This is a genomic window from Methylobacterium sp. 1030 (genome assembly GCF_040544715.1).
GTDB lineage: Bacteria > Pseudomonadota > Alphaproteobacteria > Rhizobiales > Beijerinckiaceae > Methylobacterium.
Map to the genome: position 1 here is coordinate 54872 of NZ_JBEPKM010000006.1, position 112115 is coordinate 166986.

103 protein-coding genes, 5 tRNA genes, 1 pseudogene and 1 riboswitch (2 of these 110 running past the window's edge) are annotated in these 112115 nt (G+C 70.9%); of the genes and pseudogenes, 59 read left to right on the top strand and 50 right to left on the bottom strand.

All coding sequences use genetic code 11. From position 1 onward, the window contains the following. Together ABIC30_RS09970 and ABIC30_RS09975 are read left to right on the top strand one after the other, a co-directional pair. Window positions 1-155: the final stretch of a hypothetical protein gene (locus ABIC30_RS09970; protein ID WP_020092822.1), read on the top strand. It extends 346 nt beyond the left edge of the window; 155 of the gene's 501 nt are visible here — the last part of the coding sequence; the start codon falls outside the window, past its left edge; its stop codon occupies window positions 153-155. Between the two features lie 100 nt (window positions 156-255). After that, window positions 256-501, top strand: a complete 246-nt coding sequence (locus ABIC30_RS09975; protein WP_020092823.1) for a hypothetical protein — start codon at window positions 256-258, stop codon at window positions 499-501. A 6-nt stretch (window positions 502-507) separates the two neighbouring features. Here the strand turns inward: ABIC30_RS09975 and ABIC30_RS09980 are convergent, their stop codons facing one another. The 3 genes from ABIC30_RS09980 to ABIC30_RS09990 all read right to left on the bottom strand — a co-directional run bounded on the left by ABIC30_RS09980 (window position 508) and on the right by ABIC30_RS09990 (window position 2915). Then, a complete protein-coding gene (locus ABIC30_RS09980) occupies window positions 508-1578 on the bottom strand; it encodes an acyltransferase family protein (RefSeq protein WP_020092824.1) in 1071 nt (356 codons plus the stop codon). Between the two features lie 116 nt (window positions 1579-1694). Beyond that, window positions 1695-2069: an HNH endonuclease family protein gene (locus tag ABIC30_RS09985; protein ID WP_020092825.1), complete on the bottom strand. Its 375-nt coding sequence runs from the start codon at window positions 2067-2069 to the stop codon at window positions 1695-1697. 15 nt (window positions 2070-2084) lie between these two features. Further along, window positions 2085-2915, bottom strand: coding sequence for an alpha/beta hydrolase (locus ABIC30_RS09990; RefSeq protein ID WP_020092826.1), 831 nt, complete (start codon window positions 2913-2915; stop codon window positions 2085-2087). A gap of 114 nt (window positions 2916-3029) precedes the next feature. Then, a riboswitch (TPP riboswitch) is annotated at window positions 3030-3135 on the top strand. 71 nt (window positions 3136-3206) lie between these two features. Between ABIC30_RS09990 and thiC the strand changes: the two genes are divergently transcribed. Beyond that, window positions 3207-5093 (top strand): phosphomethylpyrimidine synthase ThiC, encoded by a 1887-nt coding sequence (gene thiC / locus ABIC30_RS09995; protein WP_020092827.1) that lies wholly within the window; start codon window positions 3207-3209, stop codon window positions 5091-5093. Window positions 5094-5115: 22 nt separating this feature from the next. Here thiC and ABIC30_RS10000 read toward each other — a convergent pair whose 3' ends face one another. Next, entirely contained in the window at window positions 5116-5652 is a 537-nt protein-coding gene (locus ABIC30_RS10000; protein WP_049961948.1) for a TY-Chap domain-containing protein, read from the bottom strand. Between the two features lie 236 nt (window positions 5653-5888). Between ABIC30_RS10000 and ABIC30_RS10005 the strand changes: the two genes are divergently transcribed. Further along, window positions 5889-6227: a flagellar protein FlaG gene (locus tag ABIC30_RS10005; protein WP_020092829.1), complete on the top strand. Its 339-nt coding sequence runs from the start codon at window positions 5889-5891 to the stop codon at window positions 6225-6227. Window positions 6228-6237: 10 nt separating this feature from the next. On the opposite strand, the gene ABIC30_RS10010 is transcribed toward ABIC30_RS10005, so the two are convergent. Further along, window positions 6238-7062, bottom strand: a complete 825-nt coding sequence (locus ABIC30_RS10010) for a class II glutamine amidotransferase (RefSeq protein ID WP_020092830.1) — start codon at window positions 7060-7062, stop codon at window positions 6238-6240. A gap of 118 nt (window positions 7063-7180) precedes the next feature. Then, on the bottom strand, window positions 7181-8950 hold the full coding sequence (locus ABIC30_RS10015) for an N-acetylglutaminylglutamine amidotransferase (RefSeq protein WP_020092831.1): 1770 nt from the start codon (window positions 8948-8950) through the stop codon (window positions 7181-7183). A 254-nt stretch (window positions 8951-9204) separates the two neighbouring features. On the opposite strand from ABIC30_RS10015, the gene ABIC30_RS10020 reads away from it, so the two are divergent. Continuing rightward, a tRNA-Gly gene (locus tag ABIC30_RS10020) sits at window positions 9205-9279 on the top strand. A 183-nt stretch (window positions 9280-9462) separates the two neighbouring features. Here the strand turns inward: ABIC30_RS10020 and ABIC30_RS10025 are convergent. The 3 genes and pseudogenes from ABIC30_RS10025 to ABIC30_RS10035 all read right to left on the bottom strand — a co-directional run bounded on the left by ABIC30_RS10025 (window position 9463) and on the right by ABIC30_RS10035 (window position 11822). After that, window positions 9463-10627 (bottom strand): annotated as a pseudogene (locus ABIC30_RS10025) (IS3 family transposase). Window positions 10628-10685: 58 nt separating this feature from the next. Further along, window positions 10686-11078, bottom strand: a complete 393-nt coding sequence (locus tag ABIC30_RS10030; RefSeq protein ID WP_128083336.1) for a hypothetical protein — start codon at window positions 11076-11078, stop codon at window positions 10686-10688. A gap of 138 nt (window positions 11079-11216) precedes the next feature. Then, complete coding sequence (locus ABIC30_RS10035; RefSeq protein ID WP_020092834.1) at window positions 11217-11822, bottom strand: DUF2239 family protein; 606 nt, start codon at window positions 11820-11822, stop codon at window positions 11217-11219. Window positions 11823-11940: 118 nt separating this feature from the next. On the opposite strand from ABIC30_RS10035, the gene ABIC30_RS10040 reads away from it, so the two are divergent. Then, entirely contained in the window at window positions 11941-12276 is a 336-nt protein-coding gene (locus ABIC30_RS10040) for a GIY-YIG nuclease family protein (RefSeq protein ID WP_026604874.1), read from the top strand. A gap of 23 nt (window positions 12277-12299) precedes the next feature. After that, on the top strand, window positions 12300-13202 hold the full coding sequence (locus tag ABIC30_RS10045) for an alpha/beta fold hydrolase (RefSeq protein WP_020092836.1): 903 nt from the start codon (window positions 12300-12302) through the stop codon (window positions 13200-13202). 215 nt (window positions 13203-13417) lie between these two features. On the opposite strand, the gene ABIC30_RS10050 is transcribed toward ABIC30_RS10045, so the two are convergent. Continuing rightward, on the bottom strand, window positions 13418-14056 hold the full coding sequence (locus ABIC30_RS10050; protein WP_020092837.1) for a TetR/AcrR family transcriptional regulator: 639 nt from the start codon (window positions 14054-14056) through the stop codon (window positions 13418-13420). A 73-nt stretch (window positions 14057-14129) separates the two neighbouring features. Between ABIC30_RS10050 and ABIC30_RS10055 the strand changes: the two genes are divergently transcribed. The 3 genes from ABIC30_RS10055 to ABIC30_RS10065 all read left to right on the top strand — a co-directional run bounded on the left by ABIC30_RS10055 (window position 14130) and on the right by ABIC30_RS10065 (window position 15979). Continuing rightward, a complete protein-coding gene (locus tag ABIC30_RS10055; RefSeq protein WP_020092838.1) occupies window positions 14130-15290 on the top strand; it encodes an FAD-dependent monooxygenase in 1161 nt (386 codons plus the stop codon). Between the two features lie 210 nt (window positions 15291-15500). After that, window positions 15501-15722: a hypothetical protein gene (locus ABIC30_RS10060; RefSeq protein ID WP_020092839.1), complete on the top strand. Its 222-nt coding sequence runs from the start codon at window positions 15501-15503 to the stop codon at window positions 15720-15722. Then, a complete protein-coding gene (locus ABIC30_RS10065) occupies window positions 15719-15979 on the top strand; it encodes a helix-turn-helix transcriptional regulator (RefSeq protein ID WP_020092840.1) in 261 nt (86 codons plus the stop codon). Before ABIC30_RS10060 ends, ABIC30_RS10065 begins: the two co-directional genes overlap by 4 nt. Before the next feature lie 229 nt (window positions 15980-16208). Here ABIC30_RS10065 and ABIC30_RS10070 read toward each other — a convergent pair whose 3' ends face one another. Further along, complete coding sequence (locus ABIC30_RS10070) at window positions 16209-16394, bottom strand: hypothetical protein (protein ID WP_234082252.1); 186 nt, start codon at window positions 16392-16394, stop codon at window positions 16209-16211. Window positions 16395-16422: 28 nt separating this feature from the next. On the opposite strand from ABIC30_RS10070, the gene ABIC30_RS10075 reads away from it, so the two are divergent. Beyond that, on the top strand, window positions 16423-17142 hold the full coding sequence (locus tag ABIC30_RS10075; protein ID WP_234082963.1) for a tyrosine-type recombinase/integrase: 720 nt from the start codon (window positions 16423-16425) through the stop codon (window positions 17140-17142). Here the strand turns inward: ABIC30_RS10075 and ABIC30_RS10080 are convergent. Beyond that, window positions 17102-17177 (bottom strand) — tRNA-Glu (locus tag ABIC30_RS10080). The two genes, ABIC30_RS10075 and ABIC30_RS10080, sit on opposite strands and share 41 nt — an antisense overlap. Before the next feature lie 103 nt (window positions 17178-17280). On the opposite strand from ABIC30_RS10080, the gene ABIC30_RS10085 reads away from it, so the two are divergent. Together ABIC30_RS10085 and rpoH are read left to right on the top strand one after the other, a co-directional pair. Then, window positions 17281-18285, top strand: coding sequence for an RluA family pseudouridine synthase (locus ABIC30_RS10085; RefSeq protein WP_020092841.1), 1005 nt, complete (start codon window positions 17281-17283; stop codon window positions 18283-18285). Between the two features lie 237 nt (window positions 18286-18522). After that, the gene (rpoH, locus tag ABIC30_RS10090; protein WP_020092842.1) at window positions 18523-19416 is read left to right on the top strand and encodes an RNA polymerase sigma factor RpoH; all 894 of its coding nucleotides are present in this window, start codon (window positions 18523-18525) and stop codon (window positions 19414-19416) included. Between the two features lie 75 nt (window positions 19417-19491). Here rpoH and ABIC30_RS10095 read toward each other — a convergent pair whose 3' ends face one another. The 9 genes from ABIC30_RS10095 to hemB form a co-directional block, all read right to left on the bottom strand. Further along, window positions 19492-21006 carry a hypothetical protein gene (locus ABIC30_RS10095; RefSeq protein ID WP_020092843.1) on the bottom strand — a complete coding sequence of 505 codons (1515 nt, stop codon included), beginning with the start codon at window positions 21004-21006 and terminating at the stop codon, window positions 19492-19494. A gap of 280 nt (window positions 21007-21286) precedes the next feature. Further along, a complete protein-coding gene (locus tag ABIC30_RS10100) occupies window positions 21287-22579 on the bottom strand; it encodes an adenylosuccinate synthase (protein ID WP_020092844.1) in 1293 nt (430 codons plus the stop codon). Window positions 22580-22736: 157 nt separating this feature from the next. Further along, window positions 22737-23039: a hypothetical protein gene (locus ABIC30_RS10105; RefSeq protein WP_020092845.1), complete on the bottom strand. Its 303-nt coding sequence runs from the start codon at window positions 23037-23039 to the stop codon at window positions 22737-22739. A 112-nt stretch (window positions 23040-23151) separates the two neighbouring features. Beyond that, window positions 23152-24009 carry a D-amino-acid transaminase gene (locus ABIC30_RS10110; protein ID WP_020092846.1) on the bottom strand — a complete coding sequence of 286 codons (858 nt, stop codon included), beginning with the start codon at window positions 24007-24009 and terminating at the stop codon, window positions 23152-23154. A 79-nt stretch (window positions 24010-24088) separates the two neighbouring features. Continuing rightward, the gene (gene purB / locus ABIC30_RS10115; RefSeq protein WP_026604876.1) at window positions 24089-25396 is read right to left on the bottom strand and encodes an adenylosuccinate lyase; all 1308 of its coding nucleotides are present in this window, start codon (window positions 25394-25396) and stop codon (window positions 24089-24091) included. Between the two features lie 119 nt (window positions 25397-25515). Then, window positions 25516-26262, bottom strand: coding sequence for an arginyltransferase (locus ABIC30_RS10120; RefSeq protein ID WP_020092848.1), 747 nt, complete (start codon window positions 26260-26262; stop codon window positions 25516-25518). A gap of 124 nt (window positions 26263-26386) precedes the next feature. Further along, window positions 26387-26875, bottom strand: a complete 489-nt coding sequence (locus tag ABIC30_RS10125) for an RDD family protein (RefSeq protein ID WP_020092849.1) — start codon at window positions 26873-26875, stop codon at window positions 26387-26389. Between the two features lie 98 nt (window positions 26876-26973). Next, on the bottom strand, window positions 26974-27342 hold the full coding sequence (locus ABIC30_RS10130; protein WP_020092850.1) for a hypothetical protein: 369 nt from the start codon (window positions 27340-27342) through the stop codon (window positions 26974-26976). Continuing rightward, on the bottom strand, window positions 27339-28397 hold the full coding sequence (hemB, locus tag ABIC30_RS10135) for a porphobilinogen synthase (RefSeq protein ID WP_026604877.1): 1059 nt from the start codon (window positions 28395-28397) through the stop codon (window positions 27339-27341). Before hemB ends, ABIC30_RS10130 begins: the two co-directional genes overlap by 4 nt. Before the next feature lie 211 nt (window positions 28398-28608). Here hemB and ABIC30_RS10140 point away from each other — a divergent pair, with 211 nt between their 5' ends. Together ABIC30_RS10140 and ldtR are read left to right on the top strand one after the other, a co-directional pair. Further along, window positions 28609-29067, top strand: coding sequence for a DUF6163 family protein (locus ABIC30_RS10140; RefSeq protein WP_026604878.1), 459 nt, complete (start codon window positions 28609-28611; stop codon window positions 29065-29067). 160 nt (window positions 29068-29227) lie between these two features. Beyond that, window positions 29228-29740 carry a transcriptional regulator LdtR gene (ldtR, locus tag ABIC30_RS10145; RefSeq protein ID WP_020092854.1) on the top strand — a complete coding sequence of 171 codons (513 nt, stop codon included), beginning with the start codon at window positions 29228-29230 and terminating at the stop codon, window positions 29738-29740. 9 nt (window positions 29741-29749) lie between these two features. Here the strand turns inward: ldtR and ABIC30_RS10150 are convergent, their stop codons facing one another. Continuing rightward, window positions 29750-30352 carry an exopolysaccharide biosynthesis protein gene (locus ABIC30_RS10150; RefSeq protein WP_267965786.1) on the bottom strand — a complete coding sequence of 201 codons (603 nt, stop codon included), beginning with the start codon at window positions 30350-30352 and terminating at the stop codon, window positions 29750-29752. 293 nt (window positions 30353-30645) lie between these two features. On the opposite strand from ABIC30_RS10150, the gene bcsS reads away from it, so the two are divergent. Further along, window positions 30646-31371 (top strand): cellulose biosynthesis protein BcsS, encoded by a 726-nt coding sequence (gene bcsS / locus ABIC30_RS10155; RefSeq protein ID WP_020092856.1) that lies wholly within the window; start codon window positions 30646-30648, stop codon window positions 31369-31371. Here bcsS and ABIC30_RS10160 read toward each other — a convergent pair. Next, window positions 31338-32936, bottom strand: coding sequence for a cryptochrome/photolyase family protein (locus ABIC30_RS10160; RefSeq protein ID WP_020092857.1), 1599 nt, complete (start codon window positions 32934-32936; stop codon window positions 31338-31340). The two genes, bcsS and ABIC30_RS10160, sit on opposite strands and share 34 nt — an antisense overlap. A gap of 199 nt (window positions 32937-33135) precedes the next feature. Between ABIC30_RS10160 and ABIC30_RS10165 the strand changes: the two genes are divergently transcribed. Together ABIC30_RS10165 and ABIC30_RS10170 are read left to right on the top strand one after the other, a co-directional pair. Continuing rightward, window positions 33136-33999 (top strand): formyltransferase family protein, encoded by an 864-nt coding sequence (locus tag ABIC30_RS10165; RefSeq protein ID WP_020092858.1) that lies wholly within the window; start codon window positions 33136-33138, stop codon window positions 33997-33999. Between the two features lie 82 nt (window positions 34000-34081). Continuing rightward, window positions 34082-34423: a hypothetical protein gene (locus ABIC30_RS10170; RefSeq protein ID WP_020092859.1), complete on the top strand. Its 342-nt coding sequence runs from the start codon at window positions 34082-34084 to the stop codon at window positions 34421-34423. 16 nt (window positions 34424-34439) lie between these two features. Here the strand turns inward: ABIC30_RS10170 and ABIC30_RS10175 are convergent, their stop codons facing one another. After that, window positions 34440-35483 (bottom strand): hypothetical protein, encoded by a 1044-nt coding sequence (locus tag ABIC30_RS10175; RefSeq protein WP_020092860.1) that lies wholly within the window; start codon window positions 35481-35483, stop codon window positions 34440-34442. 407 nt (window positions 35484-35890) lie between these two features. Here ABIC30_RS10175 and ABIC30_RS10180 point away from each other — a divergent pair, with 407 nt between their 5' ends. Then, entirely contained in the window at window positions 35891-36181 is a 291-nt protein-coding gene (locus ABIC30_RS10180; RefSeq protein WP_020092862.1) for a PilZ domain-containing protein, read from the top strand. An 18-nt stretch (window positions 36182-36199) separates the two neighbouring features. Here ABIC30_RS10180 and ABIC30_RS10185 read toward each other — a convergent pair whose 3' ends face one another. After that, entirely contained in the window at window positions 36200-36379 is a 180-nt protein-coding gene (locus tag ABIC30_RS10185) for a hypothetical protein (protein WP_020092863.1), read from the bottom strand. 262 nt (window positions 36380-36641) lie between these two features. On the opposite strand from ABIC30_RS10185, the gene ABIC30_RS10190 reads away from it, so the two are divergent. Next, entirely contained in the window at window positions 36642-37580 is a 939-nt protein-coding gene (locus tag ABIC30_RS10190; RefSeq protein ID WP_245274493.1) for an alginate O-acetyltransferase AlgX-related protein, read from the top strand. A 73-nt stretch (window positions 37581-37653) separates the two neighbouring features. On the opposite strand, the gene ABIC30_RS10195 is transcribed toward ABIC30_RS10190, so the two are convergent. The 4 genes from ABIC30_RS10195 to aroA all read right to left on the bottom strand — a co-directional run bounded on the left by ABIC30_RS10195 (window position 37654) and on the right by aroA (window position 40219). Further along, entirely contained in the window at window positions 37654-37941 is a 288-nt protein-coding gene (locus tag ABIC30_RS10195; protein WP_012322505.1) for a hypothetical protein, read from the bottom strand. A 116-nt stretch (window positions 37942-38057) separates the two neighbouring features. Continuing rightward, a tRNA-Lys gene (locus ABIC30_RS10200) sits at window positions 38058-38133 on the bottom strand. A 92-nt stretch (window positions 38134-38225) separates the two neighbouring features. Continuing rightward, window positions 38226-38864 carry a (d)CMP kinase gene (gene cmk / locus ABIC30_RS10205; RefSeq protein WP_051123743.1) on the bottom strand — a complete coding sequence of 213 codons (639 nt, stop codon included), beginning with the start codon at window positions 38862-38864 and terminating at the stop codon, window positions 38226-38228. A gap of 5 nt (window positions 38865-38869) precedes the next feature. Next, window positions 38870-40219 (bottom strand): 3-phosphoshikimate 1-carboxyvinyltransferase, encoded by a 1350-nt coding sequence (aroA, locus tag ABIC30_RS10210; RefSeq protein WP_020092866.1) that lies wholly within the window; start codon window positions 40217-40219, stop codon window positions 38870-38872. Between the two features lie 267 nt (window positions 40220-40486). Between aroA and ABIC30_RS10215 the strand changes: the two genes are divergently transcribed. From ABIC30_RS10215 to ABIC30_RS10225, 3 genes are all read left to right on the top strand, one after another. Next, window positions 40487-40873, top strand: coding sequence for a TIGR02300 family protein (locus ABIC30_RS10215; protein WP_026604880.1), 387 nt, complete (start codon window positions 40487-40489; stop codon window positions 40871-40873). 153 nt (window positions 40874-41026) lie between these two features. Further along, window positions 41027-41102: transfer RNA gene (locus ABIC30_RS10220), tRNA-Ala, on the top strand. A gap of 55 nt (window positions 41103-41157) precedes the next feature. After that, a tRNA-Ala gene (locus ABIC30_RS10225) sits at window positions 41158-41233 on the top strand. Between the two features lie 234 nt (window positions 41234-41467). Here the strand turns inward: ABIC30_RS10225 and ABIC30_RS10230 are convergent. Beyond that, on the bottom strand, window positions 41468-41956 hold the full coding sequence (locus ABIC30_RS10230) for an Lrp/AsnC family transcriptional regulator (RefSeq protein ID WP_020092868.1): 489 nt from the start codon (window positions 41954-41956) through the stop codon (window positions 41468-41470). A 180-nt stretch (window positions 41957-42136) separates the two neighbouring features. Between ABIC30_RS10230 and mdeB the strand changes: the two genes are divergently transcribed. The 6 genes from mdeB (at window position 42137) to ABIC30_RS10260 (ending at window position 49763) form a co-directional block, all read left to right on the top strand. Beyond that, window positions 42137-44821 (top strand): alpha-ketoglutarate dehydrogenase, encoded by a 2685-nt coding sequence (gene mdeB, locus ABIC30_RS10235; RefSeq protein ID WP_026604881.1) that lies wholly within the window; start codon window positions 42137-42139, stop codon window positions 44819-44821. A 76-nt stretch (window positions 44822-44897) separates the two neighbouring features. Next, entirely contained in the window at window positions 44898-46274 is a 1377-nt protein-coding gene (locus ABIC30_RS10240; protein WP_020092870.1) for a 2-oxo acid dehydrogenase subunit E2, read from the top strand. A gap of 8 nt (window positions 46275-46282) precedes the next feature. Further along, window positions 46283-48016 carry a dihydrolipoyl dehydrogenase gene (gene lpdA, locus ABIC30_RS10245; RefSeq protein WP_026604882.1) on the top strand — a complete coding sequence of 578 codons (1734 nt, stop codon included), beginning with the start codon at window positions 46283-46285 and terminating at the stop codon, window positions 48014-48016. 181 nt (window positions 48017-48197) lie between these two features. Continuing rightward, entirely contained in the window at window positions 48198-48944 is a 747-nt protein-coding gene (locus tag ABIC30_RS10250) for a hypothetical protein (RefSeq protein ID WP_026604883.1), read from the top strand. Between the two features lie 34 nt (window positions 48945-48978). Next, window positions 48979-49389 carry a DUF2147 domain-containing protein gene (locus tag ABIC30_RS10255; RefSeq protein WP_020092873.1) on the top strand — a complete coding sequence of 137 codons (411 nt, stop codon included), beginning with the start codon at window positions 48979-48981 and terminating at the stop codon, window positions 49387-49389. A 104-nt stretch (window positions 49390-49493) separates the two neighbouring features. Next, window positions 49494-49763, top strand: coding sequence for a hypothetical protein (locus tag ABIC30_RS10260; RefSeq protein WP_012322495.1), 270 nt, complete (start codon window positions 49494-49496; stop codon window positions 49761-49763). A gap of 169 nt (window positions 49764-49932) precedes the next feature. Here the strand turns inward: ABIC30_RS10260 and alaS are convergent, their stop codons facing one another. Then, window positions 49933-52611: an alanine--tRNA ligase gene (gene alaS, locus ABIC30_RS10265; protein WP_020092874.1), complete on the bottom strand. Its 2679-nt coding sequence runs from the start codon at window positions 52609-52611 to the stop codon at window positions 49933-49935. Window positions 52612-52840: 229 nt separating this feature from the next. Here alaS and ABIC30_RS10270 point away from each other — a divergent pair, with 229 nt between their 5' ends. The 5 genes from ABIC30_RS10270 (at window position 52841) to ABIC30_RS10290 (ending at window position 57415) form a co-directional block, all read left to right on the top strand. Further along, window positions 52841-54007, top strand: a complete 1167-nt coding sequence (locus ABIC30_RS10270; RefSeq protein WP_020092875.1) for a transglycosylase SLT domain-containing protein — start codon at window positions 52841-52843, stop codon at window positions 54005-54007. Between the two features lie 120 nt (window positions 54008-54127). Next, window positions 54128-54724: a NepR family anti-sigma factor gene (locus ABIC30_RS10275; protein ID WP_020092876.1), complete on the top strand. Its 597-nt coding sequence runs from the start codon at window positions 54128-54130 to the stop codon at window positions 54722-54724. Between the two features lie 72 nt (window positions 54725-54796). After that, entirely contained in the window at window positions 54797-55726 is a 930-nt protein-coding gene (locus ABIC30_RS10280) for a transglutaminase family protein (RefSeq protein WP_020092877.1), read from the top strand. Between the two features lie 75 nt (window positions 55727-55801). After that, window positions 55802-56620 carry a transglutaminase-like domain-containing protein gene (locus tag ABIC30_RS10285; RefSeq protein ID WP_020092878.1) on the top strand — a complete coding sequence of 273 codons (819 nt, stop codon included), beginning with the start codon at window positions 55802-55804 and terminating at the stop codon, window positions 56618-56620. A 147-nt stretch (window positions 56621-56767) separates the two neighbouring features. Next, window positions 56768-57415 carry a L,D-transpeptidase gene (locus ABIC30_RS10290; protein WP_020092879.1) on the top strand — a complete coding sequence of 216 codons (648 nt, stop codon included), beginning with the start codon at window positions 56768-56770 and terminating at the stop codon, window positions 57413-57415. 113 nt (window positions 57416-57528) lie between these two features. On the opposite strand, the gene ABIC30_RS10295 is transcribed toward ABIC30_RS10290, so the two are convergent. Both ABIC30_RS10295 and ABIC30_RS10300 read right to left on the bottom strand, forming a co-directional pair. Then, window positions 57529-57864, bottom strand: coding sequence for a hypothetical protein (locus ABIC30_RS10295; protein WP_020092880.1), 336 nt, complete (start codon window positions 57862-57864; stop codon window positions 57529-57531). A 129-nt stretch (window positions 57865-57993) separates the two neighbouring features. Further along, the gene (locus ABIC30_RS10300) at window positions 57994-58482 is read right to left on the bottom strand and encodes a phasin (protein WP_012322487.1); all 489 of its coding nucleotides are present in this window, start codon (window positions 58480-58482) and stop codon (window positions 57994-57996) included. Between the two features lie 259 nt (window positions 58483-58741). Here ABIC30_RS10300 and ABIC30_RS10305 point away from each other — a divergent pair, with 259 nt between their 5' ends. From ABIC30_RS10305 to ABIC30_RS10325, 5 genes are all read left to right on the top strand, one after another. Next, on the top strand, window positions 58742-61336 hold the full coding sequence (locus tag ABIC30_RS10305) for a sensor histidine kinase (protein WP_354454855.1): 2595 nt from the start codon (window positions 58742-58744) through the stop codon (window positions 61334-61336). A gap of 266 nt (window positions 61337-61602) precedes the next feature. After that, complete coding sequence (gene acs / locus ABIC30_RS10310; protein ID WP_020092882.1) at window positions 61603-63549, top strand: acetate--CoA ligase; 1947 nt, start codon at window positions 61603-61605, stop codon at window positions 63547-63549. A gap of 135 nt (window positions 63550-63684) precedes the next feature. Next, window positions 63685-64056: a DUF485 domain-containing protein gene (locus ABIC30_RS10315; protein ID WP_020092883.1), complete on the top strand. Its 372-nt coding sequence runs from the start codon at window positions 63685-63687 to the stop codon at window positions 64054-64056. After that, a complete protein-coding gene (locus ABIC30_RS10320; protein WP_020092884.1) occupies window positions 64053-65735 on the top strand; it encodes a cation acetate symporter in 1683 nt (560 codons plus the stop codon). Before ABIC30_RS10315 ends, ABIC30_RS10320 begins: the two co-directional genes overlap by 4 nt. A 294-nt stretch (window positions 65736-66029) precedes the next feature. Next, on the top strand, window positions 66030-67664 hold the full coding sequence (locus ABIC30_RS10325) for an MFS transporter (RefSeq protein ID WP_020092885.1): 1635 nt from the start codon (window positions 66030-66032) through the stop codon (window positions 67662-67664). Window positions 67665-68264: 600 nt separating this feature from the next. Here ABIC30_RS10325 and ABIC30_RS10330 read toward each other — a convergent pair. The 4 genes from ABIC30_RS10330 to ABIC30_RS10345 all read right to left on the bottom strand — a co-directional run bounded on the left by ABIC30_RS10330 (window position 68265) and on the right by ABIC30_RS10345 (window position 73451). Beyond that, window positions 68265-68504: a hypothetical protein gene (locus ABIC30_RS10330; protein WP_020092886.1), complete on the bottom strand. Its 240-nt coding sequence runs from the start codon at window positions 68502-68504 to the stop codon at window positions 68265-68267. 397 nt (window positions 68505-68901) lie between these two features. Continuing rightward, window positions 68902-70500, bottom strand: a complete 1599-nt coding sequence (gene purH, locus ABIC30_RS10335; protein ID WP_020092887.1) for a bifunctional phosphoribosylaminoimidazolecarboxamide formyltransferase/IMP cyclohydrolase — start codon at window positions 70498-70500, stop codon at window positions 68902-68904. Window positions 70501-70584: 84 nt separating this feature from the next. Beyond that, on the bottom strand, window positions 70585-72333 hold the full coding sequence (locus tag ABIC30_RS10340) for a heparinase II/III family protein (protein WP_020092888.1): 1749 nt from the start codon (window positions 72331-72333) through the stop codon (window positions 70585-70587). 173 nt (window positions 72334-72506) lie between these two features. Continuing rightward, entirely contained in the window at window positions 72507-73451 is a 945-nt protein-coding gene (locus tag ABIC30_RS10345; RefSeq protein WP_020092889.1) for a metal ABC transporter solute-binding protein, Zn/Mn family, read from the bottom strand. Between the two features lie 155 nt (window positions 73452-73606). Here ABIC30_RS10345 and ABIC30_RS10350 point away from each other — a divergent pair, with 155 nt between their 5' ends. The 7 genes from ABIC30_RS10350 to ABIC30_RS10380 all read left to right on the top strand — a co-directional run bounded on the left by ABIC30_RS10350 (window position 73607) and on the right by ABIC30_RS10380 (window position 83490). Continuing rightward, window positions 73607-74152: a Spy/CpxP family protein refolding chaperone gene (locus ABIC30_RS10350; protein ID WP_026604886.1), complete on the top strand. Its 546-nt coding sequence runs from the start codon at window positions 73607-73609 to the stop codon at window positions 74150-74152. A 92-nt stretch (window positions 74153-74244) separates the two neighbouring features. After that, on the top strand, window positions 74245-76005 hold the full coding sequence (locus tag ABIC30_RS10355) for an ABC transporter ATP-binding protein (RefSeq protein ID WP_020092891.1): 1761 nt from the start codon (window positions 74245-74247) through the stop codon (window positions 76003-76005). 127 nt (window positions 76006-76132) lie between these two features. Further along, window positions 76133-77221, top strand: a complete 1089-nt coding sequence (locus ABIC30_RS10360; RefSeq protein ID WP_020092892.1) for a branched-chain amino acid aminotransferase — start codon at window positions 76133-76135, stop codon at window positions 77219-77221. A gap of 174 nt (window positions 77222-77395) precedes the next feature. Then, entirely contained in the window at window positions 77396-79201 is a 1806-nt protein-coding gene (locus ABIC30_RS10365; protein ID WP_020092893.1) for a DEAD/DEAH box helicase family protein, read from the top strand. Between the two features lie 134 nt (window positions 79202-79335). Then, on the top strand, window positions 79336-80622 hold the full coding sequence (oxlT, locus tag ABIC30_RS10370; RefSeq protein WP_020092894.1) for an oxalate/formate MFS antiporter: 1287 nt from the start codon (window positions 79336-79338) through the stop codon (window positions 80620-80622). 146 nt (window positions 80623-80768) lie between these two features. After that, a complete protein-coding gene (gene oxc, locus ABIC30_RS10375; protein WP_020092895.1) occupies window positions 80769-82514 on the top strand; it encodes an oxalyl-CoA decarboxylase in 1746 nt (581 codons plus the stop codon). Between the two features lie 280 nt (window positions 82515-82794). Then, window positions 82795-83490, top strand: coding sequence for an alpha/beta hydrolase (locus tag ABIC30_RS10380; RefSeq protein ID WP_042675230.1), 696 nt, complete (start codon window positions 82795-82797; stop codon window positions 83488-83490). A 3-nt stretch (window positions 83491-83493) separates the two neighbouring features. Here the strand turns inward: ABIC30_RS10380 and ABIC30_RS10385 are convergent, their stop codons facing one another. The 3 genes from ABIC30_RS10385 to ABIC30_RS10395 all read right to left on the bottom strand — a co-directional run bounded on the left by ABIC30_RS10385 (window position 83494) and on the right by ABIC30_RS10395 (window position 86536). After that, on the bottom strand, window positions 83494-84672 hold the full coding sequence (locus ABIC30_RS10385; RefSeq protein ID WP_020092897.1) for an HPP family protein: 1179 nt from the start codon (window positions 84670-84672) through the stop codon (window positions 83494-83496). An 84-nt stretch (window positions 84673-84756) separates the two neighbouring features. Next, window positions 84757-86007 (bottom strand): formyl-CoA transferase, encoded by a 1251-nt coding sequence (frc, locus tag ABIC30_RS10390; RefSeq protein ID WP_020092898.1) that lies wholly within the window; start codon window positions 86005-86007, stop codon window positions 84757-84759. A gap of 55 nt (window positions 86008-86062) precedes the next feature. After that, window positions 86063-86536 (bottom strand): PAS domain-containing protein, encoded by a 474-nt coding sequence (locus ABIC30_RS10395; RefSeq protein WP_020092899.1) that lies wholly within the window; start codon window positions 86534-86536, stop codon window positions 86063-86065. 395 nt (window positions 86537-86931) lie between these two features. On the opposite strand from ABIC30_RS10395, the gene ABIC30_RS10400 reads away from it, so the two are divergent. Both ABIC30_RS10400 and ABIC30_RS10405 read left to right on the top strand, forming a co-directional pair. After that, window positions 86932-87585 (top strand): ABC transporter ATP-binding protein, encoded by a 654-nt coding sequence (locus tag ABIC30_RS10400; RefSeq protein WP_012322467.1) that lies wholly within the window; start codon window positions 86932-86934, stop codon window positions 87583-87585. A gap of 140 nt (window positions 87586-87725) precedes the next feature. Next, window positions 87726-88967 carry a KpsE/RkpR family capsule polysaccharide export protein gene (locus tag ABIC30_RS10405; RefSeq protein ID WP_026604889.1) on the top strand — a complete coding sequence of 414 codons (1242 nt, stop codon included), beginning with the start codon at window positions 87726-87728 and terminating at the stop codon, window positions 88965-88967. 40 nt (window positions 88968-89007) lie between these two features. Here the strand turns inward: ABIC30_RS10405 and ABIC30_RS10410 are convergent, their stop codons facing one another. Then, window positions 89008-89604: a hypothetical protein gene (locus tag ABIC30_RS10410; RefSeq protein WP_020092901.1), complete on the bottom strand. Its 597-nt coding sequence runs from the start codon at window positions 89602-89604 to the stop codon at window positions 89008-89010. A gap of 237 nt (window positions 89605-89841) precedes the next feature. Between ABIC30_RS10410 and flhA the strand changes: the two genes are divergently transcribed. After that, entirely contained in the window at window positions 89842-91989 is a 2148-nt protein-coding gene (flhA, locus tag ABIC30_RS10415; RefSeq protein ID WP_020092902.1) for a flagellar biosynthesis protein FlhA, read from the top strand. A 188-nt stretch (window positions 91990-92177) separates the two neighbouring features. Here the strand turns inward: flhA and ABIC30_RS10420 are convergent, their stop codons facing one another. From ABIC30_RS10420 to fliI, 3 genes are all read right to left on the bottom strand, one after another. Beyond that, window positions 92178-93245, bottom strand: a complete 1068-nt coding sequence (locus ABIC30_RS10420; protein ID WP_020092903.1) for a lysylphosphatidylglycerol synthase domain-containing protein — start codon at window positions 93243-93245, stop codon at window positions 92178-92180. Window positions 93246-93388: 143 nt separating this feature from the next. Further along, window positions 93389-93796 carry a flagellar export protein FliJ gene (fliJ, locus tag ABIC30_RS10425; RefSeq protein ID WP_012322462.1) on the bottom strand — a complete coding sequence of 136 codons (408 nt, stop codon included), beginning with the start codon at window positions 93794-93796 and terminating at the stop codon, window positions 93389-93391. Between the two features lie 149 nt (window positions 93797-93945). Beyond that, complete coding sequence (fliI, locus tag ABIC30_RS10430; protein ID WP_020092905.1) at window positions 93946-95298, bottom strand: flagellar protein export ATPase FliI; 1353 nt, start codon at window positions 95296-95298, stop codon at window positions 93946-93948. Window positions 95299-95717: 419 nt separating this feature from the next. On the opposite strand from fliI, the gene ctrA reads away from it, so the two are divergent. Beyond that, on the top strand, window positions 95718-96419 hold the full coding sequence (gene ctrA, locus ABIC30_RS10435) for a response regulator transcription factor CtrA (protein ID WP_010683835.1): 702 nt from the start codon (window positions 95718-95720) through the stop codon (window positions 96417-96419). Between the two features lie 82 nt (window positions 96420-96501). On the opposite strand, the gene ABIC30_RS10440 is transcribed toward ctrA, so the two are convergent. After that, a complete protein-coding gene (locus tag ABIC30_RS10440) occupies window positions 96502-97293 on the bottom strand; it encodes a trypsin-like serine protease (RefSeq protein ID WP_020092907.1) in 792 nt (263 codons plus the stop codon). Window positions 97294-97412: 119 nt separating this feature from the next. Next, the gene (gene cysS / locus ABIC30_RS10445) at window positions 97413-98810 is read right to left on the bottom strand and encodes a cysteine--tRNA ligase (protein WP_020092908.1); all 1398 of its coding nucleotides are present in this window, start codon (window positions 98808-98810) and stop codon (window positions 97413-97415) included. Between the two features lie 310 nt (window positions 98811-99120). On the opposite strand from cysS, the gene ABIC30_RS10450 reads away from it, so the two are divergent. Continuing rightward, window positions 99121-99468 carry a hypothetical protein gene (locus ABIC30_RS10450; RefSeq protein WP_020092909.1) on the top strand — a complete coding sequence of 116 codons (348 nt, stop codon included), beginning with the start codon at window positions 99121-99123 and terminating at the stop codon, window positions 99466-99468. A gap of 62 nt (window positions 99469-99530) precedes the next feature. Here the strand turns inward: ABIC30_RS10450 and ABIC30_RS10455 are convergent, their stop codons facing one another. Then, complete coding sequence (locus ABIC30_RS10455; RefSeq protein ID WP_020092910.1) at window positions 99531-100043, bottom strand: CreA family protein; 513 nt, start codon at window positions 100041-100043, stop codon at window positions 99531-99533. 160 nt (window positions 100044-100203) lie between these two features. Here ABIC30_RS10455 and ABIC30_RS10460 point away from each other — a divergent pair, with 160 nt between their 5' ends. From ABIC30_RS10460 to ABIC30_RS10475, 4 genes are all read left to right on the top strand, one after another. Next, window positions 100204-101295, top strand: coding sequence for a DUF2865 domain-containing protein (locus ABIC30_RS10460; RefSeq protein ID WP_020092911.1), 1092 nt, complete (start codon window positions 100204-100206; stop codon window positions 101293-101295). Between the two features lie 79 nt (window positions 101296-101374). Next, on the top strand, window positions 101375-103507 hold the full coding sequence (locus tag ABIC30_RS10465; RefSeq protein ID WP_020092912.1) for an OmpA family protein: 2133 nt from the start codon (window positions 101375-101377) through the stop codon (window positions 103505-103507). A 91-nt stretch (window positions 103508-103598) separates the two neighbouring features. Further along, complete coding sequence (locus ABIC30_RS10470) at window positions 103599-104807, top strand: MFS transporter (RefSeq protein ID WP_103984871.1); 1209 nt, start codon at window positions 103599-103601, stop codon at window positions 104805-104807. 16 nt (window positions 104808-104823) lie between these two features. Continuing rightward, window positions 104824-105600 carry a class I SAM-dependent methyltransferase gene (locus ABIC30_RS10475; protein ID WP_103984872.1) on the top strand — a complete coding sequence of 259 codons (777 nt, stop codon included), beginning with the start codon at window positions 104824-104826 and terminating at the stop codon, window positions 105598-105600. A 4-nt stretch (window positions 105601-105604) separates the two neighbouring features. Here ABIC30_RS10475 and ABIC30_RS10480 read toward each other — a convergent pair whose 3' ends face one another. Beyond that, on the bottom strand, window positions 105605-106945 hold the full coding sequence (locus tag ABIC30_RS10480) for a glutamate--tRNA ligase (RefSeq protein ID WP_354454866.1): 1341 nt from the start codon (window positions 106943-106945) through the stop codon (window positions 105605-105607). 147 nt (window positions 106946-107092) lie between these two features. On the opposite strand from ABIC30_RS10480, the gene ABIC30_RS10485 reads away from it, so the two are divergent. Continuing rightward, complete coding sequence (locus ABIC30_RS10485; RefSeq protein WP_354454868.1) at window positions 107093-108370, top strand: NAD(P)/FAD-dependent oxidoreductase; 1278 nt, start codon at window positions 107093-107095, stop codon at window positions 108368-108370. A gap of 12 nt (window positions 108371-108382) precedes the next feature. Here the strand turns inward: ABIC30_RS10485 and ABIC30_RS10490 are convergent, their stop codons facing one another. Both ABIC30_RS10490 and ABIC30_RS10495 read right to left on the bottom strand, forming a co-directional pair. Next, entirely contained in the window at window positions 108383-108853 is a 471-nt protein-coding gene (locus tag ABIC30_RS10490; protein WP_103984875.1) for a hypothetical protein, read from the bottom strand. Beyond that, a complete protein-coding gene (locus ABIC30_RS10495; protein ID WP_354454870.1) occupies window positions 108850-109260 on the bottom strand; it encodes a hypothetical protein in 411 nt (136 codons plus the stop codon). Before ABIC30_RS10495 ends, ABIC30_RS10490 begins: the two co-directional genes overlap by 4 nt. Window positions 109261-109497: 237 nt before the next feature. Between ABIC30_RS10495 and ABIC30_RS10500 the strand changes: the two genes are divergently transcribed. The 3 genes in view from ABIC30_RS10500 to ABIC30_RS10510 are tightly spaced (each overlapping or abutting the next) and all read left to right on the top strand, a layout consistent with a single transcriptional unit that may run on beyond the window. After that, complete coding sequence (locus ABIC30_RS10500) at window positions 109498-110109, top strand: TadE/TadG family type IV pilus assembly protein (RefSeq protein WP_244603177.1); 612 nt, start codon at window positions 109498-109500, stop codon at window positions 110107-110109. Further along, entirely contained in the window at window positions 110088-110753 is a 666-nt protein-coding gene (locus ABIC30_RS10505) for a TadE/TadG family type IV pilus assembly protein (RefSeq protein WP_100250747.1), read from the top strand. Before ABIC30_RS10500 ends, ABIC30_RS10505 begins: the two co-directional genes overlap by 22 nt. Next, window positions 110725-112115, top strand: partial view of a pilus assembly protein TadG-related protein gene (locus tag ABIC30_RS10510; protein ID WP_354454873.1) — the 5' portion only. 316 nt of this gene lie beyond the right edge of the window; the window shows 1391 of its 1707 coding nt (coding positions 1-1391); it begins with the start codon at window positions 110725-110727; its stop codon lies off the right edge, out of view. Before ABIC30_RS10505 ends, ABIC30_RS10510 begins: the two co-directional genes overlap by 29 nt.

Here is a 112115-nt window from a genome sequence, read left to right on the forward strand (position 1 = left end):
GCGGCGGGGGCGGCTACCGGAATGACGGCTACGACGACCGGCGCGACGCCTACCGCGACCGCCGCGACTACGACCGCCCGCCGCCGCGCCGCTCCTACGACGACGATTACGGGCCGGGGCCACGCCGCTACCGGGGTGATCCCGACGAGTACTGATCTCGGTCGAGCAGGGCAGGCACGGGAACGTATTTGCCCTGTTAACCGCGATCCGGCATCGTCCGGCTCCGCGGAGCCACGAGACGGGACGGAGGAGCTGATGACGGAGAATCGCCGCGGCACCTTCCGGAAGAACGCCTTCACGTTCGGCGCCGTGCTGCTCGACGGCGGCGAGGTGAGCTGCCTGGTCTGGGACGCCACCGACGTCGGCGCGCAGATCGAGGTCGAGGACGATCAGGCCGTGCCGGACCGCTTCGCGCTTCGTGTCAGCACGGGCACCGAACCGCGCCCGGCCACCGTGGCGTGGCGGCGCAGCCGGCGGATCGGTATCGCCTTCGACGGCTGAGGTCCCTCAGGTCGCCTGCAGGGCCGGGCTCGGCTTAGGCCCGGACCCGGCCAGCCGGAACCGGCGCGGCCGGACGAACAGCAGGTCGAGCGCCGTTCCGCGGACCAGCCGCTCCAGCATGAGCGGCAGGACAACCGCCATCGCCATGACGGTCAGGCTGGCGAGGCCGATATCGGCGATCGCGCCGGTGCGCACGAGGATCTCCCGGGTCGCCGCCATCGGCAGCGAGAAGGCGAGGTAGATCACGATCGAGCGCTGGCCGCAGGTCCGGACCGCCTCGGCGACCGGACCGCCGGCGCGGCCGATGAGAGCCGCCGCCACCAAGATCGCGAGGGCACCGGCCCCGCCGAGGGCGAGGCTCACCAGCGGCAGGCTGGCGAGGGTCGGATGATCCGGCAGGCCCGACGGGGTCAGCGCGAGCCAGCCTTCCAGGACCGCCCAGGCGCCGAGGCCGCAGAGGGCGAGCGGGACGCGGCGGCGCGCCGCGTCGGCGAGCGCGAAGATCCGCCCGGCGAACAGGTAGCCCGCGACGAAGTAGACGTAGCGGGCGCAGAACTCCTCGATCAGGGTCGACTCGCTGCGGATGTCGGCGATCTGCAGCAGGGCGGCGCCGGCGAGGAGCACGCCGCCGGGCACGCGGCGCAGGGCCTTGGTGACCACCGAGAACACCGCCAGCAGGTAGATGAACCAGAGGCTGGAATAGGGCTCGATCAGCGCGTGGGCGAGATGCGCCGCGAAGGCCGCGGGACCGGCATCGCCGACGATCTTGCCGTACTTGGCGACCGACTGGATCACCAGCCAGAGCAGGTAGAAATAGGCGAAGTGGACGACCCGGCGGTCGGAGAACAGGCGCCAGTCGCGGTCGATCACCCGCCCGACGAACAGTCCGGAGAGCAGGAAGAAGTCCGGGATGCGGAACGGCTTCGCGAAGGCGACGATCGGGTGGAGGAAGCCCTCGCCGCCCATGGCCTCGCCGGTGCCGATGACCGAATGCATCATGACGACCAGGAGGATGCAGATCCCCTTGGCGATATCGACCCAGGCGAGTCGATCCCCCGTATCCCCGACCCCGGCCATCGTCCGAACCCTCGCGATCGGGGCGATCCTGGACCGGTTCGGGTTGACGGCAAGGAACGGGGCGGCGGCCACCTGCGGATGTGACGAACGCCCGGTAAACGCCGGCCGGGCAGGTGTCAGATCTTGCGGCGCGCCGACTTCCGCTCGCGGGTCATGCGCGTGGCGGCGTGGAAATCGTCGGGCTTGCCGCGGACCCAGACGAGGAAGCGCGCGATCTCCGGATCGGCGCGCAGGGCCTCGACGTCGGCGAGGCGCTTGGCGATCTCCGCCTCGCTGTAGCGGGCGTGGATCGCCGAGTGGCAGATCTGGTGCAGCCGGACCGTGCCGCGATGGGTCCCGCCCTTCAGCTTCGGCGTGAGGTGATGGAGGCTGGAGCGGGCGCGGCGCGGGATCGGGCGCTCGCAGAGGGGGCAGACCGGGTCCGGCGGGCCCGGGACGCCCGGCGCGTCCGGATCCTCGGCGCTCCAGCGCTGCGAGCGCCGTCCGACCACGCGAGCCTCCCTCTCCTACCCCTGCTGGTCCACCGGCTGCGGGCAAGCCGGACCGACGCCCTGTCCGAACAGCGCTTCGGCCTCGCGATCCCGGCTCCCCAGGATGGAGACGTGGTCCCCCGGGATCACGTCGATCCGCGCCCGCGGGCCGGCCGCCTCGGCGAGGTTCCGCGCCAGCTTGGCCGGCACCACCGTGTCGTCGCGGCCCTGCACGATCAGCACGGGCGCCGACCCGTCGCGGATGCGCAGGTCCGAGCGGTACGTGTCGCGCAGGAGCCAGATCGGGGCTAGCGGGACATGCAGCCGCACGGTGTGGGTCATCGAGTCGAACGGCGCCTCCAGGTACAGGCCGATCGTCGGCACCCGTTCGGCGACGGCCACGGCCACGGCGGCCCCGAGGGAGTGTCCGTGGAGGAGGATCGGCGCGTCGGGCGCCCGCGCCCGCGCGGCCTCGACGGCCGCCAGCCCGTCGCGGATCAGCCCGTCCTCGCTGGGGCTGCCGGTGGAGCCGGGATAGCCGCGATAGGCCACAGTGAGCACGCCCCAGCCGCGCGCCCGCCAGGGCTCCGCGGCGAAGCGGGCCGCGTGCGGCTCGGGGCGGGACCCGTTGCCGTGGAAGCTCACGACGACGCCGCAGCCCGGCCGCGGAGGCCGCCACAGGCCGTGCAGGGTCTCGCCGTCGGGGGTCGCGACCGTGATCGTCGCGAGGCCCGGCGGGATCGTCCACGGGTTCTGCGGCCCGAAGGCGCCCGGATAGAGGAACCGGCGCTGCCCGAGCGCGAGCGCGGCGCAGGCCAGCCCGCAGAGGAGGAGCGCGGCGAGCAGGAGGCCGGCGATGAGGCGCATTGCGGTGCGATTGCGGCGGGGGAGAACGCGTGCGTTCGGACGAACGGTTTCGGGGATGTGTTTTCTAGGGCGGCCGGTCAGCATTGACAAAGCCGTCCGCGGGCCCGAGTCTGGAACCGTTCCGAGGGGGGCCCTGAAGAGGGCTGAGATTGGGCACGCTGCCCTGACCCTTGAACCTGATCCGGCTCATACCGGCGGAGGGACGGGAACCTGCGGTCGCATCTCGCGCGACCTCATCTCATCTCGGCCATCGCGTGGACCGGACCGCTCCAGCACGAGGAGAGGCCCACGATGAACGCACCCGTTCTCCCGAAGGACGTGAAAGGCAGCCCCGAGACCGTGACCACGGGTCCGGTCACCGGATCGCGCAAGGCGTACGCGAACCCGGCCGGGCGGCCGGACATCCGCGTCCCCTATCGCGAGATCGTCCTCTCCGATCCGAAGGAGGAAGCGGTGCGGGTCTACGACCCGTCGGGCCCCTACACCGAGACCGATGCCCGCATCGACCTCAATGCCGGCCTCCCCGGCGTGCGCGAGCCCTGGGTCGCCGCCCGCGGCTACGCGGCCGTCGCGCCGCGCGCGGTGAAGCCCGAGGATAACGGATTCGCGGGCGACAAGCTCGTGGCCCCCTGCCCCGCCGAGCGGACCATCCGCAAGGCGGCCCCGGGCCAGATGGTGACCCAGTACGAGTTCGCCCGCGCGGGGATCATCACCGAGGAGATGATCTACGTCGCCCACCGCGAGAACGTCTGCCGGGAGGCCATGCTCGCGGGCGCCGAGGCCGCGCTCGCGGACGGCCAGAGCTTCGGGGCCTCGGTCCCGCCCTTCATCACCCCGGAATTCGTCCGCGACGAGATCGCCCGCGGCCGGGCGATCATCCCGGCCAACATCAACCACACCGAGCTGGAGCCGATGGCGATCGGCCGGAACTTCCTGGTCAAGATCAACGCCAACATCGGCAACTCCGCCGTGACCTCCTCGGCCGCCGACGAGGTCGAGAAGCTCGTCTGGTCGATCCGCTGGGGCGCCGACACGGTCATGGACCTGTCCACCGGCCGCAACATCCACAACATCCGCTCGTGGATCATCCGCAACAGCCCGGTCCCGATCGGCACGGTGCCGATCTACCAGGCGCTGGAGAAGGTCGGCGGCGACCCGCTCAAGCTCGACTGGGAGGTCTTCAAGGACACGCTGATCGAGCAGGCCGAGCAGGGCATCGACTACTTCACGATCCATGCCGGCGTGCGGCTCGCCCACGTGCCGCTGACCGCCCGGCGCGTCACCGGCATCGTCTCCCGCGGAGGCTCGATCATGGCGCGCTGGTGCCTGGCCGGGCACCGGGAATCGTTCCTCTACGAGCGGTTCGACGAGATCTGCGACATCATGCGGGCCTACGACGTCTCGTTCTCGCTGGGCGACGGCCTGCGCCCGGGCTCGATCGCCGACGCCAACGACGCCGCGCAGTTCGGCGAGCTGGAGACGCTCGGCGAGCTGACCAAGGTCGCCTGGGACAAGGGCTGCCAGGTGATGATCGAAGGCCCCGGCCACGTGCCGATGCACAAGATCAAGGTCAACATGGAGAAGCAGCTGAAGGAGTGCGGCGAGGCGCCGTTCTACACCCTCGGCCCGCTGACCACCGACATCGCCCCGGGCTACGACCACATCACCTCGGGCATCGGCGCCGCCATGATCGGCTGGTTCGGCACCGCGATGCTCTGCTACGTCACCCCGAAGGAGCATCTCGGCCTGCCGGACCGGGACGACGTGAAGACCGGCGTCATCACCTACAAGATCGCCGCCCACGCCGCCGACCTCGCCAAGGGGCATCCCGCCGCGCAGCTCCGGGACGACGCGCTCAGCCGCGCCCGGTTCGACTTCCGCTGGGAGGACCAGTTCAACCTGGGCCTCGATCCGGATACCGCCCGGCGCTTCCACGACGAGACCCTGCCGAAGGACGCCCACAAGGTCGCGCATTTCTGCTCGATGTGCGGGCCGAAATTCTGCTCGATGAAGATCACGCAGGACCTGCGCGCCGAGGTGCTGGCGATGGAGGAGGCCGGCGAAGTCGTGGGCGCGGCGCCCGCGATGTCGAAGGCCGAGGCCGAGGCCGGCATGCGGGCGAAGTCGCAGGAGTTCCTGGCCGAGGGCGGCAAGCTCTACGTCGACGCCGCCGAGTGAGACGGGCGCGCGCCCGGTCCGCTCAGGATTCGGGCGCGCCGCAGCCCCGCCCCGGCGTTCCGCCGTGCGGGGCCTCGATATCGAGAATGTCGCCTGGGCGGGCGCCGTAGGCATCGTGCAGCGCCGCGAGCATCAGATCCGCGGCGATGCCCGTGTCGGGCGGCGATCCCAGCTCCACGAGGCGCGCGAAGTTCTCCGCCGGGTCCGCCTGGACGTATCCGAGCGCCGCCAGAGCCTGCCGTGCCGTCGCATCCAGCCGCAGGCGCCTTCGGCCGGGTGGCCCGTAGGCGCCCGACGCGGCCTCGCAGAACATCCGCGTATCCCGATCCTGGAAGATGCACTGGACGTAGCGCTGCGCCTGTCCGTGCGGCGCGACGACGATGAAGCGGTCGCGCGAGACGTCGACCGGCCCGCGCCTGTGGATGGCGTCGAGACGCTCCACGACGGCGCAGCGGTGCTCGCGGATGAACGGCGCGCGCGTACCCGGATCGCCAGCCGCGGCCGGCGCGGCGAGCGCGGGACTGGTCGCCAAGACGAGCATCGCCGAGATCCTGTACATCGCGTGCTCCACGCTGCGCGGGGCGGGCCGCAGTCCCGTCGCGGGAAGACGAACCGGCTGGGCGCCGAGTCGACCCAGGAGAAAATTCAGCACGGATTTGTGTCGCGCAGGTAACGCGATGTTCATCGCATCTCCGATTCCGCCACATCATCCGGTGGACCGGCGGTCGCCATTAAGGAACGATTAGGCAGGACCGCGCCTCAATCCTTCGATCACAGGATCGCAGGAGACCGGCGATGGAGATCCGAACGCTGACATCCACGACGCCGGGGCCGCAGGGCCTCGACGCGCTCGGAGCGACGGCCGCCGCCGCCGTGACCCAGCAGGCGCCCGAGCCCGAGACGTCCGCCAAGCCGCTCGAGCCCGCGGTGAAGCTCGACATCGGCACGAACGGCGGCAAGGCGCGGTACATCCAGGATCCGGACACCAGCTCGATCGTGTTCCAGGTGGTCGATCCGTCGTCCGGCAACGTGATTGACCAGCTCCCGAGCGAGACCGCCCTGCGCAATCGCGCCTACGATTCCGCCCGCAGCACGCAGGGTTCGCAGAGCGGCAGCCTCTCCCGCGTCGCCTGAGCGGAGTCGCTCAGGCGCGCAGCCGGCGGACCGAGTCATCGACCGGCGGCGCGGCCAGGCCGAACTGCGCCAGCGGCAGGATCTCCACCGGCGCGTCCCGCCGCGCGACGAGCACGCTGTTCTCGGCGACCGTCGTCCAAGTGCCGTGATCCCGGTCGAGCGGCTCCGAGGCGACGACCACGCCGCCCTCCGAAGCGCGGTAGTAGAGCGAGTTCGCCTTGTCGTTCGCGGCGTAGCGGAACGCGTAGAGATCGCGCCCGTCGGCCAGCGCCGCGGTGAACCGGAACGGATGCGGCCCGGCGAGATCCGTGAGGCGCGCGAGCGCGCGCGCCGTCGCCTCGACAGGATCGCGGCGCGGCCCCGGTCCCATCAGGCCGCAGCCCAGAAGCCCGAGGAAGATCGCTTCGGAATCGGTGGTCCCCGCGCGCGACGGGTACAGCTCGTCCGGGATCAGCGCCTCGACCGGGCGCCGCAGGCGGCTCCAGTCGCCGATATAGCCGTTGTGCATGAACAGCCACGGGCCGCAGGCGAAGGGATGGCAGTTCGGCCGGGTGATCGGCGTGCCGGTCGCGGCGCGCACGTGCGCGAAGAACAGGTGCGAGTGCAAGTGCCGGCACAGGTAGCGCAGGTTGTCGTCCGACCAGGCGGGCTGGACCTCGCGGTACCGGCCGGGCTCCGGGTGATCGCCGTACCAGCCGAGCCCGAACCCGTCGCCGTTGGTCGCCGCGGTCGATTCGAGCGCCGCGATGCTCTGCGAGACGAGGCTGTGGGACGGCTCGGTGACGTAGTGCTCCAGCGGGATGGTGCGTCCCGCATAGGCGATCCAGCGGCACATCGACGGGCTTCTCCGGGTGTCTGTCGACCGGCTGATCCGGGACGATCGTGGACAAAGCGCGGCACCTTGAGCGCGCGGTCGATCACGATCCGTCGCGAAAGGCGTGCCGCGGCCCGTCTCAGACGCCGTGCGTCTGGAGCCAGCTCTCCAGGAGGGCCACCTGCCAGAGCTTCGAGTTGCCCTTGGGCGTCAGCGTGCCGTCGGGATCGGCGAGCAGATGATCGACGTAGGCGCGGTTGAAGATGCCACGCGCGCGCGCCTCGGGCCGGTCCAGCACGTCGCGGACGTAGTCGAGGAACGTGCCGCGGATGTGCTTCAGCGCCGGAACGGGGAAATACCCCTTCTCGCGGTCGATCACCTCGGCCGGGACGATCGTCCGCGCGGCCTCCTTGAGGATGTACTTGCCGCCGTCCCGGACCTTGAGCTCCGCCGGGATGCGGGCCGCCAGCTCGACGAGGTCATGGTCGAGGAACGGCACCCGCGCCTCGAGGCCGCAGGCCATCGTCATGTTGTCGACCCGCTTGACCGGATCGTCGACCATCATGACCTCTTGGTCGAGTTGCAGAGTCTTGTCGATGGCGCTGTCGCTCCGCGAGTTCGCGAAGAAGGTCGCGATGTAGTCGGTGCTGTGGTCGCCGCCGACCATGTCGGGCGTCAGGGCCTCCCGCATCTCGGCATGGTCGCGGTCGAAATACGCTTTCGCGTAGTCGGCGACCGGGTCCGTCGAGCCCATCAGCTTCGGATACCAGTGATAGCCGCCGAACACTTCGTCGGCGCCCTGCCCGCTCTGGATCACCGTCACGTGCTTGGCGACCTCCTGCGAGAGCAGGAGGAAGGCCACCGCGTCGTGGCTCATCTGCGGCTCCGACATCGCCGCGATGGCCGCGGGCAGTGCCTCCAGCGTCCGGGTGCCGTCGACCGCGAGCTTCGTGTGGTCGGTGGCGAAGGTCTCGGCGATGATGTCGGAGTACCTGAACTCGTCGCCCTCCACGCCGTTCACCGCGTCGAAGCCCACCGAGAAGGTCTTCAGTCCGCGCTGCCCGCCGCGCGCCAGCAGGGCAACGAGCAGCGAGCTGTCCAGGCCGCCCGAGAGAAGGACACCCGTCGGGACGTCGGCGACCTGACGGCGCTCGACGGCGGTGCCGAGGGCCTCGAGGACGGCCTCGCGCCAGTCCGCCTCGGTCCGGCCACGGTCGGCCGCGCGGGGGCCGATCGCCAGGGTCCAGTAGGTCGACGCGTGCCGCGTCCCGTCCCGCTCGATCGTCAGGATCGTCGCCGGTGGCAGCTTGCGCACGCCCTTGAGGATGGTGAGCGGGGCCGGGACGCCCGCGTGCCAGCTCATGTAGTGGTGGAGCGCGACCGGATCGACCGCGGTATCGACGTCTCCGGCGGCGAGCAGGGCCGGGAGCGACGAGGCGAAGCGGAAGCGGCCCTTCGACTCGCTGTAATAGAGCGGCTTCACGCCGAGCCGGTCGCGCGCCAGCACGACTCGCCCGGAATCCCGCTCCAGGATCGCGAAGGCGAACATGCCGGCGAAGCGCTCGACGCAGGCAGGTCCCCAGGCGTGGAAGGCCTTGAGCACCACTTCGGTGTCGCTCGTCGAGAAGAACGCGTAGCCCTTCGCCTCGAGTTCGGCGCGCAGCGCGCGGAAATTGTAGATGCAGCCGTTGAACACGATCGCGAGCCCGAGGGCAGGATCGATCATGGGCTGCTGCCCGGCCTCGGACAGGTCGATGATCTTGAGCCTGCGATGGCCGAAAACGACCCGGCCGGAACCGAAGAGCCCCGCTGCGTCGGGCCCGCGCGGCCGCAGAGATCCCATCATCGCGTCGACGGCGGCGGGGTCCGCCGGCCGGTCGAAGCAGATCTCGCCGCAGATTCCGCACATGGTGTCAGCAGGGTCTCGGTCCGGCGCCACGCGCGCTTCTTGGAGCGAAACGGCTCGCGCGCCGCGGCGTTCCGCCGACCCGGCCGGGACGCCGCGCCGGGCTCACGCGGGGCCGCCCAGGGATCACGACCATGAGATGCCGGACCCGTTTGACGCCATCGCCGTGGAACTGCTAGACCATGGCCGTACATGAGCGCACGGCGCCGTTCGGAGTTCGCGCTCCGCGACAGACCTTATCCGTGCCGACCATGTCGGCGGGCGTAGTTCAGTGGTAGAACGTCAGCTTCCCAAGCTGAATGTCGTCGGTTCGATCCCGATCGCCCGCTCCAATCCTCATAAGCACTTCGTAGGGGACCGTGGTACGCTGACAGGCGAGCGTACCACCAGCGTACCACCGTCAGCCGAATCAACGCTCGCTTCCGCGTTGTCCGAGCGCACGCGAACTGCCACGCTGCCGGGACGACGACCCTCACCTGACTTGGCCGGTATTTTGGCCCGGGCCGAGTGGGAGGCTACTGCATGGTAGCGGCCATGGGTAGCCGGAAGGCCAGATCTGGGAAGCTGACAGGCGCAGGTGGCCGATAGCCAAGCGACGAGCGCGGTCGGACGCGGTTGTAGGTGGATTGCCACAGACCAATCACGACCTGCGCCTCCTTCAGCGAGTCGAAGATCTCTTGGCGTAGGCACTCGTCGCGCAGCCTACCGTTGAAGCTCTCACAGTAGACGTTCTCCCACGGCGATCCCGGTGCGATGTACTGGATCTGCGAGCCAGCTTTGGCGACCCACTGGCGCAGCGCCTTCGAGATCATCTCGGGGCCGCTATCGCAGCGGATGTGCTCCGGGATGCCGTGCAGGCACATGGCGTCGGCCAGTGCCTCGATCACACCGAGGCTGTTGATCCGCCGCGCCACCTTCAGCGCGAGGCACGCCCGGCTGTGCTCGTCGATCAGCGTCAGGATGGGCAAGGTCCGGCCGTCGTGCGTCTGGGCCTGCACGAAGTCGAAGCTCCAGACGTGGTTGCGGCGGAGCGGGCGCAGCCGTTTGCCCGAGCCGTCGTTCAGCCAAAGCCGGCCGCGCGGCCGATGCTTCTGCGGGACCTTCAGCCCCTCGCGACGCCAGATGCCCTCATCCTGAGGTTCTCGAAGGATGAACCCGGTCCTTGCCCACCTGCCACCCTGCCGCCTGCAGCAGCGCGGTGACGCGGCGATAGCCATAGCGCCCGTACTCGGACGCCAGGGCGATGATGGCGCGGGTCAGCTCATCCTCGTCCGCCAACAAGGTCGGCACGTAGCGTTGCGTGCCGCGGTGCTGACCGACGATCCGGCAGGCGTGACGTTCGGAAGAGACCGTACTTCTCCCGGATCCCGTCCACCGCCTGCCGGCGTCGCTCGGGGGCTACAAGTTTCCCGAGGCGACGTCCGCCAGCACCTGATCCTCCAAGGATAGATCGGCTACCAGCCGCCGCAGCCGCGCGTTCTCGCGCTCCAGGCTCTTCATCTTCCTGGCCTGATCGACTTGGAGACCGCCGTACTCCTTGCGCCAGCGGTAATAGCTCTGCTCGGAGATCTCCGCCTCCTTGCACGCCAGCGCCAAGCTCTTGCCCTGGGTCGTCTGCACCTCGATCTGGCGCAGCTTCAGCACCACCTGCTCCGCACTCGTCTTCTGGCCTCGCCCCATGTTCAACTCCCTCGGTCCCAACTGATCCTCTCAATCAGGCCGGTCCAAAGCCAGCCGGTCAGGTCAGTCCAACCGGCAGGCTTCGCTTGGATTCATAGACGTTCGGCCGGGAGATCTGGCCGGCTACCGGGACGTCATGAGGCGCCATATCGGACCCGCCGCCGGCAGGCTCGTCGCGTCCGGCCGGTTCAGAACGTTCCGGGCCATGGAGACGGCTGTCGTGCTGTTTCAGGACCCCGCCCTCAGAACGGGGCGGAACCAGATCCACCTTTGCGAGGTCGATGCCGCCAGCTTCAGGGGGTTTGGCCGAGAATTGGACGCCCTCACCGACAGCGATGCCCCGGAAGGCGGCTTCGCGGGTGTCTTCGCGGATCTCGCTCCGATGCGCACGATCCCCCGGTAAACCTTCAATGACATAGTGGTGGAGGCCGACCTGAGTCTTGCGCGGCAAGCCGCCGGTTCAAGGAGTTGGTGAGAGCCGCAGAGTGGCCGAGGTGGGTGGTTTCCGGAATGTCAGCTTTCTGACGCGGATCTGGAAAAGCTGCCGCTGCACGGGGCGGACCTCAGCCATCGGCCGTCGTTCGCTGGCTCAGGTGAGGGCTGCGAGCTTCAGCGCATGGTCTCGGATGTCCGGTGGCCATGCCGTCATGCGCGCGGCAAAGCCGTTGGCATCCCCGGCGAAAAGCGCCCGGATCACCTCCTCAAACCCGGGCAGATCGCCAGCCAACGCCGAAAGGAAGCGGTAGGCGGCCTCTCTCGCGGCCTTCATCAGGGTCTGCCTACCATCTGCCCGCCGCGCTTCATCAACGAGGCGCCGCAACGCTTGCGATGCACCTCCTGGCTGGGATGCAAGCCACTCCCACTGACGGGGAAGCAGCGTCACCTCGCGGGCGATGACCCCGAGTTTCGGGCGACCTCGGCTTCTTGGCGCACCATCAGGATCCGTTCGGCCCTCAACGGTGCTCGTAGCGTCTCCCGCATTCGCGGGTTCGGCGAACTGTGCGGTGATGTCCGCCTCTGTTCCGCGCAGATCGAGGTCGATGACGGAGCCCGACCTGTCGTCGAAGGTCAGGATCGGATCGCCTTCTTCCGCCGCCCGCGCTTTCACGGCGAGAGCCACGTCGATCAAGCGACCGCTGGCGAGCCGCTGCACACCCGCGAACGCGGTGAACGTCCTGATTGGGTCTTCAGGCATGGCGCCTCCATCCTCTCCACCTTAGCCGGATCGACCACTTGATGTCAATTTTACCCGGGTGATATTGCGTCACCGGGGTGCCTTCGATAGCGTCGCCGCCAAGCTGTGAGGGCACATGATGAGAATGGAAGACCGAAAGGCGGCCGTGAGCGCCTACAAGAAGCGAGACGTCGACAGCGGCATCTACGCTGTCCACTGCATGGCCTCCGGTGAGGTTTGGGTCGGCGGCGCGCCCGACCTGTCCAAGATCCAGAACCGCCTCTGGTTCACGCTCCGGCAGGGCACGAACACGCACCGTTCGCTCCAGACCGCGTGGAATGCGCATGGAGCCGAGGCGTTCAGCTTCGAGATCGTCGAGCGGTTGGACGCTGAAGAGATCGCGTACGTCCGTGACCGGGTGATGAGGGAGCGCCTTATCCAGTGGGCGGAGCAACTCCGGGCCGTCCGGATATGAGCTCGGAACTTAGGTCAGCCCATGTGGCGGCCAACGGCATCACCCTGGCCTACGACAGCTTCGGCGACGGGGCGGCTGACACGATCCTCCTGATCGCTGGGCTCGGTACGCAGATGATCCGCTGGACGGACGCCTTCTGCCTTGAGTTGGTGACGCGCGGCTTCCGCGTCGTGCGGTTCGATAACCGGGACACGGGACGCTCAACCCACTTCGCTGAGCATGGCGCGATGGACTTTGCGACCTTGGCCTCGGCGCTCACTGAGGGACGGCGGCCGGAACTCGCCTACACGCTCGACGACATGGCCTCGGACGCGCTCGGTCTGCTCGATGCCCTGTCCATCCGCCGAGCCCACATTGTCGGCCGCTCGATGGGCGGCATGATCGCCCAGATCCTGGCGAGCGAGCACCCGTCTCGTGTGCTCTCGGTCGCCTCAATCATGTCGACCACGGGAAATCCGGACCTGCCGCCGGCAGGGCCTGACGTCATGACGATGTTGATGCGCCCCGCCCCCGATCCCGCCTTGGACGAGGCTGGTTTCCTCGATCACGGCGTTGCCTTCGCGCGGCGCATTGCGGGTACGGCACATCCATTCGACGAAGAGGCCCACCGTGCTCTCCTCTGGGAGGAAGTTCGGCGAGGCCGTGCGCCGGGTGGGTTCGGACGCCAGATCGCAGCGGTTGGATTAGCTGGCGACCGCCGGTCACGGCTCGCCGCGATCACGGCGCCCACCCTTGTTGTTCATGGGACAGAGGATCCTCTGTTTCCGCCTGCCTGCGGCGAGGACACCGCGGCCGCGATCCCGAATGCGGAGATGATGTTGATCCCCGGGATGGGGCACGATCTGCCGCCATTCCTGTACCGGACCATTGCCGATGCAATTGAGCGAACCGCTTGCCGTTCAAGCATCTCGATTTCGGGACTGTAGAAGAGCCTGCATCCACAGGTTCAAGCGACCGCTTTTAAGAAGGCTGTTGTGCCGTCCCTTTGGCGATAGTGGGTCGATAGCCGGCCGTCCACTTATTTGTCAGATGGGCTTCAGGGCAACGGATTCGTTGTAGCGAGTATAATCGCGGAAACCGCGCACAGCCTTGAGCAACCCCCCACAATATCTGCTGCCAGTCATTGCGCCTTCAAATATTCTCATCCCGCTTCGGCATAGGGAGTTCCCGCTGCCGCGCCCGCGGCGGCTTGGAAACCACGATCGATCAGACGAAGAAAGGCGCGACCGGCAGCCGCGGCGTCGCCGGGCGTTTCCGCCACCTTGTACCCTTCGAAGAAGGCGACGCTCCACGTCGCCACGAGCAAGCCCGCCACCAGATGCGCGTCGGGATCGTCCGCGGGTCGATCAACCGCCTCTGCCATCATCTCTGCCAAAACGCGCGTGAACTCGCTGCACATCTGGCGGGCGCGCGCCTTCAGCGCCTCGCTGGCCAGTGCCGTCGCCACGAACCTCAGCGACGCACCGAAAAGCGGGAGGAGAGGGTTCCGGTCCTCGATACAACGATGAGCGAGCAAGCGCAGTGCCGTGACCGGGCTTGCTCCCTCATCCCGCCCGTGGATGGCCGCGGCCACCATTCCGCGTACCTCATCCTCACGATCGAAGAACATGTCCTCCTTGCGAGGGAAGTGATTGAATACAGTCATGCGGCCGACATCGGCGGCCTCCGCGATCTCGTCGACCGTCACCCGGTCGAAGCCGTGCTCCATGAACAGACGCGTGGCTGCATCGGAGATGGCTTGGCGCGTCGCCAGCCGCTTCCGGGTGCGCCTGTCCAGCATGGGGCTTGCCTGATCCTGCACGTCTATATATACTCAGTATAGTTTCATATCAAGATCATTCTGAGGTGACGGCATGCCAGCGTCAACCGTGATATCCGGTGCGTCCTCCACCGAAACGCAAGCCGCACTCGTCAGCGGCGCGAGCTTCGCCGGCTTGACCACAGCATTCTGGCTGAACCAGCTTGGATACCGCGTCACGGTCGTTGAGGTCGCACCGGGTCTGCGGCGCGGCGGGACGCCCGTCGACATCGAGGGCGAGACAATCGCAATCCTGACACGCATGGGCTTGATGGACGCTGTTAGCGCTCGAACGCTTCCCCCTCGACGCTTCGCCTTCAAGGATGCGGAAAACGCAACGCTGGGCGATATGGCCCACCACCCAGACGATGAGGGGGGGCCGCGCTACGAGATCCACCGCGACGACCTGTTGGATGTTCTGTGCGGCGCGATCGAGGGCGATGTGGAACTGCGGTTCAACCGTTCGATCGTGGCGATTGAAGAGCGTCCGGAGACGGTGTCGGCGACGTTCAGCGACGGCAGTCAGCACGAATTCGCACTGATATGTGGTTGCGATGGAAATCGCTCCAATACGCGCAGACTGGCGTTTGGCGACGGTGAGCAGTTCACCCATTTCATGGGCGGATATTTCTACCTCAAAGTCGTGCCAGACACCGGACTGCTCGAACCGAACAGCTCGGAGCTTTTTGCCATTCCTGGGCGGATGGCGATGCTGAACGGCTATGACGATCGTACAGATATTGGCTTCGGGTTTCGCACAGCCGGTGAGATCGAATACGACTACCGGAACAAGGATCAGCAACGTCGCCTGATCAGGGAAAATTTTTCCGGTCTGAAATGGAAGGTACCGGATATGCTCGCTCGTATGGGCGAGGACAACGACTTCTATTTTGATCGTATCAGCCAGATCAGGATGCCGACGTGGTCTCACGGGCGCATCGTTCTTGTCGGCGACGCAGGCTATTGCGTGTCCCCGTTCGCAGGCCTCGGTGGCTCGATGGCCATCATCGGCGCGGGAAGGCTGGCCGACGCCCTGGCGCGGCATCCGGACAACCATGCCGCCGCATTTCACGCTTATGAGGAAGGGCTACGGCCGTTCGTTGAGCAAGTACAAGAACGGGCCGCGATCGATAGCATACAGATGCTATTTCCCGGCGACGATGGCGAAATGGCAGAGCGAGATCGTAAGCTGGCCATCGGTGACATCGGCGTTTGACGGCCGCTTTGGAGAAGCTCCGACGGCAGTCCCACTGGCCCAGTTGGGTCGCATGCGGGCCGTCCGCTCGGGGTCGAAACCGGCTGCCCCTAACCCGGCAAACTGGCCCGAAGGCCATACTTCAGGGCAGACCACTCCAGTGGGGGCGGATCACCCTGGCGCGGTCTGTCGGACGAGACCCAAGACCGGATCGGCGTCGTCGCCACCGATATGGTGTTTCAAGCCTTCGTGTCCGGCGACGCCTTCGGCCCGAAGGATCAGCCGGTGCCGGGCCGTAGCAAGCGGGCGCAGACGATCCGCGGCGAGGCGAGCGATGCTTCCTGCCGCCGGCTGACCGAGCTGCACACTGTCATTGAGGACGTGCTGCCGGTCCTGTTCGGCTCAGCCGGCCAGAACCCAGAATGGGCGGTGGCGATGGGTGCGAAGCGATGAGCCTACGCGGCCGCCAGGATGACGCGACACCTCTACCGGCGGCTCGGTTCGAGATCAGCCCCCGGCGCGGCCTGCGCCGCGAAGAATCGGCCCGCTACGTCGGCGTCAGCCCCTCGAAATTCGACGAGATGGTCCGGGACGGCCGAATGCCGAAGCCGAAACGGATCGACGGGTGCGTGGTCTGGGACCTCCGGCGTCTCGACTTGGCGTGGGACGCTCTCGGCGGCGATGATGCAGGCCACAACCCGTGGGACTGAACTCCGTGGTCAGCATCGATCTGCCGTTCGTCGTCGCCGACACCGATCGACACGGCAACGTCCGGTACTACTTCCGCAGACGGCCTGAGAAGAAGGTGCGCCTCCATGGCAAGCCCGGCTCCGCCGAGTTCCAGAAGGCCTACGAGGCAGCTCGCGACCGGGCGTCTGAGGTCACGCCGGCGAAGGGCGGCCGCCCGGCCGCTGGCTCGTTCATCGACGTGTCGCAGCGCTACATCGCAAGCCCGACCTTCAAGAAGCTCGATGCCTCGACACAGGGCTGGCAGAAGCGCGCACTGAACGAGATCGCCGCCAGCGACAAGGGCACGGCATCGGTCGCGCTGATGCAGCCGCGCCATGTGCGGCGCCTGCGCGACGAGAAGGCCGAGACACCGGCCGCCGCCAACACGATGCTCAAGGCGCTCCGGGCCATGTTCCAATGGGCCATGGAGGAGGACATCGTTGACGCGGATCCAACGCGGGATGTGAAGCGCGCTCAGTACGTCACCAAAGGGCACCACACCTGGACACTGGACGAGGTCGACCAGTTTGAGCGTCGGCACCCGCTCGGCTCGAAGCCACGGCTAGCCTTCGCGCTACTGCTCTACACGGCCTGCCGGCGCGAGGACGCGACGCGCCTTGGCCCTCAGCACATCCGCGATGGCCGCCTGCGCTACATCCAGGCCAAGAACGAGCACCGCAAGCCCATCTCGGTCGACGTGCCGGTGTTTCCCGATCTGGCCGAGGCGATCGCCGCCCTGCCCTCCTCGCACCTGACCTTCCTAGTCACGGACTACGGCAAGCCGTTCTCGGTGGCGGGATTCGGCAACCGCTTCCGCGAGTGGTGCGATCAGGCCGGGCTCCCGCACTGCTCGGCACACGGCCTGCGAAAAGCGACAGCGGCGCGACTCGCCGAGCGCGGGTGCACGCCGCACGAGATCATGGCGGTCACGGGCCATCAGACGCTGGAAGAGGTGGAGCGGTACACGCGCGAGGCCCAGCGTGCGGGGCTCGCCGACAGTGCCTGGAAGCGCTTCGCCGCGGGGCGTCGTGGTCCCACCGCGGAGGCGGGTGAAGGTCCCACTTCCGGTAAACCACTGGCAGAGATGAATAAAAATGCGCCGGTGGCGCTCCCAAGGGGAATCGAACCCCTGTTTTCGCCGTGAGAGGGCGACGTCCTAGACCGCTAGACGATGGGAGCTTTCCGGCGGCGCGGGGCTGCTATAGCCACCACTCGGCGGGGGAGCAAGTGCCTTCGTCAGGAAATCCGCCGCGGCGGGTCAGATCGGGGGCGAATAGCGGTCGTGGTGGACAACGTGCAGGACGAGCGGGCCGGGATCGTGGCCGAGGGAGGCGTGCGGCTCGACCGGGCGCTGGTCGCGCTGTTCCCGGATCTATCCCGGGCTCGGCTGCAGGATCTGATCCGCACCGGCAGGGTTCAGCGGGACGGTCTCCCGGCGCTCGACCCGGCCGCCAAGGTCGCCGCGGGCGCGCGCATCGTGCTCACGGTGCCCCCGGCAGCCCCGGCGGAGCCGGTGGCCGAGGCCGCGGATCTGCCGATCGTCCACGAGGACGACGACCTGATCGTCATCGACAAGCCCGCCGGCCTCGTGGTCCATCCCGCCCCGGGCCACGAGAGCGGCACGCTGGTCAACGCCCTGATCGCCCATTGCGGGGCCAGCCTGTCGGGCATCGGCGGCGTCCGCCGGCCCGGCATCGTCCACCGCCTCGACAAGGACACGAGCGGCCTGATCGTCGTCGCCAAGAACGACGTGGCCCACCAGGGCCTCACCGCCCAGTTCGCCGATCACGGCCGGTCCGGACCGCTGGAACGCGCCTACGCCGCCGTGGTCTGGGGCCTGCCCCAGCCGCGGGCCGGGACGATCCAGGCAAGCCTCGCGCGGTCGCGCTTCCACCGGGAGAAGATCGCCGTCGTCTCGGACGCGAGCGGGCGCCACGCCGTCACCCACTACGCCGTAGCCGAGGCGTATCGCGAGGCCGCCCTCGTAAGGTGCCGCCTGGAGACGGGCCGCACCCACCAGATTCGCGTGCATCTCGCCCATCGCGGACACCCCCTGCTCGGGGACACGGTCTACGGCGGCGCCTTCCGGACCAAGGCGGCCCGCCTGACGCCGGAGGCCCGCGCCGCCCTCGCGGCGCTCGGGCGCCAGGCACTCCACGCGGAACTGCTCGGCTTCAGCCACCCGCGGACCGGCGCGACGCTGCGGTTCGAGAGCCCGCTACCGCCCGATATGGCCGCGCTGGTGCAGGCGCTGAGGGCGGAAGAGGACGGGCCGCCGCGCCCGTAACCGCCGCGTCGCGGCGTGCGAAAGATCACGCCGTACCGCGTCACATCGTGACATGGTACGACCAAAATCGCCGGTGGCGCGTTGTTGACGACGTGGGTGTCATCGACCGCGACCGGCTCCCCGGCGTCCCGTACGAGATGGGGGGCCGGCAGGGTCGGCTCAAGAGCGGCCCGAGTGGACGGCACTGTTGTCCGTCGCGTCCGCCCGACAGGGGGACATAAGGTCCAGGAGAATGCCATGGCCGGTACGCTGCCCGTGCTCGCCAACGAAGGTGGCCTCTCGCGCTACCTCGACGAGATTCGCAAGTTCCCGATGCTGGAGCCGTCGGAAGAGTTCACGCTGGCGAAGGCCTGGCGCGACGCCGGCGACCGCGAGGCCGCGCACCGGCTCGTGACGTCGCACCTGCGCCTGGTCGCCAAGATCGCCATGGGCTACCGCGGCTACGGCCTGCCGATCGGCGAAGTCGTGTCGGAGGGCAATGTCGGCCTCATGCAGGCGGTCAAGCGCTTCGATCCCGACAAGGGCTTCCGTCTGGCCACCTACGCGATGTGGTGGATCAAGGCGGCGATCCAGGAATACATCCTGCGCTCGTGGTCGCTCGTGAAGATGGGCACGACCGCGAACCAGAAGAAGCTGTTCTTCAACCTGCGCAAGGCGAAGGGCAAGATCTCGGCCCTCGACGAGGGTGACCTCAAGCCCGATCAGGTGAAGCAGATCGCCACCCGTCTCGGCGTGCCCGAGCAGGACGTGATCGACATGAACCGGCGCCTGTCCGGCGACACGTCGCTCAACGCGCCCCTGCGCGAGGAGGGCGAGGGCGAGTGGCAGGACTGGCTCGTGGACAGCAGCCCGAGCCAGGAGACCGTGCTGGCGCGGGAGCAGGAGGGTCAGAACCGCCTCTCCGCGCTCAAGGACGCCCTCGGTGTGCTCAATCCGCGCGAGCGCCGCATCTTCGAGGCCCGGCGCCTCGCCGAGGACCCGATCACCCTGGAGGATCTCTCCGGCGAGTTCGGCGTGTCCCGCGAACGCGTCCGGCAGATCGAGGTCCGCGCCTTCGAGAAGGTGCAGGAAGCGGTCAAGCGCAACATCGCGAGCCGCGAGCTGCCCCGGACCGGCATCGAGGCCCGCTGAGCCGCGCGCCCGGCGAGCGACGCGCCGGGCCCGCCGGTTCGGGTCGGGGCTCGGACGGCGGGTGCCGTCGAGCGATCACTGCCAGGCGTCGAAGGCGTTCTGCATCACCTGGGCGCCGGCGGCGCCCTTCTCGAAGGTCAGGACCGCCCGGCGGCCGGACGTGTAGCGCAGGGCGATGTCGAACCAGTTCCGGTGGAGGAGCAGGTCGGTGTTGCGCTCGACGTCGTTCTGCAGCGACGACAGGCCGATCAGGAACAGGTTGTCGCGTACCCGAACCGGCAGGCCCGAGACCGGCGAGCCGCGGGCGCTCTGCTCGTCCTTGGCCTGGAGCAACCCGACATCTTGGACGGTTCTGGACGCGGCGTTGCTGCCGCTCTGGCTGAAGGCCAAGCTCACCGTGTGGGAGGCCGGCAGGGTCGCGTCGAGATTGCGCTGGATGGTCATCACCAGCGTCAGGCCGGCATCCGGGATGGTCACGGTGGCGACGACGGCGTTCTGGACCGGCTGCCCCTGATCCCCGTTGACGGTCTCGAGCCGCCACGTCACCCGCCCCGGCGTCACGGTCGGCTGACCGCCCTCGGCCCCCGTCGCCTCCTCGACGAGTTCCGCCCTCTGCGCGACCGCGACGCCCGCGTCGGCCGGCGCGGGCGTGGCCGCGGCCCGTGCCGGCGCACCGTTCTCGACGCGCGTCGGGGCCTTGGGGGCCGGGGCGGCGTCGCCGCCGACCCGGTCGCCGAACTTGGTCTCGCCTTCCGGCTGCTGCGTGTCCGCGGTCTCCGTGCCGCTCGACGGCAGGTTCTGCGGCCGGTCGCGCAGCAGGAAGGCCGCGACGGCGATCAGGCCGATCACCACAGCCAGGACACCGCCCACGAAGACGTTGCGCAGCACGCGCGACCGACCGGTGCGCGGGGGGACCACCTCGATCCGCGGACGCTGACGCCCGCCCGCGCCCTCGGCCGCCTCGGCGTCAGGGTCCTCGACGGCGGGCACCTCGGCGCCGGACGTCTCGGCGCCGGACGTCTCGGCGACCAGCGGGGCCGTGTCGGGCGCGGCCGTCTGCGGCGTGCCCGGACGGGGCGGCGCGATCGGGATCGGTGCCTCGCGCGGCCCGTCCGCGGCCTCCCGATCCCCGTCGCGGGCCGCCACCGCGAACGGCGGCTTCGCCGACGGGAGGATGGGCGCCAGCGCGGGACCGGATCCCGGCTCCGGCGGGGACGGCTCCGGGATCTCCGGCTCCGTCGCCGCGGGGACGATCGGCTCTGGGATGGCGGGCTCTGGCGCGGCGGGTGCGGGCACGGCCGGTGCTGATGGCGGCGCCGAAACCGTGGCCGGAGCGGGCGCCCCGGGCGCCTGCGCGGCATCGTTGGCGGGGGCCGGGAGGCCGCCGTGATCGACCTCGAGCCGCTCGATCGCGGCGTCGAGCGCCCGACGCTCGAGATCGATATCGGCCTCCGACAGCGGCGGATCGAGGGAGCGCAGCTGGCTGATCAGGGCGTTGCGCGCGCGGTCGTAGACCGCCTTGCGCAGGGCGGGCGTTCGGTCCGGCAGCGCGTCGAGCGCGCGCGCCAGAAGCGGGTAGTAATCGGCCATGATACTCTGGTCCGCCCCTTCGGCCGCCGTCCGGCAAAGCCGGTCGGAGGCCGGGGACCGAGGTCCGCGCCCGCCCGACAGGTCCGGTCGCGGCCGTCGGCCGGTTTGTCGTATCCCGCCGCGCGGGATCAGGGCCCGCGCGCCGGTTGCCTTCGAGACGGCGGGCGGATCGCGATACGGACCGCCCGGCCGCCAGCCCGTTCTAGATCAAGCCCGCGCGGACTGGATACAGGCAGGGCCGCCGAAAACACGCGTCGTCAACGGGATAGCGCGCGAAGGGTCAATCCTCGAACGGGTTGTGCATGAGGATCGTGTCGTCGCGCTCGGGCGAGGTCGACAGCAGCGCCACCGGCGCCCCGATCAGCTCCTCGATCCGGCGCACGTACTTGATCGCCTGCGCGGGCAGATCCGCCCAGGACCGGGCCCCCGCGGTCGTCTCCGACCAGCCCGGGATCACCTCGTAGACCGGCTCGATCCGGGCCTGCGCGGCCTGGCTCGCCGGCAGATGGTCGATCGGCTGGCCGTCCAGCAGGTAGCCGGTGCAGACGCGGATCTCTTCGAAGCCGTCGAGGATGTCGAGCTTGGTCAGCGCGATGCCGTGGATGCCGGAGGTCCGGACCGTCTGGCGCACCAGCACGGCGTCGAACCAGCCGCAGCGGCGCTTGCGCCCGGTATTGACGCCGAACTCGCGCCCGCGGCTGCCGATGGTCTCGCCGATCTCGTCGAACAGCTCGGTGGGGAACGGTCCCTCGCCGACGCGGGTCGTGTACGCCTTGGCGATGCCCAGGACGTAGCCGATCGCGCCCGGGCCGAGGCCCGAGCCCGTCGCCGCCTGCGCGGCAACGATATTGGAGGAGGTCACGAACGGGTAAGTGCCGTGGTCGACGTCGAGCAGCGCGCCCTGCGCGCCCTCGAACAGGATGCGCTTGCCGGCCCGGCGCTCCTCGTCGAGCAGCGACCACACGGTGTCGGCGAAGGGCAGGATCTTCGGCGCGATCGCCTTCAGCTCGGTCAGCAGCGCCTCGGCGTTGACCTCGTCGATCCCGAGGCCGCGCCGAAGGGCGTTGTGGTGGGTCAGCACGCGCTCGATCTTGGCCGGCAGCGCGTCGGGGTCGGCGAGGTCGACGACCCGGATCGCGCGGCGGCCGACCTTGTCCTCGTAGGCCGGCCCGATGCCGCGCTTGGTCGTGCCGATCTTCAGTCCGGCATTGGCCGTCTCGCGGAAATGATCCAGCTCGCGGTGGAGGGGAAGGATCAGCGTCGCGTTGTCGGCGATCCGCAGGGAGGACGGCGAGACGTCCACGCCCTGCGCCTTGATCCGCTCGATCTCGTCGATCAGGTGCCAGGGATCGACCACGACACCGTTGCCGATGACCGAGAGCTTGCCGCCGCGGACGACGCCCGACGGCAGCAGCGCCAGCTTGTAGGTCACGCCGTCGATGACGAGCGTGTGGCCGGCGTTATGGCCGCCCTGGAAACGGACCACGATGTCGGCCTGCTCGGAGAGCCAGTCGACGATCTTGCCCTTGCCCTCGTCGCCCCACTGGGCGCCCACAACGACGACGTTGGCCATGCCTGCCTGCTTACCCGCGACGGAAACCGGGACGGCGCCGCCCACGGGTGCAGGCAACGTACGTCGTGAGCCGTTTCCGCGATCCGGGCAACGAAATCAAGCAAGGGGCCGCATGTTCGGACCGCATGGCGGTCGGCCGGAGCCGGTCACGACCGGCTTACTTGGCCTCGGTACCGGGGTCGCGACCGGGCAGTTCGTGCGGCTTGATCACCGGCATGGAGCCGGACTGATCGGGCTTCACCACAGTGCCGGTCGTGCCGGAATCCGGCGGCTTGATCACGCCGTCGTTCTTCTGGAGCTTGTCGCTGAGCGACTGGTCCTGCGGCGGCGCGTCCGCGTTCGGGCGAACGCGCTCGGGCGGCGCCGGGGCCGGACTGGTCGTCTGGGCGCCGGCGGGTACTGCCGCGACGGTCGCCGCCAAGGTCGTCGCGAGGGCGGCGAGCAGGGTCTTGTTCGGCACGAGGGCCTCCCCGGTTCGAGACACGAATTCGGGGAGGAACAGTCGGAGACGGGATCCGTTCCTGTCCGCGATCGGGTCCGACGTCCCGTCCTGTGGACCGGATCCGGCGGCCTCAACCCTGGCGGGCGGCCTCGATGTAGAGCTCGCGCAGGCGCCGGGTCAGCGCGCCCGGCCGCCCCTCGCCGATTGACCGCCCGTCGATCTCGACGACCGGCATCACGAAGGCGGAGGCGCTGGTGTAGAAGGCCTCCTGGGCCGCGTAGACCTCGTCCACCGGGATCAGCCGCTCCTCGATGCGCAGGTCGGCCTCCTGCGCGAGGCGCAACACCGAGGCCCGGGTGATGCCCGGCAGGAGCGCCGTGGAGAGCGGCCGGGTCACGAGCACGCGGTCGCGGCCGATGATGAACGCGGTCGAGGAGGAGCCCTCGGTGACCGCGCCGTCCTCGACCATCCAGGCCTCAGCGACGCCGGCCTCGGCCGCCTGCTGCTTGGCGAGCACCTGCGCCAGCAGGGCCACCGACTTGATGTCCCGCCGCTTCCAGCGCAGGTCCTCGACGGTGATCACCCGGGCGCCGCTCTCGGCGAGCGGGTTGGCGAGCACGGTCTTGGCCTGCGTGAACATCACCACGGTGGGCTCGGTGCCGGCCTTAGGGAAGGCGAAGTCGCGCTCGGCCACCCCGCGGGTCACCTGCATGTAGACGAGCCCCTCGCTGACGCCGTTGCGGGCGACGAGCTCGGTCTGCAGGCGCTCCCAGCCCGCCGCGTCGTGCGGGTTGCGGATGCCGATCTCGCCGAGCGAGCGGTCGAGGCGCACGAGGTGCGCGGCGTTGTCGACGAGCTTGCCGTCGATGATCGCCGAGACCTCGTAGATGCCGTCGGCGAACAGGAAGCCGCGGTCCATGATCGGCACGCGCGCCTCCTCGTAGGGAAGGAACTGGCCGTTGAGGTAGACGATGCGGGGAGCGGTCACGGGGAGCTGTCCTGTGTTCGGCGCGGGCCCGGAAACGCGGGCCCGCGAGCGCGGGTCGAAGCAGGAATCGTGCGGAGTCTCAGCGGTCGCCGAAGACCCGCCCGAAGATCGTGTCCACGTGCTTGAAGTGGTAGCCGAGATCGAAGCACGCCTCGATCTGCTCGGCCGGGAGCGCCGCGGCGACCTCCGGGTCCGCCTTGAGCAGCGCCAGGAAATCGCCCTCGCCGCGCCAGACCGGCATCGCGTTGCGCTGGACCAGCCGGTAGGAATCCTCGCGGGAGACCCCGGCCTGGGTCAGCGCCAGCAGCACGCGCTGCGAGTGGATCAGGCCGCCGAGCCGGTCGAGGTTCTTCTGCATGTTGGCCGGGTAGACCAGCAGCTTCTCCATCACCCCGGTCATCCGCGCCAGGGCGAAGTCGAGGGTGACGGTGGCGTCGGGGCCGATCATCCGCTCCACCGACGAGTGGGAGATGTCGCGCTCGTGCCAGAGGGCGACGTTCTCCAGGGCCGGGGTGACGTAGCCGCGCACCATCCGGGCGAGGCCCGTGATGTTCTCGGTGAGGACCGGGTTGCGCTTGTGCGGCATCGCCGAGGAGCCCTTCTGGCCCTCGGAGAAGAACTCCTCCGCCTCGAGGACCTCGGTGCGCTGGAGGTGCCGGATCTCGATCGCCAGCCGCTCCAGCGACGAGGCGACGACGCCGAGGGTCGCGAAGAACATCGCGTGCCGGTCGCGTGGGATCACCTGGGTCGAGACCGGCTCGGCGGTCAGGCCCATCTTCTCGGCGACGTACTGCTCCACCCGCGGGTCGATGTTGGCGAACGTGCCGACCGCGCCCGAGATCGCGCAGGTGGCGACCTCCTCGCGGGCCGCGACGAGGCGGCGGCGGTTGCGCTCGAACTCGGCGTAGGCCTGGGCGAGCTTCAGACCGAAGGTGACCGGCTCGGCGTGGATGCCGTGCGACCGGCCGATGGTCGGGGTGAGCTTGTGCTCCAGGGCCCGGGTCTTCAGGGCGGAGAGCAGCGAGTCGACGTCGGCGATCAGGATATCGGCGGCCCGCACCAATTGCACGTTGAGGCAGGTGTCGAGCACGTCCGAAGAGGTCATGCCCTGGTGGACGAAGCGCGCCTCGGGACCGACGATCTCGGCGAGGTGGGTCAGGAAGGCGATGACGTCGTGCTTCGTCACCGCCTCGATCGCGTCGATGCGGGCGACGTCGAAGACCGCGTCCTTGCCCTTGGTCCAGATCGTCTCGGCCGCCGCCTTCGGCACGACACCGATCTCGGCGAGCGCCGTGGTGGCGTGGGCCTCGATCTCGAACCAGATCCGGAAGCGGCTCTCGGGCGACCAGATCGCCGTCATCGCGGGGCGGCTATAGCGGGGGATCATGGGGGCCTCGGCACGGTCCGGATTGCGTGCGTGGCCGGTAGCATGCGCCGGGCCGGCCGCTCAATGCGCATCGGGCATGCCGGGACGGCAACCGACGTGAAACGCGCGCCGCACCGGGCTCAGTCGATCCGCACCCAGCCCTGGCCCATCAGCCGTTCCTGCGGCCGGAAGCGGGACTTGTAGTCCATCTTGCGCGAGCCCTCGACCCAGTAGCCGAGATAGAGGTAGGGCAGCCCGAGCGCGCGAGCCCGGCGGATGTGGTCGAGAATCATGAAGGTCCCGGGCGAGCGCGCGGCCTCCGCGGGATCGTAGAACGAGTAGACCATCGACAGGCCGTCCGAGAGGACGTCCGTCAGGCAGAACGCGAGCGGCGGTCCGGAGCCGCGGCCGGTGATCGCCGTGTCCGGCCCGTGCCGGCGATACGACACGAGGTGCGTGTCGACGTGGCTGTCCTCGACCATCATGGCGTAGTCGAGCACGGTCATGTCGACCATGCCGCCGTCGCCGTGCCGGGCGTCGAGGTAGCGGCGGAACAGGGCGTACTGCTCGGAGGCGGGCCGGTTCGGCTCCGGCGTACCGACCCAGTCGGCGCTGCGCGCCAGGATGCGCCGCTGGCTGGCGCTCGGCTCGAACTCGTCGACCACCACGCGGACCGAGACGCAGGCCCGGCACGTCTCGCAGGCCGGCCGGTACGCGATGGTCTGCGAGCGGCGGAAACCGCCCTGGGTCAGGATCTCGTTCAGGTCGCGGGCGCGCCGTCCGACCAAGTGGGTGAAGACCTTCCGCTCCTCCTGCCCCGGCAGGTAGGGGCACGGCGAGGGGGCGGTGAGGTAGAATTGCGGTGTGTCGCGCGGGTGGCTGGTCACGCTTCTCACAGACCCTGCGCCGGGTTCATCCTCGCGGCGCCGGCGTGACAGTGTACAGGCGACCGGCCGGGGCTCAATGGCCCGGCCGGTCGCACCGTCAGATTTTCATCAGCGGAATCGCGGCTCAGCGCGCGTGGACGACGGCGAGGCCGAGGAGCAGGTCGTGCCCGAGGCGGCGGTCGGAGCGCACGAGCCCGAACGCGATGTCGACGCACCAGAGCAGGAAGGTCGAGATCGCCACGTAGAACAGCAGCGCGTGGACCGCGGCCGTGATGACGTCGACCCGCGCGCCGCTCTCGGGCGCGACGGTCCGCAGGCCCATCATCCGCTGGCCGATCGTGCTCTGTTTCGGCCCGCCCACCGTGATCGCGCTGTAGATAATGCCGCTCGCCGGAAGGACCGCGAACAGCGTCCAGCCGAGGCCGAAGGTGACCACCCCGATCACGGTGATCGCGAGGGTCAGCAGGGCCGTGAAGCCGAAGATGAACAGGATGTCGAGGAGATAGGCGACCGTCCGGCCACCCAGGCTCGCCCGCACGAACGGGATCGGCAACGCGGTGGCGTAGCCGGGCGCTTCGAAGCGCTGCGCGTATCCGGGTTGTGGGTTCTGCATGGTGTCGCGTCCTGCAAGCGAGGCTGCGGACGTGAAGGTGGGTGCGCACGCCTGATGCCGCAAGGGGATCCGCGAGGAGACGCGGGCGTGGGCGCGCCTCAGCGCCCGGCCGGGTCTCCGGCCGCGGCGTCGGGCGTGTCGAGGTAGAAGCGCTTGAGCATGTAGAGGGACGGGCCCGACAGGGTGCTCGCCTCGGTGGCGAGGGCGACCAGGGTCGTGCCGGCATCGAAGCGGCAGGTCAGCCAGTGCTGCCGGTTCCCGTCGGCGTAGTCGACGCGCACCGAATTCGCCGACGGCCCCGGCGCCGCCCGAAGGAGCCGGATCCCGTCCTGCGGCGCGACCGCCGGGAGCGCCCGGCGGCAGGTGGCGACGCGATCCCGGCGCAGGGTGTCCTGGCAGGCGACGAGCCCCCCGAGGAAGCCGACCACGACCGCGGCCCCGAGGAGCCAGCGGTGCCCGCGCTTCACGGATGGTTGCGCAGGCGCTCCGCGACCCGCGGCGCGTGATAGGTGAGGACGCCGTCGGCGCCGGCCCGCTTGAAGGCGAGGAGCGCCTCGACCATCGCGCGGTCGCCGTCGAGCCAGCCGTTGCGGGCGGCCGCCTCGATCATCGCGTACTCGCCCGACACTTGGTAGGCGAAGGTCGGCACCTGGAACTCGTCCCGCACCCGGCGGATGATGTCGAGATAGGGCAGGCCCGGCTTCACCATCACCGAATCCGCGCCCTCGTCGAGGTCGAGTCGGACCTCGCGCAGGGCCTCGGCCGAGTTGCCGGGATCCATCTGGTAGGTGCGCTTGTCGCCGACCAGCGCCGCCTTGGTGCCGATCGCGTCCCGGAACGGCCCGTAGAAGGCGCTGGCGTATTTCGCCGCGTAGGCCATGATCTGCACGTCGAGGAAGCCGGCCTTGTCGAGGCCCGCGCGGATCGCGCCGACGCGCCCGTCCATCATGTCGGAGGGCGCGATGATGTCGGTCCCGGCCTCGGCCTGGATCAGGCTCTGCTCGACGAGGACCGCGACCGTCTCGTCGTTGAGGATCGCGCCGTCCCGCATCAGGCCGTCGTGGCCGTGGCTCGTGTAGGGATCGAGCGCCACGTCGGTCATGATCCCGATCTCGGGCACGGCCCGCTTCACGGCGCGGACCGCCCGGCAGACGAGGTTGTTGGCGTTCAGCGCCTCCGAGCCGGTCGGGTCGCGCAGCGACACCTCCGTGTAGGGGAAGAACGACACCGCCGGGATGCCGAGCTTCGCGGCGCGCTCCGCGTCGCGGACGATCTCGTCCACCGAGAGGCGCTCGACGCCCGGCATCGAGGCGACCGGCTCGCGGCGGCCCTCGCCGTCGATCACGAACATCGGCCAGATCAGGTCGTCGACCGTCAGGGTGTGCTCGCGGACGAGGCGGCGCGACCAGTCGGCTTTCCGGTTCCGGCGCGGGCGCTGGGTGATCTTCAGACCCTCCACGCGGGCGCCCTCGCGAGCGGCCTCCACGGCGAGAGGGCGCGGCTCTGGCAGGGTGTCTGACATGCGGCTTCGCTACCGTTCGCGCGGACCACGCCGCGGATCGTGCGGCGCCCGTGCGCCGGAGGCGATCGACTACCACACCGGGCCGGCGCAACGAAACCCGACCGTTGACGCCGGACGGCGGAACCGCTTCAACCCGGCGACCCCCGCCCGATCGATCAGGATCCCGGCCCTTCGCCATGAACCGGCCCCCACCATCCGCGAGCGCTCGATAGTGCCCAGCTACTTTCCGATCCGGCGCAGGACGCCGCGGCCGGGCGGCATCCCGAGCGACCGCATCGAGCGGGCCCAGGGCCCCGCGTCCGGCACGTGGGACACAGTGCTGATCTGGTTCATGCGGCTCACGGCCCTCGTCTGGCTGCTGAAGAGCGTCTTCGCCTGGGCGACCATCCTCGACGTCCTGCCGGGCGTGCGCCCCTTCGAGGCCGAGCCGTTCGGCCGCCAATCCGCGATCGTCTACTTCGCGGTGATCGACGCCGCGGCGGCGATCGGATTGTGGCTGACGAGCGCCTGGGGCGGCGTGATCTGGTTGCTCGCCGTCACGTCGGCGATGACGCTCGCTGTCCTGACACCGCAACTCTTGCCGTTATCGGTGCCGCTGCTCGTATTCGGAGGCTGTGTTGTGACGTTGTACTTCCTGCTGTCCTGGCTGGCCGCGCAGGAAGCACGGTGAACGAACCGTTCTTGTCTTCATTCAGTTTGTCTTTACCGCGAAGAGTAAATCGCGAATTCATCCTGTCGCTTAAATCGCCTTTCATTCCCGAGCCCTAGCTTAGCCATCATCAACGGCGCCGCATCCAACGGGTGCCGGATCATCGGATGGCGAGGCAGAGATGAAGACCCAGAACGCCCGAGTCGCGCAGGTCGAGGCCCCCGAGGAAGCCGCCTCCACCAAGGGCTCCTACCTCGAGGCGCTGCACCTCGTGGAGCGGCTGCATCGCCGGCTGCTCGACGTGATCAAGGACGAGTTCGAGCGCCGCGGCCGCGAGGACGTCAACAGCGTCCAGGCGCTGCTCCTGTACAACATCGGCGACAAGGAGCTGACCGCGAGCGAGCTGCGGACCAAGGGCTACTACCTGGGCTCCAACGTCTCGTACAACGTGAAGAAGCTTGTCGAGGCCGGCTATCTCCACCACGCCCGCTCGAAGACCGACCGGCGCTCCGTCCGGATCAGCCTGACCGACAAGGGCCGCCAGGTTCACGAGATCATCCAGGGGCTCTACGACAAGCATGCCCGGACGATCACGCCGATTGGCGGGATCTCGGAGGAGGACTTCATTCGCCTGAACCAGGCCCTCACCCGCCTGGAGCGCTTCTGGACCGATCAGATCCGCTACCGCCTCTGAGGCGCGCCCTCAGAGGTTCAGCAGGCCGATGATCCCGGCGATCACCGCGTAGGCGAAGCCGGCGTTGATGGCGACGCCGAACATCCCGATCACGAGACCGCCCAGCACGACCAGACCGTCGCGCTCGACGAGACCGAGCCCGACCAGGCAGACGGCGAGACCCAGCGGGATCTGCCCGACGATGGGCGCGGCCACGATCAGCGCCAGCGCCAGGGCGAGCAGGACGATCCCCATGCCGCGCATGCCGAGCGCGGTCTCGAACACGCTGACGCGGGGGCGCGACCAGCGCTCCAGGCGGCGCAGGATCGGCACCGCGCGGGTGACGGCGCGCCGGACATCCGTTAGGGCGATCGAGCGGCCTAGGAGCATCCGCGGCAGCCACGGCGCCGACATCCCGGCGGCGATCTGGATCGCCACGAGGAGCAGGAGCAGGCCGCAGATCAGCGGGATCGGCGGCGGCATGGGCAGGCAGTTCGGCAGCCCGAGCAGGACCACGAGCAGCGCGAAGGCACGGTCCCGCAGGACCGCGACGATGTCGCCCACGGTGAGGCGCTCGCCCTCCTGGCTCGCCAGCACGGTGAGGACGTCCGACGTTCGTGCACCGGAGGTCAAGGATCTGCCAACCTTCGCTTTCCCGCGGGGGCTCTAGCCGAGAACATCTGGCACGCCAAGCACGGCAGATTCGCGACAGCGCGATGGCGTCCCGCGGGCGGACGCGCGGCGGACGGCCCGCGAAGTCCCGGCCAGCACAGCGCGCGCGCCGACGCACCTTTCCGAAGCAACCTCGTCCCTGCAACCCGAAGATCGGCGCGCGAATCCGACAATTCCGGGGGATCGCGAGCGGATCGCGATGAAACGCGGTTAATTTTCTCTTACCTTCGTCCGTAAACGTCGGAGGCTCGACTGTGCCGAACCAGCGCCCTCGCCCGAAGATCGCTGGACGCGCGCCCGTTCTCGCGGTTCTGCTCGCGGGACAGGCGGCCGTCTCGCACCCCGCCGGCGGCAGCGAGATCGACACGCTGCTGTTCGGCAGCCTCGACGCCGGCGGCGACACCTTCCTGACCGTCGGGGCGAAGGCCGGCCTCACCTCCCTCGCGCAGGACGGGTTCACCGCGCTGGCGAGCGTCGGTGGCGGGCGGCGCGCGGAGTCCGGTCCGGACGGCCCCCGCACGCGCTACACGGTCGCCGCCGCCGCCCTGGCCGGGTACCAGTGGGTCTTCGACTGGGGCGCGGTCGCGGCCTTTGCCGGGCCCGAGATCGCGCGGGAGATGCTGATCGCGGGGCCGCTCTTCGACGCCCTGCCGACGCGCTTCGGGCTCCGGCTCCACGGCGAGGTCTGGGCACGCCCGAGCGAGGCGACGCTGCTCCAGGCGAGCGCCGTCGCGGGGTCGTCCCGCGACAGCCTGTGGGCGCGCCTCGCCTGGGGCTACCGGCTCTGGGAGACCTATCTGGGGCCCGAGGCCGCCCTCTACACGGACGGGACCGGCTACGCGAAGTGGAGCCTCGGCCTGCACGGGACCGACTTCGCCCTCGGCCGGTACAGCTTCCGCGCGTCGGCGGGCCTCCAGTCCGAGAGCGGCCGGGGCCGCGCCTGCCCCTACCTGAGCCTGTCCGTCTGGTCGCCCCTCTGATCGGCGCTCGGCCGGGCTTCGAGGGCGTCGAGGAACGCGGCCGCGTCGCGGCGGATCTCGGCGCGGCGCCTGTCGCCCAGCCCGCGGAGTGTCCGGTACGGCATGGCCATCCGCTGATTGCCCGCCAGCCGGTCCTCGTTCTCGATGAGGAAGTTCCAGTAGAGATAGTTGAACGGGCACGCCTCCGGCCCGGCCTTGACCTTCACGTCGTACGGGCAGGACGCGCAGTAATCGGACATCCGGTCGATATAGGCGCCCGAGGCCGCGTAGGGCTTGGAGCCCATGACGCCGCCGTCGGCCCACAGCACCATGCCGTGGACGTTGGGCAGCTCGACCCACTCGTAGGCGTCCGCGAACACGATCAGGTACCATTCCTCAACCTGAGCCGGGTCGAGGCCGGCGATGAGGGCGAAGTTGCCGGTCACCATCAGGCGCTGGATGTGGTGGGCGTAGGCGTGGGCGCGCGTCTCGGCGACGACCTGCGCGACGCAGTTCAGCGCCGTCTCGCCGGACCAGTAGAACCACGGCAGGTCGCGGCCCGCGCCGAGGGCGTTGCTGTCGCGGTAGGCGGGCATCCGGGCCCAGTAGAGGCCGCGCACGTATTCCCGCCAGCCGAGGATCTGCCGGATGAAGCCCTCGACGCAGTGGAGCGGCGCCGCGCCGTCGCGGTAGGCGCGCTCGGCGGCCCAGCACACCTCCTCGGCGGTGAGCAGCCCGGCGTTGAGGGCGGGCGACAGGAGCGCGTGGTACAGGAACGGCGCGCCGGTCTTCATCGCGTCCTGATAGTCGCCGAAGGTCGGCAGGGCGTCGGCCAGGAAGTGCCGGAGCGCCGCGAGGGCGTCGGCCCGGGTCACCGGCCAGGAGAAGCCGGTGAGATCACCGAAATGGTCGCCGAACTCGGCCTCCACGAGGGCGATGACCGCGCGCGTGACGGAATCGGGCTGGAAGCCGATCCGGTCCGGCGGACGATGCCCCCTGGGCAGGCGCTTGCGGTTCTCGGGGTCGTAGTTCCAGCGGCCGCCCGCGGGCTCGCCGTCGTCCATCAGGAGGCCGGTCCGGCGCCGCATGCCCCGGTAGAAGGTCTCCATCCGCAGGTGATGCCGGCCCTCCGCCCAGCGGGCGAAATCCTCCCGCGGGCACAGGAAGCGGTTGTCGGCACGGATCTCGACCGGGATCGCCAGGGTCTCGCGCCAGTCCTGCATCATCTCCCAGACGCGCCACTCGCCCGGCTCGGTCACCACGACCCGCTCCGGCCGGTGGCGCGCCACGGCGCGCTCCAGCTCGCCGGTGAAGCTGCCGGTGTTGCCCGCGTCGGTGAGGCGCACGTACGCGACCGTGATCCCCTCCGCCTCCAGCTCGGCCGCGAAGTGGCGCATGGCGGCGAACAGGAAGGCGATCTTCTGCTTGTGGTGGCGGACATACGTCGCCTCGTCGCGGACCTCGACGATCAGGACGACGTCGCGCTCGGCGTCGAGGTCGACGAGGCTCGACACCCGGCGGGTCAGCTGATCGCCGAGGACGAAGCGCAGGGTTCCGGACGGCGCGGCGCGGCGTTTCCCAGCCATGCCTAGACCTTCCAGTCCGGAGCGGAGCGTTCGCCATCCGCGGCGCGGCCGAACCCTCCGGTCCCGCCGTCGAAGATCACCCGAACCACGCCGTTCCCCCTTGCCACCGCCGCCGGCCCAATCAAGGTAGGCCCGGGGACGCGGCCGGGCAGGCGGCGGACCCGCGCCCTCCACGTGCACAAGGTCGCAGGCGGCAAGCATGAAGTTCGCGTTCGCCGGCATCGACTTCCTCGGCGGGGTCTTCGAGGGTCTGCTGGACGCCGGCTGGACGCCGGTGAAACTGTTCACGCGCCCCTGCGACGGGGTCTACGACCACAACGAGGTCGTCGTGGCCCGCGCCCGGTCCCTCCGGCTGCCGATCCAGCTCTCGCGGATCCGCGAGCGGGACATCGAGGCGCTCCAGGCCGAGCACGGCCGCGACTGGGCACTCGTGGTCGCGGGCTATCCCTGGCTCATCAAGGGCTGGAAGGGCCGCGCCGCCTACGGCCTCAACTTCCACCCCTCCCCGCTCCCGACGGGCCGCGGCCCCTACCCGCTGTTCCGGGCCGTCCTCGACCGCTACGAGACCTGGGGCGTCACCGCGCACGTGCTCGCCGACGGGTTCGACACCGGCGATATCCTGGCGCAGGAGATCTTCGGCCTGAGCCCCCGCGAGAGCCACGAGACGCTGCTCGCCAAGTGCCAGATGGCGGCGCGCCGCCTCGCCGCGGGCCCCCTCGGCCGCGACCTGCCCAACCGCTGGCGGCGCTCCGAGCCGCAGGGGGACGGCTCCTACTGGCCGCGCGCGACCGACGCCGACCGGACACTCGACTTCCGGCAGGACGTCGAGACGGTCCTGCGCCGGGTGCGGGCCTTCGGCACGGTCGAGACGATCGCGCGGCTCGGCGATGCCCGGGTCTACGTGGCGGAGGCGCAGGGGTGGCAGGAGCGCCACGCGCACACGCCCGGAGCGGTGGTGCACCGCCACCGCCGCCACGTCGTGGTGGCGGCCCTCGACGGGTACGTCCAGCTGACCCGCTGGTCGCCGGTTCCCCTCGCGGAGGCCGGGCAGATCGGCCGCTGACCGGCCCGTCCGGGAACTCGAACGCCGACCCCGATGTTTCCGGCGGCCCGGGCACTCCGCCGGGGCCCCACGGGAGTCCGCCATGTCGACCCGCGCCAGCCTCGCCGCAGCCCTCGGATTCGCCGCGCTCTTCACCGGCTCCGCCCTCGCGCAGGCGGTAATCGTCACGCCCGACGAGTTCGGCCCCGACGACGACGTGGTGGTGCGCGATTACATCGTGCGCCGGCCGGTGGGTCCGGGCCCGATCGTCGGATCGATCCCGCTGCGGCCCGGCAGCATCGTGCCGCCCGACGTGCGGCTCGCGCCCTTCACGGAGGCCCCGAACCCGCGTCTGCGCCGCTTCGGCTACTTCGTGGCGCCGGGCGACAAGATCGTGGTCGTCGATCCCGACACCCGCGCGGTGGTGCGCATCCTGGACCGCTGACGGCCGGCGGCGGCGCTCACCAGTCGCTGAGCACCGCGCGCTTCCAGCGGTCGGGCGCGACGCAGCGGTACTCGTAGGCCTCGTCCCAAGCGTGGTCGCCGGGGGTGCAGGGCGCGCGGCTGCTCGAGGGCGGCCGCGGCAGGCTCTCGCGGAGGGAAGCGGCCTCGATCTGCCCGTTGTCGCTCACGCGCATGACCGGCCCGGCCGCCGTGCCGTAGACCAGATCGCGCCCGTCGAAGCCGAGGCTGCGGGAGAAGCCGCCCTCGCGGTTGCCGTCGAGCCCGATCGCCTGCCCGGCCGCGAGCAGCATCGGGACGCCGGTGAAGCGCGCGGCGGCGGCGTCGATGCCGATGCCGTAGGTCCCCTCCCCCTGGAACGAGATCGCCCGGTCGGTGATGGAGGCGGTGAGGTTGCCCATCAGGATCCCGTAGCCGGTATGGGCGCCCGGAACGCCGCCGGTGGAGATCTGCAGTCCGACCCGCTGGCGGTTGCGGTCGGTGGTCGGCGACTGCGCCGAGACGTCGATCTCGGCGCCGATGCAGGAGGCGACCGGATCGGCCTCGTCGGTCATGTCGACACAGTTGAAATTGCCGGCCCAGGAGGGCCCGACCGGCCCCAGCCCGTTGGGCTCCTTGAAGATCGTGCCGTTGACCGCGACGTTCTGCGCGCCGGTGCTCGCGAGGGCGCGGTTGTGCAACTCGCCCGTGATCGTCCACTCGTAGCCGGCATTGTGCGGGCCGGTGGATCCGAGCGCCCAGAGCGCCTTGTAGGTGTGGGTGGCCTCACCCGACCCCTCCGGCACGTGCCGGTCGACCCGCAGGGTCGAGACCGGATCGAAGCCTTGGGGCCGGTTCCAGAGGAAGACGTGGCCGCCATCGAGGCCCATCACCCCGGTCCCCTGCACGCTGCGGGAGAAATTCGGCGGCCACGGCTGCGGTGCGGACGCCGGATCCGTCGCCGGCGCGGCGCGCGGCGGCTGTCCGGGCGCCTCGGCGGCCGCGACCGTCGGAACGCCGATCGCGAAGCACGCCATCAGGGCGGTGCCGGGGCGGATGCGCATGATCGTCTCCGGATATCCTCTCGGCGCGGCCTCGCCCAGGATCGCACTGGCAGAACCCGCCCGCGGGACCAGATAGGTTACAGCATCGCATCGGCGACGCCGGCCACGGGCGCCCGCGGATGCGGCACCCGCCGCGCCATGGGAGCGAGCCGATGACCGCCCTGCGATTCCTGCGCAATTGGTTCCTGGTGTCGATCCCGCTCGGCCTCCTGATCGGCCGGTTCATCAAGGCCGGCGAAGGGCCGCCGAGACGAGACCGGCGGTGATTACCGGAGACCGGTCCGATAGACAGGGCGCGACTTGCTATTCTGACGCTCGGATGTCGATCATCAATAACATGTTAGCGAATCCGGCGCATTTTTACTGATATCGCGCCATACCGGCCGACCAGGGCAGGAACTTCGGCCGTGTCCCGCAACGCCAGCACCCCTGCCGCCGTCGCGGAACGCCGGGCGACCGAGCGGAGACCCACCGCCCTGCTGGCCTTCGCCCAGCAACGGGACGGCGCGCGCTATCCCTGCCAGGTCATGAACATCTCCGATCGCGGCGCGATGCTGGAGTTCCTGGGTTCGCAGGCGGTGCTGCTGGAGGACGTGTTCGACCTCGTGCTGGCGAGCGCCGAGATGCGCTACGCGGTCCAGCTCGTCTGGCGGAAGGAGCGGACGGTCGGCGTCCTGTTCTGCGGCGAGGCCGTGTGAGAGGTCGACCCTGCGGGCTCAGACCGCGAGCGTCGCCATCAGCGTGAGCCCGACGGCCGGCAGCGCCAGCGCCAGGACCGCGAGGGTGTCGAGGGGTGCGGGCCGGCTCGCCGCGAGCCAGCGACGCTCGGCGAACTTCTCGGCCGCGAACCCGGACAGGACCAGGCCGCAGCCGACGAACGTGACAAGCGCGGACATGGGTCGACCCTTCTTCGCAACGCCGCGCCGTGTGATGCGCCTGACGGGAGTACCCGCGGCGCGGCCATAAAGTTTCACCGCGGCGCGGATACGCCGGCGAAAGCGGCGGCGCGCCGGGAACGCCGCCGGCGCGTTCCCGCCTCTCCCGGGGACGAAGGGGTTGCAATCCCGCGCGGATCCGTCGAGGCGGAAGCCCAGCGTCATCGACGGGATTGTCGCGGGCGGCGGGAGGCCGGAAGCTTTGAAGACGAGCGGCAACGGCGTGGCCGTCGGACACGATGGCTGGCTGTACTGGGTCGGACGCGCCCGCGAGGTCGAAGCCTTCTACGGCGACACCGCGACCTCGCGGCGGATCCTGAAGCGCTGGACGCGGCTCATCGGGCGGCGCGCGCGGCGCCTCGACGACCTCGGGATCCGGCACGTGCACACCGTCGTCCCCGACAAGCTCGCGATCTATCCGGACCTGCTCGGCCGCCCCTTCCCGGGGCTCGACGATCCGCCCGTGGTTCGGCTCGCCCGGCTGGTCGCCGGGGACAGCGGGGCCCCGATGGTCGACCTGCAAGCACCGCTACTGGCGGCGCGAGTCGAGGAGCCCGTCTACCTGCGGACGGACACCCACTGGACCTACCGGGGCTACCTGACGGCGTACCGCGCGCTCTGCGAGGCCCTGGACGCGCCGGTGGCGGCGCACGTCTTCGCCGGAACCAGCGTGACCGAGCGCTTCACCTTCGATCTCGGTGAGAAGCTCGTCCCGCCGGTCGACGAGGCCTACGTCGCCTACGACTTCCCGCGCCACGCGGCACGGATCGACGCGAACGCCCTGGTAGCCGTGCGGGAATCCGGCCGGGCCGTGCGGCCGCGCGGACTGTTCGTCGGATCCCGCGTCGTTCTGAGGAACCCGGAGGCGCCGGATCCGCGCCGCGTGGTGCTGTTCGGCGATTCCTACATCTACAGCCCGGGCGCCCGGCTCACGGCGATGCTGGCCGAGACCTTCGCCGAGGTGCACGCGATCTGGTCGGCGAACATCGACTGGGCCTACGTCGAGGATGTCCGGCCCGACATCGTCGTCTTCGAGATCGCCGAGCGGTTCCTGCGGCAGGTTCCGAACGACCGGATCCGCATCGATCGCTTCGCGGCGTCGCGCGCGCGGCGGGCCGTCCGCCCGACGCTCCGGGAGCGGATCCGGCGCTGGCTGCGCTGAACCCGGCCGCTTCTAAAAGCGAGAGCCCCGCCGCGGTGGCGGCGGGGCTCTGCTCCCTCAGGTGCGCGGCGGCTCAGTAACCGCGGCCGTAATAGCCCGGGCCCCGGTCGAAGGCGCCCGCCGCGGCGGCGCCGGCGGCCGCGCCCGCGATACCGAGACCGATGGCGGCCCCGGTCGACAGGCCGCGGTGACGGCGGTAGCCGAAATCGCGCCGGTGGCCGTAGCCGCGATCGTAGCCGCGGCCGTAGCCGTAGCCGTGGTGGCCGCCGTAGCCGTAGCCATAACCCTGCGCCTGGGCGCCGGTGGCGCCGAGCGCGCCGAGGGACAGGGTGACGGCGGAGATGAGAGCGAGCTTGCGCATCGGTGACTCCTTCGCAGTTGCGTTGGGACCCCAACCCAAAGCGCAACCAGGGGTTCCGATTTTCATGTGGGCAGGGCGCCGACCGCGCCGGATGTCAAAAGTGAGGATCGAGGATGTGGTGAGCGCGCTGGGACTCGAACCCAGGACCTACAGATTAAAAGTCCGTTGCTCTACCAGCTGAGCTACGCGCTCGCGTCCCGGGCCGCGCGGCGGCCCGTCGGGGACGGCGCGTCCGCAATAGGTGAGCGGGACCGGGGGGTCAACACGACGGAGGTGGACAACCCTCAGGCCGCGTCGCCGCGGGTCCGCTCGACGATGTCCCGGGCCTCGTCGAAGGCCGCGTCCGCGTCGAGCTCGGTGGTGTCGAGCCGGACCGCGTCCTCGGCCATGCGCAGGGGGGCGGCGCTGCGCGACGCGTCCCGGGCGTCGCGGGCCTCGATGTCGGCCAGGATCGCCGCGAAGGTCGCTGCCTCGCCGCGGCCGGCCAGCTCGCGGTGGCGGCGGCGGGCACGCTCCTCGGACGAGGCGGTGATGAACAGCTTCACCGCGGCCTCGGGGCACACGACCGTGCCGATGTCGCGCCCGTCGAGCACCGCCCCCTGCGGGTCGGCGGCGAAGCGGCGCTGCCACGCGAGCAGCCCGGCGCGGACCTCCGGCACCGACGAGACGCGGGAGGCCGCCTCGCCCATTGCCCGCTCGCGCAGGCGCGGATCGTCGAGCCGACCGGCGTCGAGGGCCTGGGCCGCCCGCGCCGCGGCGGCGGCATCGTCCAGCGACAGACCGGCGTCGATCAGGGCAAGCGCCACCGCCCGGTAGAGGAGCCCGGTGTCGAGATGCGGCAGGCCGTAATGGTCGGCCAGACGCTTGGCGAGGGTACCCTTGCCGGACGCGGCCGGTCCGTCGATCGCGATGACGAGCGGCATGGCGGTCACGCCCCGATCTGGCCGCCGAGGGCCTGCATGGTCGGAAGGAAGCTCGGGAAGCTCGTGGCGATCATCGCGCCGTCATCCACCGTGACCGGGTTCCGCGCCGCGAGCCCCATCACCAGGAACGCCATGGCGATGCGGTGGTCGAGGTGGGTCGCCACCGTCCCGCCGCCCGGCGCCGCGGTGCCGTCGCCCTCGACCACGAGATCGTCGCCCTCGACCGCGTGGCGGACGCGGTTCGCGGCGAGCCCGGCCGCCACGGCCGCGAGGCGGTCCGATTCCTTCACCCGCAGCTCGTGCAGGCCGTTCATCCGGGTCCGGCCCTCGGCGAAGCTCGCCGCCACCGCCAGCACCGGGTACTCGTCGATCATCGCGGGCGCCCGCTCGGCCGGGACGTCGACGCCGGTCAGGCGGCTCGCGCGCACGCGCAGGTCGGCTACGGTCTCGCCGCCCTCCTCCCGCTCGGCCACGCGCTCGATCTGCGCGCCCATCTCGAGGAGCGTCGTGATCAGCCCGATGCGCAGCGGGTTCATCATCACGCCCTCGATCACCACGTCGGAGCCGGGCACGATCAGCGCCGCCACCAGCGGGAACGCCGCCGAGGAGGGGTCGGCCGGCACCACCACGTCGGTGCCGCGCAGGGTCGGCTGGCCCGTCAGCGCGACCTTGCGGCCGTGGCCGCCCGGACCGTGCGGCTCGACGCTGACCGCGGCGCCGAACAGGCGCAGCATCCGCTCGGTGTGGTCGCGGGTCGCGGCCGCCTCGATCACGGTCGTGACGCCGGGGGCGTTGAGGCCGGCCAGTAGGACCGCCGACTTGATCTGCGCGGAGGCCGCCGGGGTCTCGTAGGTGATCGGGATCGCCTCCCTGGGACCCCGCAGGGTCAGGGGCACGCGTCCGCCCTCGGCCTCGGCCAGGACCTGCGTGCCCATCCGGGTGAGAGGGTCGAGGATGCGGCGCATCGGCCGCGAGCGCAGGGAGGCGTCGCCGTCGAAGGTCGCGGTCACCGGCTGCCCGCCGACCACGCCCATCATCAGCCGCGAACCGGTGCCGGCATTGCCGAAATCGAGAACCTCGGCCGGGTCGCCGAGGCCGCCGATCCCGACGCCCCGGACCCGCCAGCTCCCGGCCCCGAGGCGCTCGACCCCTGCCCCGAGCGCCTTCGCGGCGGCGGCGGTGCGCAGGACGTCGTCGCCCTCCAGCAGGCCCTCGACCCGCGTCTCGCCCTGGCTGAGCAGGCCGAGGATCATCGACCGGTGCGAGATCGACTTGTCGCCGGGCGGGCGCAGGCGTCCGCGCAGCGGGGCGCCCGGCGCGGCGGTGAGGGGCTGGGGGGTCGAATCGTGCGACACGGGACGTCCGTTCGGGCTCTGAGACGTGGGCCTGGATCCGGCGCGTCGCGCGGCCCTGCCGCGGCGCTGCAATCGGACGGTGAAATCGCCGCGCCGTTAACACGGGCACCGCCCGCCGTCATCCATCCGCTGCCCGCGCCGATCCCGGGCGCCGCACGCGGGGGCGCGCCGCCCGAAACGCCCTGCGCGGGCTCGATTGACAGGCGCTTTCACCGCGACTAACGGGGCGCCTCCCCCGAGACAGTACTGACGACGAGGTGTCCGCCCGTGGCCCGACCGGAACTTGGCTTGAAGCGCCAGTGCATGAGCTGCGGCGCGAAGTTCTACGACCTCGCCCGCGATCCCGCGGTCTGCCCGAAATGCGGCGCGGTCTATCAGGCGGTGGCCACCTCCAGCCGTGCGGCCCCCCCGGCGCTGTCGCGGGGCCCGGCCAACACCGACGATGAGGACGAGACGGACGAGAAGGGTCCGGAGATGGTCTCCCTCGACGAGGTCGAGGCCGCCGAGGACGACGCCGATCCCACGCCCGAGGACGACTCGGTCGAGGACGGGGAATCCTCCGACGACGATACCTTCCTGGAGGAAGAGGATTCCGGCGACGACGACGTCTCCGACCTGATCGACGGCGATATCGAGAACGACGAGGAGGGCTGAGGCGGCCTCCGTCTCTCCCGACCAAAAACCCCCGGCGGCAGCGAAAAAGGGGGTTGAGTCCGCGATGCGAGCCGCCTATAGAACCGGCCTCGCCGACCGCGACCCGGACCGGCGAGACCCCGCGGTACCCAAACCGCGGTGGATGTAAAAAGTGGGGCCTTAGCTCAGCTGGGAGAGCGCTTCCATGGCATGGAAGAGGTCATCGGTTCGATCCCGTTAGGCTCCACCATCCCACCCTCGCGCGACGCGGCCCTGTCGGGGACGCGGACCGCGTTTAAAAATATGGGGCCTTAGCTCAGCTGGGAGAGCGCTTCCATGGCATGGAAGAGGTCATCGGTTCGATCCCGTTAGGCTCCACCATTCCTCGCGTGCGCGACGCGGCCGTCCCGGCCTTCCGCGCTATCAGGCAGATCCCCACAGCACCGTCCCTGCGCGCAGCGAAGCGATCCCGTAGGCGCGACGACTGAGGTCGCGCGGTCCTGAGTCACCACGCGTTGCTCGTGATGGCGGAGAGGACATCGCCCGAGGGTTTCAGGCGGAACCCGTCCCGGCCGACCAGGCCCGCATCGGGACTCCTCGCTGTATCAATCCGGCTCAGCGGGTCAGGTGACCGAGCGGCAGCGCGGTCGTGTACTTCACCTGCCCCAGGGCGAAGCTCGAGCGGATGTTGGCCACGCCGGGGATCCGCGTGAGGTGGTCGAGGACGAGCTTCTGGTACTGGCCCAGATCCTCGACGACGACGCGCAGCATGTAGTCGGCCTCGCCGCTCATCAGGTAGCACTCCATCACCTCCGGGCGGCTGCGCACCGCCTCGTCGAAGGCCTGGAGCGCGGCCTGGGTCTGCTTCTCAAGCGACACGTGGACGAAGACGTTGACCGCGAGCCCGAGGCTCAGCGGGTCGACCACCGCCACGCAGCCGCGGATCACCCCCGCCTCCTTCAGGTCGTTGACGCGTCGCCAGCACGGCGACGTCGACAGGCCGACCCGCTCCGCGAGATCCGCGATGCTGATCTCGCTGTCCTGCTGCAGGCACTCGAGGATGCGCAGGCTCGCGGCGTCGAGGGCGGCCGGTCGGGCGGGCATGCGATCGGTCTCCGGTCGGGAGCCGCGTGCGCGGTCCGGGGCGCAGGATGCGGCATGTTTTGCCGCCTACAGCCCGCATCTCGGAATATCAATCCGCGAGCCCCGGCATCGCGGCAAATATCCGGCATGTCCCGCCGCCGCGATCCTCGTATGATCGCGCCGACCAGGGAGGCCGCGCCGATGAACGCCATACCGCCGAAAGCCACGATCGCGCGGTCCGCCGAGGTGGATCACGATCCGGCCGAGACCCAGGACTGGCTCGCCGCGCTGGAATCCGTCTTCCGCACCGAGGGTGCGGCCCGGGCGCGCTTCATCCTCGATCGCCTGGAGCGGCGCTCGAAGGAGATCGGCATCCTCGACGAGGCCCTGCCCTACTCGCCCTACCGGAACACGATCGCGCTGGAGAAGCAGCCGCGCTACCCCGGCGACCTCGACATCGAGGAGCGCCTGACCTCGATCATGCGCTGGAACGCGCTGGCCATGGTGGTGCGTGCCAACATGGCCTACGGCGAGCTCGGCGGCCACGTGGCGAGCTACGCCTCGGCGGCGGAGCTGTTCGAGGTCGGCTTCAATCACTTCTTCAAGGGCGGCACGGACGGCGACCTCGTCTATTTCCAGCCGCACTCCGCGCCGGGCGTCTACGCGCGGGCCTTCCTCGAGGGCCGGCTGTCCGAGGAGCAGCTGAAGCACTACCGCCAGGAGATCGCCGGCGACGGGCTGTGCTCCTACCCGCATCCCTGGCTGATGCCGGATTTCTGGCAGGTCCCCACCGGCTCCATGGGCATCGGCCCGATCCACGCGGTCTACCAAGCGCGGTTCATGCGCTACCTCGGCGACCGGGGCCTCGCCGACACCACCGGCCGGCACGTCTGGGGCGTGTTCGGCGACGGCGAGATGGACGAGCCCGAGTCGATCGGCGGCCTGGCGCTCGCCGCGCGCGAGAATCTCGACAACCTAACCTTCGTCATCAACTGCAACCTGCAGCGGCTCGACGGGCCGGTGCGCGGCAACGGCCAGATCATCCAGGAGTTGGAGAGCCTGTTCCGCGGCGCCGGCTGGAACGTCATCAAGGTGCTGTGGGGCTCGGAGTGGGACGGGATCTTCGCCCGCGACACCAACCACGCCCTGCTGCGCCGCTTCGCCGAGACGGTGGACGGCAAGTACCAGACGCTCGGTGCCAAGGACGGCGCCTACAACCTCGCCCACTTCTTCGGCGAGGATCCGGAGGTGCGCGAGCTCGTCGCCCACATGTCGGATGCCGACGTCGACCGGCTGAAGCGCGGCGGCCACGACTTCCGCAAGCTCTACGCGGCCTTCGCGGCCGCCAAGGCCACCAAGGGCCGGCCGACGGTGATCCTGGCCAAGACCAAGAAGGGCTACGGCATGGGCGGCGCGGGCGAGTCGCGCATGACCGCCCACCAGGCCAAGAAGCTCGACGTCGACGCGCTGCGCGCCTTCCGCGACCGCTTCGCCCTGCCGCTGTCGGACGCGCAGGTGGAGGGCCTGGCCTTCTACAAGCCGGCCGAGGACGGCGCCGAGATGCGCTACCTGCGCGAGCGGCGCGAGATGCTCGGCGGCGTCCTGCCGGCCCGCCGCCGCACGGCGCCGACGGTCCCGGTTCCGGAGCTCTCCACCTACGCGGGCTTCGCCCTCGAGGCTGGCGGCAAGGAGATGTCGACCACCACCGCGGTGGTGCGCCTGTTCGGCAACCTCCTGAAGCACAAGGATCTCGGGCCGCGCATCGTGCCGATCGTCGCCGACGAGGCGCGGACCTTCGGCATGGCCAACCTGTTCCGGCAAGTCGGGATCTACGCGCCGCAGGGGCAGCTCTACGAGCCGGAGGATGCCGGCTCCATGCTCTACTACCGCGAGGCCCGGGACGGGCAGCTCCTCGAGGAGGGCATCACCGAGGCCGGGGCGATCTCGTCCTGGACGGCGGCGGCCACGTCCTACAGCGTCCACGGCCTGTCGATGCTGCCGTTCTACATCTACTACTCGATGTTCGGCTTCCAGCGGGTCGGCGACCTGATCTGGGCGGCGGCCGACCAGCGGGCCCGCGGCTTCCTGATCGGCGCCACGGCGGGCCGCACGACGCTCGGCGGCGAGGGCCTGCAGCACCAGGACGGTTCGAGCCACATGCAGGCGGCCGCGATCCCGAACTGCCGGGCCTACGATCCGGCCTTCGCGTACGAGATGGCGGTGATCGTCGACCGGGGCGCCCGGGCGATGATGGAGGAAGGCGAAGACGCCTTCTACTACCTCACGGCGATGAACGAGAACTACGCCCAGCCGTCCATGCCGCAGGGGGCGGAGGCCGGGATCCTGAAGGGCATGTACCGCCTGTCGGGGCCGGAGGCCGGACAAGGGACGGGCGCCGCTGTGCGGCTCCTGGGCTCCGGGGCGATCCTGCCGGAGGTGATCGCAGCGGCGACGATGCTCGCGCAGGATTTCGGCGTCGCGGCCGAGGTGTTCAGCGTGACGAGCTTCAGCGAGCTGGCCCGCGACGCCCGCGAGGCCGAGCGGCAGGCGATGCTCAACCCGGAGGCCGAGGCGCCGGTCAGCCACGTGGCGGCGCTGCTGCCGGGCACGGCGCCCATCGTCGCGGCGAGCGACTACGTCCGGGCCTACCCGCAGCTGATCGCCTCCTATGTCGGCGCGCGCTTCGTCACCCTCGGCACCGACGGGTTCGGGCGCAGCGACACCCGCAACGCGCTCCGCCGGTTCTTCGAGGTCGACCGGCAGCACGTGGTCATCGCCGCCCTGCACGCTCTGGCCGAGGCCGGCACGGTGCCGCGCGCCGCGGTGGCGGACGCGATCCGCCGCTACGGCGTCGCGGCCGACGCGCCCGCGCCCTGGACGATCTGAGGCCGGGCGCCCCGTCGAGGGGCGCCGCCCGCCCCCACCCCTTTTCCGAACGCCCGACCCACGGACACCCGACCGCATGAGCGCCGCGCTGCAGATCGCCCTCCCGGATATCGGCGACTACCGGGACGTGCCGGTCATCGAGCTTCTGGTGAAGCCCGGCGACCGCCTCGCGGTGGACGACCTGATCCTCAGCATCGAGTCCGACAAGGCCACCATGGAGGTCCCCTCCCCGGTCGCCGGCATCGTGCGCGAGTTGCTGGTGTCGGTGGGGACGAAAGTGTCCGAGGGCACGCCGATCCTGACGGTGGAGCCTGCCGAGGGCGGCGGGGTCGAGACCGCGGCGGCACCGCCTGCCGCGGCCGCAGCGCCGTCGGCTTCCGGGCAGGGCGCGGGTCCCCGCTCCCGTGCGGGAGAGGGACAGGGTGAGGGATCCGGGTTGTCCGGAGACGGCACCCCCCTCACCCCAGCCCTCGCCCGCACGGGAGAGGGAGCCGGTCGCGCCTCGCCGGAGCCGATGCGGGCCGACCCGATCCAGGCGACGAGCGGCGACGTGCATGCCAGCCCGTCGGTCCGCCAGCTCGCGCGCGAGCTGGGCGTCGGGCTCGACCGCGTCGCCGCCACCGGCCCGAAGGGGCGGATCCTGCGCGAGGACGTGCACGCCTTCGTCAAGGCGGCCCTCAACGCGCCGGTCCAGGCGCCCGCCGCCGCGTCCGGCATCGGCGCCGGCCTGCCGCCCTGGCCGGAGGTCGACTTCGCCAAGTACGGGCCGGTGCGGCGCGAGCCGCTCTCGCGCATCCAGAGTCTCTCTGGGGCCAATCTCAGCCGCAACTGGCTGACGATCCCGCACGTGACCAATTTCGACCGGGCCGACGTCACCGAGATCGAGTCGTTCCGGGTCGGCCTCAACACGGAGACACGCACGCCGCCCGCCCGGGTCACCATGGTGGCCTTCCTGATCAAGGCGGCGGCCTCGGCGCTGCGCGCCTATCCGCGCTTCAATTCCTCCCTGGAGGGCAGCGACCTCGTCCTGAAGGACTACGTCCATGTCGGCTTCGCGGTGGACACGCCGAAGGGCCTGATGGTGCCGGTGGTGCGCGACTGCGACCGCAAGGGCCTCATCGAGATCGCCACCGAGATGGCCGCGATGGCCGAGAAGGCCCGGGCCGGAACCCTCCCGGGTTCCGACATGCAGGGCGGCTGCTTCTCGGTGTCGTCGCTCGGCGGCATCGGCGGCGACGGCTTCACCCCGATCATCAACGCCCCCGAGGTCGCGATCCTGGGCGCGGCGCGCTCGCGCACCGAGGCGGTCTGGGACGGCAAGGCCTTCCAGCCGCGCCTGATCCTGCCGCTCAGCCTGTCCTGGGACCACCGCGTCGTGGACGGCGTCGCCGCCGCCCGCTTCCTCGGCCACGTGGCCTCGGTCCTGTCGGACCTGCGCCGCGCCCTCCTGTGACCGCCGCCATGCCCGAGACCCTCGACATCCGCGTCCCCGATCTCGGGGACTACGCCGACGTGCCCGTCATCGAGATCCCGGTGGCGCCCGGCCAGCCGGTCGCCAAGGACCAGACCCTGCTGGTGGTCGAATCCGACAAGGCGACGCTGGACATCCCCTCCCCCGCGGCGGGCCGCCTCGTGGAGATGCTGGTCGGCCTCGGCGACACGGTCTCGGCCGGCACCCTCGTCGCCCGCCTCGCGGTCGAGGCGACCGACGCGCGCGGCGAACCGACCCCTGCGCCGGCCTCGGCTCCGACCCCCGCGCCCACGCCCGCCGCGCCGCCGCCGAAGCCGCAGGCCGGCGCGGGCTGCGATCTCCTGGTGATCGGCGGAGGACCGGGCGGCTACTCGGCCGCCTTCCGGGCCGCCGATCTCGGGCAGCGGGTCATCCTGGTCGAGCGCCACGCGACCCTCGGCGGCGTCTGCCTCAACGTGGGCTGCATCCCCTCGAAGGCGCTGCTCCACGTGGCCGCGGTCACCGAGGAGGCCGTCCGGCTGGCCGCGCACGGGATCAGCTTCGGCGCGCCGACGGTCGATCTGGAGAAGCTGCGGACCTTCAAGGCCGGCACCGTACGCCGCCTCACCGACGGGCTCGCCCAGATGGCGCGCCAGCGCAAGGTCGAGGTGGTCCGCGGGACAGCCCGCTTCACCGGACCCGACACGGTCTCGGTGACGCTGCACGACGGCGGCACGCGGGACGTCACCTTCACGGGCGCCGTCGTGGCGGCGGGCTCCGCGCCGGTGGCCCTGCCGATGCTCCCGGACGATCCGCGGATCGTGAATTCCACCGGGGCGCTGGAACTGCCCGCCGTGCCGCGCCGGCTCCTGGTGATCGGCGGCGGCATCATCGGCCTGGAGATGGCGACCGTCTACAGCGCCCTCGGCGCGCGGGTCGACGTGGTCGAGCGCCTGCCCGGCCTGCTCGAGGGCGTCGACCGGGATCTCGTCAGCGTCTGGACGAAGCGCAACGCCCACCGTTTCGACCGCGTCCTGACAGGGATCGAGGTCGTCTCCGCCGAGGCGAAACCGGACGGGATCGCCGTGACCTTCTCGGGCGGGGCCGAGCCCGGAACCTACGACCTCGTTCTCCAGGCCGCCGGCCGCCGGCCCAACGGGGCGACGCTCGGCCTCGACGCGGCCGGCGTGGCGCTGGACGGCGGCTTCGTGCCGGTGGACGCCCAGATGCGCACGAACGTGCCGCACATCTTCGCCATCGGCGATTGCGTCGGCCAGCCGATGCTCGCCCACAAGGCGGTGCATCAGGGCCACGTCGCCGCCGAGGCGGCCGCCGGCCACAAGGCCGGGTTCGACGCCGCCGTGATCCCCTCGGTCGCCTACACCGACCCGGAGATCGCCTGGGCCGGCCTCACCGAGACGGCCGCGAAGGCGGCCGGGCGGGCCGTCGAGGTGGCGCGCTTCCCCTGGGCCGCTTCGGGCCGGGCCATCGCCAACGGCGCCGATTACGGCCTGACCAAGCTGCTGTTCGACGCGCAGACCAGGCGCGTCGTCGGCGGCGCCATCGTCGGCCCGAGCGCCGGCGACATGATCGGCGAGGTCGCGCTGGCGATCGAGATGGGCGCCGACGCCACCGATATCGGCCGGACGATCCACCCCCACCCGACGCTCGGCGAGACGATCGGTCTCGCGGCAGAGGCCGGGCTCGGCCTCTGCACCGACCTGCCGCCGGTCGCCCGTCGGTAGACACGACATCGGCGCCGGGCCCGTCCGCCCGGCGGCTCGACGGATCGCCGCGTCTTGTATAGATCTCGGCCCGCGTCGCCGGCTCGGCCGGGAAGCCGTCCGGTCGGAGCGTTCTGCCGGGCCTCGATGCGGCGGCACGTAGCGAAGATCTGGTGGTTCAGCTGGGAGGATATGATCCGAGATGCTGTGGCACACCGGAAAGTCTTTCCGCCATGCCGTCCGCATTTTGCCATTACTGGCACGGGATCAATCGGCGCGCGGGGCCCCGCGGCCCGCAACGGCCGCACAGGCGTTCCGGGTACCGCCCCTGGCCCTCGCGGTGCTGCTGGGGTCGGTCGCGGTGACCGGGTCGCCGAGCTGGGCGCGCGATGCCGCCGAGGCGCCGAAGCCGGCCGATACGCCGTCCGCCGCCGACGGGCCGCAGGCGCTCATCGCCTCGCTGCGGAGCCGTATCCTCGCGGCGCACAGCGCGACCTTCGCTCTCGAGAGCTGGTGTGCCGACTACAAGCTCGCCGGAGACCCGCACCTCGTGGCGGAGCGCGTGGCCGTCGCCGACAAGCCCCTGACGGCCGCGCAGCGCGCCCGTCTCGCGATCGGCCCGGACGAGCCGGTGCGCTACCGCCGCGTCCGTCTCGCCTGTGGGGACCGCGTCCTGTCCGAGGCGGATAACTGGTACGTGCCGGCCCGGCTCACGCCGGAGATGAACGCGACGCTGGACACCACCCGCACGCCCTTCGGCCGGGTCGTGCGTCCCCTCGCCCCGGTGCGCAGCACCGTCGAGGTGCGCGCGCCGGTCCGAAGCGCCGCGCCCGGACCGGACGATCCGCTCTTCGAGATCGACGCCGTGCTGTCGACCGGGGCCGGGCAGCCGTTCTGCGAGGTCGTCGAGACGTATCTGGGCGGTGCGCTGCCGCAGGCATCGCGGTAGAACCCGGCCGCGTTCTCGGTTGGGAGGAACAGGTATGGGTTCGAGGTTTCGTCGCGCGGTTCTGGCCCTGCTCGCGACGGGCGCGGCGTGCGCGCCGGCCCTGGCGGCCGATCCGGCCGGCGTATGGCTGACGGAAACCGGCAGTTCGAAGGTCCGCATCGCGCCCTGCGGCGGCGGCTTCTGCGGCACGATCATCAGCGCACCCGGGAAGGGGCTCGACGCGAAGAACCCGGATCCGGCCCTGCGCGGCCGCAGCGTCGTCGGCGTCCAGATCCTCGACGCGCGACAGCCCGAAGGCGGCGGCTTCTCAGGGTCGCTCTACAACCCGAACGACGGCAAGACCTATTCCGGTTCGCTGAAGCTCACGGGACCCGACTCGCTCGAGGTCTCCGGCTGCGTCATGAGCGTGTTCTGCAAGCGGCAGACCTGGACGCGCGTGAAGTGATCGCGCGCGGCGGGCGCCGGGGCGAGGCGGTGCCGCGTCGCAACAACGCGGGATCGATCGCGCGCGACTGAGGTTGCCTGAGCCTGGAACCAGCAAGGATTCTCATGACCCGGACATGTCTCGCCGCCCTTCTCGCCCTCGCCACCGTCGCGCCGGCCAGCGCCCAGGTCGAGGCCCGGCCCGTCGCGCCCGCTCCCGGCGCGCCGGGCGTGGTGAGCCAGCAGATCGACGCCACCGGGAACGAAGCCGCCGTGAGCTACTCGCCCACCGGCCGGCCGGCCGACACGATCTCCAACAACTCGGCGGCAGCGGGCAACGCCAACCAGCCGTCGCGGGTCGCGCCGCAGGGCGGTGGCGGCGGCGGCAGCCGGTGATCTCGCCTGATCCCCGGTGACCCGAGCGGCGCAGGACCCGCGAGGGGGCCGCGATGTTCACCCGGGGCCGGAACGGACGCGGGAGCCTGTCGGGCCGACCGCGCCGGTCTCGCGGAGGACGATCGGACCGCACCCGTGACGGTGCGGCCCTTCCGCGGCCCGTCGCGGCTCAGGCGGCCTCGGTGAGGGCCTGCGCGACGGCGTCGAGGGCGGCCTCGGCCCCGGCTCCGTTCGGGCCGCCGGCCTGCGCCATGTCGCGGCGGCCGCCGCCGCCCTTCCCGCCGAGCGCCCCGGCCCCGGCCCGGACCAGGCCGACCGCGTCGTAGCGCGCGGTCAGGTCGTCGGTGACGCCGACCACCAGCCCGGCCTTGCCGTCCGGTCCGACGCCGACCACCGCCACGATGCCGGAGCCCAGGCGCTTCTTCTCCTCGTCGACGATCGGCTTGAGGTCGCGCATGTCGAGCCCCTCGATGACGGAGCGGCGGAAGGCCACCCCGCCGATCTCGGTCTGCTGCGCGCCCGAGCCCGGGCCGCCCTCGCCGCCCATGGCGAGCTTGCGACGGGTCTCGGCCAGTTCGCGCTCCAGGCGGCGCCGGTCCTCCATCAGCGCGGTCAGGCGGTCGGGCGCCTCCGAGACCGGCGCCTTGAGGATGCCGGCGAGCGCCGCCAGCGTCCGGGCCTCCTCGGCCCGGTGACGGCGCGCCGCGTCGGCCGTCAGCGCCTCGATCCGGCGCACGCCCGCGCCCACCGCGCTCTCGGCCACGATGGTGATCGCCCCGATATCGCCGGTGCGCGCGGCGTGAGTGCCACCGCAGAGCTCCACGGAGAAGTTCTTGGCGCGCGGTTGCGCGGCGTCGCCGTCGACCGGCAGCCCCATCGAGACCACCCGCACCTCGTCGCCGTACTTCTCGCCGAACAGCGCGCGGGCGCCCGACGCGATCGCGTCGTCCACGGCCATCAGCTTCGTGACGACGGGCGCGTTCTGCAGCAGCACCGCGTTGGCGATGTCCTCGACGCGGCCGAGCTCGTCGGCCTCAATCGGCTTCGGGTGGCTGATGTCGAAGCGCAGCCGGTCGGGGCTGACCAGCGAGCCCTTCTGGGCGACGTGGTCGCCCAGCACCTGCCGCAGGGCCTCGTGGAGCAGGTGGGTGGCCGAGTGGTTGGCCCGGATCGCCCTGCGGCGGGCGTTGTCGACCTTCAACTCGACCGGCTGGTCGAGGCCCACCGTCCCCTCCTCCACGGTGACGTGATGGACGAACACGTCGCCGAGCTTCTTCTGGGTGTCGGTCACCCGCGCCCGCACGCCCGGCGCCAGGATCAGGCCGGTATCGCCGACCTGGCCGCCCGACTCCCCGTAGAACGGCGTCTGGTTGACGAGGACGAGGCCGGTCTGACCAGCCTCGAGGGCCTTCACCTCGGCGCCGTCGCGCAGGAGCGCGGTCACGATGCCCTCGGCGGTCTCGGTCTCGTAGCCCAGGAATTCGGTGGCGCCGACGCGCTCGCGCAGTCCGAACCACACCGTCTCGGTCGCCGCCTCGCCCGAGCCCTTCCAGGCCTCGCGGGCCGCCTGCTTCTGGCGCTGCATCGCGGCCGCGAAGGCGTCGGTGTCCACGCCAATGCCGCGGGCCTTGAGGGCGTCCTGCGTCAGGTCGAGGGGGAAGCCGTAGGTGTCGTAGAGGGTGAAGGCGGTCTCGCCGGAGAGCTTGTCGCCCTCCCGGAGGTCGCGGCTCTCGGCGTCGAGGATCGACAGGCCCCGCTCGAGGGTGCGGCGGAAGCGGGTCTCCTCCAGCTTCAGGGTCTCGGCGATCAGGCTCTCGGCCCGCATCAGCTCCGGGTAGGCCTGGCCCATCTCGCGCACGAGGGTCGGCACGAGGCGGAACATGGTGGGCTCGCGGGCCCCCAGGATCTCGGCGTGGCGCATGGCGCGGCGCATGATCCGGCGCAGCACGTAGCCGCGGCCCTCGTTGCCCGGCAGCACACCGTCGGCCACCAGGAAGGAGGCCGCCCGCAGGTGGTCGGCGATCACCCGGTAGGACGCCATCGTGGCCGCCTCCGGCGCCCGCGAGACCGCGTGGGCCACGGCGTCGATCAGGGCGCGGAACAGGTCGGTGTCGTAGTTCGAGTGGACGCCCTGGAGGATCGCCGCCATGCGCTCCAGGCCCATGCCCGTGTCGATCGACGGCCGCGGCAGCGGGTTCCGGACGCCCGGCTCCAGTTGCTCGTACTGCATGAACACGAGGTTCCAGAACTCGAGGAAGCGGTCTCCGTCCTCGTCCGGCGAGCCGGGCGGGCCGCCCTGCAGCGCCGGGCCCTGGTCGATGAAGATCTCCGAGCAGGGGCCGCAGGGGCCGGTATCGCCCATCTGCCAGAAATTGTCGGAGGTCCCGATCCGGATGATCTTGTCGTCGGAGAAGCCGGCGATCTTCTTCCACAGGCCGGCGGCCTCGTCGTCGTCGGCGTAGACGGTGACGAGGAGCTTGTCGGGCTTGAGGCCGAACTCCTTGGTGATCAGCGTCCAGGCCAGCTCGATCGCGCGGTCCTTGAAGTAGTCGCCGAACGAGAAGTTGCCGAGCATCTCGAAGAAGGTGTGGTGGCGCGCGGTGTACCCGACATTGTCGAGGTCGTTGTGCTTGCCGCCGGCCCGCACGCATTTCTGCGCCGTCGTCGCCCGGTCGTAGGCGCGCTTCTCCATCCCGGTGAAGACGTTCTTGAACTGCACCATGCCGGCGTTCGTGAACATCAGCGTCGGGTCGTTCTTCGGCACGAGGCTCGAGGACGGCACGACCTCGTGGCCCGCCTTGGCGAAGTAGTCGAGGAAGGTCGACCGGATCTCGTTGACGCCGCTCATCGGGGCTGACTCTGGCAGTACGGACGGGAAAGGGCGGCCGCGCGTCATCCGCCCGGCGCCCGCATGGCGCCCTCTTAAGGAGGGATGCCGCGCGAGTCACGGGCGGCCTGCCCCGAAATCTCCACGGGACGCCGCAACTCGGCCACAAGCGCGGCCGTGTTGTCGCCACATCTGTCAAGCGATGGTGAGTCCGTAGCGCCACAGCGGCGTGTGGAGAGTCGGGATAACGATGCAGGGCCGCACGGTCGGATCGCCGAGGACCATCACCGGCAAGCAGGGCCATTTCGGCTCGGGCCGCGCCGACGTGATCGCCGCACAGCCCATGCTGGGCCGTGCCCATGGCAGCCGCCCCGCGCTGTTCCGCTCCCTGCTCACCGTCTCGATGATCGCCGGCGGCCTCAGCGCCGCGCTGATCGGGTCGGGCGTGGACCTCGCCAAGGTCGGCCTGTCGCCGGCCGTGTCGGTCGCGGAGGCCGCCACCGAGCTCCCGATGCCGCGCCCGCGCATCCACACCGTCGCCCTCACCACCCCGCTGGAGCAGACGCCGCTGCGCGCCGCCGCGAGCTTCGCCCCGGTGCACGACCTCGACACCGAACTCGGCTCCAACACGGTCGACCGCGTGTCGTACGACTTCCTGCTCTCCGAGAGCGCCGTCGGCGATCCGAACGACATCCTCGAGTTCGGCCCGATGAAGATCCGGCGCCACCTCGTGCAGACGATCGTCCGGGCGGCCCAGGCGGTCCAGACCGATCCGGTGCTGCTGATGGCGGTAGCCGACAAGGAATCGAGCTTCGTCACGGCGGTCCAGGCCAAGACGTCCTCGGCGACGGGCCTCTACCAGTTCATCGAGCGGACCTGGCTCGGCGTGGTTCGCGACTTCGGCGCCAAGTACGGGCTGGAGAAGGACGCGGCGCTGATCACCTCCGACGCCAACGACCGGCCGGTGATCACCGATCCGGCGGAGCGCGCCCGGGTGCTGGAACTGCGCCGCGACCCGTACCTCTCGGCGCTGATGGCCGGCGAGATGCTGAAGCGCGACGCGGCCCGCATCGCCCTGCGCATCGGCCGCGAGCTGACCCTCGGCGAGGTCTACCTCGCCCACTTCCTCGGACCGGACGACGCCGAGGAGTTCCTCGCCAACGTCGTGAACAAGCCGGCCGCCGCCGCGGCGGCCCTGCTCCCGGGGCCGGCCCGGGCCAACCGCTCGATCTTCTTCGCCGCCGGGCGCTTCGTCGGGCGCGGCCGCCACCGCAAGCCCCTGAGCCTGTCGGTCGCACAGGTGCACGAGAAGTTCGAGGCGATGATGAGCACCCGCGGGACGCGCTACCAGAACGTCCGCCAAGTCTCTGGAATCATGGCGTATGCCGACGCCGACGCCGGGCTCGCCACGCAGTAACGGCTCTGTGACGCCGGGCGGGATTCCGAACGCCCGGCGCAACCAGCGGCGGATTGCCGACTTTCCTCCTTCGAGCGCCGCATCCTCGGGCGGCGCGGAAGTCGACTTCGGGGGGAGTCCTTGAAAAAGCACCAGACGAGCGCACCCCTGCCGCTCACCGATACGCTGTCACCGGGTATTCCGCTCGATCAGATCGGTCAGAAACTGGCGTCGTTCTACGATGATCTGGTCACCGAGGGTGTGCCCGAACACCTCGCGGCCCTGGTCCGCCGCGTGCGGCAGAACGAGGGCGACGAGGCCGCCCTGGGCGCGCCGAGCGTCGTGGCGGCCGAGGCCGGTCCGCCGCGTCTCGCGCTCGTCGTGGAGGACGATCCCGAGATCCGCGCGCTCGCCGAGACCCTCTTGGAGGAAACCGAACTCGACGTGGTCGGGTGCGACAGCGCCGAGGCCGCCCTGTCGGTCCTCCAGGCGCGCGGGGGCGACGTCGCCCTCGTCTTCGCCGACGTCCGGCTGGCCGGCGAGATGGACGGCCTCCAGCTCGCCCGCGCGGTAGCGACCCTGTGGCCTCGGGCCCGCCTGGTGATCACCTCGGGCCACGGCATTCCCCGCCCCGAGTTGCCGGCCGAGGCCGTCTTCATCGCCAAGCCGTGGCGCCCCCTCGACGTGCTGGTCGAGGCCGAGCGCGCCGCCGCCGACCCGGCCCCGCCGGTGGTCTGAGGCGTTCCGCGCGGCCGGGCCCGGCCCTTGCATCGCCGGTGACCGCGTCGGCGCGAGCCCGGAGCCTGCGACTTGCCGATCCTCTCCGTCCGCCACCGCACGGTCTACCGGTACCGGCGTCCGGTCGCCTTCGGCGAGCACCGGATCATGTTCCGGCCGCGCGACAGCTACGATCAGCGGCTGATCGCGGCGACCCTCGACATCGCCCCGGAGCCGGCCTCCCTGCGCTGGCTGTTCGACGTGTTCGGCAACTGCGTGGCGGTCGCCACCTTCGACACCCGCGCCGAGACCCTGACCTTCGACTGCGGCATCACCCTCGACCACACCCCGGAGCACGCGCCGGTCTTCCCCCTGGCGCCGCACGCGACCCACTACCCGTTCGGCTACGGGGCGGAGGACATGCCGGACCTCGCCCGCTCCATCGAGCGGCAATGGCCGGACCCGCGGCACGAGGTCGATGCCTGGGCGCGGAGCTTCCTGCCGCCGCAGGGCCGTATCCCGACGCAGGAGCTGCTGGCCGCGATGACGCGCAGCGTGCGGGCGAACTTCACCTACCTCGCCCGCTCCGAGAAGGGCGTGCAGGACCCGCTCACGACCCTGCGCACGAAGCTCGGCTCGTGCCGGGACTTCGCGGTGCTGATGATGGAGGGCGTCCGGGCGCTCGGCATGGCCGCCCGCTTCGTCTCCGGATACCTCTACAACCCGCGCAACGACCGGGCGCGCCACGTCGGCGGCGGCTCCACCCACGCCTGGCTGCAGGTCTACCTGCCGGGCGCCGGCTGGGTCGAGTTCGACCCGACCAACGGCATCGTGGGCAACCGCGACCTGATCCGCGTGGCGGTGACCCGCGATCCGGCCCAGGCCGTGCCGCTGCACGGCTCATTCTTCGGCCTCGCCAGCGACGATCTCGGCATGCGCGTCGACGTCGACGTGGTGGAGCTGCCCGCCGACGGGCCGGCGGCCCGAACCGTGCAGGGGCCGGAGACGTCCCTGGCGCGTTGAGTTCGCGCGCACCCGGACCCGGAACGAGCGTGCGTGGCGACTCCGCGCGGACGGCGACAGAGCAAGGTGGCCCCGATGAAGATCAGGACCGGTTTCGATATCGCTTTCACGCTGTCGCAGCCGACACCGATGATCCTGATGCTGAGCGTCCATCCCTCGCGGATCAACGACGTGCTGACCCCGCACGCGATCGGGTTCGATCCGCCGCTCGAGGCGCGGACGTACCGGGACGGCTTCGACAACATCTGCCACCGCATCGTCGCGCCGCCCGGTCAGCTGACCATCGCGGCCGACTTCACGGTCGAGGATTCGGGCGAGCCCGATCCGGTCGTGCCGGACGCCCGGCAGATCCCGGTCCAGGACCTGCCCGACGACGTCCTGATCTTCCTCCTGGGCTCGCGCTACTGCGACACCGACAAGCTCTCGCAGACCGCGTGGTCCCTGTTCGGCGGCACGCCGGAGGGCTGGGCCCGCGTCCAGGCGATCGTCGACTACACGCACGAGCGGATCCGCTTCGACTATCAGCGCGCCGACGCGACCCGGAGCGCGCACGACGCCTTCATGCAGCGCGAGGGCGTGTGCCGGGACTTCGCGCACCTGGCGATCACCCTGTGCCGGTGCATGAACATCCCGGCGCGCTACGCCACCGGATACCTCGGCGATATCGGCGTGCCAAAGGATCCGGCGCCGATGGACTTCTCCGCGTGGTTCGAGGTCTTCCTCGCGGGCCCAGAGGGGCCGCGCTGGTACACGTTCGACGCCCGCCACAACCGGCCCCGCATCGGCCGCATCGTCATGGCCCGCGGCCGCGACGCCACCGACTGCGCCATCTCGACCAACTTCGGCTACGCCCACCTCGCGCGCTTCGACGTCCACACGGACGAGGCCCCCTGAGCCGCGCACGCGTTCGTGATATCGCGCACCGCACGGCCAAGCCGGCCTGCGTATTCCGCCGGGCAGCAAATTCCGGGCGGAAGTATGGAACTGCCAGCCTATGCTCACGCTTGTAATGGCAAAGGTTATTGCACAGGTAGGCCACTCATGAAGACCACGGTCACCGCACTCGCCGCGCTCCTCGGCGTGTCTGTTCTTGCCGCCACGCCCGTCCTCGCCGCTTCGTCGTACGATCCCTTCGGCACGGATAGTGCCGACGAGTACTACTCCGATCAGGGACAGTACGGTTACCAGGGCTCTTACGCCCCGGGCTACGGCCAGGGCGTGCAAGCCGCGCCGCAGGCGCAGGTCCAGCCGATCCCCCGCGAGATCGTCGCGTTCAACGCGCCCTACGCGCCCGGCACGATCGTGGTCTCCACCGCCGAGCGGCGCCTGTACTACGTGCTCGGCAACGGTGAGGCGATCCGCTACGGCGTCGGCGTCGGCCGTCCGGGCTTCAGCTGGAGCGGCACCAACAAGATCACCGCCAAGCGCGAGTGGCCGTCGTGGACGCCCCCGAAGGCCATGATCGCCCGTCGTCCCGACCTGCCGCGTTACATGGCGGGCGGCATCGAGAACCCCCTCGGCGCCCGGGCCATGTATATCGGCAGCACCGAGTACCGTATCCACGGCTCCAACGAGCCGGACACGATCGGTCAGGCGGTCTCGTCGGGCTGCATCCGGATGACCAACGACGACGTCACCGACCTGTACGAGCGCGTGAAGGTCGGCGCCAAGGTCGTCGTCCTGAACTGAGCGCGCGGCGCGGGATCACCCGCGCCCCTAGCCCGCCTGTGCCGCACGGGCCGCGTCATCCCACCCGGGGGCGCGGCCCGTCGCGTGTGCGGTCGCCTGCGCGGGGCTGCGCCTCAGGGAACGACGCGGCCGACGGCCGTCTGCGGCGGGCTGAACGACGCGATCGGCATGTCGCAGAAGCAGCGCACGCCGAGGGGCCGCGGCCCCGGCAGCGGGCAGGAATACGGCTTCGGGCCGGTGATTCCCTGCTGGACGGCGTCGCAATTGTAGCCGACCGGGGCGCGCTGCGCCCGGCGCGGGACCGGCCGGTAACCGCCGTCGTAGCCCGGATCGTCGTAGTACTGGGCGAAGGCCGCGCTACTCGGAGCGACGGCGGCGAGCGCCAGGGCGGCGACCGCCAGACGGAGAGGTCCACGCAGGCCGGATCGGCCGGAAACAGTGAGGCGCATCCCTGAACCCTTCACTCGGCGCGGACCCAACGCGTCCGCCCGGCGGCTCTCGGCGGCAATACCGGCGAAAACGAGACGGCCCGCCCCCGGATCGGGAGCGGGCCGCGGCCCCGTTCGTCGGTGCGAGCGTCAGTGCGACGCGCGCTCGGCGGCGTCCTGGGCGTTCTGGGCCGTCTGCTTCGCGGCGTCCTGGCCCTGCTCCATGGCCTTGCGGGCCTCGTCGGCACCCTGCTGCATCGCCGACTTGGCGCGCTCGGCGCCCTGCTGCATCGCGCTCTGCGCGAGGCCGCTGAACTCCTTCGCCTGGGCCTGGATGGCGGCGAACTGGCTGCGGACGAACTCGGCCTGGTGCTGCATCGCCTCCTGCATGTCCCTGGAGCGGACGAGCTTCTGGGCGAGGTCGAAGGCCGCGTTCACGTTCTGCTCGGCATACTCGAAGCCGCGCGAGGACGCGTCCAGCGCGTTGGAGCGCGCCAGCTCGGCCGAGCCCTGCACGGTGTCGGCGGTGCGGCGAGCCGCGCCGATGAAGCTGTCGAACGCCTTCCGGGCCTGCTCGACGCTCTTCTCGGCGAAGTCGCGCATCTCGGCCGGAACTTCGTAGTTCGGGGGGTTGCTCATACGTCGTCTCCTCTCTTCATTGGCCTGTGGATGGCGCTTTGTGCGGTGCACAATAACTGATTCGCCGCCATATGCCACCCGCGCTCACGGCGTTAAGGTTGACATAACGTAAACGTGTGACGGTTGCGCCGAGAGTCCAGCGCCGCGGCGCGGGGGAGTTTACAATAGGGCTACGGTCGCGCGCGTTTCTCGGGCAAAGCGGGACCGTTGAGCGTCAGGATCGCGTTAGGGTTCGAGGTCGCGGGCTTTGGAGACGACAGTGACACCGACGGCCGCTGCAGCCCCGCCCGGGCTGGGGACTGCCTTCGCGACCTGGGAGCGCCTGCCCGCGCTGGCGGCCGCGCTGGGCGCGCGCGACGCCGTGCATCTCGTGATCGATCCGTCGGAGGCCCGGATCCTGTCCGCGTCCGAAGCGGCGGCGGGTCTCGCCACGGTTCTGGACGGCCCGGCCCTCGCCGACCTGACCCGGCAGATCGCGACCGCGGTGGCGGGCGACGCCGCGCCCCGCCTCGCGCGCCTGCGCCTCGATGTCCGCCGGATCGCGCCGCCGGTCCTGTGCTGGCTGGCGCGCGGCGCGCAGGACGACGGCCGGCCCGCGATCCTCGTCGTGCCGACCGCGCCAGTGGCGGCTGGCCGCGCGCGTCCGATCCGCCCGCTCGATCCACCGGTCGACGCGCCCGCCGGGCATCCGGTGGCAGCGCGGGCGCTTCCCCAGGAGCCGCAATCGCCTCCGGCGACGCCGCTCCGGCGCGACGACCGCTTCCTCTGGCGCCTCGATGCCGCGGGTGTCCTGACGACCCTCACAGGCCCGGAGGCGCTCGCCGGGCTGGTCGGGCAGCGCTGGCGGGATCTGGCCGAGAGCGGGCGCCTCTCCGGCGCCGACGCCGTGCTGGCGGCCCTGCGCGACCGGCGCACCTTCCGCGGGGAACCGGCGGTCCTCGATGCCGGCACCGGGGCGTTCCGGGTCGACCTGTCCGGAGCCCCGCTCGGGCGGGGCGACGCGGCCTTCTCGGGCTTCGGCGGCTTCGGCCTGATCCGCAGCGCCCCGCCCGGCAGCCCGAGACCAGTCGCGACGCCGGAGCCGATCCCGGGGTCCATGCCCGAGCGCGTTCCCGAGCGCGTTCCCGAGCCCGTGCCCTCCGCGACGCCGGAGCCGGCAAGGTCCGCGGTTATCAAGCCCGCTGCCGTCCCGGCCGGGACCGGCGACGCCGCGATCCCTGTCGCGATTCCTGTCGCGGTCGACGCGGATCCCGTCACCGCGCCACTGTCGAACGACGAGCACGCCGCGTTCCGCGAGATCGCCCGCGCGCTGGGCGCCCGCTACGCCGGTGACGAGGCCGGATCGGGGTCGCCCCGGACCGCGGGAGGGGCGGTGATGCCGTTCCCGGCGCCGCAGGCCGGTCCGGCGGAGACCAGCGCGACCGCCGCGGATCCCGATGTCGAGACCGGGACGGCGGAGGCCGAGCCGGTCGCCGACGCGCCGCCGTCCCCGGAATCCGATCTCCTCGGCGGATTGCCGGTGCCGGTGCTGGTCCATCGCGACGGAGCGATCGTCGCGACGAACCGCGCCTTCCTCGATCTGACCGGCCACCCCGACCTGCCGAGCCTCGCGCGCCTCGGTCTTCCGGGATTGCTGCCCGGCCTCCCCCCGGCGGAGACGGTCGACCCATCCGCGCGCCGGACGACCGTCGCGACGGCCGACGGCGGCGCCCGTCCCGTCGAAATCCGGGCCGGCGCCCTCCCCTGGTCGGGCGCGACCGCGACGTGCCTGGTCGTGCGCCCGGTCGAGGACGCCGACGTCGCCGACGCCCTCACGGCCGAGCGCCTCGCCCGCGCCGCTGAGACCGAGCGGACGGCCAGCGCCGAGGCGACTTTGGACGCGCTGGAGACGGGCGTCGTCACGGTCGACGGGGCCGGGCGCATCGTCGCGCTGAACCGCGCGGCGGCCGGCCTGTTCGGCTGCGATCCGCGCGAGATCGTCGGCAGCAGCTTCGTCACGCTCTTCGACCGGGAGAGCGTCCTGACGGTCGCCGATGCCCTGAGGGGCACCGCCCCGGGGCGGCGGATCGTGCGCATCGACGGCGCTCCGATGTCGTTGACCGTAGCGGCGACGGCGAGCCGGCGCGTGGCCCAGATCGCCCGAGCCGAGGACGAGGCCCTCGCGCGGAGCGCGGAGGGCGGCCCGGAGCCCGCGCCGGGCCGCGCCGATGCCCTCGACCGGCTCGGCTGCGCCGTCCGCGAGCCCGTGTCCGGGATCGTCGACCTGGCCGGCGCGATGCTGAAGGAACCGTTCGGCCCCCTCGGCGACGCGCGCTACCGGGGCTGCCTCGCCGAGATCAAGGCCTCGGGCGAGGCGATGCTGGAGCGCGTCGGGAAACTCCTGGACCTCGCCGCCGTCGAGGCCGGCGCGCTCCACCTGGAGCCGCGCGCCCTCGACCTCAACGACGTCGTGGCGAGCTGTGTCGCCCAGCTCCAGGCGGAGGCGGCGCGGGGGCGCATCGTGATGCGGACGAGCTTCTCGACCGATATCGGCGACCTGGAGGCCGACGAGCGCTCGGTCAGCCGCGCGGCCAGCTTGGTGATCGAGAACGCGATCCGACGCTCCACGGCCGGCAGCCAGATCATCGTGTCCACCGGGTCCGCCGAGCGGGCGGGGATCGCCGTGCGGGTGCGCGAGACCGGCGCCGGCCACGCGCCGCGGGCGGCAGCGCCGCAGGGCGATGTCGAGGACGGGCTGGCGCTGCCGCGGGCGCTCGTGGAGGCCAATGGCGGGCGCCTGCAGCTCTCCGCCCGACCGGAAGACGGCACGCTCGTGGAGATCATCATGCCCGCGCGGCGGGCGGCCAACGGCTAGGGGTGAGCGCCCCCCACCCCCGCGGGGCGGAAACAGAGGGCCGCCGGTGACAGCGGGCTCGGGCGCGCGCGCTTGACAGCGCAGCATCGAAGCCCCAATCAGCCCTTACATTGCGCCCAATCTATTCACGGGAATTGAGCTGCGCAGGAGCGCGCCAAACTGCGATGATATCGTCCTCGTAGATTGGCGGCTACGTTACTTTGGAAGTCCTGGCTGCGCGGCGGAGACCGCGATACGATCGGGCGCCAAAACAGGGATGGGACGCCATGGTAGGCAAGGTGATCGAGGTTCAATCCGCGTGGCGCGAGGGTGCGCACGTGGACGATGCCAAGTACCGGGAGATGTACGCGGCTTCGGTCGCCGATCCCAACGCGTTCTGGGCCGAGCACGGCAAGCGCATCGACTGGATGAAGCCGTTCTCGACGGTGAAGAACACCAGCTTCGAGCCCGGCAAGGTCTCGATCAAGTGGTTCGAGGACGGCAAGACCAACGTCGCCCATAACTGTATCGATCGCCATCTCGAGACCCGCGGCGACCAGACCGCGATCATCTGGGAAGGCGACAACCCCGACGAATCCAAGCACATCACCTACCGCGAGCTGCACGCGCAGGTCTGCCGGATGGCCAACGTCCTGCGCAACCGCGGCGTCGGCAAGGGCGACCGCGTCACGCTCTACATGCCGATGGTCCCGGAGGCCGCCTACGCGATGCTCGCCTGCGCGCGGCTCGGGGCGATCCACGCCATCGTGTTCGGCGGCTTCTCGCCGGATTCCCTCGCCTCGCGCATCCAGGGCTGCGGCTCCAAGGTGGTGATCACCGCCGACGAGGGCCTGCGCGGAGGCCGCAAGGTGCCGCTGAAGGCCAATGTCGACGAGGCGATCAAGCGTCTCGGGACCGACCTCGTCGACCACGTGATCGTCGTGCGCCGCACCGGCGGCAGCGTCGCCATGGAGGCGGGCCGGGACGTCTACTACGACGAGGCCGCCGAGCAGGTGACGGACGAGTGCCCCGCCGTGGCGGTGGAGGCCGAGCACCCGCTCTTCATCCTCTACACCTCCGGCTCGACCGGGCAGCCGAAGGGCGTGGTGCACACCACCGGCGGTTACCTCGTCTACGCGTCGATGACGCACGAGTACGTCTTCGATTACCGCGAAGGCGACGTGTACTGGTGCACCGCCGATGTCGGCTGGGTCACGGGCCACAGCTACATCGTGTACGGGCCGCTCGCGAACGGCGCCACGACGCTGATGTTCGAGGGCATCCCGACCTACCCGTCGACCTCCCGGTTCTGGGAAGTGGTCGACAAGCACAAGGTCAACATCTTCTACACGGCGCCGACCGCGATCCGCTCGCTGATGGGCGGCGGCGAGGGGCCGGTGAAGAAGACCTCGCGGCAATCGCTCCGCGTGCTGGGCTCCGTGGGCGAGCCGATCAACCCGGAAGCCTGGGAGTGGTACTACAACGTCGTCGGCGACCAGCGCTGCTCGATCGTCGACACGTGGTGGCAGACCGAGACCGGCGGCATCCTGATCACCCCGCTGCCGGGTGCCACCGCCCTGAAGCCGGGCTCGGCGACCCGGCCGTTCTTCGGCGTGAAGCCCGAGATGGTCGACGCCGAGGGCAAGGTCCTGGAGGGCGCCTGCGAGGGCAATCTCTGCATCGCCGATTCCTGGCCGGGCCAGATGCGCACGGTCTACGGCGACCATGAGCGCTTCGAGCAGACCTACTTCTCGACCTACCCGGGCAAGTACTTCACCGGCGACGGCGCCCGCCGCGATGCGGACGGCTACTACTGGATCACCGGCCGGGTCGACGACGTCATCAACGTCTCGGGTCACCGGATGGGCACCGCCGAGGTCGAGTCGTCCCTGGTCGCCCACCCGAAGGTGGCCGAGGCCGCGGTGGTGGGCTACCCGCACAACGTGAAGGGCCAGGGCATCTACGCCTACGTGACCCTGAACGACGGCGAGGAGGGCGACGACGCCCTGCGCAAGGAACTCGTGACCTGGGTCCGCAAGGATATCGGGCCGATCGCCTCGCCGGACCTGATCCAGTTCGCGCCCGGCCTGCCCAAGACCCGCTCGGGCAAGATCATGCGCAGGATCCTGCGCAAGATCGCCGAGGACGATTTCAGCTCGCTCGGCGACACCTCGACGCTCGCCGAGCCGGCCGTCGTCGACGACCTGATCGAGAACCGGCAGAACCGGGGCTGATCGCACCCGCGCCGCCCCGGCGGCGCGGGTTCGGACCGGGGCGGGTGCCGGGGCGGCGCCCGCTCCCAACAAGAACCACGAGTCTCAACGCGAAGAACCGGGGGGCCAGAGCAGGCCCTCGCGGGAGGAACACCCATGAGCGGCACGACACTGAACACCCGAGGGCGCGCGGCGCCCCCGGGACCACGCCCACGCGAGACCGCCGCCGATCCGCAGGTCGAGCGGATCGCCCGGACACCCGAGTTCCAGCAGCTCGTTCACGAGCGCACCCGCTTCGCCTGGATCCTGACGATCCTGATGCTGGTCGTCTATTTCGGCTTCATCGGCCTGATCGCCTTCGACAAGTCGCTCCTCGCCGTGAAGGTCGGCGGCACCGCCTCCCTCGGCCTGTTCGCGGGCGTGTTCGTGATCCTGTTCGCCTTCGCGCTCACGGGGGTCTACGTCGCCCGGGCCAACACGCGCTTCGACGCGCTGAGCGAAGCCCTGAAGCGGAGCGTGGCCCGATGAACCGCCTCCTCCTCGGCCTGACGCTCGCCACGATCGTCGCGAGCGCCGCCTACGCGGCCGGCCCGGATCTCGGTGCCGTCGCGCAATCGGCCACGAACTGGCCGGCCATCCTGATGTTCCTGTTCTTCGTGCTGCTGACGCTCGGCATCACCTACCGGGCGGCCAAGGGCACCAAGTCGGCCGCCGACTTCTACGCGGCGGGCGGCGGCATCTCGGCCGGCACCAACTCGCTGGCGATCGCCGGCGACTACATGTCGGCGGCCTCGTTCCTCGGCATCTCCGGCCTCGTCTACACCTCGGGCTTCGACGGGCTGATCTACTCGACGGGCTTCCTGGTCGGCTGGCCGATCGTGCTGTTTCTGATCGCGGAGCGCCTGCGCAACCTCGGCAAGTTCACCTTCGCCGACGTGGCGAGCTTCCGCCTCGACCAGACCGCGATCCGCATCATCTCGGCGGTGGGCACCCTGGTGGTGGTGGCCTTCTACCTGATCGCCCAGATGGTCGGCGCGGGGAAGCTGATTCAGCTCCTGTTCGGCCTGCCCTACCTCTACGCGGTGATCATCGTCGGCGTCCTGATGATCGTCTACGTCGCCTTCGGCGGCATGAAGGCGACCACCTGGGTGCAGGTGATCAAGGCCTGCCTGCTGCTCGGCGGCGCGACCTTCATGGCCGGCGCGGTTCTGTACAAGTACGGCTTCAACCCGGAATCGCTGTTCGCCAACGCCGTTCAGGTCCACCCGAAGGGCGACGCGATCATGGCGCCGGGCGGTCTGGTGTCGAACCCGGTCGAGGCGATCTCGCTCGGCGTCGGCCTGATGTTCGGCACCGCCGGGCTGCCGCACATCCTCATGCGGTTCTTCACGGTCTCGGACGCCCAGGCCGCCCGCAAGTCGGTGTTCTACGCCACCGGCCTGATCGGCTACTTCTATATCCTGACCTTCATCATCGGCTTCGGCGGCATCGCGCTGCTGATGTCGGACCCGGTCTACTTCAAGCTCGGTCCGGCCGGCGCGTTCGACAAGCTGAAGGACATGATCGGCGGCACCAACATGGTGGCGGTGAACCTCGCCAACGCGGTGGGCGGGCCGTACTTCCTCGGCTTCATCTCCGCGGTGGCCTTCGCGACGATCCTCGCGGTCGTCGCCGGGCTCACGCTCGCCGGGGCCTCGGCGATCAGCCACGACCTCTACGCCCAGGTGATCGCCCGCGGGCGCACCACCGAGAAGCACGAGGTCAACCTGTCGAAGATCTCGGCCGTGGTGATCGGGATCGTGGCGATCTACCTCGGCTACGTGTTCGAGAACCAGAACGTCGCCTTCATGGTCGGCCTCGCCTTCGCGGTGGCGGCGAGCTGCAACTTCCCGGTGCTGGCCATGTCGATCCTGTGGCGCGGCACCACCACCTGGGGCGCGCTTGCCGGCGGCCTCGTCGGCCTGCTCGCGGCGGTCATCATGGTGGTGCTGTCGAAGGCCGTGTGGGTGACCACGCTGGGCAATCCCGCCCCGCTCTTCCCCTACGACAACCCGGCGCTGTTCTCGATGCCGCTGGCCTTCGCGACGATCTGGGTCGTCTCCCTCGTGGACAAGTCCCGCCGGGCCCAGCGCGAGCGGGCCGCCTTCGAGGCGCAGTACGTGCGCTCCGAGACCGGCATCGGGGCGGCCGGCGCGCACGCGCACTGACGGCCTTCCGAAGCGTCGAACAGGCGGAGGGCGCGGCGCGAGCCGCGCCCTTCGTCGTTCCGGTGACAACTGCGTACGCGCCCATGTTGATGGGAGTCTTCACGATCGCTTTACCGGTTGACCGCTCCAATCGGTGCGATAACGCATAGGTGATCTGCGCCGTGCGCAGAACCGCCCGGGAATCGGGCCGGTGAGCGGGCGATCCGTGTCGCGGGCCGCCCAAATGCGTCTGGGAGGACCTGTTTCATGGCTGTGGCAACCGCGAGTGCGCGGACAGGGGACGCCGCGAGGCCGATGACGTCGGCCGAGAAGCGGGTGATCTTCGCGTCCTCGCTCGGCACCGTGTTCGAGTGGTACGATTTCTATCTCTACGGCTCGCTGGCGGCGATCATCGGCGCGCAATTCTTCTCGGCCTACCCGCCGGCCACGCGCGACATCTTCGCCCTGCTGGCCTTCGCGGCCGGCTTCATCGTCCGCCCGTTCGGCGCCCTCGTGTTCGGCCGCGTCGGCGACCTCGTCGGCCGCAAGTACACCTTCCTCGTCACGATCCTGATCATGGGTCTGTCGACCTTCATCGTCGGCATCCTGCCCAACGCGGCGACCATCGGCATCGCGGCGCCGATCATCCTGATCGTCCTGCGCCTCGCCCAGGGCCTCGCGCTCGGCGGCGAGTACGGCGGCGCGGCGACCTACGTGGCCGAGCACGCCCCCAACGGCCGGCGCGGCTTCTACACCAGCTGGATCCAGACGACCGCGACCCTGGGCCTGTTCCTGTCGCTGATGGTGATCCTGGCGACCCGGACCATCACCGGCGAGGCCGCCTTCGCCGAGTGGGGCTGGCGCATCCCGTTCCTGGTCTCGGTGCTGCTGCTCGGCATCTCGGTCTGGATCCGCCTCCAGCTCTCCGAATCGCCGGCCTTCCAGAAGATGAAGGAGGAGGGCAAGACCTCCAAGGCGCCGCTCACCGAGGCGTTCGGCCAGTGGCGGAACGCGAAGTTCGCGATCATCGCCCTGTTCGGGCTCGTCGCCGGCCAGGGCGTGGTCTGGTACACGGGCCAGTTCTACGCGCTGTTCTTCCTGCAATCGATCCTGAAGGTCGACGGCTACACGGCCAACCTGCTGATCGCGTGGTCGCTGCTCTTCGGCACCGGCTTCTTCGTGGTCTTCGGCTGGCTGTCCGACAAGATCGGCCGCAAGGTCATCATCCTGGCGGGCTGCGCGATCGCGGCGGCGACGTTCTTCCCGATCTTCAAGGGGATCACCTCGACGGCCAACCCGAAGCTCGAGGCGGCGATCGAGAACGTGAAGGTGACGGTGACGGCCGATCCGGCCGCCTGCGGAACCTTGTTCAACCCGGTCGGGACCCGGGTGTTCACCCAGCCCTGCGACCTCGCCCGCGACTTCCTGTCGAAGTCGTCGGTCCGCTACTCGACCGCCCCCGGCGCGGCCGGCCAGCCCACCACGATCCGGGTCAACGACACCGAGATCCCGTACCCGCAGGGCGGCAACGTCGAGGCCAACAAGGCCACGACCGCCGCGCTGCAGGCCGCGGGCTACCCGAAGGCCGGCGACCCCGAGATCGTCAAGATGTCGAACCCGTTCGACATCTTCCGGCCGCAGGTCGCGCAGGTGATCGGCCTGCTGTTCATCCTCGTGCTCTTCGTCACGATGGTCTACGGCCCGATCGCCGCCATGCTGGTGGAGCTGTTTCCGACCCGGATCCGCTACACCTCGATGTCGCTGCCCTACCATATCGGCAACGGCTGGTTCGGCGGCCTCCTGCCGGCGACCGCCTTCGCCATGGTGGCCCAGACCGGCGACATCTATTTCGGCCTCTGGTACCCGATCGTCATCGCGGTTGCGACAGTGATCATCGGCGTGTTCTTCGTGCCGGAGACCAAGGATCGCGACATCTTCGCCGACACCTGATCGGCGCGAGCCGGTCGGACCGAGGTCCGGCGCGTGTCACAGACGCCCAGGCAGCTCACGCTGCCTGGGCGTTCTCGTTCGTACGGCACGACGCGGCCGTCCCCCTTGTGTCGAGCCTGCAACGCGGCGGCGAAATAGCGACCCGTGCGGTTCCTCACGGATTGCGTTTCGTCTGATCCTATACGGATGTGTCAAGTATCGAGGCCCGGCGGAAACAGGCCTCCACCGACCGGATCCGGAGCGTCAATTGTCCTGGTTCAAACTTTTGATGTTGCGAGAGGCGACTTATTGCAACTGCAAGTAATTTGACCGGCGACCCTGAGCTCATCGAAGGCGCGCCCGTCACCCGAGCCTGGACAAGATTTAACCTGCCGACAATCGGCCCGGTGGAACCCGATGCGGTACGAGCCCGTATCGGCTTTCCCTCCGCACCGGGCCCCTGGGATATCGAACGTGAACACCGTCCTGACACTTCTGCGCAGTCAGCCCGGCACGAAGCCACCGCTTCTCCTTGTGATTACCTGGTCCCTCGTCGCTGCTGGGCTCTGGATCCTGATCAACGGGTACGCCGGACGGCTGGTCTGGTGGTGGTGATGCGCCTCACCGCCCCCGATCGCTCTCGGGGTACCCGGTGAGATAGGCGCCGAGGAGATACCCTGCCTGATGCGCGGTTAGATATCCCAACACGATCAGGACGCGCAGCAGGTCGATCCCGTAGACCGACACGAAGATCGTCGTGGCGGTGAACAGGATCACCGACGAGGTCAGGGCGAGGATGATCACCGAGTAGGATCGGCCGAGAAGCCATCCCACGAGAAACAACAGCGCTGCGACCACCATCTCGTCACTCGACCCGGAGCTGTTCCAGGAAGTTCTCCACGCGAGCTTCCGGCGCATTTCTCCGCGATGATGGCGTGCGGCCGAGAAAATTTCAACCCGCGGCGCAGACACCGCGCCTATTCGACAAATTTGGAATATTACACCCGTAATGTTTCACCAAAGATAGTTTTCCCGGACGCCGACCATTCATTACCGAGCTTGGTCGAGCACCGCGTCTGTTCACGGCAATGCTGGGCGGAAGCGCCCGCTCGGCAAACAATCGACCCGGCCGCTCCGATCGCGGCGTATCGTTAACGCGGCGCGGCGGCGCGACCGCGGGCGTTCCGGGGCGTCCGGACCGGTGCGGCCGCCCCCGAGGTGGCGCGCCGTCCCGGAGGGCGGGCGACGGCCCGCCGGCTCAGTGCCGGAAGTGGCGGTGTCCCGTCAGGACCATGGCGAGACCGGCCTCGTCGGCCGCCGCGACCACGTCCGCGTCGCGCATCGAGCCGCCGGGCTGGATCACCGCGGTGGCGCCCGCCTCGGCGGCCGCCATGAGGCCGTCCGCGAACGGGAAGAACGCGTCCGACGCCACCACCGAGCCGACAGCGAGGCTCTCGGCCAGCCCGAGACGCTTCGCCCCCTCGGCGGCCTTCCAGGCAGCGATGCGCGAGGAATCGACCCGGGACATCTGGCCCGCGCCGATGCCGACCGTGGCGCCGGCCTTCGCGTACACGATGGCGTTCGACTTCACGTGCTTGGCCACCCGGTAGGCGAACCGGAGATCGGCCAGCTCGGCCTCGGTCGGCGCGCGCTTGGTCACGACCGTGAGCGGCATGTCGTCGACGACCGCCGCGTCCCGGCTCTGGACCAGCAGCCCGCCCGCGAGGGTCCGCACGGTCTCCCCGCCGGCCCGCGGGTCGGGCACGCCGCCGGCCAGCAGCAGGCGCAAGTTCTTCTTGCCGGCCACGATGGCCGCCGCCTCGGGCGTTGCGTCGGGGGCGATGATCACCTCCGTGAAGATCTCGACGATCCGGCGGGCCGCCTCGGCGTCGAGGGTCCGGTTCAGGGCGACGATGCCGCCGAACGCGGAGGTCGGGTCGCAGCTCAGGGCCCGCTCGTAGGCCTCGAGCAGGCTCGCCCCCTCGGCGACGCCGCAGGGGTTGGCGTGCTTGATGATGGCCACGGCGGCGGTCCGGGCCGGGTCGAACTCGGCCACGCACTCGTAGGCAGCGTCCGTGTCGTTGAAGTTGTTGTAGGACAGCTCCTTGCCCTGGAGCTGGCGGGCGGTGGCCACGCCCGCCCGGACCTTACCGGGGGCGCGGTAGAAGGCGGCCGACTGGTGGGGGTTCTCGCCGTAGCGCAGTTCCTGGCCCAGGGAACCGCCGAAGGCCCGGAAGCGGGCCGGCGCCTCGGCGCCGAAGCGGCCCGCCATCCAGTTGGCGATGGCGGCATCGTAGGAGGCGGTGCGGGCGAAGGCCTTCTGCGCCAAGCTCCGGCGCAGATCCGCGCCGAGTGCGCCGTCCTGCGCCTCGAGGGCGGCGAGGACGCCGGCATAGTCCGACACGTCGGTGACGACGGCGACGTCCGCGTGGTTCTTGGCCGCCGCGCGGATCATGGCCGGGCCGCCGATATCGATGTTCTCGATGCAGTCGGCGTCGGACCGGTCGGCCGCGATGGTCGCCTCGAACGGGTAGAGGTTGACCACGAGGAGATCGATGGCGCCGATGCCGTGGGCGGCGAGCGCGGCCTGGTGCTCCGGGTTGTCGCGGATGGCGAGCAGGCCGCCGTGGACCGCCGGGTGCAGCGTCTTGACCCGGCCGTCCATCATCTCCGGGAACCCCGTCAGGTCGGCGACCTCGGTGACCGGCAGGCCGGCCTCCTGCAGGGTCCGGTGGGTGCCCCCGGTCGAGACCAGCGCGATGCCGCGGGCGTGGAGCGCCCGGGCGAAGTCGACGAGGCCGGTCTTGTCCGAGACCGAGAGGAGCGCGCGGGAGACCCGCACCTGATCGTGCGCCATAGCTTCGTGCCGAAAGTTCGAGATTTTCCGGCGCGGTAGCATGGAAACGGTGAGCCCGGCCAGCCGGCCCTGTCCGGAGACCCGTCAGGGCGCCACGCCGCGCAGGGGCGCGGAGGCCCGACGCTCGAAGTTCCACCGGACTTCCACATCGTCGGATACCCGCAGATGAAGGACGATCTGGTCGGTCCGGCGCGGTCCGGTCAGGCCCGAGAAGTAGACGCTCTCCTCGATGGCGATCTCGGCGTTCTCGGCGCTGAACACCCAGACCTCCCCGAGCGCCGAGGCGAGTTCCAGCCCCTCCGGGACGCTGCGCACCGCGATGCCGGGATGCAGGTGAAAACGGATCGCCACGTCCTGCGGGCGCAGCCGCCGCCCGCGGCTGAGCCCCTTGCCCTGGCGCAGGAAGGCGTCGCGGCCCTCCAGGCGCGCCGTCGCGTGGAAGAGCTGCCAGCGGCGCTCGTGCACGATGCCGAATTCGGGGGCGTAGCCGTTGTGCCGGGCAGCGAGGACGACGCTGTCGGCCTCCTCGGCCCGCTCGGCCGCCACCGCAGATGGACCGCTCAGCACCACGGGCCCGCGCCGACCGATCAGCCAGTCCGCCAGCAGCCGCTCGCCCCACCACCCGGTGCGGGTGAGGAACCGGCAGGATGAGGCGTGGGCCACCGAGGCCGTCGAATGGGCCGGCGTCGAGCGGGCAAGGAGGCGCAGATCCGCGCCGCTGGCCGGCAGGCCGCAATTGACCACGATGCGCTGCGGCCCGCTCGACATCTCGAAGGCGAGGCAGCCCGCACCGGCATTCACCGCGTAGGGCAGCGGCGGGCTGGCACCGACATCGGCGACGATCACCACCCGGCCGCCCTCCAGGCGCTCGTAGCCCGAGTTCGGCGCGTGCATCAGCGGGCGGGCGAGCGCGCCGTCGTAGACCAGCAGGGTCGCGAGATGGTCCGCGTCCGTGGCGCCCATGCCGTTGAAGTGGCTCAGCGAGGCATCCGGGTGGCGGAGCAGTCGCAGCAGCGGCAGCATCCGGTCGACCGCGCGCAGGAGCGCCAGCGGCGGCTCGACGCTGCGGCTCAGGTAGCTCTGCCGCAGCGGCAGGAGGTCGAGGAGCAGCTCCATGGCGTAGCGCGGGTCGCGGGAGCGGTGGCCGCCGTCGGTCAGGATCTGCCGGTCGAGCTCCCGCGTCAGGATGCGGGTCGCCCGGCGCAGGATCGGCTGGATGCCGTCGCAGCACAGGCCGGCGTAGCAGAGCGCCACCGCGGCGTTCAGGCGCCATTGCGGCGGCACACCGCGCCGGAGGTCGCGCTCGAGCTGCTGGGCGTTGCGGCCGATCGCCTTGAGGAAGTTCTGGTAGAAGCCGTGGTCGGCACCCTCCAGAACGAGGGGCGACTGGCACAGGAACGAGATCAGCCGGCGCGCCGCCACCGGCGTCTGGCGGGCGAGCGCCGCGTCGCCGCGGCCGGCGATGAAATCGGCCACGAAGGCGCGGGCATTGGCGCGGGCCAGCGCGGTGTCGGCGGCGCGCAGGTGGCGCAGCCAGCCGAAGCCGTAGAGCTCGTCGGCCCATTCCGGCGACGGTGCCGCGTAGTCGAAGGGCGAGCCGCCGCTCGCCGCGAGCGACCGGCCGGCGAAGACGAACAACCCGGCGTAGATGTCGTCCGCGAAGGTCGCGTCGGAGGTGCGCAGGTCCTGCGGCGCGATCACCAAGCCGGCGACCCGCATCCGGGCGAGGATGTCGGGCGGGGCTGTGACGCTGGCGCCGGCGGCGCGGACCGCGCGCGCGGTCTCGCGCGCGACGAGCCGATAGAAGCGCCAGCGGTCAGGCCCCCAAGCCACGCGATCTCCGAGCTACGCGTTCTGAAGGCCCCAAGGCCTTGAGCCCTCGCGCACGAGGATCGGCTGGCACCCGTTTCGTAAGGCTAGTGGGGGCCTCTTAACCGGCGGTTTACGCTATGTCATGTCCGACGCCGTGAAGGCGAAGGATCGCGGCGGCGCGCCCTCCCGGCGGGTTAGCCCGGCATCAGCGCGGCGTCGAACGCCTTCAGGTTCGACCGCATCAGGTCGAGATACGTCGCGGCCGGGCCGTCCGGCGCCGAGAGCGCGTCGGAATAGACCTTGCCGCCGACGCGGGCGCCGCTCTCGCGGGCGATCTGCTGCATCTGGCGCGGGTCGCTGATGTTCTCGAGGAACACCGCCGGCACGCGCTCCTTCCGGATCTGGCGGATGATCGCGGCCACGTCCCGCGGGCTCGCCTCGCTGTCCGTCGACACGCCCTGCGGCGCGATGAAGCGCAGGCCGTAGGCCGCCGCGAAGTAGCCGAAGGCGTCGTGGGTCGTGATGATCCGCCGCCGCTCCGGGGGGATGCGGGCGATCGCCGCCCGGACGTCCCGCTCCAGCGCGTCGAGCTCGGCGAGGTAGGCGGCCGCCGCCGCCCGGTAGGCGTCGGCATGGGCCGGATCGACCTTGGCGAGGCCGTCCCGGATGTTCGCCACGTAGGTCCGCACGTTGGCGACGTCCTGCCAGGCATGCGGGTCCACGGCGTGGTCGCCGTGTCCGTGTCCGTGGTCGCCGTCCTCGTGGGCGTGCTCGTCCTGCGCGGGGATCGGCTTCACGCCCGCGGAGGCCACCACCACGGGGGCGCGCGTGCCGGAGGCCCGGATCAGCCGGTCGAACCAGCCCTCCAGCCCGAGGCCGTTGACGAACACGATGTCGGCTTCGGCGAGCTTGCGCGCGTCGGCCGGGGACGGGCTCAGGCCGTGCGCGTCGGAGTCCGGACCGACCAGCGTCGCCACCGTCACGTGCGATCCGCCGACCTGCCGGACGAGGTCGCCCAGGATCGAGAAGGTCGCCACCGCCCGCACCGGCCGGTCCTGCGGTGCGGCCGAGACCGGCCCCGCCGACCCGAACCACAGGGACAGGATCGCGAGCGCCGCGATCCGGAATGTTCTCGCCACGCGCCGCACCGCTCCACCTGCCGCAACCCCGTCGCGCCTGCCACTAATGTAACATTGTTACATACACAAGCGGGATACACGGAAGGTGCCCTATGCGCGGCGTTGGGCGCCGCCGCGGGCCGCGGCGACGTCCCGAGCGTGAGACGGAGATTTCCATGTCCCGACCTTTGACGGCGGCCATCCTGGTGACCGGGGCGCTCGGCCTCGGGCTCGCCGGCGCGGCGGTCGCGCGCGATCACGGACCCGAGGGCTTCCGCGGGCACGGCCGCTGGAGCGCGCTGACCCCCGAGGACCGCGCGGCCTTCACGGATGCCCGCATCGCCGCCCTGCATGCCGGCTTGAAGCTCAACGCCGACCAGGAGAAGCTGTGGCCGCCGGTGGAGACGGCGATCCGCGACATGGCCAAGCTGCGCCAGCAGCGCCGCGAGGCGATGCGCGACCGGCCGAAGTTCAGCGACGACGCGCCGGCGGCGCTGCGGGCGATGGCGGACGCGGCGAGTGCGCGGGGCGACGCCCTGCGCAAGCTCGCCGACGCGTCCCAGCCGCTCTACGCCAGCCTCGACCAGGACCAGAAGCGGCGCGCCATGATCCTCGCCCGGCCGATGGGCCCGATGGGCGGCCACGGCATGCGGGGCGGCTGGCACCGGGACCGCGGTGACGATCGCGGCGACGATCACGGGTCGCGCGGCGACGGCCGCTGAGCAAAAGCCTTGATCCGCGGCGGCGGCGGCGGCAAACCGCAGCCGCCGCGCATCCTGCCCCGGGGCGGCACTGATCCGACCCGGTAGGTCTCATGGCGCGCCTTCCCGGCGACACGGCTCCCCTCCTCGCCCGGCTCTGGCGCACGTGGCTGTACCCGCACCGGGCCACCTTGGCGGTGGTGCTGGTGCTGATCGCCCTGGTCGGCGCCTCGACCGGGCTCTACCCGGCGCTGATCAAGGCCGCCTTCGACGCCTTCGACCGTAAGGACGCCGCCGCCATCGCGTACGGACCGCTGGTGGTGATCGTCGTCACGGCCACGCGCGGCTTCGCCCTCTACGGCCAGACGGTGCTGACCAACCGGGTGGTGACCCGGGTCGAGGCCGACATGCAGGCGGCGCTCTACGGGCATCTCATCGATTCGGACCTCGCCCAGCTCGGCCGCGAGAGCCCGGCGGCGCTCACCCAGCGCTTCACCACCGACTTCGCCTTCATCAAGGAGGCGCTGACCCGCATCTCGACGGTCCTGCTCCGCGACATCGCGATGCTGATCGGGCTCGTGGCAGCGCTGATCTGGATGGATCCGGTGCTGACCCTCGTGGCCGGCGTCACGGTCCCGTTCGTGGCGGGACCGATCGGGCGGATCGGCCGGAAGCTCCGGCGGGTCTCGACCTCGACCCAGGAGCAGATGGGCGCCACCGCCAGCCTGATCTCCGAGAGCCTGCAGGGGGCCCGGGTCGCCAAGGCCTACGCGATGGAGGCCTACCTCAAGGGCCGCGCCGCGGAGGCCCTCGACGAGGTGCGGCGCCTCAAGATGAAAGCCGCCAATGCCCGCGGCCGCCTCGACCCGCTGCTCGAGATCGGCGGCGGCATCGCGGTGGCGGGCGTCCTGGTGCTGGTCGGCCAGCGTGTCCTGGCCGGCGAGAAGACGGTCGGCGACTTCACCGGCTACGTGGCAGCCCTGCTCCTCGCCGCCCAGCCGGCCCGGGCGCTGGGCAACCTCAACGCCATCCTGCAGGAGGCGGCGGCCGCGCTGCGGCGCTACTTCGACGTCATGGACGAGAGTGCCACGATCCGCGAGGCGCCGGAGGCCCGGCCGCTGGCGGTGACCGGCGGCGCGATCCGCTTCGCCGACGTCCGGTTCCGCTACCGGCCGGACGCGCCGGCGCTGGAGGGCATCGACCTCGCGGTCCCGGCCGGATCGGTGACGGCGCTCGTCGGGCGCTCGGGCTCGGGCAAGTCCTCGCTGCTCAACCTCGTTCCGCGCCTCTACGACGTCACCGGCGGCGCCGTGACCATCGACGGCCAGGATGTCCGGGACGTGACGCTGGCTTCCCTGCGCGCCGCGGTGGCGGTCGTCTCGCAGGAGGTCGTGCTGTTCGACGACACGATCGCCGCCAATATCGGCTTCGGCCGACCCGGGGCCACGCCCGCGGAGATCGAGGCGGCGGCCGAGGCCGCCGCGGCCCACACCTTCGTCTCGGCCCTCCCGGAAGGCTACGGGTTCCGGGTCGGCCCGGGCGGCGGCCGGCTCTCGGGCGGCGAGCGGCAGCGGATGGCGCTGGCCCGCGCCTTCCTCAAGGACGCGCCGATCCTGCTCCTCGACGAGGCGACCTCGGCCCTCGATTCCGAATCGGAGCGGCTCGTCCAGGAGGCGCTGACCCGGCTGATGCGCGGCCGCACCACCCTGGTGATCGCCCACCGGCTCTCGACCGTGCGCGACGCCGATCAGATCGCCGTGATGGAGGCGGGCCGGGTGATCGAGACCGGGCGCCACGACGACCTGCTCGCCGCCGGCGGCGCCTACGCGCGCCTGCACCGTCTGCAGCTGTCGGAGCCCGCGACCGCCGAGTGACGCGCCGAGTGACGCGCCGAGTGACTCGGCGAGCGACTCGCATGTGCGGCGACGCCGTCATGCGCCGGCTCCGTAGATTCGCGCGCCGGAGCGCGCCATAAGGGCCTCAGTCGATGAGGACCACACCGTGAGCGACCTGACGTTCGAGATCCAAAGTCATCCGGCCCCGCGGACCGCCGAGGAGCGGGCCGCGCTGATGGCGAATCCTGGCTTCGGCAAGGTGTTCACAGACCACATGGTGGTGGCGCGCTACACCGCCGGCCGCGGCTGGCACGACGCGCGGATCCAGGCGCGCGAGGCCATCCCCCTCGATCCTGCCGCCGCGGTGCTGCACTACGCGCAGGAGATCTTCGAGGGCCTGAAGGCCTACCGCACCGCGGACGGCGGCGCGGCCCTGTTCCGGCCGGAGGCCAACGCCCTGCGCTTCCGCCGCTCCGCCGAGCGGATGGCGATGGCGCCCTTCCCGGAGGACGCCTTCGTCGAGGCGATGCGCAGGCTCGTCGAGATCGACCGCGCCTGGATCCCCGACACGCCGGACGGCAGCCTCTACCTGCGCCCGTTCATGATCGCCAGCGAGGCCTTCCTCGGGGTCAAGCCGGCCTCGGAATACCTGTTCGTGACGATCGCCTCGGCGGTCGGCTCCTACTTCAAGGATCCGACCGGCACCGTGACGGTGTGGGTCTCGGAGCACTTCACCCGCGCGGCCCCGGGCGGCACGGGCGCGGCCAAGTGCGGCGGCAACTACGCGGCGAGCCTCGCGGCGCAGTCGGAGGCGGCGTCGCAGGGCTGCGAGCAGGTGGTGTTCCTCGACGCGGCCGAGCGCCGCTACGTCGAGGAGCTCGGCGGCATGAACGTGTTCTTCGTCTTCGAGGACGGCACGCTGGTGACGCCCCCGCTCTCGGACAGCATCCTGCCCGGCATCACCCGCGACTCGGTGATCACGCTGGCGCGGGAGGCGGGCCTGACCGTGAAGGAGGAGCCCTACACGATCGACGCGTGGCGCGCCGACGTGCGGGAGGGCCGCCTCACCGAGGCCTTCGCCTGCGGTACCGCCGCGGTGATCACGCCGATCGGCACCGTCAAGGGCCGGGAGGAGAGCTTCACCATCGGGAACGGCAAGGCCGGCCCCGTGGCCCAGCGGCTGCGGAGCCTGCTGGTGGACATCCAGCGGGGCAATTCCAATGACGCCCACGGCTGGTTCCAGAAGATCTTCTGAGAATCGGCGTCCGCCCGCGGCCGTGTGGTCGGGGTCGGGACTGCTGGGTTCGCCGCGAGGACCGGGCAGGCGTCTGCCCGGTCCTCGCCCTCGTCCCGAGGTCGCGGCGCGCGTTGCGGACTTCTCGGGCGGTCTTCGGCGGAGCGCACGGTGACGGATACGGTTGCCGCGCGCGTGACGGACGCGTCGGTCCACTCTCCCGAGCCGCCTATCGGCCCCTGGAACCCGGGCGTCCGGTCCGATCTGCCGTCCGGCTTCCTGCCCCTCGTGACCGTCTACCGGCCGGAGCACGTCGAGACGCCGCTCCGCGACGCCCTGGACCTGAGCGATCTCTGCGGGCTGCCCGCCCGCCAGCTCACCCGGTTCCGGGCCGGGCGCCTCGTCGTCCACGAGGTCCTGATCCGGGTGATGTCGGATCTCTCCGTGCCGGTGGGCGAAGTCTACGCCGATCTCGGCGTGAACTTCCGCGCCATCGTCGCGACCATCCTGCGCGAGGGCATCGAGCCCCGCCTCGCCGAGGTCGAGTCCGCCCTTGACCGGATCCGCGCCGAGGCCGACGCGGTGCTCGCCCGCGAGATCGCCGCCATCCTGGAGGAGAGACCTCCCCCGCCGCCGCCAGAGCCGCGCTGGCTCGACCGCCTGCTCGGGCGCCGCCCGCCGACGGTCCAGGCGCCGCGCGAGGATCTCGCGACCCGGGCCCTGCGCCATCTCGAGAGCTGGCAGCGACGCGCCGCCGAAGCCGGCGACGCCCTGGAGATGGCCGCCTGCGAGGCCCTGCGCGCCGTGGTGTCGGGCCTCATCGCGCGGCAGAATGCGGTCATCCGCGACGCCGCGCTGCTGCGGACCATCGCGGGGACGCTGGTCTCGAACGGCTACGGCAGCCGGCGCGTCGGCGAGCAGATCGAGCCCTGGATCGACGCCGTCGTCGAGGCGCAGCGCTACCGGCGGCTGGCGCCGCAGGATCATCCGGTGGTGATGAACGTGAAGGGCGCCTCGGCGTCCGGAAAGAGCACGATCCGCCCCTACCAGCTCGGCCTCGCCAGGCGGCTGGGCATGGCGTGGTCGGACTTCGCGGTGATCACCCCCGACGTCTGGCGCAAGTACCTCCTCGACTACGACAGCCTGGGCGAAGCTTCGCGTTACGCCGGGACGCTGACCGGCTACGAGGTCGAGATCATCGACATGAAGCTCGACCGCTACGTCACCCGCAAGGCGGCGGAGCGGCGGATCTCGAACCTGCTGATCGACCGGTTCCGGTTCGACAGCTTCCAGGCCGACGCGGGCTCGGACGGCGGCGGCCAGTTGCTCACCCGGTTCGGCGACCGCGTCTACATGCAGTTCATGGTCACGCCTCCGGCCGACACCGTGGAGCGCGCCTGGAAGCGCGGCGAGCTGTTCGGCCGCTACAAGGCCGTCGAGGACCTCCTGGCCCACAACGTCGAGGCCTATACCGGCATGCCGCGCCTGTTCTTCAACTGGGCGCTCGCACGGGACAAGCAGGTGGTCTGCGAGTTCCTCGACAACAGCGTGCCGCTGGGCGAGCGCCCGCGCACCATCGCGTTCTGGGCGGACGGAACTCTCAACATCCTCGACGTGAAGGGGCTGATCGACATCGACCGCTTCCGCAAGGTCGACATCTTCGCCCCCGGGCCCGACGCGGTGTTCGACGGCGCCGACCTCTCGGCCTCCGCCAACACCAGCTTCCTGCGCGAATGCCTGCGCCGGATGGCGGTCGTCCGCTTCGTTCAGGCCGAGACCGGCCGGGCCTTCATGCGTCTCGACCGCGGTCGGATCACGGCGCTGGATCCGGGAACCCTGGCGGCGGTGAAGTCGGGGCCCGATTGGGAGGCCGCCTGCGCCCTCATCGGCTTCCCGGCCGACCCGGCCTCGATCCCCGCCCTCGACGAGATTCTGAGCCCCGCGGAGGCACCGACGCTCGGTGCCTGGGGACCGATTCCTCCGGCCGGGCAAACGGAATAATATCGCCGTCCTGACACTTCACCCGGTCCGTCTCACCCTGGTATATTGCATACCTAGAACGGATGTGCATGATCGTCGGGGCACGAGAGACGCCGCCAGAGCAAGGCCGCGCCGCCCAAGAGAGAGGCTCAGGGATGGAACGCCAGGATTCGCCTTCGGCGAAATGGTGGCAGCTCGCCTTCGGCGTGATCTGCATGGCCATGATCGCCAACCTTCAATACGGTTGGACCCTGTTCGTGGACCCGATCGACCAGCGCTACCATTGGGGCCGCGCGGCGATCCAGCTCGCGTTCACGCTGTTCGTCGCCACGGAGACCTGGCTGGTGCCGGTCGAAGCGTGGTTCGTCGACCGCTACGGTCCGAAGATCGTCGTCGCCTTCGGCGGCGTGATGATCGCCCTCGCCTGGACCATCAACGCCTACGCCGACAGCCTGGCGATGCTCTATCTCGGCGCCGTCGTCGCCGGCATCGGTGCGGGCTCGGTCTACGGCACCTGCGTGGGCAACGCGCTCAAGTGGTTCCCGGATCGCCGCGGCCTCGCCGCCGGCGCCACCGCGGCCGGCTTCGGCGCGGGTGCCGCCATCACGGTGGTGCCGATCGCCCGCATGATCGCGTCGAGCGGCTACCAGGACGCGTTCCTGTACTTCGGCATCGGCCAGGGCGCCGTGGTGCTGGCCCTCGCCTTCCTGCTGCGCAAGCCGTCGACCAACACGCCGGTCCAGCGCAAGAAGACCCGCCTGCCGCAGACCAAGGTCGACCGCAGCCCCCGCGAGGCGGTGCGCACCCCGGTCTTCTGGGTCATGTACGTGATGTTCGTGATGGTCGCCTCCGGCGGCCTGATGGCGGCGGCGCAGATCGCCCCGATCGCCCACGACTTCCAGGTGGCCGGCGTGCCGGTGAGCCTGTTCGGCCTGCAGATGGCGGCGCTGACGCTGGCGATCTCGCTCGACCGGGTCTTCGACGGGTTCGGCCGGCCGTTCTTCGGCTACGTCTCCGACAACATCGGCCGCGAGAACACGATGTTCATCGCCTTCTCGACGGCGGCGCTCGCGGTGATCGTGCTGCTGACCTACGGTCACGTCCCGATGGTCTTCGTCCTGGCCACCGCGGTGTATTTCGGGGTCTTCGGCGAGATCTACTCGCTGTTCCCGGCGACCTGCGGCGACACGTTCGGCTCCAAGTACGCCGCCAGCAACGCCGGTCTGCTCTACACCGCCAAGGGCACCGCGGCCTTCCTCGTCCCCTTCGCCAGCATCCTGTCGGCGGCCTACGGCTGGTCGGCGGTGTTCACGCTGATCATCGTCCTCAACGTGACGGCGGCGGCGCTGGCGATGTTCGTCTTGCGCCCGATGCGGGCCCGTTACCTCGCCTCGGAGGACCAGCCCGCGGCGCTCGGCGCCCAGCCGATCCGGGCGGCCTGATAGGCCCCCCGCCCCACGACGTCGCGCAAGCGACGCCCGACCTTCGCGGATCTCCCGCCCTCCCCCTCCTCGGGAGTGTGGGGGATCCTCCAGCTAGCCGGCGCCGAGAGCCGCCCGTACAAACCGATCCTCCGGGAGATACCGTGATGACCGCAGTCGCCAAGATCGTCCACACCACCCCCGAGGTCGAGGCCGAGCCCGATCTGACCGACGGCTTCCACCTCGTCATCGACGCGCTCAAGCTGAACGGCATCGACACCATCTACGGTGTCCCGGGCATCCCGATCACCGATCTCGGGCGCATGGCCCAGGCCGAGGGGATGCGGGTGATCTCGTTCCGCCACGAGCAGCACGCCGGCAACGCCGCGGCGATCGCGGGCTTCCTCACCCAGAAGCCGGGCATCTGCCTCACCGTCTCGGCGCCGGGCTTCCTCAACGGCCTGACCGCCCTCGCCAACGCCACCACCAACTGCTTCCCGATGATCCTGATCTCGGGCTCCTCCGAGCGCGAGATCGTCGACCTGCAGCAGGGCGACTACGAGGAGATGGACCAGCTCGCCATCGCCAAGCCCCTGTGCAAGGCGGCCTTCCGGGTGCTGCACGCCGCCGATATCGGCATCGGCGTCGCCCGCGCCATCCGCGCGGCCTGCTCGGGCCGGCCGGGCGGCGTCTACCTCGACCTGCCCGCCAAGCTGTTCTCCCAGGTGATGGACGCCGAGGCCGGCCAGAAGTCGCTGGTCAAGGTGATCGATCCGGCGCCTGCCCAGCACCCCGCCCCCGAGGCGATCGCCCGGGCGCTCGAGGTCCTGAAATCCGCCAAGCGGCCGCTGATCGTGCTCGGCAAGGGCGCCGCCTACGCCCAGGCCGATGACGCCATCCGCGCCCTCGTGGAGACCAGCGGCATCCCCTACGTGCCGATGAGCATGGCCAAGGGCCTCCTGCCCGACACCCACCCGCTCTCGGCCGGCGCGGCGCGCTCGACGGCGCTGAAGGACTCGGACGTGGTGCTGCTGGTCGGCGCCCGGCTGAACTGGCTGCTGTCGCACGGCAAGGGCAAGAGCTGGGGCGAGCCGGGCTCGACCAAGTTCATCCAGATCGACATCGAGCCCCGCGAGATGGACTCGAACGTCGAGATCATGGCGCCGGTGGTCGGCGACATCGCCTCCTGCGTGCAGGCGCTGCTCGACGGCATGGGCCAGGGCTGGCAGCAGCCCCCGTCCGACTGGATCGAGACGCTCAAGTCGAAGCGCGAGGCGAACGTCGCCAAGATGGCGCCGAAGCTCATGAGCAACGCCTCGCCCATGAACTTCCACGCGGCGCTCGGCGCGCTGCGCACCATCGTCAAGGAGCGGCCGGACGCGATCCTCGTCAACGAGGGCGCCAACACCCTCGACCTCGCCCGCGGCATCATCGACATGTACCAGCCGCGCAAGCGCCTGGACGTCGGCACCTGGGGCATCATGGGCATCGGCATGGGCTTCGCCGTCGCGGCCGCCGTCGAGACCGGCAAGCCAGTGCTCTGCGTCGAGGGTGACAGCGCCTTCGGCTTCTCCGGCATGGAGGTCGAGACGATCTGCCGGTACGGCCTGCCGGTCTGCATCGTGGTGTTCAACAACAACGGCATCTACCGCGGCACCGACACGGATCCGACCGGCCGCGACCCGGCCACCACCGTGTTCGTGCCGGATTCCCGCTACGACAAGATGATGGAGGCCTTCGGCGGCGTCGGCTACCACGTCACCACGCCGGACGAGCTGACCCGCGCGGTCAACGAGGCGATGAACTCGGGCCGCCCGGCCCTCGTCAACGCCGTCATCGACCCGGCGGCCGGCAGCGAGAGCGGCAACATCGGCAGCCTCAACCCGCAGAGCGGGATCAAGAAGAAGAAGTGAGGGCGAGCCCCTCGCGAGATCTCTGATCCCACACCATCGAAGCTGGGCTCGCGTGTCGAGCCCGGCTCTTTGCCTTGACGAGAACGGCGTCGCGGATCCGCGCGGGACGGTGTTCCGCTGAAGCTCCCGGCCCCCGGGAGACCTTCCCCGCACCGTCATCGCGAGCGAAGCGAAGCGGCCCGGGCCGGCGCGGTCCAGTTCCGCGCGGAGCGCGGGGATGGCTTCGCCGCGCCCGCAGTGACGGCGCCGGATCCGTCATCCGTTCGGTGACGGTGCATCCATGATCGATCCCGACCTCGCCGGCCGCCTGCACTTCCGCCACCGGCTCCCCACCGAGGAGCCCCTCCCCCCGGGCCGGCACGACCTCGGCCTCTTCGCCGAGCGCGACGCGGTGCTGGTGGTCCCCGAGGGCCTCGATCCGCGCCGGCCCTGCCCGCTCGTGGTGCTGTTCCACGGCGGCGGCGGCAGCGCCGAGCGCATCCTGCCGATGCTGGAGGCGCACGCCCGGACCGAGCGCTTCCTGCTCCTCGCGCCGCAATCCCTGTTCCCGACCTGGGACATCGTCATCGCCGGCCACGGGCCCGACCGGGAGCGCGTCGCGGCGGCGCTGGGTCACGTCGCCGACCGGTTCCTGCTCGATCCGCAGCGGCTCTGCTTCGCCGGCCATTCCGACGGCGGCAGCTACACGCTCTCGTCGGGGCTCGCGAACGGCGACGTGGCGAGCCACCTGATCGTCTCGTCGGCGGGGTTCCTGTCGGTGCACCTGCAGGTCGGCGCCCCGCGCATCTTCCTGTCGCACGGGACCCAGGACGAGCAGATCCCGATTGACCGGAGCGCCCGGGTCCACGTGCCGGCCCTGCGCGAAGCCGGCTATCCCGTGACCTACGTCGAGTATGACGGACCGCACGCCCACCAGCCGGCCGTGGTGGCGCAGGCGGTCAGGTTCTTCCTGGCGGATCCGCCCGCCGAGCGCTGAGGGTCAGGCCAGCGCGGCCCGGGCCGGCGCGCGGGCGCGGATCGGCGCCTCGGGCGCGTCGGCCTCGGACAGGAGCGCCGGGATCAGGTCGGTCTGCGAGACGATCCCGACCAGGCGGCCGTCGTCGTCGACCACCGGCAGGTGGTGAAGCCCCGCCTCCGACATCCGCGGCACAAGGGCGGCCACGGGCGTGTCGGGACCGACCGGCTCGACCGCGCTCATGATGTCGGCCGCGCAGCCGTGGGGGGCGCGGCCGCGCTCGGCGGTGAGGCGCAGGCGGCGGCCGAGACCGAGGCGCGGCCCGTTCCGGTCCCAGGCGGCCTTGTCGAGCAGGTCGGTCTGCGTGACGATGCCGAGGACGCGCGCGCCCTCGTCGGTGACCGGAAGCGCCTTGATGCGGTGACGGCGCAGCAGCCGCATGGCCTCGGAGAGCGGCGCGTCCGGCGCCACCGCGATCACGTCGCGCGACATGATCGCCGCGCAGGTGATCGGGCCCGAGCGGCGGCCGTAGACCCGCATCTGCACGCGCCGCAGGATCTGCTCCAGGTCGCCCCGATCGACGTCCAGGAGCTGGTCGAAATCCTCCAGCGCGGCGTCGAGGTCCGAGGCCCGGAAGCCGACCCGGGCGTCCGAGGGCGGATCGGCGGTCCGGGGCCCGGCCGGGCGCAGGTGCGGGTAGGCGCGCCCGGTGAGGTTGTTGAACAGCAGGGCGGTGGTCAGCAGCAGCAGCGAGTTGACCGCCACCGGCCACAGCACGAAGCCGTAGCCCAGCTCCCGGATCGCCGGGCCGCCGAGCACCGCCGTCAGCGCCACGGCCCCGCTCGGCGGGTGCAGGCAGCGCAGGGCCATCATCAGCGCGATCGCCACCCCGATGGCGCAGGACGCCGCCACGAACGGGTCGCCGATCCAGGCCGCCGCCGTGACACCGACGAGCGCCGCCACGATGTTGCCGCCGAGGATCGACCAGGGCTGCGCCAGAGGGCTTGCCGGCACCGCGAAGAGCAGCACCGCCGAGGCGCCCATCGGGGCGATCAGCACCGGCAGGGCCTCGGCCGGGACGGAGACCCGGCAGACGAAGCCGGTCGCCAGGATGCCCACGAGGGCACCGGCCGCCGAGCGCAGGCGCTCGCGCTTGCTGACCGGGGTCAGCTCCGGCAGGAAACGGCTGAGGAATGCGCGCATCGGATCCGGGGCTCGCACGTGAAAAGGACGGCGCCCCGGGGAGCGCCGTCCTGTCTCAGGGTCGCTGAAGTCGGGCGGTCCTTATCAGACCGCGCGGGCCTCGTGCATCGCCCGGATCTGCTCCTGGGTGTAACCCAGGTCTGCGAGCACCTCATCGGTGTGCTCGCCGAGCAGCGGCGACGCCTTCACCTCGACCTGCATGTCGGAGAACTTGATCGGGCTTCCGACGGTCAGGTACTTGCCGAGCTTCGGGTGCGCCACCTCGACGACGGTGCCGCTCTCGCGCAGGGACTTGTCCTCGGCGATCTCCTTCATCGACAGCACCGGCGCGCAGGGGATGTCGTAGGTGCGCAGGATGTCGACCGCCTCGAACTTGGTCTTGTCGGCGAGCCACTCCTCGATCGTCTTGAAGATGTCGAAGATCTTGTCCTGGCGGGCGCGCGGCGTGTTGTAGCCCGGGTCGGTGATCCACTCCTCCTTGCCGAGCGCTTTGCAGATCGGCGCCCAGGCGTGGCCCTGGATCGTGAAGTAGATGTAGGCGTTCGGGTCGGTCTCCCAGCCCTTGCACTTCAGCACCCAGCCCGGCTGGCCGCCGCCGCCCGCGTTGCCGCCGCGCGGCACCACGTCGGAGAACTCGCCGTGGGGGTACTGCGGGTACTCCTCGAGGTAGCCGAGCGCGTCGAGGCGCTGCTGGTCGCGCAGCTTCACGCGGCAGAGGTTGATCACCGAGTCCTGCATCGACACGGCGACCTTCTGGCCCTTGCCGGTCTTGTTCTTCTGGTGGAGCGCCGTGAGGATGCCGATGGCGAGGTGCATGCCGGTGTTGGAGTCACCGAGCGCGGCGGCGCTGACGGTGGGCGGCCCGTCCCAGAAGCCCGTGGTCGAGGCGGCACCGCCCGCGCACTGGGCGACGTTCTCGTAGACCTTCAGGTCCTCGTAGTGGTGGCCGTCCGAGAAGCCCTTCACCGAGGCGAGGATCATGCCCGGGTTCAGCTCCTGGATGCGGGCCCAGGAGAAGCCCATCCGGTCGAGGGCGCCGGGTCCGAAGTTCTCGACCATGACGTCGGAGTCCTGTATGAGCTTCTCGAGGACTTCCTTGCCGGCCTGGGTCTTGGTGTCGAGGGTGAGCGAGCGCTTGTTGGAGTTCAGCATCGTGAAGTAGAGCGCGTCCGCGTCCTCGACGTGGCGCAGCTGCGTGCGGGTCACGTCGCCGGCGCCGGGGCGCTCGACCTTGATCACGTCGGCGCCGAACCAGGCGAGGAGCTGCGTGCAGGCCGGGCCGGCCTGGACGTGGGTGAAGTCGATGATCTTGATGCCTTCCAGCGGCTTGCTCATTGGGCGTTCTCCCTGTGCGGTTCGGTGATCGGGTCCTTCGGATCGTCCGGCGGGCTCAAGGCGCCCGACGGGCCGGATCCGAGGAAGCTTCGAGTTCGGCGACGCGCTGGCGCAGGCGCTTCTCCTCGGCCCAGCGCTCGGTCTCGTCGCGGATCACGGCGACGATCCCGGTCACCCGGTCGGAGGCGTCCCGCACCATCCCCACCGTGAAGGCGATGGAGAGCTGGCGGCCGTCCTTGTGGAGCGCCGGCACCCTCAGGGTCTCTGCCCCGTAGCGGGTGACGCCGGTGCGCATGGTCTTGGCGTAGCCGTCCCAGTGGCGGCGTCGGTGCCGCTCGGGTGTGATCAGATCGAGGGTCTGGCCCAGAGCCTCGGCGGCGGTGAAGCCGAAGATGCGCTCCGCGGCCGGGTTCCAGACCGTGATGGCGCCGTCCGGATCGGACACCACCACCGCGTCGCCGATCGCCTCGGCCAGACCGTGGATCTCGAGGGAACCGGGCGCGGCCAGGGTCGGCCCGGTCGCCGTCATGGGCGCCACCCGGTCGGCGGCGCGGATGAGAGGTGGATCGCGGCAGTCCGGCGCCTTGTCATGGGGCGGCCCTTCCTGAACGTCACGCGCGGAAACGGCGGTAAAATTCCGGTCCCGCATCCTTGAAGGGCTGTCACCCGCCCTCTTCGGTTGGTATTTGGTATGCCAAATGGAGAATGGCGTCAACCGACGGGGTGACAGGTGGCACTTTTCTTCAAGCGGCCGGTGGAGCTTTCCGGGCGAAGCCGTCGGCCGACGCGCGCCGTTCGACCGCCGCCGCGCGACGCGGCAAGGCGCTCATGTCCTTCTCAGATTTGCCGCTTTCAGCGAGCAGGACTCCGCCCGTCAGGCAGCTCGGACCGGCGGTTCGGCACACCGCCCGGGAGACCATTTCGGTGATCCGTTTCGAGAAAGTCAGCAAGGTCTACCGGACGGAAGGCCACCGGCGGACCATCCTGGAACAGGTGTCGTTCACCCTGAAGCCGGGCGTGTCCTACGGCATCCTCGGCATCAACGGCGCCGGAAAATCCACCACGATGCGGCTGATCGCCGGCACCGAGGACGCGACGCGCGGCCGGATCCACCGCGGCCTCAGGGTCTCGTGGCCCCTCGGCTTCGCGGGCGGCTTCCATCCCAAGATGACCGGGCGCGACAACGTCACCTTCGTGGCGCGCATCTACGGCGAGGACCCGCGCAAGGTGCTCGATTTCGTCGAGGACTTCTCGGAACTCGGAAGCTACCTCGACGTGCCGATCTACACGTACTCGTCGGGCATGGGCGCGCGGCTCGCCTTCGGCATGAGCATGGCGATCCCGTTCGACTGCTACCTGATCGACGAGATCACCTCGGTCGGCGACGCGCGGTTCTCGAAGCGCTGCGACGAGGTCTTCTCGCAGCGCCGGAAGAACGCCGACATCATCATGGTCTCGCACTCCATGGAGACCATCCGGCAGTGGTGCACGCAGGGGTTGGTCCTGCTGAACGGTCGCGCGATCATCTACGAGGACGTGAACGACGCCATCGAGGTGTACCGGCGCCTCAACGCCTGACCGCGCCGGCGGCGGCCGGACCGCGACGACATGCTTTTGCCGCCTCGCCGTGCGAGAGACGGTCGCGGCGCCGGGTGCGGCGCGCGCGGGATCCCGGTAACGGGTCGACCTTCGAGGCCGGGGAGGCCGGGAATCAGACCATGAACATGGAGATCCGGAAGGCCGAGGGGCAGCCGGTCACGCCCGCGGACCGCCAGCAGGCGGTGAGCGAGTCGCTGCGGCAGATCGCGCGCATGTCGCGCTTCGCCGACCGCAAGAAGGGCATCCGGTCCTTTCAGGCCGACGCCAAGAACGATCCCTGGATCCCGATCCTGTTCGTCGTCTGCTTCCTGCTGCCGACGCTCGCCGGGGCGGCCTATTACGGCCTGATCGCCTCGGACCGCTACGTCAGCGAGGCGCGATTCGCGATCCGGCCGGCCATCGGCTCCGCCGAGAAGACGTCCTCGGAGACCGGCGGGACGAATTCCGGCATGGCGAACCAGATGGTGGCGCAGGACACGCTGATCACGCGCGAGTTCATCCTCAGCCGTCCGATGCTGGAGCTCCTCGAGGCGCAGCTTCCGCTGCGCCAGTGGTTCAGCAGCGAGTCCATCGACTACTTCTCGCGCTTCGATCCGGAGAAGCCGATCGAGAAGTTCGTCCGCTACTGGAAGCGGCGCGTCGGCGTCGAGGTCGAGGCCGGATCCGGCATCTTGTCGGTGGAGGTCGAGGCCTTCGATCCCCAGGAATCCCTCGCCATCGCCAAGGCCATCATGAAGGAGGCCGAGCGCAAGGTGAACGACCTCAGCGTCAAGTCGCGCGAGGATGCCGTCGCCGAGAGCACGCGGGAGCTGCGGCTCGCCGAGGAGCGCATGACCAAGATCCGCCTCGCGACGCGCGACCTGCGCAACCGCGAGGGCGTGCTCGACGCGCAGAAGACGAACGACATCAACGTCAAGATGATCGCCGAGATGCGGGCCTCGCGGATCAACCTCGCGCTCCAGCTCGCGATCGGGCAGCGGGACCTCGGTCCCGACGCCCGCCGGATCATCGACATCAAGCAGCAGATGAAGGACCTCGACGACAACATCGCCCGGATCGAGCGGCAATCCGCCAGCCAGGATCCGGAGCAGAAGCGCCTGCTCTCCGACGCGTTGACCAAGTTCGAGGTCTTGGAGAACGACCGCAAGAACGCCGAGAAGTACTATCAGCAGGTGCTGACCGCCCACGAGCGCGCGCGCATCATCGCGGCCCGGCAGATCGAGTTCTTCAGCCCGATCGTCGAGCCGGTGAAGGCCGAATCCTCCACCGAACCGCGGCGGCTCTTGATGATCGCGTTGATCACCGCGGGCGCCGGCGTCCTGTTCGGCGCCGCGATGTTCGCCCGGAAGATGATGACCTAACGCGCGTCCCGCCGGGTTCGCCCGGGACGGTCCGGTATCCTCAGCGGCCGGCCCCGGTGCCCCGGTCATCCGCCGCCGGGCCGATGGTGCCGCCGGTCCAGCCCTGGGCGCGCCAGCCCTCGGCGCGCTGGTCGAGATCGATCGACCCTGCCTGGTCGAGAATGGACAGGACGCGCTCGGCCCGGGACTCGTCGGCGCGCACCGTCACCAGGGTACCGCCGCGACGCACGCCCTCGGCGTAGGTCTCGGCCTCGTCGGCGCTGAGGCCCGCGGCGGTCAGGCCGCCGATCAGGCCGCCGGCCGCGGCGCCCACGCCGGCGCCCGTCACGGTGGCGACGAGCCAGCCCGCCGCCGCCACCGGCCCGAGCCCCGGGATCGCCAGGAGGCCCAGCCCAGCGAGCAGGCCGGCGCCGCCGCCCAGGACCGTGCCGACCGTGGCTCCGGTGCCGGCGGAATCCGCCGCGTCCACCGGTCGGGGAACGGCGGTCCCGGGCGCCCGCGGCGGGACCGCGGGCTCGTTGCGATTCGCGATGATGCTGATGTCCGCGTGGGGGATGCCGGCGGCCTCCAGCCGGTCCACCGCCCCCGCGGCGGCGTCGTAATCGTCGAACAGGGCGGTCAGGGCGCGCAGGGCCATCGAGCTCTCCCGGTATGTCCGGGCCTGGGCCCGGAGACGTGGCGGCGGCGCGGGCGGCCCGGACGCGGGCGCGGTCGGATGCCGGATCGACGCTCTCGCCGACCGATCAAGCGATCGCGGCGGCCCGGGTTCCCGCGAGCGCCGGCCCCATCTTAACGCCGCGCTAACCATCCGCTCGGCAGATCTTGCCGGGTACGTCCCGGGCCTGTCCCGGGCGAACGGCAGCGGATGGCAGCGATGGCAGAGACGGCGAGCGTGCCGGCACAGACAGGAGCGGCGGCCGTCCTCGGCCAGCTCGCGCTGCCGACGCGCGGCGATCTCCAGGCGCTGTCGAAGCGGTCGGACCTGCTGTTCGCGACCGGCGTGCTGGGGATCCTGGCGGTCCTCATCTTCCCGTTGCCGGCGATCCTGCTCGACCTGCTGCTGGCCGTGTCGATCATCCTGTCGGTCCTGATCATGATGACCGGCCTGTCGATCGACAACCCGCTGGAATTCACCGTCTTCCCGACGCTGCTGCTCATCGCCACGATGTTGCGGCTCGCCCTCAACCTCGCCTCGACGCGCCTGATCCTCGGGCACGGGCACGAGGGCACGGCGGCGGCCGGGCACGTCATCGAGGCCTTCGGCCACTTCGTGATGGGCGGCAACTTCGTCATCGGGATCATCGTGTTCGCGATCCTGATCATCGTGAACTTCGTGGTGATCACGAAGGGCTCGGGCCGCATCGCCGAGGTCGCGGCCCGCTTCACCCTCGACGCGATGCCCGGCAAGCAGATGGCCATCGACGCCGACCTGTCGGCCGGCCTGATCGACGAGAAGACCGCGAAGGCGCGGCGCGCGGCGCTCGAGGAAGAATCCTCCTTCTTCGGCGCCATGGACGGTGCCTCGAAGTTCGTGCGCGGCGACGCGGTGGCGGCCCTGCTGATCACCTTCATCAACGTGGTCGGCGGCATCATCATCGGGGTGGCGCAGCAGGGCTTGAGCTTCGGCGAGGCCGCCAAGAGCTACACCCTGCTGACGATCGGCGACGGCCTCGCGAGCCAGGTCCCGGCGCTGATCGTGTCGACGGCGGCGGGCCTGCTGGTCTCGAAGGCCGGCGTGCGCGGCGCCGCCGACAAGGCGCTCGGCAAGCAGCTCGCGCACTATCCCAAGGCGCTGGGCATGTCAGCCGCGGTGATGCTGCTGATCGCCCTCCTGCCCGGCATGCCGATGCTGCCCTTCGTCCTGCTGGGCGGCGGGGCCGGCTACGCAGCGTGGCGCATCAACAAGACCGCCAAGCTCGCGCCGCCGCTCGACGCCCTGGGCGCCCCGATGGATGCGGCCGCGGTCGCCGCGGCGAGCGCCGCCAAGGAGGAGACGGTCACCGACCTGCTGAAGCTCGACGACCTCAAGCTCGAGATGGGCTACGCGCTCCTCGCCCTGGTCAACGGCGAGGGCCAGGACCGGCTCACCGACCAGATCAAGGCCCTGCGCCGCCAGCTCGCCGCGGAACTCGGCTTCGTGATGCCGTCGGTGCGCATCCTCGACAACGTCCAGCTCGACGCCAACGCCTACGTGGTGCGGGTCAAGGAGATCGAGGCGGGCACCGGCCGGATCTTCCCGGGCCAGTTCATGGCGATGGATCCGATGGGCGGTCAGGTCCAGCTGCCCGGACAACACATGCTGGAGCCGACCTTCGGCCTGCCGGCAACCTGGATCGACGCGGCCCTGCGCGACCAAGCGCAGCTCAAAGGCTACACCGTGGTCGATGCCGCCACCGTCGTGTCGACGCACCTGACCGAGATCATCAAGGCCCACGTCTCCGAGCTCCTCAACCACGTCGAGGTCTCGAAGCTGCTGCGCGAGCTGCCCAAGGAGCACGCCGAGTTACTCAAGGAGATCGTGCCGTCGCAGATCTCCACCACCGGCATCCAGCGCGTGCTGCAGTTCCTGCTCGCCGAGCGGGTCTCGATCCGCGATCTAGGGGCGATCGTGGAGGCGATCGCCGAGGTGGCGGGCGCGGTGAAGAACCCCCGCGACGTGGTCGAGCACGTCCGGGCGCGCCTCGGCCGGCAGATCTGCGCACAGTACCAGGACCCGAACGGCATGCTGCCGATCATCACCCTGTCGCCGGCCTGGGAGCAGGCGTTCATGGAGTCGATCGTCGGCGAGCGCGAGGAGCGCTACCTCGCGATGCAGCCCTCGAAGCTCAGCGAGTTCGTCAACACCGTGCGCGACCGCTTCGAGACGGCGGCGCGCCAGGGCGAGATGCCGGTGCTCGTCACCTCCGCCCAGACGCGGCCTTTCGTGCGCTCGATCATCGAGCGCTTCCGCCGCGAGACGCCGGTGATGAGCCAGGCGGAGATCCACCCGCGGGCGCGGCTGCGGACGGTGAACTCGATCTGAGGACCCAGGGGCCGCGACACCGGCGTGGGCAGACTCGTGCCGGCGCACGGGCCGAGGGAGCAATTACGGGATCGGCGCGCGCCGCGCGCAGACGAAGCGCGCGGGCGAAGCGATCCCGGGTTTCGCGGTGTGGCGCGCGGGGGCCGAGGCGGCGGCGTCACCCCCGCGTCGAGACGGCGGTCAGGCCCTCAGATCGCTTTCTGCTTGAGCTCCCGCTCCAACTCGTGCGCGTCGAGACCGGGAACGACGACGGGCGGTTCCGGCACGGCGGCCGCCTTGGGCCCGTGCGCGGCCGAGCCGATCGCCGCGGCCAGCCGCGAGCGCTCGAAGGCGATCACCACGATCACCGAGACCAGGGCCGGAAGCCAGAAGTAGAAGATCCGGAAGATGATCACCGCCGCGATGATCGCGTCCTTCTGCGCCTCGTCGGTGATGTGCATCGCGGTGATGAACACGATCTCGAACACGCCGAGGCCGCCCGGCGCGTGCGAGGCCAGCGCCACCGAGAAGGAGGCCAGGAAGATCGCCAGGACCGGGATGAAGCCCGGGTTCATCGCCTCCGGCAGGGCGAAGTAGATGATGCCCGCCGCGCCCAGGAGCTCCAGCGGCGCCGCGAGCAGCTGGCGCCCCATGATGCCGGGCCGGGGATATTCGAGCTTGAACGACCGAATGTGCAGCGGCCGCAGGTGCAGGATCGAGCCGATCACGTACAGCCCGACGAAGCCCAGCATGCCGATGCCGACGATCAGCGCGGTCTTGGAATCGGTGAGGAAGCCCGGGAGCTTGCCCTCGAGGCGCGTCAGCAGGTTCGGATCGACCACCAGCGTGAAGCCGCCGAGGAGGACGGTCCCGAGGAAGAACGTGAACGAGCAGAGCGCCACCAGCACGGCGACCTGCGCCGCCGTCAGGCCCTTGGCCGTGTAGGCCCGGTAGCGGACCAGGGCGCCCGAGAAGACCGAGGCGCCGATATTGTGCGAGAGCGCGTAGGTCGTGAACGAGCAGAGCGAGACGAAGAGCCACGAGATGTGGCGCACGCCCAGATGCAGCAGGGCGATCCGGTCGTACCAGGCGAGCGCCGCGTAGGCGACCAGGGTCGACAGGGCCGCCAGCAGGATCCGGTGGGGCGGGATCGCGAGGATCGCGGCCCAGATCGCCGCGAGCGAGGTCGTCTTCAATTCCTGGTAGAGGAAGTAGCCCGATATCACGACGGCCGCGAGGCCGATCAAGGGCCAGATGAACTCGCTGATCTTCTTCATGAACACCGACGCCCTGGGGAGAGCCCCTGATGCGCCGGCACGCGACGCGCTGCAAGCGGCATGGCGCCGCCGCGATCCCCCTTGTCAGGTGATCGTGACGGTTTCGTGCCGCGGAAGCCGGCCGAGCGGTCCGACGGGCCGCGTCAGCCCCGGGCGCGGTTGAGGCCGATCCCGTCCATGGCGGCCTGATCGCGGGCCGATTCGGCAGCGCGCTCGGCGGTCCGCTCGCGGTCGTTCAGGATCTCGACCTTCTTGAGCTCCTCGAACGCCTCGCCCAGCTCGGCCTTCGCCTCGGCGAGCTGACCCTCGAGCGCCTGGGCGGACTGGATCATGTTGTCCCGGCGCGTCGCCGCGGCCCGGGCGTAGGTCGGGTAGGCGAAGTGACCGACGTCGGTGATTCCGGCCCGGGCCTCCTCGACGGCGACCTCGCGATCGAGCTCCACCGCCATGCGCTGGAAGTCGGCCATCATCATCTCGATCTGGGTCACGCGCCGGCGCTTCTCGTCGACCTGGAAGCGGCGCAGGCGGATCAGCGTGTCACGCGATTTCATCAGGACGCTCACTCCACGCAACGCTTGAGGCCGCGCCCGGGATCGTGCCCGGACCGAGCCTGTGTGCGAGCCTGCCCACGGCAAACCCGCCCGGATCCCCCACGTGCACCATGATCGCGCCGAAGCGTTAACGCCCCGGCCCATGGTGCCTAGGCCCTGCCGACGATCTCGGTGAGCCGTGCGTAACCATCGCCGATGGACGTTGCTTCTTCCTTACCCTGCCCCAGAAAAGCCTCAAGATCGGGCATGAGCGCGACCGCCTCGTCGACCTCCTGGGAGGAGCCCGCCCGGTAGGCGCCGAGCCGGATCAGCTCCTCCATGTCGGCGTAGGTCGACAGCAGCCGCCGCGCCCGCCGCACGACCGGGAGGTAGGCCGGGTCGCAGGAGCGCGGCATGGTGCGCGAGACCGAGCGCAGAACGTTGATCGCCGGGTAGCGCCCGCGCTCCGCGATGGCGCGCTCCATGACGATGTGACCGTCGAGGATGCCCCGCACCGCGTCGGCCACGGGCTCGTTGTGGTCGTCGCCCTCGACCAGGACGGTGAACAGGGCCGAGATCGTGCCCTGCCCCACCCCTGGACCGGCGCGCTCGAGCAGGCGCGGCAGCTCCGAGAAGACGGTCGGCGTGTAGCCCTTGGCGGTGGGCGGCTCGCCGGCGGCGAGGCCGATATCGCGCTGGGCCATGGCGAAGCGCGTGATCGAGTCGATCATGCACAGGACCTTGGCGCCCTGATCGCGGAAGTGCTCAGCGACCGACAGGGTCACGTAGGCCGCGTTCCGGCGCATCAGGGCCGGCTCGTCGGAGGTCGCCACCACGACCACCGAGCGCGCGAGCCCCGCGGCGCCCAGATCGTCCTGGAGGAATTCCTGCACCTCGCGGCCGCGCTCGCCCACGAGGCCGATCACCGCCACATCGGCGGCCGTGTAGCGGGCCAGCATCGACAGCAACACGGACTTGCCGACGCCGGACCCGGCGAAGATGCCCATCCGCTGGCCCGCGCACATGGTCAGGAAGGTGTTGATGCACCGGACGCCCAGATCGAGCGGTCCGCCGACGCGTGTGCGGGCGTGGGCGGGGGGCGGGTCCGCGCGCAGGGGGTAGACGTCGGGCCCCTGCACAAGGGGGCCCAGCCCGTCGACCGGCCGCCCGAGGGCGTCGATCACCCGGCCGAGCCAAGCGCCGGAGGGCCGGATCGCGCCGGCCGATTCGTCGCGGACATAGGCGGGGCAGCCGCGCCGCACGCCCTCGAGCGAGCCGAACGGCATCGCGAGCGCCCGATCGCCCTGGAACCCGATGACCTCGCAGGGCACCAGCCCGTGGCCGTTAGCACCCTCGACGTCGACCCGGCCACCGAGTCGCATCGCGGCCACAGGTCCGGCGACCTCCACCAGCAGGCCGCGGATCGCCACGACCCGCCCGAACGTCTCCAGCACCTCGATCCGCTCGAGGGCGGCCTGCGCCGACGCGAGCGAAGCAACGGATCTTGCCGGATCCTGTGTCATCGGCCTGGCTCTCAACGCTTCGTTTACCGGCCTCCTTAACACTGCGGGTCACGGGCTCGTAGCGGCTCGATCCGGGGCGCGACCACAATCGCGCCCGACGAAGTCGTACCGGTGTGTCCGACGGACAACACCGGGGATCGAACCGTTGCGCAGGAAGTACTTACGCCGAAGGGGGCGAGCGGCCTGGACGGGGGCGGATCGGAATCGGGGCCGAGGGCGAGGCCGGAGGAACGGTGTTTCTCCTGTCAAGCTCGCGGAACTTCGAACGAGACGCTTGCGGGCAGGAATCAGGTTTTGTTAACGATTAATCCATAGCGTTCCACGTCAAGAGCGACGGAGCGCCCGTCCACAGGCCGGTGGCGGGCGAAGGCTGGGACGTGTCTGCGCGCTGATGCGGCCGGCGGGGCTGGGGACCGACGATGCGGGTACTTTTGATCGAGGACGACAGCGCGACCGCGCAGAGCATCGAGCTGATGCTCAAGTCCGAGAACTTCAACACCTACACCACCGACCTCGGGGAAGAGGGTGTCGATCTCGGTAAGCTGTACGATTACGACATCATCCTCCTCGATCTGAACCTGCCCGACATGTCGGGCTACGAGGTGCTCCGCTCGCTGCGCGTGGCGAAGGTGAAGACCCCGATCCTGATCCTCTCCGGCATGGCCGGCATCGAGGACAAGGTGAAGGGCCTCGGCTTCGGCGCCGACGACTACCTCACCAAGCCGTTCCACAAGGACGAGCTGGTGGCGCGCATCCACGCCATCGTGCGCCGCTCGAAGGGCCACGCCCAGTCGGTCATCACCACCGGCGACCTGATCGTGAACCTCGATCAGAAGACCGTCGAGGTCGGCGGCGCCCGGGTGCACCTCACCGGCAAGGAGTACCAGATGCTGGAGCTCCTCTCGCTCCGGAAGGGCACGACGCTCACCAAGGAGATGTTCCTGAACCATCTCTACGGCGGCATGGACGAGCCCGAGCTGAAGATCATCGACGTCTTCATCTGCAAGCTGCGCAAGAAGCTTGCCAACGCCAGCCAGGGCAAGAACTACATCGAGACCGTCTGGGGCCGCGGCTACGTGCTGCGCGAGCCGATGGACGGCGAGGAGCGCATGGCGGTCTGATCCGCCGGTCGCACCGTCTCGTGAAAAACCCCGCGCGGTCCGGCCGCGCGGGGTTTTCGCGTTCCGGCGGTGTCCGCAGCCCTCACCGCGTCCCGGTGGCCGAGAAGACCTGCGCGGCGGGCGCGATCACCACGTAGCCGCCGCAGGGCGCGGCCCGGCTGATCACCGCGCTGGCGACACCCCAGATGTACGTGCCGCGGCGATCCTGCGCGACGACCGGGCCGCCGGAATCGCCGAAGCAGACCCGGGCACCGTTGGCCCGCGCGATGGTCAGCCCGGTGCTGCTCGCCGCCACCGGCGTCAGCGTGGCGGTGCGCAGGCGCCCGACCGTCCGGCCGGAGAGGCCGGCGCCGGCGATGCGCAGGCTCTTGGGGACCCGGCCGGGATCCGCCGCCAACGGAACCGGCCGCCGGTCGCGCACCGGCTCGGTCAGGCGCAGGACCGCGAGGTCGAGGGAGAGGTCGGAGAGGCTGACGCCCGACGCCTCATTCGGCAGCATCTCACCAGGATCGGGACTGTAGCGGGCCGCGACCCGCGCCCCGTAGACCGGCCGCGCCGGCTCGCTGCCCCGGAAGAACACCACGAGCGCGCCCAGCGGATCGCCGTTCACGCAATGGGCCGCGGTGAGCACGAGATCCGGCGCGATGAGCACGCCGGTGCAGCGGGTCAGCTTCAGCGCCTCCTCGGGCTGGGTGATCGTGCCGATCGCCACGGTGGCCTGCGCCAGGGCATCCCGGCCGGCGGCCGAGCCGCCGTCGATCGCGGCGGCCGGGCCCGACAGGCCCAGACCGAGGGTGAGCGCCGACGCGGCGGCGGCGCGTCGCGCCCCGATGGTCCGGAAGGTCGTCCCGAAGCTGGTCCCGAAGCTGATCACGTGCTGCTCATCCCCGCCGCGAGCCCCCGGACCACAGATGCCGCCCGCGCGGCGCCGCGCAAGCCGGCGCGAGGACGCGGCCGCCGTCACGTCCGTGTCATCGGCGGCCGGCTCGGCGATCAGCGCGCCACCGTCCAGGTCGTGGTGCCGTCCTTGTTGTCCTTCACGGCGACGCCCATCGCCGCGAGAGCGTCGCGCGCCCGGTCCGAGGCGGGCCAGTCCTTGGCGGCCCGCGCCGCCCGCCGCTCGGCGATCAGCGCCTCGACCGCCGCGACGTCGACCCCGGACGCCGCGACCTGATCCTGCTCGCGGTCGCTGCGGGTGCGCGCGAGGAAGCCCAGCAGGTTCGCGCCGGCGCGGAGCGCCCCGGGCTGCGCCTCCGCACCGCTCCCGAGCCGGTGCAGCTCGTTGATCGCGGCCGGCGTGTTGAGGTCGTCGCAGAGCGCCTCGACGACCCCGGCGGGGATGTCGGGCGCCGAGGGCGCGTCCCCGGCGGCGTTGTACCAGCGATCGAGCACGCGGGCCGATTCCTCGAGGCCGCGCAGGGTCCAGTCGATCGGCTGCCGGTACTGGGTCTTGAGCATGGTGAGGCGCACGACCTCGCCCGGCCAGTCCTTCAGCACGTCGCGGATGGTGATGAAGTTGCCGAGCGACTTCGACATCTTCTCCCCCTCCACCTGGAGGAAGCCGTTGTGCAGCCAGACGTTGGCCATCACCGGCGTGCCGAAGCAGCAGCGGGACTGCGCCACCTCGTTCTCGTGGTGCGGGAAGATCAGGTCGATGCCGCCCGCGTGGATGTCGAACGTCCGGCCGAGATGCTTGGCCGACATGGCCGAGCACTCGATGTGCCAGCCCGGGCGGCCGGCGGCGGCGATGCCGGCCGGCGACGGCCAGGACGGCTCGCCGGGCTTCGCCGGCTTCCACAGGACGAAGTCGAGGGGCGAGCGCTTGTAGGGGGCGACCTCGACCCGGGCCCCCGCCTCCATCTCGTCGAGGGGCCGCTTCGACAGGCCGCCGTAATCCGGCATCGAGGGGACGTCGAACAGCACGTGGTCCTCCGCCACATAGGCGTGGCCGGCCCGGACCAGGGCCTCGATCATCGTCACCATCTCGGCGATGTGGTCGGTGGCGCGGGGCTCGACGAAGCGGGCTCGCGCGCCCGGCACGTTCACGTCCTCCGGCATGAGCACGCCGAGGTCACGCACGTCGCGGTGGAACTGCGCCAGCGTCCCGTCGGTGAGTTCGCGGATGGTGATGCCGCGCTCTGCCGCCCGGGCGTTGATCTTGTCGTCCACGTCCGTGACGTTGCGCGCGTAGGTGACGTGCTCCGGCCCGTAGAGGTGGCGCAGCAGGCGGAACAGCAGGTCGAAGACGATGATCGGCCGGGCGTTGCCGATATGGGCGGCGTCGTAGACCGTCGGTCCGCAGGCGTAGACGCGGACATGCTGCGGGTCGATCGGCGCGAACGCCTCCTTGGCGCCGGTGAGCGTGTTGTAGAGCCGCAACATCGGCGCCATGAAACCCTTCCCTTCTCCGGCGCCGGGGATGACGTCCGGCCCGGAGCCGTGGCCGGAAATCCGGCCCTGCCTTCAACGACCTGAGGGCCCCGCGCGGCGAAGAGCGGCCGAAACGTGGCGGATCGGCCAGCCCCGGCACGGCACCCTGTTGCATCGCGGCGACGGCGCGGCCCGCGCGATGGGGCTAACCCAAAAGCGTGAGGAATTCGAGATGGCTTGCGCGCCATGCGGGTAAGGCTTCCTTAACCGCGCCGTCGGACCGTCCGGGCCACGATCCTCACGCCACAGATCCTGTGCCCAAGGACAATCCATGCGACGCTCGGCCGTTGGTTCCCTCGCTCTCGCCACCGTTCTCGCCTGCGCGGGCCTGACCCACGCCGCGCTGGCCGGCACCGACGGCGAGACGCCCGCGAAGGCGCCGGTCCGTGTCGAGAAGACCTTCCTGATCCCGTCGAGCGACGGCTACGGCGTCGGCGAGTGCCTGACGACGCCGGGCAGCGCCTGCGGCCAGGTGGTCGCCAACGCGTGGTGCGAGGCCCAGGGCTACGCCGCGGCGAACTCCTACGGCGTCGCCGCCGCCGACGAGTATACCGGCGCGATCAGCCAGCCGGTCCCGGCGCCGTCCGAGCGCCCGATCCGGATCACCTGCCAGGACTGAGCCGACCGCGGACGGCCCGTCGCCGGGCCGCCGCGCGGAAAGCTCGCGTCACCGGGTGCCGCTCACTTCATGAAGTCGGCGCATTTCTGCGCCGGTTCGGTGCCCCAGGGCGCCAGCGGCACCGCCGAGGTCGAGTTCTTCGGCGAGCCCTGAATGACCTTGTCCGAGTAGACCATGTAGATCAGCGTGTTGCGCTTCGCGTCGCAGCCGCGGACGATCTGCATCGACTTGAAGATCAGCGACCGGCGCTCGCTGAACACCACCTCGCCCTGGCTGAGCTTGCCCTTGAAGGCGATCGGGCCGGTCTGCCGGCAGGCCAGCGAGATGTCCGAGACATCCTCGGCCAGCCCCAGCGTGCCCTTGATCCCGCCCTTCTCGGGTTGGGTGTACCAGCACGACACGCCCGAGACCGCCGGATCGTCGACGCCGTAGACCACGAGCTTGTCGTTGGGCGTCAGCGGGCGCCAGACCGTCGACTTGTCGAAGATCCGGTCCGGCTCCTGCGCCGCGGCCGGACCGGCCGCTGCCAGGCCCAGTGCGAGAAGCCCAACATAGGTGAGACTCCGAAACAACATCGCCGGTCAATTCCCCCTCACGCTTGCGGGCCGGATGTAGGAGGGGTGTCGCGGTCTTGCGAGGGGGCGTAGAATGGCCCCGCTTCCGTCCCGAAGCGCGGATGCGCGCGGGCTCCGGATACTCCGGATCGCCGCGCACCCGATCAACGCGATGCAGCCTATGCCTCACCGCCCGATCGTCCGTACGCTCGGCCGCCTCATCCTGAGCGCGGCCATAGCCCTCGGACTGTCCTCTCCGCTCGCGACCTCCGCCAGCGCGCAGGAGGCCGCGCCCGCCCCGGCGCCCGCCGAGGCGCGGCCGGCGCCGCAACTGCCGTCGCCGCAGTGCCGGCGCTACCGGGCTGAACTGGCCTCGCTCCAGAGCGGCGCCAGCACGACGCGCGCGCTCAACGACGAGATCGGTCGGCTCGAAGCCTATTTCCGCGGCCTGAACTGCGAGGGCGGCAAGTTCCTGTTCTTCGACACCCGGCCGCCCCAGTGCGGCGCGGTGGAGCAGCGCATCCGCGCGCTCAAGGCCACCTACGGCGGCGCCGTGATCGACGACAGCGGCGCCCGGAAGCGGGAGCTCCAGGGGCTGGTCGCGTCCACCTGCCCGCCGCGCGAGGCCTATGCCGGCTCCGGTGAGGCCTACGGCCGGGGCGGCCCGCAGATGGTCTGCGTGCGGACCTGCGACGGCGGCTACTTCCCGATGAAGAACCTGCCAGAGGGCCGCGGCGGCGCCGACGAGATGTGTCAGGCGCTCTGCCCGGGAACCGAGGCGCAGGCCTATTCCATGCCGTACGGCGACGACGCCCTGAAGCACGCCGCCACGGTGAAGGGCAGCCGAGCCTACACGAACCTCGCCAACGCCTTCAAATTCCGCAAGGAATTCGTGCCGAACTGCTCCTGCAAGCCGGAGGGCAAGTCCTGGGCGCAGTCTCTGGTGAAGGCCGAGAGCATGCTGGTCCGGCACAAGGGCGACATCTTCGTCACGCCGATGCAGGCCGAGGCCCTGTCCCGGCCGAAGGTGCGCCTGACCCTTGTCGGCCGGGCCGACCGGACCGCGGCGGAGCTCGCCGCCGACGCCGCCGGCCGCGCGGGCGTCGACACGAAGGGCGGCGCGGGACCCGGCCGCGACGATGCGGTGAAGATCCAACCTGCCGCGGCCGACGGCACGAAGGCCGCGGAGGCCGCGGAAGCCAAGCCGGATCACGTTGCCGTGCGCATCATCGCGCCCGACGTCATCGCGGTGCCCCAGCGCCTCACCCCCTGAGACTTGTTTCGCGCCGACGGGCGCGGAACCATACGCGACGTCCGGTGTTCGGCTCGGCCTGAACCGACACGAGACCGCGATGCGCCTGCTCCGCCTGATCCTCCTCACCGGCACGGTGCTGCCGGGCCTGACGCTCGTGCAGCTCGCAGACGCCGCGCCGGGCCGGATCCAGGTGGCGCAGGGCGGACCGGAGGAGCGCGGCCCCCGCGGCGGCGAACCCCCGCACGGCGGCCCGCGCCCCGAGCGGCCGCCGCAGGAGCGTCCCGGCCCGCCGCCGGGCCCACCGGCCGTGCGCGAGCGGCCCGAACCCCGGCCGGAGCGGGCGCCGCCGCCCCCGCGCGAGCGGCCCGAACCGCCCGCCCAGCGCCAGCCGCAGGCCGAACCGCCTCCGCGGGAGCGCGCGCCCGAGCGCCGGCCGGAGCCGCCGGCGGCCCGTCCCCCGGCGCCGGACCGGCAGGACCGCCAACCGGAGCGGCAGCAGGACCGACAGCAAGACCGGCGGGATCAGCAGCCGGACCGTCCGGACCGCGGGCCGCAGGATCGGCCCGGCCCGGGGCGGTCCGAGCGTCAGCAGGCGCCGGATCGCGAACAGGCTCCGCCGCCCCAGGGGCGGCCCGCGCCGGAGCGTCCGCCGGCCCCGCCGCAGCAGCGCCAGGCGCCCGACCGGGATCGCCCCGGTCCCGACGACCAGCCGAACCGTCCCGCGCAGCGCGACGCGGCCCCCGACCGGTCCGCGCCGGATCGCGGACCGCCGGGTCAGCGTCCGGGCGGTCCGGGTGCGCCCGGCGACCGGTCTCAGCCGCCGAACGCGCCCCCCGGCGCACCCGGTCGACCGGCCCAGCGCCCAGACGCGCAGCCCGACAACCGCCTGCCCGAGAACCGCGCCCAGCCGAATGGCGGTCCCGGCGCCGAGTCCGGCCGGCCGCAGGCGCCCAACGCCGCTCCGGGCGTTCCGGGACGGCCGTTCCAGCCGCAGGGAGCCCAGCCCGAGGGACGGGCGCCGGCCCAGCCCAACGGTGCTCCCGGCGCCGAGCCCGGACGGCCGGTGCCGCCCAACATGGCCCCCGGGATTCCGGGACGGCCGTTCGTGCCGCCGGGCCAGGCGCCCGCCCCCGGACAGGCCCCACCGCCCGGCGGACCGCAGCCCGGGACGGCCCCGGCACAGCCGGGACAGCCGCCCGCGGGCGGCCCGGGCGGTCCGGCCGACCCGAACGCCTTCAACCGGCCGGGACAGCCCGGCTACGTCCCCGGCGGTTTCCGCCAGAACGACGGCGTGCGCGACTTCGATCAGGTCCGCACAGACCGGCGCGAGTTCCGGGAGGATGGCCGGACCTATTACCGGGAGCCGGGCCGCATCATCGTGCAGGACCGCGACGGCTACCTGATCCGCCACGACGAGAACGAGCGCTTCCGCACCCTCGACCCGCGCGGCTACCGGTTCGAGCGGCAGGGCGCGGACTTCTACAGCTACGTCGACCGGCCCGGCGGCGAGCAGATCGTCACCGTCACGAACGATGACGGTCGGATGCTGCGCCGCTACCTCCGCTACCGCGACGGTCGCGAGCTCGTCCTGATCGACAACAGCTACGCCGGCCCGCTCCGCCCGATCTACGAGGACGTGGTGGTGCTGCCGCCGCCGGAGATCCGCATCCCGCGGGACCGCTACATCGTGGATTACGCCCAGGCCGACGAGGCGGAGGTCTACGAGGCGCTGACGGCGCCGCCCGTGGTGCAGGTCGACCGCCGGTACACGCTGGACCAGATCCGCTACAGCCCGGACCTCCGCGCCCGCCTGCGCTCGGTCGACATCAACACGATCACCTTCGACACCGGCTCGTTCACCGTCACGCCCGATCAGGCGGCCAAGCTGTCGGTGATCGCCGGCGCGATGAACCGCGCCATCCAGGCCAACCCGCGGGAGGTGTTTCTGATCGAGGGCTTCACCGACGCCGTCGGCTCCGCGCTTGACAACCTGTCGCTGTCCGACCGGCGCGCCCAGTCGGTGGCGACCGTGCTGACCGAGCAGTTCCGCGTGCCGCCGGAGAACCTGACCACCCAGGGCTACGGCGAGCAGTACCTGAAAGTGAACACGCAGGGCCCGTCGCGGGAGAATCGCCGCGTCGTCGTCCAGCGGATCACGCCGCTGCTGCAGCAGGGGCAAGGTCAGGGGCAGGGCCAGGCAGCGCCTCCGCCGCCTCCGCCGCCGCGCTAGGGCGGTCGCCGCGCGGGCCTGTCCTGCGCGGCAGTTGACCGTGCGGCCACAGCGCCTCACCACCGGTTGAGGACAGCGGCGCGGGACGGTCATGAACAGCGAGGCGGAGGACGGGCTCATCCGGTCGGGCACACCGGTCTTCCGCCGCACGGCTCTGGCCCTGGCGGCGGCCGGCTTCTCGACCTTCGCGGTGCTCTACGCGGTCCAGCCGCTCCTGCCCATCTACGCGGAGGATTTCGGCGTCTCGCCGGCCGCGAGCAGCCTCGCCCTGTCGCTGCCCTGCGGGCTGCTGGCGGTGGCGCTGCTCGTCGTCAGCCCGCTCTCGGAGATCTGGGGGCGCAAGCCGGTGATGCTGGCCTCGCTGGTCGCTTCGGCGGTGCTCACGGTCGTGGCCGCCCTGGTCCCCGGCTGGTACGGCTTCCTGGCGCTACGCGCGCTCACCGGGCTGACGGCCAGCGGACTCCCGGCCGTCGCCATGGCCTATCTCGCCGAGGAGATGGACGCCAAGGCCATCGGCCTGTCGATGGGCCTGCTCGTCGGCGGCAACGCGCTGGGCGGCATGTCGGGCCGCCTGATCAGCGGCGTGATGGCGGACTTCGTCAGCTGGCGCGCCGGGCTCGCGGTCATCGGCGGCCTCGCGCTCGCCGCCGCGCTGGCGTTCTGGCGCTGGCTGCCGCCCTCGCGCCGCTTCGTGCCGCGCCGGCTCGCCTGGGCGGAAGTCCCGGGCAGCTTCGCCCATCATTTCCGCGACGCCGGCCTGCCCTGGCTCTTCGCCGAGGCGTTCCTGCTGATGGGCGGCTTCGTCTGCATCTACAACTACATCGGCTTTCGCCTGCTCGAGCCGCCCTACGCGCTGAGCCAGGCGGTGATCGGGATGATCTTCTCGGTCTACCTCGCCGGTATGGTCAGCAGCCCTGTCACCGGCGAGCTGGCGAGCCGCTTCGGCCGCCGCCGTGTCCTCTGGGTCGCCACAGCCGTCGGCCTGGCCGGCATCGTGATGACGCTCTCGGACCGCCTGCTGCTGATCCTGGCCGGCATCGTAGTGACGACGGTAGGTTTCTTCGGCGCCCACGCGGTCGCGAGCAGCTGGGTCGGGCGGCGGGCGCTGCGCGACAGGGCCCAGGCCTCGGCGATCTATCTCGGCCTCTACTATCTGGGCTCGTCGGTCCTCGGGACCGCGGGCGGCTGGTTCTTCGCCCATTCCGGGTGGAACGGCGTGGTGCTGTTCGTGGGCGGGCTGTACGGTCTGGCGCTGATGATCGCCCTGCGGCTGTCCCGCCTGAAGCCGCTCGCGACCTGATCCGGGAGATCCGCCGATGAACGCCCGCAGCCACGCCCGACACGTCGTCGACCAGTTCGGCGCGCAGGCCTCCGCCTACGTGACCAGCGCCGTGCACGCCGCCGGCGCCGATCTCGACCGGATCGGCGAGCGGGTCCGCGCGCGACCGGGCCTGCGGGTGCTCGACCTCGGCTGCGGCGGCGGCCACGTCGCCTTCGCGGCGGCCGCCGCTGGCGCCGCCGTCACGGCCTACGACCTGTCGGCCGAGATGCTGGCGGCGGTCGCGGCCGAGGCGGCCCGGCGGGGGCTCGACCGGATCGAGACCCGGCAGGGCGGCGCCGAGGCCCTGCCATTCCCCGACGCGAGCTTCGACGCCGTCCTGACCCGCTACAGCGCCCACCACTGGCGCGACGTGCCGGCGGCCCTGGCGGAGGCGCGACGGGTGCTGCGGGCGGACGGGTTCCTCATCGTCAGCGACATCGTCGCGCCCGAGGATCCGCTGCTGGACACGCACCTGCAGGCGCTGGAGCTGCTGCGCGACCCCTCGCACGTGCGCGACTACCGGGCGTCGGAATGGCGGGCCCTGCTGGAGGCGGCCGGATTCGCGCCCGGCGACGCGACGCCGAGCCGGCCGCGCATGGAGTTCGCGAGCTGGATCGCCCGGATGCGGACGCCGGAGACCCACGTCGCGGCGATCCGGGCGCTGCAGGTCACCGCGCCCGCGGAAGTCGCGGCGCATTTCGCCATCGAGGCCGACGGCAGCTTCCTGCTCGACGCCGCGCTGATCGAGGCGCGCCCGAAGCCCGGCCGCTGATCGCTCAGGCGGCCGCGCCGGAGAGCCGGCGCGCCGCCCGCTCCCGCCCGATCAGCGGCAGCAGGCCGGCGAGGTCCGGCCCGTGCTCCAGGCCGGTGAGGGCGAGCCGGAGCGGCATGAACAGGCCGCGGCCCTTGGCCCCGGTGCGGGTCCGGATCTCGGTCGTCCACGCCTTCCAGGTCTCCGGGCCGAACGGCTCGGGCGGCAGGGTCTCGCGGGCGGCCGCGATCACGGCGGGCTCGGTGAGCACCGGCTCGACGGGACCGGCCACGACCCGCCACCAGTCGGCCGCCTCCGCGACGCGCCCGAGATTGGCCCGCACCGCGACCCAGAACGCCTCGGCCCGATCCTCCGGGATCCCCAGAGCCGCGAGGCGCGCGGCCGCCTCCGGGTACGGCATGACGTGGACCAGGCGGGCGTTAAGGCCGTCGAGCTCCGCCGGGTCGAACCGGGCCGGCGCCCGCGAGATCTCGCCGAGATCGACGAGGCTCGCGAGGGTGTCGAGGTCGGGCACCGCCCGCACCGATTCGGCCGAGCCGGTGAGGACCGCCAGCGAGCGCACCGCCGCGGGCTCGTAGCCGGCCTCGCGCAGGCCGCGCAGCGACAGGTGGCCGAGGCGCTTCGACAGCCCCTCCCCGTCGGCCGTCGTCAGCAGGTTGTGGTGGCCGAAGACCGGGATGGGCGCGCCCAGGGCCTCGAAGATCTGCACCTGCACGCCGGTGTTGGTGACGTGGTCCTCGCCGCGGATGACGTGGGTGATCCCGAGATCGGCGTCGTCCACCACCGACGGCAGCGTGTAGAGGTAGCTGCCGTCGGCGCGGATCAGCACCGGGTCCGACAGGGACGCGCAGTCGACATGGGCCGGCCCGCGGACGAGGTCGTCCCAGCCGACGGTCCGCGCCTCGAGCAGGAACCGCCAGTGCGGCCGGCGGCCCTCGGCCTCCAGCGCCGCCCGCTCCTCGGCGGTCAGCCGCAGCGCCGCCCGGTCGTAGATCGGCGGCTGGCCGCGGCCGAGCTGGCGCCTGCGGCGGCGCTCCAGCTCCTCCGGCGTCTCGTAGCAGGGGTAGAGCCTCCCCGCTGCGCGCAGGCGGTCGGCGGCGGCGTCGTGCTGCGCCGTGCGGTCGCTCTGCCGGGCGAACAGGTCGGGCACGATGCCGAGCCACGCGAGATCCTCGCCGATCGCCTGGGCGAAGGCCTCCGTGGAGCGCTCCGCGTCGGTATCGTCGAGGCGCAGCAGGAAGCGGCCGCCGGTCCGGCGGGCGAACAGGGCGTTGAGCAGGGCCGGCCGGGCATTGCCGATATGGAGATACCCGGTCGGCGAGGGTGCGAAGCGGACGAGAGTCATGGCCCGCTCTCTAGCCGATCTGCGCGGGAATGTGCGCGGGACTTCGCGATCACACCGGCCGGATGCGCCGCCCCGCGGCGCCCGCTACCCAGGACGCGGGAAACCCGGCAGAAGGGCGCGCGTGGTGCGGTGCAGGATGTGAGCGGCATGGCGACGGACGAGACGGCCGACATCGTGGTGGTCGGCGGTGGGATGGTCGGCCTCGCCAGCGCCATCGCGCTGAGGGACCGCGGGCTCGACGTGGTGCTGCTGGATCCCGGCGAGGCGCGGGCCCGGACCTCCTACGGCAATGCCGGCGTGGTCAGCCGCGGCTCGATCCTGCCGATGTCGAGCCCGGCCCTGTGGGGCAAGCTCCCGGCCTACCTGCGCAACGCCGATCGCGGCCTGCGGCTGCACTACGGGCATCTCCCGCGGATCGTGCCCTACACGGCGCACTTCCTCGCCGCCGCGCGCGCCTCGCGCTGGCGCCGCGCCGCGGAGGCGCTGCTGCCGCTGACCAGCGCCGCCTATCCGGCCCACGAGCGGCTGGCGGCCCGGGCCGGGACCGGCGACCGGCTACAGCGGACGGGTTGGATCAAGGCCTACCGCACCGAAGCGGCCTTCGCGTCCGCCGCCCTCGAGCGCGAGATCCTGGCCGGGCACGGGGTCGCCTTCGACATCCTCGACACCGCGGCGCTGCGCGCGCTCGAGCCGGCGCTGGTGCGGCCCTACGCGCGGGCCATGCTGCTCACCGAGACGGGGTCGGTCCGCGAGCCCGGCCGGCTCATCGAGGCGTGCGAGGCCCTGTTCACCGGTCTCGGCGGCCGCCGCCTGCGGGGCAGCGTCGCCCGGCTGGAGCCCCAGGCGGACGGCTGGCGCGTCGATCACGACGGCGGCGCGGTGCGGGGCCGACAGGTGGTCCTCGCGGCCGGCGCCGCGTCCGGGGCGATCGCCCGGACCCTGGGCTACCGTTTCGCCGTTGCGGCCGAACGCGGCTACCACCGCCACTACGCCCTGCATCCGGACAGCCCGCCGCTGACCCGGCCGATCCTCGACACGGGCGCGGGCTCGATCCTGTCGCCGATGGGCGAGCACCGGGTCCGGGTCCTGTCCGGTGTCGAGCTCAACGCGCGCGCCGCCGCGCCCGACCACACCCAGATCGATGCGGCGTCCCGGGAGGCGGCCTCCACCCTTCGGCTCGGCGGCCCGCTGGACAACGCGCCGTGGCTCGGCTCCCGGCCGTCGACCCCCGACGGGATGCCGGTGATCGGCCGCGCCCCCCGGCACGACGGCCTGCTCTTCGCCTTCGGCCACGGCCATATCGGCCTGTCCACCGGCCCGATCACCGGCGAGATCGTCGCCGACCTCGCCACCGGCCGGGAACCGGCCGTGCCGGTCGCTGCCTTCGCGCCGGAGCGGCTCCTGCGCTGGCCGCGGCTGCTCTGAGAGCCGCGTCCCTCAGCGCCAGTCGTAGGGGTTGTAGGGCTCGAGCGCGGCCTCGACCTTCCGCAGGACGTCCGGCTGGCGCTGGAGATCGGTCTCCCGGGCGAGTGCCCGGAGGAAGGCCTGCGGGCCGTGCTCCAGGTCGCGCGTCAGCCCATTGTAGCGGTCGGCCGGCTCGACATGGGCGGGATTGACCGCGACGCGGTAAGCGAGGCCGCAGGTCGGCGGGTCGATCCCCAGGCGATAGCAGATCCGCACCCGGGCGAAGGGGACGTCCGGGCGGTAATCGACCCGGTAGCCGCCGAGACGGAAGGCGCCGCCGGTCGCGCGCTCGGCCCAGGCCAGCGTCCGCGCCACCGTGGTGAAGCCGGCGGTGCGCCGGTCGCGCACGAGGTCGATCGCCGCCCGTTCCGTGGGCACGAAGGATTGCGCGCAGGCCGGGCCGGACACCAGCGCGACCAGAAGAGCGGGGACGGCGAGTCTCATGGCTTCTTCATGCAGACCGCGACGGGCTGGGCATCCTTGGCGGCCTTGGCGGTCATGTCGAGGCAGCCGACCGTGGACACGCCGTCCGTGACGGTCACCGACGGCACAACCGCCATGCCTCGGCAGTAAGCGCCAATCAATTCCTCGTCACGGCGGCACGCCACGTCGAGGCGCACCTGGCTGTTCAGGGACGGTCCCGGTGGCCCGGCTGGTCCGGCCGGGCCCGGGTCGCCCGCGGGGCCGCGGGCGCCGGTGGCGCCGTTCACCCCCGCCGGCCCGGCCGGCCCCGCCGGTCCCCGATCACCCTTCGCCCCTGGAGGTCCGGCCGGTCCGGGCTTCGTGGCATCGCAGGCGGCGAGCGCGAGCGCCACCGCGCCGACCACGAGCGCGATCAGGGGGGATCTCATGGGGTTCTCCGGCAGGCCTGCGCGCGGGGAACTGGCGCGCGCAGGCGGTGCGTCAACAGCGCGTCGCCGACACGACGGCGCTATTACAACCAAAAGTAGCGGCTGTTTGATAACCCTGGTCTAGTCGATCGGATTAAGAGTTTCGCAAAAGCTTGGCGTCACATCGGATGAGATGGCTACTTCCGACTGATCTGCTCGCATATGAACAGCCGAGGACTTGTAGGAACGCAGGTCAGAGTGACGCCAGGTTGCCTCCTCGCGCGCCTCGGGCGCGACACCGGGGGCGCGGCCGCGGTGGAGTTCGCCCTGGTGGCCCTGCCCTTCCTGGCGCTGTGCGGCGCGATCATCCAGATCGTGTTCCAGATGTGGGCGACGCAGAATTTCGATCGCGCGCTCCAGAACGCGGTCCGGACGATCTTCACCGGCCAGTTCCAGCTCGACACCGCCGGCCAGACCAATCCGGCGACCGTGCTCGCGACCCTGAAGGCTAGGATGTGCGGATCGGCCGTCAGCCCCGTGCCCACCGTCTTCAACTGCCAGAACGTCAAGATCGACGTCGCGACCTCGAGCAGCTTCGCGAGCGCGACTGCGACCAAGCCGATCGACACCGCCACGGGCACGTGGAGCACGAGTTTCGGCTCCAACTACAAATGCGCTTCGCCCGGGACGATCGTGATCGTCACAGCGGCCGTGCCGTTCCCGACCTTCTTCAATCTGATGGGCCTCAATACGAAGCAGTTCACCAGCGGCTCCGCGGAGGGATCGAGCCTGCTGACCTCCACGGCGGTGTTCCGCACCGAGCCCTATCAGATCGTCGGAGCGAGCCCGTGCCCGTCCTCGCCGTCCTGACCCGGCGGGCGGCGCGGCTCCGGCACGACAGGCGCGGCGGCGCGGCCGTCGAGTTCGCCGTCATCCTGCCGATCCTGCTCGCGATCTGGGCGGGCATGACCGAGGTGACGCACGCCATCGACGAGTGGCGCAAGCTGACGCAGCTCGGCCGCACCGTGGCGGACCTGACGGCGCAGGGCGACACACAGAACCCGATCAGCACCACCGTGATGAACGACATCCTCGCCTCCGCCACGGCGGTGATGCGCCCGTTCGACACGTCGAAGGTCAAGATCGTGGTCAGCGCGATGGGCACCGACGCGAAGGACCCGAGCGGTCCTCCGGTGGTCTGCTCGAGCGTCGCCAACACCAACGGGACCGCGCGGAGCCCCGGCCCCGCGCCCAGCCTGACCGTGCCGGACGGCTACCGGATGCCGGGCATGCGCTACGTCCTGGCTGAGGTCAGCATCAGCTACACGCCGATGATCGGGAGCGCGCTGGTCAAGCTCGCCAAAGGCGTGAGCAACACGATCACGTTCACCAGCAGCGCGCCGTGGCCGACCCGCGGCGGCCAAGCCTACGGCACCAGCACCTACACGGAAGTCGTCCTGCCGGACGACAAACAATCGAACTGCGATGGCACGAAGATCGTCCGCAAAACCTGACGGCCGCCCCGAGCGGCGCCGCGATGTCCTGCGCGACCGCGGCGGCAACGTCGCCCTGCTGTTCGCGTTCCTCAGCGTGCCGATGGTGATGGTCGGCGGCGCGGCGATCGACTACGGCTTCGCCACGCGGCTGGAGACGAAGCTCCAGGCCGCGGCCGACGCCACGGCGCTGCTGCTCTGCCAGACACCGCTGACGACGTCCGAGACCGAACTCAACGCCCTGGCGCAGACGACGATGACCGGTGCCATGGGGGCGGCGAGCCTCGTGGTCGACCGGCTGGCCATCACCAGCAGCCCGCGCAAGATCACGCTGACCGCTCACAAGCAATCGACGACCTTCTTCGGCGGGCTGACCGGCACCCAGCGCATCAACCCGGGCGCCGTCTCGCAATGCGCCACGCCGCTGCCGAAGACTTTCGAGATCGCGCTCGTGCTCGACAACACGGGCTCGATGGCCGCCTCGAGCGGGGGACAGTCGAAGCTCCAGGCCGTCCAGACGGCCGCGACCGACTTCGTCAACTACGTCTACACCAGCCCGGCCTTCTCCAGCGCGACCAAGGTCGCGATCGTGCCCTTCGCCGCCGCCGTGGCGGTCGATCCGTCCGCCTACCGCTACGCGAGCTGGATCGATCAGAACGGCCTCTCCAGCTACCACTGGACGAACATCGTCCAGTCGAATCCGGCGCCGTTCAAGAACCGCTTCGACATTTTCGCGAAGCTGCAGGCGGCGAACCGGAACTGGGGATGGGCCGGCTGCCTCGAGGCGCTCCCCTACCCCTTCAACGTCCAGGACGGAGCGCCCACGACCAAGGATTCCTTCTACGTGCCGCTGCTCGCGCCCGACGAGCCGGGTGACGGCACCTCGGGCGGCGCGTCGTTCCCGGTCGGCGCCTCGCGGGCGACGGCCTACAGCTACAACAGCTACATCGACGACGAGACCGGCCCGACATGCCGGAACAGCAGCACCTACAACACCGCGCTCGGGCAGGCCTGCAAGTACATCACGCCCAAGGATGCGGCCTCCGGCGCCCCGCTCGGCATCCCGAACGGTCCGAATTTCGGGTGCACGACCCAGCCGCTCCAGAGGCTGACCAGCGACACGAACGCGTTGAAGACCCTTATCAGCAAGATGGCGCCGTCCGGATCGACGAACATCCACGAGGGTTTCATGTGGGGCTGGCGCACGCTCTCGCCCAACAGCGTCTTCGCGGACGGCCAACCCTACGCGTCGAGCGCGAACAGCTCGAACGCGACGACCATCAACAAGATCATCATCCTGATGACCGACGGCACGAACAGCTGGGGCACCAATTCCAGCGCGCCGACCGGCTCACTCTACTTCGCGGCCGGGTACTTCAAGAA

What these genes read in the sequence shown, in the direction of transcription:
- ABIC30_RS09975 (WP_020092823.1), top strand. Translation starts at nt 256, where the DNA reads ATGACGGAGAATCGCCGCGGCACCTTCCGGAAGAACGCCTTCACGTTC.
- ABIC30_RS09980 (WP_020092824.1), bottom strand. Translation starts at nt 1,578, where the DNA reads ATGGCCGGGGTCGGGGATACGGGGGATCGACTCGCCTGGGTCGATATC.
- ABIC30_RS09990 (WP_020092826.1), bottom strand. Translation starts at nt 2,915, where the DNA reads ATGCGCCTCATCGCCGGCCTCCTGCTCGCCGCGCTCCTCCTCTGCGGG.
- thiC (WP_020092827.1), top strand. Translation starts at nt 3,207, where the DNA reads ATGAACGCACCCGTTCTCCCGAAGGACGTGAAAGGCAGCCCCGAGACC.
- ABIC30_RS10000 (WP_049961948.1), bottom strand. Translation starts at nt 5,652, where the DNA reads ATGTACAGGATCTCGGCGATGCTCGTCTTGGCGACCAGTCCCGCGCTC.
- ABIC30_RS10005 (WP_020092829.1), top strand. Translation starts at nt 5,889, where the DNA reads ATGGAGATCCGAACGCTGACATCCACGACGCCGGGGCCGCAGGGCCTC.
- ABIC30_RS10010 (WP_020092830.1), bottom strand. Translation starts at nt 7,062, where the DNA reads ATGTGCCGCTGGATCGCCTATGCGGGACGCACCATCCCGCTGGAGCAC.
- ABIC30_RS10015 (WP_020092831.1), bottom strand. Translation starts at nt 8,950, where the DNA reads ATGTGCGGAATCTGCGGCGAGATCTGCTTCGACCGGCCGGCGGACCCC.
- ABIC30_RS10035 (WP_020092834.1), bottom strand. Translation starts at nt 11,822, where the DNA reads ATGCCTGAAGACCCAATCAGGACGTTCACCGCGTTCGCGGGTGTGCAG.
- ABIC30_RS10040 (WP_026604874.1), top strand. Translation starts at nt 11,941, where the DNA reads ATGAGAATGGAAGACCGAAAGGCGGCCGTGAGCGCCTACAAGAAGCGA.
- ABIC30_RS10050 (WP_020092837.1), bottom strand. Translation starts at nt 14,056, where the DNA reads ATGCTGGACAGGCGCACCCGGAAGCGGCTGGCGACGCGCCAAGCCATC.
- ABIC30_RS10055 (WP_020092838.1), top strand. Translation starts at nt 14,130, where the DNA reads ATGCCAGCGTCAACCGTGATATCCGGTGCGTCCTCCACCGAAACGCAA.
- ABIC30_RS10060 (WP_020092839.1), top strand. Translation starts at nt 15,501, where the DNA reads ATGGTGTTTCAAGCCTTCGTGTCCGGCGACGCCTTCGGCCCGAAGGAT.
- ABIC30_RS10065 (WP_020092840.1), top strand. Translation starts at nt 15,719, where the DNA reads ATGAGCCTACGCGGCCGCCAGGATGACGCGACACCTCTACCGGCGGCT.
- ABIC30_RS10075 (WP_234082963.1), top strand. Translation starts at nt 16,423, where the DNA reads ATGGAGGAGGACATCGTTGACGCGGATCCAACGCGGGATGTGAAGCGC.
- rpoH (WP_020092842.1), top strand. Translation starts at nt 18,523, where the DNA reads ATGGCCGGTACGCTGCCCGTGCTCGCCAACGAAGGTGGCCTCTCGCGC.
- ABIC30_RS10095 (WP_020092843.1), bottom strand. Translation starts at nt 21,006, where the DNA reads ATGGCCGATTACTACCCGCTTCTGGCGCGCGCGCTCGACGCGCTGCCG.
- ABIC30_RS10100 (WP_020092844.1), bottom strand. Translation starts at nt 22,579, where the DNA reads ATGGCCAACGTCGTCGTTGTGGGCGCCCAGTGGGGCGACGAGGGCAAG.
- purB (WP_026604876.1), bottom strand. Translation starts at nt 25,396, where the DNA reads ATGATCCCCCGCTATAGCCGCCCCGCGATGACGGCGATCTGGTCGCCC.
- ABIC30_RS10125 (WP_020092849.1), bottom strand. Translation starts at nt 26,875, where the DNA reads ATGCAGAACCCACAACCCGGATACGCGCAGCGCTTCGAAGCGCCCGGC.
- hemB (WP_026604877.1), bottom strand. Translation starts at nt 28,397, where the DNA reads ATGTCAGACACCCTGCCAGAGCCGCGCCCTCTCGCCGTGGAGGCCGCT.
- ldtR (WP_020092854.1), top strand. Translation starts at nt 29,228, where the DNA reads ATGAAGACCCAGAACGCCCGAGTCGCGCAGGTCGAGGCCCCCGAGGAA.
- ABIC30_RS10160 (WP_020092857.1), bottom strand. Translation starts at nt 32,936, where the DNA reads ATGGCTGGGAAACGCCGCGCCGCGCCGTCCGGAACCCTGCGCTTCGTC.
- ABIC30_RS10165 (WP_020092858.1), top strand. Translation starts at nt 33,136, where the DNA reads ATGAAGTTCGCGTTCGCCGGCATCGACTTCCTCGGCGGGGTCTTCGAG.
- ABIC30_RS10170 (WP_020092859.1), top strand. Translation starts at nt 34,082, where the DNA reads ATGTCGACCCGCGCCAGCCTCGCCGCAGCCCTCGGATTCGCCGCGCTC.
- ABIC30_RS10175 (WP_020092860.1), bottom strand. Translation starts at nt 35,483, where the DNA reads ATGCGCATCCGCCCCGGCACCGCCCTGATGGCGTGCTTCGCGATCGGC.
- ABIC30_RS10185 (WP_020092863.1), bottom strand. Translation starts at nt 36,379, where the DNA reads ATGTCCGCGCTTGTCACGTTCGTCGGCTGCGGCCTGGTCCTGTCCGGG.
- ABIC30_RS10195 (WP_012322505.1), bottom strand. Translation starts at nt 37,941, where the DNA reads ATGCGCAAGCTCGCTCTCATCTCCGCCGTCACCCTGTCCCTCGGCGCG.
- cmk (WP_051123743.1), bottom strand. Translation starts at nt 38,864, where the DNA reads ATGCCGCTCGTCATCGCGATCGACGGACCGGCCGCGTCCGGCAAGGGT.
- ABIC30_RS10230 (WP_020092868.1), bottom strand. Translation starts at nt 41,956, where the DNA reads ATGCCCGCCCGACCGGCCGCCCTCGACGCCGCGAGCCTGCGCATCCTC.
- mdeB (WP_026604881.1), top strand. Translation starts at nt 42,137, where the DNA reads ATGAACGCCATACCGCCGAAAGCCACGATCGCGCGGTCCGCCGAGGTG.
- ABIC30_RS10240 (WP_020092870.1), top strand. Translation starts at nt 44,898, where the DNA reads ATGAGCGCCGCGCTGCAGATCGCCCTCCCGGATATCGGCGACTACCGG.
- lpdA (WP_026604882.1), top strand. Translation starts at nt 46,283, where the DNA reads ATGCCCGAGACCCTCGACATCCGCGTCCCCGATCTCGGGGACTACGCC.
- ABIC30_RS10250 (WP_026604883.1), top strand. Translation starts at nt 48,198, where the DNA reads ATGCTGTGGCACACCGGAAAGTCTTTCCGCCATGCCGTCCGCATTTTG.
- ABIC30_RS10255 (WP_020092873.1), top strand. Translation starts at nt 48,979, where the DNA reads ATGGGTTCGAGGTTTCGTCGCGCGGTTCTGGCCCTGCTCGCGACGGGC.
- ABIC30_RS10260 (WP_012322495.1), top strand. Translation starts at nt 49,494, where the DNA reads ATGACCCGGACATGTCTCGCCGCCCTTCTCGCCCTCGCCACCGTCGCG.
- alaS (WP_020092874.1), bottom strand. Translation starts at nt 52,611, where the DNA reads ATGAGCGGCGTCAACGAGATCCGGTCGACCTTCCTCGACTACTTCGCC.
- ABIC30_RS10270 (WP_020092875.1), top strand. Translation starts at nt 52,841, where the DNA reads ATGCAGGGCCGCACGGTCGGATCGCCGAGGACCATCACCGGCAAGCAG.
- ABIC30_RS10285 (WP_020092878.1), top strand. Translation starts at nt 55,802, where the DNA reads ATGAAGATCAGGACCGGTTTCGATATCGCTTTCACGCTGTCGCAGCCG.
- ABIC30_RS10290 (WP_020092879.1), top strand. Translation starts at nt 56,768, where the DNA reads ATGAAGACCACGGTCACCGCACTCGCCGCGCTCCTCGGCGTGTCTGTT.
- ABIC30_RS10295 (WP_020092880.1), bottom strand. Translation starts at nt 57,864, where the DNA reads ATGCGCCTCACTGTTTCCGGCCGATCCGGCCTGCGTGGACCTCTCCGT.
- ABIC30_RS10300 (WP_012322487.1), bottom strand. Translation starts at nt 58,482, where the DNA reads ATGAGCAACCCCCCGAACTACGAAGTTCCGGCCGAGATGCGCGACTTC.
- acs (WP_020092882.1), top strand. Translation starts at nt 61,603, where the DNA reads ATGGTAGGCAAGGTGATCGAGGTTCAATCCGCGTGGCGCGAGGGTGCG.
- ABIC30_RS10315 (WP_020092883.1), top strand. Translation starts at nt 63,685, where the DNA reads ATGAGCGGCACGACACTGAACACCCGAGGGCGCGCGGCGCCCCCGGGA.
- ABIC30_RS10320 (WP_020092884.1), top strand. Translation starts at nt 64,053, where the DNA reads ATGAACCGCCTCCTCCTCGGCCTGACGCTCGCCACGATCGTCGCGAGC.
- ABIC30_RS10325 (WP_020092885.1), top strand. Translation starts at nt 66,030, where the DNA reads ATGACGTCGGCCGAGAAGCGGGTGATCTTCGCGTCCTCGCTCGGCACC.
- ABIC30_RS10330 (WP_020092886.1), bottom strand. Translation starts at nt 68,504, where the DNA reads ATGGTGGTCGCAGCGCTGTTGTTTCTCGTGGGATGGCTTCTCGGCCGA.
- purH (WP_020092887.1), bottom strand. Translation starts at nt 70,500, where the DNA reads ATGGCGCACGATCAGGTGCGGGTCTCCCGCGCGCTCCTCTCGGTCTCG.
- ABIC30_RS10350 (WP_026604886.1), top strand. Translation starts at nt 73,607, where the DNA reads ATGTCCCGACCTTTGACGGCGGCCATCCTGGTGACCGGGGCGCTCGGC.
- ABIC30_RS10355 (WP_020092891.1), top strand. Translation starts at nt 74,245, where the DNA reads ATGGCGCGCCTTCCCGGCGACACGGCTCCCCTCCTCGCCCGGCTCTGG.
- oxlT (WP_020092894.1), top strand. Translation starts at nt 79,336, where the DNA reads ATGGAACGCCAGGATTCGCCTTCGGCGAAATGGTGGCAGCTCGCCTTC.
- oxc (WP_020092895.1), top strand. Translation starts at nt 80,769, where the DNA reads ATGACCGCAGTCGCCAAGATCGTCCACACCACCCCCGAGGTCGAGGCC.
- ABIC30_RS10380 (WP_042675230.1), top strand. Translation starts at nt 82,795, where the DNA reads ATGATCGATCCCGACCTCGCCGGCCGCCTGCACTTCCGCCACCGGCTC.
- ABIC30_RS10385 (WP_020092897.1), bottom strand. Translation starts at nt 84,672, where the DNA reads ATGCGCGCATTCCTCAGCCGTTTCCTGCCGGAGCTGACCCCGGTCAGC.
- frc (WP_020092898.1), bottom strand. Translation starts at nt 86,007, where the DNA reads ATGAGCAAGCCGCTGGAAGGCATCAAGATCATCGACTTCACCCACGTC.
- ABIC30_RS10395 (WP_020092899.1), bottom strand. Translation starts at nt 86,536, where the DNA reads ATGACGGCGACCGGGCCGACCCTGGCCGCGCCCGGTTCCCTCGAGATC.
- ABIC30_RS10405 (WP_026604889.1), top strand. Translation starts at nt 87,726, where the DNA reads ATGAACATGGAGATCCGGAAGGCCGAGGGGCAGCCGGTCACGCCCGCG.
- ABIC30_RS10410 (WP_020092901.1), bottom strand. Translation starts at nt 89,604, where the DNA reads ATGGCCCTGCGCGCCCTGACCGCCCTGTTCGACGATTACGACGCCGCC.
- flhA (WP_020092902.1), top strand. Translation starts at nt 89,842, where the DNA reads ATGGCAGAGACGGCGAGCGTGCCGGCACAGACAGGAGCGGCGGCCGTC.
- ABIC30_RS10420 (WP_020092903.1), bottom strand. Translation starts at nt 93,245, where the DNA reads ATGAAGAAGATCAGCGAGTTCATCTGGCCCTTGATCGGCCTCGCGGCC.
- fliJ (WP_012322462.1), bottom strand. Translation starts at nt 93,796, where the DNA reads ATGAAATCGCGTGACACGCTGATCCGCCTGCGCCGCTTCCAGGTCGAC.
- fliI (WP_020092905.1), bottom strand. Translation starts at nt 95,298, where the DNA reads ATGACACAGGATCCGGCAAGATCCGTTGCTTCGCTCGCGTCGGCGCAG.
- ctrA (WP_010683835.1), top strand. Translation starts at nt 95,718, where the DNA reads ATGCGGGTACTTTTGATCGAGGACGACAGCGCGACCGCGCAGAGCATC.
- cysS (WP_020092908.1), bottom strand. Translation starts at nt 98,810, where the DNA reads ATGGCGCCGATGTTGCGGCTCTACAACACGCTCACCGGCGCCAAGGAG.
- ABIC30_RS10450 (WP_020092909.1), top strand. Translation starts at nt 99,121, where the DNA reads ATGCGACGCTCGGCCGTTGGTTCCCTCGCTCTCGCCACCGTTCTCGCC.
- ABIC30_RS10455 (WP_020092910.1), bottom strand. Translation starts at nt 100,043, where the DNA reads ATGTTGTTTCGGAGTCTCACCTATGTTGGGCTTCTCGCACTGGGCCTG.
- ABIC30_RS10460 (WP_020092911.1), top strand. Translation starts at nt 100,204, where the DNA reads ATGCCTCACCGCCCGATCGTCCGTACGCTCGGCCGCCTCATCCTGAGC.
- ABIC30_RS10465 (WP_020092912.1), top strand. Translation starts at nt 101,375, where the DNA reads ATGCGCCTGCTCCGCCTGATCCTCCTCACCGGCACGGTGCTGCCGGGC.
- ABIC30_RS10470 (WP_103984871.1), top strand. Translation starts at nt 103,599, where the DNA reads ATGAACAGCGAGGCGGAGGACGGGCTCATCCGGTCGGGCACACCGGTC.
- ABIC30_RS10475 (WP_103984872.1), top strand. Translation starts at nt 104,824, where the DNA reads ATGAACGCCCGCAGCCACGCCCGACACGTCGTCGACCAGTTCGGCGCG.
- ABIC30_RS10480 (WP_354454866.1), bottom strand. Translation starts at nt 106,945, where the DNA reads ATGACTCTCGTCCGCTTCGCACCCTCGCCGACCGGGTATCTCCATATC.
- ABIC30_RS10485 (WP_354454868.1), top strand. Translation starts at nt 107,093, where the DNA reads ATGGCGACGGACGAGACGGCCGACATCGTGGTGGTCGGCGGTGGGATG.
- ABIC30_RS10490 (WP_103984875.1), bottom strand. Translation starts at nt 108,853, where the DNA reads ATGAGACTCGCCGTCCCCGCTCTTCTGGTCGCGCTGGTGTCCGGCCCG.
- ABIC30_RS10495 (WP_354454870.1), bottom strand. Translation starts at nt 109,260, where the DNA reads ATGAGATCCCCCCTGATCGCGCTCGTGGTCGGCGCGGTGGCGCTCGCG.